This window comes from Microbacterium sp. GW823-FHT02G05, from assembly GCF_058797175.1.
This window is the reverse complement of record NZ_JBXAJK010000002.1, coordinates 55,502-169,480: the sequence shown is the minus strand read 5'-3', so window position 1 is coordinate 169,480 and position 113,979 is coordinate 55,502. Positions and strand designations below refer to the sequence as shown.

The window sequence follows — 113,979 nt, the reverse complement described above, 5'->3', positions numbered from 1 at the left end:
CTCACCGGCGCGACGCTCGTCGATGTGGACGCAACGGATGTCCGAGCCACCACTCTCGTGTTGCGCAACGCGAACCTTCGCCGCGTGCGCATCAGCGGCGGGCGCGTCGGCACGCTCGACCTGAGCGGCACGCGCGTCAGCGAGCTCACCCTGCGCGATCTGCGTGTGGAGTACCTGACCTTCGGCGGCGCCCGTCTGCATGACGTGGTGATCGAAGACTGTCGTGTGCGCGCGCTCGACATGCCGCAGGCAGAGATCGCACGCCTCGCGTTCGAGCGCAGTGATGCCGATGAAGTCGACACGGGTGGGATGCGCGCGAGCGACCTTGACCTTCGCGGCCTGGACGCCGCGGCCTACCTCGACACGAACAGCCTGCGCGGCACGACGATGAGTCTGCTGCAGGTCGAGCGCCTCGCCACGGCCTTCGCACGCACCGCAGGCATCCAGGTCCTGCTCTGAGGCTCAGCGGCCGGCCGCCAGCAGCTCCCGGGTGAACGGATGCTGCGGTGCAGCGAAGATCGATGCCGTCGGCCCCTGCTCGACGATGCGTCCATCCTGCATGACGAGAACGTCCTCCGCGATCGCGGCGACCACATCGAGGTCATGCGACACCAACACCATCGTGAGCGCGCGCTCCTCTTGGAGCCGCCGAAGGAGCTCCAGCACGCGTTCACGCACCGTCGCGTCCAGGGCCGACACCGGTTCATCCAGCACCAGAACCGTCGGGTCCGCGGCCAGGGCACGTGCGATCGCCGCACGCTGACGCTGTCCGCCAGAGAGCTGATGCGGACGGCGGCGGCCGAGCGCGGGATCCAGTCCGACCTCCTGGAGCAGTTCGGTCGTGCGCGCCGAGCGTGCGCCGCGGGACACGCCACCCGCGGCCAGCGCTTCACCAAGCGACCGCTCGATCGTCCAACGGGGGTCGAACGCACCGAGTGGATTCTGGTGCACGAGCTGCACCCGCACCGGCTGATGCCAGCGCAGCGCCCCGACGTCGGGACGGTCGACGCCCACGAGCATCCGCGCGAGCGTCGTCTTGCCCGACCCCGACTCCCCTACGAAACCGAGAGTGCCGCCGCGCGACAGCGTGAAGGAGGCGCCATCGACGACAGTCATCGCGCCGAACCGCCGGGTCACCCCCTCCGCCGTTGCGAGCACCACACGCTGCCCAGACGGTGGCGACAGCGGGCGATGCCGGGACGCCGCGACGAGAGCACGCGTGTACTCCTCCGTCGGCACGGTCAGGATCTGCGTCACCGGCCCCTGCTCGACGACACGTCCGTCTCTCATCACCACCACCCGATCGGCGACGCGTCGAACCGCGGCGAGATCATGACTGATGAAGATCACCGCCATGCCGTCATCTGCGATCGCGCGCAGAAGCGACAGCACACGCGCCTGCACGGTGGCGTCGAGCGCGGTCGTCGGCTCATCCGCGACCAGGATGCGCGGTTCCGCAGCCACGGCTGAGGCGATGAGCGCGCGCTGACGCAGCCCGCCGGACAGCTCATGCGGATGCTGCGTCGCACGACGTTCCGGGTCCGGCATCGCGACTGCGGCGAGAACCTCCTGCACCCGCTTCTTCCTCGCCTCCCGGCTCAGCTGCGTGTGGATCTCGAGCGGCTCAGCGACTTCCGCACCGATCGTCCGCAGCGGATCCAACGACACGAGCGCATCCTGCGAGACAAGGGCGATGCGGTCGCCGCGCATGGCACGCCACTCGCGCTCGCGGAAGCCCCGGGCATCCGTGCCGTCGACGCTCAGCTCTTCCGCCTGCACGGCACTGCCGCGCGGCGCGAGGCCGAGAAGAGCGGCCGCCGTCAAGGACTTCCCCGCGCCGGATTCGCCGACGATGGCAAGGCACTCACCGGGCTCGACATCGAGGCTGACCCCGTCGACGAGGACGCGACCCTCGATGGCGATCCGCAGATCGCGTACGTGCACGCTCATTCGGTACGCCCTTCTGCGCGGGATCGCGCGATCCGCCCGAGGACGGTCGCGCTCACGACGGTGAGCGTGATCGCCGCTCCGGGGAAGACGGAGATCCACCAGGCCTGGGCGAGCACGTTGCGGCCGCCGGCGAGCATGAGTCCCCATTCGGGATCCGGTTCGGCGGGGCCGAGCCCGAGGAAGCTGAGCCCCGCGGCGGCGAGGATGCTCGAACCGATGCCGATCGTCGCCAGGACGCTCAGCGAGCCCAGCACGCCCGGGAGCACGTGTCGCACGAACGCCTGCAGGGGCGCCACCCCGAGGATGCGAGCCGCTTCGACGTACTCGGCCAGTACGAGCGTGCGGGTCTGCACGCGGGCGAGCCTTACGTACACGGGCACTGCAGCAAGGGTGACGGCGATCGCGACGTTCTGTGGGCCGGGACCGAGGACCGCGACGACGATGAGGGCGATCAGGAACTCCGGGAACGCCAGCAGAATGTCGGTGAGACGCATCGCCGTGGCATCCACGATCTTGGGAGCAATCCCCGACAGCGAGCCCAGAAGCAGACCCACGATCAGCGCGAGTCCCGTCGCCAGCAGACCGATGCCGACCGAACGACCCGCGCCGTACACCACACGCGAGAACACGTCGCGTCCGCTCTGATCGGTGCCGAAGAGGTGTTCCGCGCTCGGCGCCTGCAGTGCGGCTCGGACGTCCGTCTGCAGCGGGTCATGCGTTGCGATGACCTGTGGGAACAGCGCGGCGAACGCGATGACCGAGAGCACAAGCACCGCCGCGAACACGAGCACTTTCTGCCGGACGCTCATCGGGTGCGCTCCCGGAGGCGCGGATCGATCACCGGATGCAGCAGATCGACCACGATGTTGACGAGGACGAAGGCGGCGGCGCTCAGCAGGATGACACCGCTAACGACGGGCAGATCGCGGTTCGTGATCGCCGCGAGAGCGACACGACCGATGCCGGGACGCGCGAACACGGTCTCGACCAGCACCGCCCCGCCGAGCAGCGAGCCCACGAGGTAGGCGGTCAGAGTGAGGGCGCCGGCGGCACCGTGGCGCAGCGTGTGCCGCGCTGTGAGGCGGGCATGGCTGGCTCCGCGTGCACGCACGGTCAGGGCGAACGGCGCACGTTCTGCGCTCTCGATGCCGTCGCGGAGCACCTGTCCGAGGAGCGCGGCGACGGGCAGCGCGAGCGTCACGGCGGGCAGAACCAGGGTCGCGGGATTGCGCGACCCTGACACGGGGAACAACCCCAGTCCGAATGCGAACACGCTCAGAAGCACGAGGCCGATCCAGAACACGGGTGACGACAGCACCACGAGTTCGACCGTCGCCACGATCCCCCGGGAGGTGCGTCCCCTGGCGAGCATCGCGACCGAGAGCGCCAGCACGACCGCGATCAGCAGCGCGAGTGCGGTGAGCTGCAGCGTCGCGCCGAGCTGACGGCCGAGAACCTCTGCGACCGGCATCCGCAGTTGAAAGGACTCACCGAGATCCCCGCGCAGCAGCTGTCCCAGATAGGTCACGTACTGCACGAGCACCGGCTGATCGAGGCCGAGCTCTGCGCGGAGGGCTTCGCGTCCTTGCGCGCTCACCTGAGAGAGGGGACCGAGCATCACGTCGACGGGATCCCCCGGGATGACACGCAGCGCGAAGAAGGCGAGGGTTGCTGCGCCCCAGAGCACGATGACGACGGACACGACGATCCCGCCGAGCCTTCTGATCATCGCACCACACCTCTCGGGGGCATCGTAGCGGCTTGCCCTCCCGCTCAGAGCGAGAGGGCACCGCACACGTGACTACTTGACGGATGCTCCGAAGAACAGCGGTCGCCCGTACAGGTCGAAGGTGACGCCCTGGAGGCGCTCCCCGATCGCGGTGATGCTCGAGGGCACATACAGCGGCACGATCGCGACGTGCTCGGCGTTCCACTGCTGCAGCTCGGTCGTGATCTTCGCCCGAGCATCCGCATCGCTCGTCGACATGCCCTGCTCCAGCAGCGTGTCGAGCGCGGGGTCGTTCACCTGCGATGCGTTCTGGAAGCCGTCGGTGTGCAGGTGGCTGCGCAGCAGGTCGGCGTCAACGCCGGAGAAGCCCCAATCGGTCAGGTCGAACGTCTTCGGCCCGTACTGCTCGTTGTACGCACCGGGCTCGAGAGCCTCGCGCACGAGCTCGAACCCGACCTTGGCGAGATCGGACTGGATCGCGTTCGCGAGAGCGGCCCGATCGTCAGGGATCGGCGTCCAGGCGATCCAGCGCGCGGACAGACGCACGCCGTCCTTGGTGCGGATGCCGTCGGCGTCGCGGGTCGTCCATCCCGCCTCATCCAGCAGTTGGTTCGCGAGCTTCTCATCGAATGGCCAGGAGCCTTCGAGGCTCGTGTCGTAGCCGGGAGTCGTCGGCCCCAGGATGCTCCACGCACGCGGGAACTCACCGAAGTAGATCTCCTCGACGGCCGCATCGATGTCGATGGCGCGAGAGAACGCCTGGCGCACCTTCTGGTCGGCGAACACGCCGTACTTCTCGTTCAGGTAGAGCGAGTACGGGAGGCCCGGGTACTCGATGGATTCGACAGTGACGCCCTCGCTGATCGTCGACACCAGGTTCGGCGGCACCTCACTCACCAGGTCGGCTTCGCCGGAGTTGATCACACCCGCACGTACGGATGCCTCCGGGAGGATCTGCACCCGAAGCGTCTCGAACTCCGGCGCCTCGAGGCCTTCGGGCGCCCAGGTGTAGCCGTCGTTGCGGGTATAGACGATCTCCTGGTCCGGCGTGTAGTCGGTCAGCACGAAGGGCCCGGTGCCCACTGAGACATCCGGTCCGCCTGCCTTGAGTGTGTCAACCGACTCGTCCAGCACAGCCGGCGAGAAGAAGCCGAGCTGAGCCGTGCTGGCGGCCTGCAGGAACGGCGCATACGGCTGGGTGAACCTCACGCTGACCGTGTAATCGTCGATGACATCCGTTCCGGCGTAGAACTCGCCGCCCAGCATGCTCGCGGCCTGTGCGGAATCGGTCTCCGGATCGACGATGCGATCGAAGTTCGCCTTGACAGCCGCGGCGTTGAAGGGCTCACCGTCGTGGAACGTGACGTCTTCACGCAGCGTGAAGGTGTACTCGGTGCTGTCGTCGGAGATCGTCCAGTCGGTGGCGAGCCACGGCACGAAAGAGCCATCGGCCTTCTGGAAGATCAGCGAATCGAGGATCGAACGCTGCACCGTCGCCGAGATGTCGAGCTGGCTCGTCTGCGGGTCGAGGTGACCGAGCGACAGGAGGCTGCCGTCGACACCCCAGACGACTTCACCACCACCGTCCGCAGAACCGCCGGGAGACGCGCAGGCGCTCAGGAGGAGCGCGGCGGATGCTGCCAGGGCAGCGAACGGGAGAAGACGACGAGCACGCGGAGTGGGCATGGGGATCCTCGGGAAGATCGGATGGGTTGCCACAATCCTACGTCGAATTCTTGGATCGAGTCGATCTATCGGGATTCTGCCGCGGCAAGGCCACGTCGACGCGGCCGTCAGCCACCTCTCGCCCGCACCCGGCGCACCACAGGTAGACTGGCGCGAAACCCACACTCAGGCACGCTCACACAGTGCCGCACACATCGCGCAAGGAGACCTCCATGTCAGTGATTCCCGACAAGCCCGCACTCGAGGGTCTCGAAGCGAAGTGGAACGACCAGTGGTCAGAACAGGGCACCTACCTGTTCGATCGCATCCGAGCTGCCGAGGCTGGCCGAGCCGGTGTCTTCTCCATCGACACCCCGCCGCCGACCGCATCCGGCAGCCTGCACATCGGTCACGTGTTCTCGTACACGCACACCGACGTCAAGGCGCGCTTCGAGCGCATGCGCGGCAAGACGGTCTTCTACCCGATGGGCTGGGACGACAACGGCCTGCCCACCGAGCGCCGGGTGCAGAACTACTACGGGGTGCGCTGCGATCCCTCACTCCCCTACGACGCCGACTTCACGCCCCCGTTCGAGGGCGGCGACAACAAGTCGAGCCGTGCCGCTGATCAGCTGCCGATCAGCCGCCGCAACTTCATCGAGCTCTGTGAGCGTCTCACGATCGAAGACGAGAAGCAGTTCGAGGCGCTGTTCCGCCAGCTCGGCCTGAGCGTGGACTGGACCCAGACGTACCGAACGATCTCGGACGACACGATCCGTCAGAGCCAGCTCGCCTTCATCCGCAACATCGAGCGCGGCGAGGCCTACCAGTCGCTCGCGCCGACCCTGTGGGACATCGACTTCCGCTCCGCGATCGCGCAGGCCGAGCTCGAAGACCGCGACCAACAGGCCGCCTTCCACACGATCGAATTCCCCTTCGCCGACGGCTCCGGCTCGATCGCGATCGAGACGACGCGCCCCGAGCTGCTCCCCGCGTGCATCGCGATCGTGACGCACCCGGAAGGACCGCACAAACACCTCATCGGCACGAAGGTGCGCACGCCCTTCTTCGGCGCCGAGATCGAGATCCACGGTCACCACCTCGCGCAGCCCGACAAGGGCACGGGCGCTGCGATGGTCTGCACCTTCGGCGACGTGACCGACATCATCTGGTGGCGCGAGCTGCGCACGACCGAGGGCGCCGATCTGCCGAACATGACCACGATCGGCCTGGACGGGCGCTTCCTGCCCGACGCCCCGTCGATCATCACGAGCGCCGAGGCGGCCGACTGGTACGCAGCAGAGCTCGCAGGCAAGACCGTGTTCAGCGCACGCAAGGCGATCGTCGAGAAGCTGCAGGAGACCGGCGACATGACCGCCGTCGGCAAGCCCTTCAACCACGCCGTGAAGTTCTTCGAGAAGGGTGACCGCCCACTCGAGATCGTCTCGACGCGCCAGTGGTACATCCGCAACAGCGCCCGCGACGAGCAGCTGCGCGAGACGCTTGTCCAGCACGGCCGCGAGATGACCTGGCACCCCGACTTCATGCGCGTGCGCTACGAGAACTGGGTCGGCGGCCTGACGGGCGACTGGCTCGTGTCACGTCAGCGCTTCTTCGGCGTGCCCATCCCCCTGTGGTACGCGCTGGACGAGAACGGCGAACGCGACTACGACCGGGTCCTGACACCGGATGCTGCCGCGCTGCCGATCGATCCGACGATCGACGTGCCCGCGGGCTACACCGAAGACCAGCGCGGCGTGGCCGGTGGCTTCGACGCCGAGCGGGACATCCTCGACACCTGGGCGACGTCGTCGCTGACGCCGCAGCTCGCCGGCGGATGGAAGCGCGACGATGAGCTCTGGAGCCTGACAGCCCCGTTCGACGTGCGCCCGCAGGGTCAGGACATCATCCGCACCTGGCTGTTCTCGACCATGCTGCGCTCTGTTCTCGAAGACAACCGTGCTCCGTGGACGGATGCCGCGATCTCCGGCTTCATCGTCGACCCCGACCGCAAGAAGATGTCGAAGTCGAAGGGCAACGTCGTCACCCCGGCGGATATCCTCGACGCACACGGCTCCGACGCCGTGCGCTACTGGGCGGCCTCCAGCCGCCTCGGCATGGACGCGGCCTTCGACCCGCAGAACCCGACCCAGGTGAAGATCGGACGCCGTCTGGCGATCAAGATCCTGAACGCGGCGAAGTTCGTGCTCTCGTTCCCCGTTCCGGAGGGTGCACAGATCACCCACGCCATCGACGCCTCCATGCTCACCGCTCTCGACGGCGTGGTTCGCGAGGCGACGGCGGCGTTCGAGAACTATGACCAGGCGAAGGCACTGGAAGTCACCGAAGCGTTCTTCTGGACGTTCTGCGACGACTATCTCGAGCTCGTCAAGGAGCGCGCCTACGACCAGACCGACGTCGGCCAGGCGTCGGCCGCGCTCGCGCTGCGCACAGCACTGTCGACGCTGCTGCGTCTGCTCGCCCCCGTCGTCTCGTTCGCGACCGAAGAGGCATGGTCCTGGTTCGAGGAGGGCTCGATCCACACGGCCACCTGGCCCACGCCGCTCGGAATCGACGGCGACTCTGCCGTGCTCGCCGTTGCGAGTGAAGCACTGATCGGCATCCGCCGCGCGAAGACCGAGGCGAAGGCCTCACAGAAGACGCCAGTCGCTCGTGCCGTGATCGCAACACCCGCGGCCAAGATCGAGGCGCTGCGCGCCGCGGCTGACGACTTGCGTGCCGTCGGCCGTATCGCTGCGCTCGAGATCATCGAGGCCGAAGAGTTCGCAGTCGTCGAGATCGAGCTCGCCCCGGTGGAGCAGAGCTGATGCAGCTCGGCACCCGCTGGGCGGCGGGGACGGATGCTCCGGCATCCGTTCCCGCCGCGCTGCGGCCCGCGATCAGCCAGGTCGAGGCATCCGCAGATCCGCTCACGGGATCATGGACGCTCACCTGGCTGGAAGGCCGGCCGATCGCCGAGTGGGATGGCGGCTGGGAGGTCTTCCTGGGCGCCGACGACGAGGTCGTCGCACGGCCGTTCCAGGACTGACACGCCTCACAGCATGCGTGAGCCGAGGTCCTGCAGCACCCTCTCGTAGTGGACGGGTTCCGGGCGCCGGCTCTGCCGCTCGCGTAGCAGGTCGAGTGCGAGCTCCCGACGAGCAGCGCGCCGTGCAACACGCTGCTCGACGTGCGCGGTCACTCGTGCAGCAAAGCGCAGGAGCAGGCGCTCAGCCGAGGTCGGTGCGACCAGATGAATCGTCGCGCTGGTCATGATTCCTCCGCCTGTTCTGCGCGAGCGGTGCGCTCGCGGGTGGGCTGTGCGGGAAGGTCGAAGACGTCGGCACGCACGGTGACGTGGCGAACGTCGGGGCCTTCCTGTCCTCGGTAGCGATCGATCGCCTTCTCCACGACCGCCGTCAGCTCCTTCTGCAGTTCCTGCGTCTGCGCGGCCGTCATCATGATGCCCGCGGTCATGATGAGATGCGCATCCCGCCAGGCGTCCGATTCATCCGATTCGTCCGACTCCGAACGATGCATGTACGCCAACAGCGCCTCATGGCGGAGGCGGAGGAACTCGGCGGTGACGATCTGCGCGGCAGCCTTCGTTCCCGGCGACATGGAATCGCTCGGCCCCGCGAAGTCGATGCGAACCTTCGGACGCTCCCACCAGCGTTCCCTCCCGGTCCCCCGTCCCGGGACCTCACGGATGAGATCATGGGCGGCCAGCGCGCGCAGGTGGTAGCTGGTGGCTCCGGATGTCTCGCCGACGATGGCCGCCAGGGAGCTCGCAGTCTGCGGGCCCGCCGTGCTGAGAACGTCGAAGATGCGCACACGCAGCGGGTGCGCGAGGGCCTTGAGCGCACCGGGGTCGAGCGTGCGAGGCGCGGCGACGTGGGGCTTCTCTTCGTTCGTCATGCTGCAAAGATAGCTCTGCAAAGATTCCTTTGCAAGACTTTCTTTGCATGATTGTGAACCGTGCGCGTAGGCTCAGGGCATGACTGACGCGCCCAACCCGTTGCTCGCACCTTCGGCACTCCCCTACGCGCTCCCCGACTACGCGTCGATCAGCCCGGAACACTACCTCCCGGCTTTCGAGGCAGCGTTCGCGGAGCATCTCGCGGAGGTGCGCAGCATTACGGTGGTGCGCTCGATGCCGACGTTCGACAACACGATCATCGCCCTGGAACGCAGCGGCGAGACTCTCGATCGCGTCGCGCATGCCTTCTACACCGTGAGTTCCGCCGACGCGACACCCGAAATCCAGGCGATCGACGAGGCGCTCGCACCGTTGATGGCCGCCCATCAGGATGCGATCCTGCTCGATTCGGCCCTGTACTGGCGCGTGTCGACACTGCATGACCGCATCGACGAGCTCGCGCTCGACCCCGAGTCGCGCTATCTCCTCGAACGCCACCATCGTGAGATGACCCTCGCGGGCGCCTCCCTCGACGATGAGGCGAAGTCGCACCTCACTGCCCTGAATCAACGGCTCTCGACCCTCAGCGCGACTTTCGAGAAGAACCTGCTCGCCGACACCAACGACCTCGCCGTGCTCTTCCCGGAAGCGGCCGCACTCGACGGGCTTTCTACCGGCGAGCTGTCCGCTGCCCGCCGTGCCGCCGCCGACCGCGGAGCAGAAGGCTACCTGCTGACGCTGCCTCTGTTCACGGGTCATCCCGCTCTCGCATCGCTCACCGTTCGCGAGACGCGTCGACGCATCATGGAGGCCTCCCGCGCCCGAGGCTCGCGCGGGAATGTGCACGACAACCGGGCAACCATCCGCGAGATCGTCTCCTTGCGCGCCGAGCGTGCGCAACTGCTCGGCTATCCCTCGCACGCCGCGGCCATCACAGCGGACGAGACCGCGGGCACCCCGGAGGCCGTCGAGCGGATGCTGCGCCAGTTGGCCGCGCCCGCCGCACGCAACGCCCGCGCTGAGCAGGCTACGCTGCAGGAGATCATCGATGACACGGAAGCGGTTCCCTTCGCGCTCGAGGCTCACGACTGGGCCTTCTACACGGAGAAGGTTCGCACCGCGCGCTACGACATCGACACGGCTGCGCTGCGACCCTGGTTCGAGGCCGAGCGTGTCCTGCAGGACGGGGTCTTTCGCGCGGCCACGTTGCTCTACGGCGTCACCTTCGAAGAACGCCCTGACCTTCCGAGCTACCACCCCGAGGCCCGCACCTTCGAGGTCTTCAATGAAGACGGAAGCCCTCTCGGACTGTACATCCTCGACCTCTACACGCGCGATTCCAAGCGCGGAGGCGCGTGGATGAATCCGATCGTCAGCCAGTCGACGCTGCGGGGCACGAAGCCCGTGGTCGTGAACAACCTCAACGTGCCGCGTCCCGGTGACGGCGAGCCGACGCTGCTGACCCTCGACGAGGTCACCACCCTCTTCCACGAGTTCGGCCACGCCCTGCACGGTCTCTTCGCGACCGTCACGTACCCGCACTTCGCCGGCACTAACGTGTTCCGTGACTTCGTCGAGTTCCCCAGCCAGGTGAACGAGATGTGGATCCTCTGGCCCGAGGTACTGACCGCGTACGCCCGCCACATCGACACCGACCAGCCTCTTCCCGTCGACATCGTCGAGCGCCTGCGCGCCACAGAGACGTTCGACCAAGGCCACGCCACCAGCGAGTACCTCGCTGCCGCATGGATCGACCAGGCCTGGCATCGGCTCGGCGCAGCGGACGCCAACATCGACGATGTGGGCGCGTTCGAAGCATCCGCTCTCGCTGACATCGGCCTCGACAACCCCGCCGTGCCGACCCGCTACTCCTCGGCCTACTTCGCGCACGTGTTCTCCGGCGGCTACAGCGCGGGGTACTACTCGTACATCTGGAGCGAGGTTCTGGATGCCGACACCGTCGAATGGTTCCGGGAGAACGGCGGGCTCACCCGTGACAACGGCGACCGATTCCGCACTCGTCTGCTCGGTGTCGGCGGGTCGAAGGATCCTCTTGAGGCGTACCGTGATTTCCGCGGCCGTGACGCCGACATCGCTCCGCTGCTGAAGCGTCGCGGGCTTGCCGACTGATCGCAGAACTCGCCGAATCGCAGAGACCCCGCGGTTCTACACTGGGGCTATCGCCGCCGGACCGTGAAGGAGCCCTCGCTATGACCGTCTTTCCTGACGCCCCGTTTGCCGCCGTCGACCGCGTCGACGTCGGTGACGTCCCTCTGGCGGTGATCCGCCACGAGCAGATTCGCATCGACGACCTGCGTGATGCCTTCGACACGGGATACGCGGCGCTCGGAGCGCTGTTCGCAGACGGGACGCTCACTCCGGTGGGTCCCGCCGTCGCCGTGTACTACGGGAACCCGATGGAGGTGTTTGACCTCGAACTCGGCTTTCCTGTCGAGCGCGCACCGGAGGAGCCCCTCACGACAGATGCAGGCGTCACGATTCTCGGATCCGCACTTCCGACAGGACCCGCGACGGCAACCACGGTCATGGGTTCGTACGACGGTCTCGGCGCCGGGTGGATGCGGCTGGTCGAGGAGACGCTTGGTCAGGGACTCAGCATCCGAGGGATGTCGATCGAGGTCTACGTCTCAGACCCGAGCGTCCCCGCCGAAGAGCTGCGCACCGACCTCATCTTGCCGATCGTTCTCTGAGCCTCGCTCCGCCGCGCTCACGCGCTCTTGCGTTTGCGCTCCATCACGAGCGTCGGCGGGGCGCCCTCGTCGACGGCGGCGCGGGTCACGACGACCTTGGCGACATCCTCTGTCGAGGGGATCTCGAACATGATGGGGCCCAGCACGTCCTCGAGGATCGCGCGAAGCCCACGGGCTCCTGTCTTGCGTTCGACGGCGAGGTCGGCGATCGATCGCAGCGCCTCTTCCTCGAACTCCAGCTGGACACCGTCGATCTCGAACATCCGCTGGTACTGCTTGACGAGCGCATTGCGCGGGCCGGTGAGGATGTCGATCAGCGCATCCTGATCGAGCGGCGACACCGAGGCGATGACCGGGAGTCGGCCGATGAACTCCGGGATGAGACCGAACTTGTGCAGGTCTTCGGGAAGGACCTCACTGTAGAGGTCGAGGTCTTTGCCCTTGTCGTGCAGCGGTGCGCCGAAGCCGATGCCGTGCTTACCGACACGGGACGAGACGATGTCTTCCAGTCCGGCGAAAGCACCTGCCACGATGAACAGCACGTTCGTGGTGTCGATCTGCAGGAATTCCTGGTGCGGGTGCTTGCGCCCGCCCTGCGGGGGCACGGAGGCGACCGTGCCCTCGAGGATCTTCAGCAATGCCTGCTGCACTCCCTCCCCGGACACGTCACGCGTGATCGAGGGATTCTCAGCCTTGCGGGCAATCTTGTCGACCTCGTCGATGTAGATGATGCCCATCTCGGCGCGCTTGACGTCGTAGTCGGCGGCCTGGATGAGCTTGAGAAGGATGTTCTCGACGTCTTCACCGACGTAGCCGGCCTCGGTCAGCGCCGTGGCGTCCGCCACCGCGAAAGGCACGTTCAGACGCTTAGCCAGTGTCTGGGCCAGATAGGTCTTGCCGCAGCCGGTCGGACCGATGAGCAGGATGTTGCTCTTGGCGATCTCGACTTCGTCGGCCTTCTGCTCGGCGGGCTGCAACGTTCCGTGCGCACGGATGCGCTTGTAGTGGTTGTACACGGCGACGGCGAGTGCGCGCTTCGCCGGGTCCTGGCCCACGACGTATTCCTCCAGGAAGGAGAAGATCTCGCGCGGCTTCGGGAGGTCGAACTCGGCGACCGCTCCGCCCGCCGACTCCGCCATACGCTCTTCGATGATCTCGTTGCAGAGTTCGACGCACTCGTCGCAGATGTACACCCCGGGGCCAGCGATGAGCTGCTGCACCTGCTTCTGGCTCTTGCCGCAGAAAGAGCATTTGAACAGATCAGCGCTTTCACCGATACGGGCCATGCGCGTCCTCCTTGGGGAACGAGAGATCGTCAATCGAGCCTAACCGCTCCCACCGACACTGGGCCGCATTGATGCGACCCCGACTGCAAGACGTGCAGTCGGGGTCGCACGTTCTGCGGTCATCCGCCCCAGTGGCGCCGCACGACCCGCTCGATGATCGACGCCACACCGTACAGGAGCAGCGACGAGAGCGTGATCGCGACGACACAGGCCCAGACGAAGGTGTTGTCAGACCGTCCGATCGCCGACACGATGCCGTACCCCAGTCCGTTTCCAGTGGCGAGCCACTCTGCGAGCAGTGCGCCGCCGATCGCTCCCGGAATGGCGATCCTGATCGATGAGAACAGGGCGGGAAGCGCAGCCGGAACCCGCACCATCCGCAGCACCGTCGGCGTGCGGCCGCCGTACACGCTGATGAGGTCGGTCATCTGCGCCGGAGTGCTGCGCAACCCCATGGTGACGTTCACGAGCGCCGGGAAGAAGACGACGAGTCCACCGATCACCGAGAGGGTCATGATGTCCCGTCCGAAGATCAGGATCACGATGGGCGCGAGCGCGACCAGCGGCACCGAGCGCATCATCATCGCCAACGGCATGATCGCGAACTCGAGCGGAGGCACGAGCACGAACAGCATCGCCATGACGATCGCCGCTCCCAGACCAGCGGTGAAGCCGATGCCCGCATGGCCGAGAGTCACGACCGTGTCGGCGAGGATCTGCGATCTGTTGGCCGCCGCGCCCTCAGCTGTTGTGAAGAACGCCCACACGTCGAGCGGCCCCTTGCCGACGAACGGAGAGACCTGGAAGATCCGCAGCGCGAGATCCCAGAGCAGCACGAGCACGGCGACCGTGCCCACGGTCGCCAGCACCGAGCGCCAGCCACCGCGACCCTGCAGGGCGTCCTCGCTCGCGAAGCCGGCCGTCGTCGCCTCGGCGACCAGTCCGATGCGGCGCGCGAACCACTCCAGGAGCCCGATCACTGCGAAGGATCCGCCGGCGATCGCCGCGGCGACGATCGCCACTGCCCACGTCCGCTCGACGTCCATGTTCTGCTGCGCGTTGACCATCGCGGCACCGAGTCCGCGGTCCACTCCCCCCACGTACTCGCCGAGGATCGCACCGAGAAGTGCGCCGGGGGCCGCGATCTTCAGAGCACTGAAGATCGAGGGCAGCGCACTGAAGAGCTGCACCTTGCGCAGTCTCGTCGCGGCGCCGCCGCCATACGCCGTCACCAGGTCCAGCGCGCGCTTGTCCGCCGCCCGGAACCCGAGCATCGCGTTGACGACCGTGGTGAAGAACACCGCGATCGCGGCGAGCACGATGGCCGTACCGGAGGGCGCGCCACCGCGCGGAGCGCCCACCAGAAGGTAGACGATGGGGCCGATGGCGACGATCGGTACGCAGTACGTGATGACGGCGAGCTGCACGACGAAGCGCTCGGTCACCGGGATCATCAGAGCGAGCGATGCTGCGACCAGACCGAGTCCGACACCCATCGCGTAGCCCTGAACAGCTTCGAGCATCGTCACCGAGGCGTTCGCCCAGTAGAAGGCGAAGCCGTCGGCGGCGAACTGCGCGACCACCGCGGGTGGCGTGGGAACCGTGCCCGCTGCCGCGAGCGGCCCCGCGGCCAGCAACCACCACAGTGCGATGATCCCGAGGGATCCGAGCACACCGAACAGCCGCGGATCGATGCGCCGTCGCCGCGGATTCGCGCCGACGGCGATCGCGACCGTGGCACTCATCGCCGCGCCTCGGCGGGAAGTGCGTTCGACTCTTCGAACAGCAGCTCCGTCGCCTCGTCGACGAGCGCGTGGAACTCAGGCGAACGCATGAGCTCCGGCGTTCGCGGCCGCGGCAGATCGATGTCGAGGATCGTCTTGACGCGTCCCGGGCGGGCGCTCATGACCGCGACCCGGTCGGCGAGGAAGATCGCCTCGGTGATGCCATGGGTCACGAGCAGGGTCGTGGCAGGCTTCGCCGCGAGGATCCGCTGCAGTTCCAGGTTCATCCGCTGACGGGTCATGTCATCGAGAGCGCCGAAGGGCTCATCCAACAGCAGCACGGACGGACGCACTGCGAGAGCGCGCGCGATCGAGACACGCTGACGCATCCCTCCGGAGAGGTGTGCGGGTCGGGCGTTCTCGAAGCCCTTGAGTCCGACCAGTCCGATCAGATCCAGCAGTTCATCGCGCGCGACATCCACACCGGAGATCTCCAGCGGCAGGCGCACGTTCGAGTAGACGCTGCGCCACGGCAGCAGGGCGGAGTCCTGGAAGGCGATCCCCATCTGGTGCTGCGCACGGATGCGTGCGGGATCCTCACCGTGCACCGTGACGCTGCCCGCGGAAGGGTCATCCAGCCCGGCGAGAATGCGCAGGATCGTCGACTTTCCGCAGCCCGAGGGCCCCAGAAGGGCGAGCAGCTCGCCCTTCTGGGTGGAGAGCGAGACGTCCGACAGCGCCGTGACGGTGCCCTTGCCACGCCCGAAGGTCTTCGTCAGACCTTCCAGTACGAACCCCTGGTCCGCGGATGCCACCGCGTCACCGCGCTCGTGAAGTGCGCTCGCGGTCACTTGCCGACCTCCCGCAACTCGGGGTTCTCGGCGTAGATCTCGTCGAGCAGGCTCATGTCGAACAGGTCGGCAGCGGCGATCTTGACGCCGGCGAACTCGATCGACGCGATGTTCTGCGCGATGGCCTCTTCCGTGAGGTAGAACAGGCCCGTCTCCGCGGACGACGCGGGATAGACGTAGTCGATCTGCATCGCGCCCTGCGCGGATTCCTTCTTCGCATCCAGGCCCAGGTCGGATCCGTAGGTCTTCAGCGCGAGATCGACGCCCTTCTGCGGGTCGGCGATCGCCGCCGCCCAGCCGCGGATCTCCGCGCGCAGGAAGGCCTTGACGCGCTCCCGATCGTTCTTGAGAGCGTCATCGGTGACGATGAAACTCGTGCCGGCGAAAGGCAGGCCGTTCTCAGCGAGCGGAAGCGAGACGATCTTGTGTCCCTGCTGTTCGAGCACGATGCGCTCGTTCGTGTCGAGGCCGAAGTATCCGTCGACCTCGCCGTTCGTCAGCAGCGCGGGGTTGCCCTCAGCCGGAACGAACGTGATCGATGTCGGATCGATGTCGTTGGCCTTGGCCAGCGCCTCGACGATCGTCTTCGCGGTACCGGCGGTGATGCCGATGCGAGCGCCTTCCAGATCCTTCGGCGTGCGGATGGCGCCATCGCCGTCGAGCGACAGGATCGTGAAGGCGTTGCGCTGGTACACCGCGCCGACGATCTTGACGGGCATCCCCTCGGTCGCGATGACGTTCGCGGCGGTCAGCGCGGTCGAGAAGCCGACGTCGGCCTTGTTCGATGCGACGGACGCCTCGACCGCGGTCGGGCCCGCGATGAGGTCGACGCTCGTGAAGCCCTCGTCGAGGTAGAAGCCCTCGCTGTCGGCGATGTATTCGCCGCTGTTCTGCGAGTTCTTCACGAAGGACAGCTGAAGAGCGAGTCCGCCGAAGTCGGCGCCTTCGGCAGTGCTGTCCGCCGCGGGGGCGCACGAGGTGAGTGTGGTGACGAGCGCGGCGGCAGCGATGGCTGCGAGGACGGCGCGCGTGCGGATGGACTTCATTGTTCTCCTCCGGAGTGGGTACGGGTGTTCGGGTGGGTGGAAAGTGAGGGTTCAGGCACCGGCATGACCGGTGTGCGCCTGGAGCGCTCCGGCACGGCGTGGGCGGTGCACAGCGGCGAGGGCGTCGCGGACGGCGTCCGCAGGGGAATCGGCGAACTCCAGTTCGGAGACGCGTCGCTCATCGAGCCAGCGTCCGTCGACGAGTGAGGAGGCGATCCGGTCGGCCCAGCCTCCTGTGCCACGCAGCACGATGACGGGCGTGCCGACGTCATAGGCGATCGTCAGCTCGTTGAGCGTGCCGATGCCGCCGCCGACCATGATGAGGGCATCGCAGCAACGAGCCGTGAGGATGTTGCGCATGGTTCCCATGCCGGTCGGGAACGCGATGTCGGTGAAGCCGTTGGCGTGTGAGAAGTCCGCCTGCGGCAGGAATCCGATCGTCAGACCTTCGGCAGACTTCGCCCCTTCGGCGGACGCCTCCATGACCCCGCCTGTTCCTCCGGTGACGAGCACAGCACCCGATCGGGCGATATGCGCGCCGACCTCGCGGGCCGTGTCCAGCAGCGCCGCGGGCAGTTCGACGCCGGGGCGCGCGGCGTTGCCGATGACGCCGATCGTGGTCTTTCTCATAGCGAGGTCACTCCGTTTCGAATGTGGTGGATGCGCTCGTCGATGTCGTCGAGAGGCTGGGCGACAAGCGCCAGGGGGCTGGGGGCGTTGAGCGCATAGGAGCCGTAGACGGATGCCTCCACTGCGGCGTCGATCACGGTCGCGCCGGCGGCGCGCGCGGCGGCGAAGACACCACAGAAGACGTCACCGGCGCCGGTCGCATCCAGGTGCTCTCCGACCGGATACGCAGGCACAGACCAGCGCTCGCCGGTGGTCGCATCTGAGACCAGTGCTCCCTCTTCGCCGCGCTTCATCACGACGATGGGCGCACCGTACTCGTGGAAGCGAGAGACGAGCTCCGCGTGCGGGACACCGGGTGCGAAGACGTCGGTGTCGGATGTGCTCGGAAGGAAGGCGTCGAGCTCGCTCAGGTGCGAGCGCAGCACGGCATCACCGTCGCGCAGCAGTTCGGAGCGCGCCGGGCAATCTGCCTGGAGGTAGCCCACGCCAGCCCCACGCAGCGCGGAGGTCAATTCCGCGAAACGTGCCGGAGGAAGCAACCCGAGGTGCCACGCTCCGCCCTCTGCGGCTGCACTGAGCAGATCCGTCCCCTCCGGCAGCGAGGCGAGCGTGATCGCCGGCTCGCGCGTCGTGTCGCCGAACTCCGGCTGCACGTGCAGCGGAAGTCGGCCGACGGCATCTGCGGGAGCGGGCTGCGACCGGGTGCCATCCGGACGGTAGGCGAAGGTGATCCGTGCGGTGCGCCCTGCACCGCGGTGCACACCGTCGATGTCGATTCCTTGCGCGCGCACGGCTTCGAGTGCGGATGCCGGATAGTCCACACCGACCACCGAATGCGCCACCGGGTGTGCCCCGGTGCGCAGCCGCATCCCCGCGGACGCCCACAGCGCGTTGCCGCCGAGCTGGCCTGTCGTCCAGGTGCCATCGGCACGGATGATCGCGTCGATGGTGAACCCGCCGACGACGTTGACTCTGGTCTCCGAGTGCACGAAATCTCTCCCGCTAAACAATCTGACTACAATGTCTAATGCTCGACAACATACTACAGATTGAAGCCGACCGGAGACCTTTGCCAGAATGACCCTCATGAAGCTTCCGCCGGTCCGCGACCGCCGCCCGCTCGCCGTCCAGGTCTACGACAGCCTGTTCGACGCCCTCTCGACGTCCCGAGATCCCCACGCAGCCCTTCCCACCGAGGAAGAGCTCACCCGTCAGCTCGGTGTCAGCCGCACCACCGTCCGCCAGGCGCTCGCTCTTCTCGAGGAGGACGGGGTGATCGAACGCGGTCCCGGTCGGCGCCGGCACATCGCGGGGATGGCGCCGGCACGCCTCGGGACGGTCGTCTCGCTCGAGGCGATGGCGCGCACTCACTCCCCTGTCGTCGTCCGTCGCGTCGCCCGCACACCTTCGCCCGCAACCGAGTGGAACTCCCGACTCCTCGAGATCCAGCGCGGGGACGACATCGTCACGTGGGAGAGCGAGCTGCTGATCGGCGACAGGATCGTCGCCAGCGCGCTGGAGTTCATCGAGGCCGGGCACGAGCCCGTCGACGCCGCCGATGACGCCACCCTGTTCGCGCAACTCGGCGCGCAGTATCAGGCGAAAGCCGCGCTGACGTCTTTGCGCCTGGCCCCCTACATCACCGACACGCGTCGCATCGGCTCACCGCGGAAAGAGGCGCGGACGCTCGTCACCGTGACCTTCACCGCCCAGGCTCCGGGCAAGTTCGTCTACCTCGCCAAGCACGTCGTCGATCTGTCCGTCGTGCCGCTGGACCTCTTCGCGACGTCCTCTGTACCAGACGAAGGCTGATCCGCACACGCCAGGACGACAACGAGACCGGCGCCGGGAATCTCTCCCCGGTGCCGGCCTCGTTCACATCTGATGACTCAGATCATGCTCTTCGGATGCCACACGGTCTTCACCTCGGTGAACGCCGCGATCCGCTGCGGTGACGCGGTCGGTTCCCCGGGCGTGATGACTCGCTTGAGCGTATCCGCTGCCGCGATCTGCAAGTCGATCCACTCCAGCGCGCCGGCGCCAGTGAGGTCGAGCGCGTTCACGTCAGCGTGTGCGGCGAGCCACGGAGCCATCTCCGCAGGCGAGCCCGTCAGCACGTTCACAACGCCGCCGGGCACGTCGCTCGTCGCGAGCACCTCAGCGAGGCTGATCGCAGAGAGTGGATACTGCTCGCTCGCGATCACAACCACCGTGTTGCCCGCCACCAGGGCCGGGGCAACGGTCGCCACCAGGCCCAGCAGTGCGGAATCCTGCGGGGCGATCGTCGCGACGACGCCGGTCGGCTCCGGAACCGAAATGTTGAAGTACGGACCCGAGACGGGGTTCGCGTTCCCTGCCACCTGCGCGTACTTGTCGCACCAGCCGGCGTACCAGACCCAGAGATCGATCGCCTCGTCGACCTGCGCGCCGGCCACGGCAGCGTTCACGCCCTGCTGCAGAACGATCTCGTCGACGAACTGCGCGCGGCGTCCTTCGAGGACCTCCGCAACCCGGTAGAGCACCTGCCCACGGTTGTACGCGGTCGCCCCGGACCAGCCTTTGACGGCGGCGCGTGCAGCGACCACCGCATCGCGGGCATCCTTCCGTGACGCCTTGGCCGCGTTGGCGAGGAACGTCCCCTTCGCAGAGCGCACCTCGTAGGTGCGCCCCGACTCGCTCCGCGGGAATGCCCCGCCGATGGCGAGCTTGTATGTCTTCGGAACAGTCAGTCGCGCGCTCACTTTGCCCCCTTGAGGTATGCCTGGAGTCCGTGGCGTCCGCCTTCGCGGCCGTAGCCCGACTCCTTGTATCCGCCGAACGGGCTCGACGGGTCGAAACGGTTGAAGGTGTTGGCCCAGACGACGCCTGCGCGGAGTCGATCGGCGACCGCGAGGATCCGCGACCCCTTCTCCGACCAGATGCCGGCCGACAGACCGTACGGGGTGTTGTTGGCCTTGGCGATCGCCTCGGCGGGAGTGCGGAAGGTCAGCACCGACAGGACGGGTCCGAAGACCTCGTCGCGGGCGATGCGGTGGGAGGCCTCGACGCCGGTGAAGATCGTCGGGGCGAACCAGAAGCCCTTCTCCGGGATCGCGCACTCCGCGGTCCAGCGCTGCGCGCCTTCGTCCTCGCCGATCTGGCTGAGTTCCTTGATCCTGGCCAGCTGCTCGGCCGAGTTGATCGCGCCGATGTCGGTGTTCTTGTCGAGGGGATCGCCCAGACGCAGAGTCGACAGCCGTGTCTTGAGGCGGTCGACGACCTCATCGTGGATGGACTCCTGCACGAGCAGACGGCTTCCCGCACAGCAGACATGCCCCTGGTTGAAGAAGATGCCGTTGACGATCCCCTCGACAGCCTGGTCGATCGGGGCGTCGTCGAACACGATGTTCGCGGCCTTGCCGCCCAGCTCCAGCGTGACGCTCTTACCGGAACCTGCGACCGTGCGTGCGATCTCACGTCCGACGCCGGTGGATCCGGTGAAGGCGATCTTGTCGACGTCCGGATGCCGTACAAGTGCCGCACCCGTGGCGCCCGCCCCGGTCACGATGTTGACGACACCAGCGGGAAGGTCAGCCTGCTGCAGGATCTCCGCGAACAGGAGCGCCGTGAGCGGTGTGGTCTCCGCCGGCTTCAGGACGACCGTGTTGCCCGCAGCCAGAGCGGGGGCGACCTTCCACGCCAGCATCAGCAGCGGGAAGTTCCACGGGATGATCTGTCCCGCCACGCCCAGCGAGCGGGGATCGGCGCCGAGACCGGCGTAGTCGAGCTTGTCGGCCCAGCCCGCGTAGTAGAAGAACCAGGATGCGACGAGCGGAACGTCGACATCGCGGGCTTCCTTGATGGGCTTGCCGTTGTCGAGACTCTCGGCGACGGCAAGCTCACGGGCGCGCTCCTGCACGAGTCGGGCAATGCGGAAGAGGTACTTTCCGCGATCGCGACCGGACATCTTCGACCACACCTTGGTGTGGGCGCGGCGCGCCGCGGCGACCGCAGCGTCGATGTCTTCTTCGGAGGCGTGCGCGATCGTTGCGATGTGCGACTCATCCGCCGGGGAGATCGTCGTGAACGGTTCTCCCCGTCCCTCGACGAACTCCCCGTCGAGGAAGAGCCCGTAGCTGTCGCGCAGTGAGAGGATCGATCGCGCCTCAGGCGCGGGTGCGTATTCCAGGAAACTCATCATGCTCCTAGTCGATGGTCACGTAGTCGGGGCCGGAGTAGTGGCCGGTACGAAGCTTCTGGCGCTGCAGGAGAACGTCGTTCAGAAGACTGGATGCGCCGAAGCGGAAGAGATGCGGCTGCAGCCAGTCCTCCCCCACGGTCTCGGCAACGAGGACGAGATACTTGATCGCGTCCTTGGACGTGCGGATGCCGCCGGCCGGCTTCACCCCGATCTTCTCGCCGGTCAGGCGGTACCAGTCGCGCACGACCTCCAGCATGAGCAGCGTCACGGGCAGCGTTGCCGCAGGCGCGACCTTGCCGGTGGACGTCTTGATGAAGTCGCCTCCCGCCAGGATCGCGAGCCATGACGCCCGCTTGATGTTGTCGTAGGTGTTCAGCTCTCCCGTCTCCAGGATCACCTTGAGCGAGGCGTAGCTGCCGTCCTCACGGCGGCATGCTTCTTTGACACGCACGATCTGCTCGAACACGAGCGCATAGTTCCCGGCGAGGAACGCGCCGCGGTCGATGACCATGTCGATCTCATCCGCGCCGGCAGCGACCGCCTCCCGCGTGTCCGCGAGCTTGATGGCCATCGACGAGCGCCCACTCGGGAACGCGGTTGCCACGGCGGCGACGGAGACACCGCCGTGATCCGGGTCGCCGTGCCGTGCGCCGAGCGCATCCACCGCGTAGGGCACCATGTCGCCGTAGACACAGACCGCGGCGACCAACGGGGTCGTCGGATCCGAGGCATCCGGGTTCATCGCCTTCGCGACGAGCGATCGCACCTTGCCCGGTGTATCCGCACCCTCCAGCGTCGTCAGGTCGATGAGTCGCACGATCGTGTCGAGCGCCCATGCCTTGGACGTCGTCTTGATCGAGCGGGTGCCCAGCGCCGCAGAGCGCTGCTCGAGCCCCACGGCATCGACGCCAGGCAGCCCATGCAGGAAGCGCCGGAGTGTCGCGTTGTCGGGTTCACCACCCAACATGTCTTCCGCCGTCCGGCGGGTGAGTTCACTTGTCGTCACTTCTCCTCCAAGAGTGCTCGAGCGGTTTCTTCGTCGGTCACCAGTACGCTGCACAGCCCCGTCGTCACGACGGTGCGGGCGATGTCGTACTTCCCGTGACCGGACGTCACGAAAATTGCGGTCTCGGCGGAACGCAGCCGGTCGAGCCCCAGGCCGACCGTGCGCGCATCCAGCTCAGGAGCGACGATATGGCCGTCCGCGTCGATGTAACGGCCGAGAACGTCGCCCACAGCACCGCGCTGGGCGAGTTCGACGATGTCGTCGACGCTCAGGTAGCCGTTCTCCACATGCGCAGAATGACGGTCGCATGCGCCCGCGGTGAAGAGGAAGGCGTCCGCGGATGCGGCCTGCTCAAGGACTCCCGCCACCGTGCGATCGCTTTCGATCGCCTGCTTGGTCTCCAGGCGCTCCAGGATCGCGGGGCTGGGCAGCAGCGCGACCTGACCGTTGCCACGCTGGGCGATCGTCGCTGCAAGGGAGGCCGCCCCGCCGGGACGGCGATTCACGCTGACGCCGCCATTCATCTGCACGACCGTCACACCGTGCGCCCATCGCTCGGGCAGCCGCTCTGCCGTCGCGGTGAGCGTGCGTCCCCAGCTGACCGCGAGCGTGCGAGGCACGGGTCGAAGCGCGGCCAGCAGGTCCGCCGCAGCCTGCGCGACGCGCTCCAGCGAATCCTCGCCTTCCCCCGAGGAGGGAACGACGACGGCGTCCGCGAGCCTGAATCGCTGACGGAGCTCTCGCTCGACGCCGAGCCTGCGAGCACGCGGGTGCACGATCTCGATCCGAACGATCCCCGCCTCGCGTGCCTGAGCCAGCAGACGACCGACCTTCCAACGCGAGATGCGCAACAGGCCGCCGATCTCGTCCTGCGTCTTGTTGTCGTCGTAGTAGAGCTCCGCGACACGCACGGCGAGCAGCTCGTCGTCGAGAGTGATCGTCATGCCTCGACCATACGCCCGTACCCGCGTACGCGCACCGCCATGCTCATATGAGCATGAAGTGCGGAGGCGCTGCGCATTCGCTCAGACCGGCTTGCGACGCGAAAGGGGGGTGACCCGGATCATCCGAGTCACCCCCCCCTTCTGCGCTGCGCTCAGGAGAGCGGCATGCGCTTGCGGCTGGTCAGCACCTGGTCGACGATGCCGTACTCCAGTGCTTCCGCCGCCGACAGGATCTTGTCGCGATCGATGTCGCGGTTGACCTGCTCGACGGGCTTGCCGGTGTGGCGGGCCATCGTCTCTTCGAGCCAGGTGCGCATGCGGAGGATCTCCGCGGCCTGGATCTCGATGTCGGAGGCCTGACCGTGGCCTGCTTCACCCATCGCCGGCTGGTGCATGAGCACACGGGCGTTGGGCAGAGCGAGGCGCTTGCCCGGCGCACCTGCGGCGAGCAGCACGGATGCCGCCGACGCAGCCTGGCCGAGGACGACCGTCTGGATCTGCGGCGCCACGTACTGCATGGTGTCGTAGATCGCCGTCATCGCAGTGAATGAGCCACCCGGCGAGTTGATGTACATCGTGATGTCACGCTCGGAGTCCTGGCTCTCCAGAACCAGGAGCTGAGCCATCACATCGTCGGCTGAGGCGTCATCGACCTGGACGCCGAGGAAGATCACGCGGTCTTCGAACAGCTTGTTGTACGGGTCCTGGCGCTTGAAGCCATAGGCGGTGCGCTCTTCGAACTGGGGAAGAACGTATCGGCTGGACGGCAGGTTGCCGGCTGAGCGGAAGGTGGGGGTGTGCATGAGAGTCCTCTCGCTCCGGTTCCTACTTGGCGTCCTGGTCGGTGCCGCCGCCGCCGATGACGTCAGTGGCCGACTCGCGGATGTGGTCCACGAAGCCGTACTCCAGCGCCTGCTCAGCGGTGAACCAGCGGTCGCGATCACCATCGGCGTTGATCTGCTCGACCGACTTGCCGGTCTGCGCTGCCGTGATCTCCGCGAGGCGGTTCTTCATCGAGATGATGAGCTGCGCCTGCGTCTGGATGTCGCTCGACGTACCGCCGAAGCCGCCGTGCGGCTGGTGCAGCAGCACGCGGGCGTTCGGCGTGATGTAGCGCTTGCCCTTCGTGCCCGCGGTCAGCAGAAGCTGGCCCATCGAGGCCGCCATGCCGATGCCGACGGTGACGATGTCGTTCGGCACGAACTGCATGGTGTCGTAGATCGCCATGCCCGCCGTGATCGACCCGCCGGGCGAGTTGATGTAGAGGTAGATGTCACGCTCGGAGTCTTCTGCGGCGAGGAGAAGGATCTTCGCGCAGATCTCGTTTGCGTTCTCGTCTCGCACCTCTGAGCCGAGCCAGATGATGCGATCTTTCAGCAGCCTGTCGAAGACGCTCGTCGCGACGAGGGGTTCTGCAGCCATGTCAGCTCCTGTTTCCGTGTTCGGTGATTCGAATCTACCGGCGCCGACGCGGTGCACCGCGCGTGTTCGCCGTCGGCATATCGCGCGTCTCTCCCCGTAGCAGGAGACCGTATGACGCCATACGGTCTGCTGCCGCACGGAAGCCCGGTACCGTCGAGGTATGTCTGTCTCCGCACCACCGCTCGGCCTGCTCCTCGACGTCGATGGCCCCATCGCCAGCCCGATCAGCCGTTCGATCGCGATCGACTCGATTGTGCGCGATCTCGTGATCCTCGCGGATGCCGGTGTGCCCATCGTCTTCAACACCGGCCGTTCGGATGCCTTCATCCGTGACGAGGTCGTCGAGCCGTTGCTTGCGGCAGGTCTTCCCGAGCACGCGCGCGTGTTCGCCGTGTGCGAGAAGGGGGCGGTCTGGTTCGAGATCACGCCTCGAGGAATGGGTGAGATCCACGTCTCCCCCGAACTCGCTGTGCCTGCGCCCTACGGGGAGTCCATCGAGCGTCTGGTTTCGGAGCGCTTCTCATCGCACATGTTCTTCGACCACACGAAGCGGGCGATGGTCTCGGTCGAGCAGCACACGCATGTCGACAACGCGGACTACAAGCACCATCAGCGCGATTTCGACGCCGCGGCCTTCGCAGAGATGGCTCACCACGATCTGGGCGTCGAGCACGACGGCCGTGAAGCGCCGGCATCCGCCGCCACGATCGACTACCGGATCGACTCGACCATCATCTCCACCGACATCGAATCCATTCGGCTCGGCAAAGACCTCGGCGCACTCCGCGCGATCGAGCTCCTGCTCCCCCAGGGGCCGCTGCCGATCCGCTGGCGCACCGTCGGCGACTCTCGCACGGACTACGCCATGGCCGATTGGCTCCACGAACAGGGATATGACGTCGCGCACGTCGACGTGCGCCCCGCCGATGGCGTTCCAGAGACGCCCTATCCGGTCCTCACCGCCGGTGAACTGATCCACGACGAGGCAGGGGCAGCGTTCCTCACCCGCTGGGTCGAGATGGTGCAGGGCATCGCGATCAGCGACCACGATGTGCGGTGATTCTCAGTCTGTGGCGTCAGACGCGAGCTCAGCTGCGTAGGCGGTGACCGAGCGCGTGTACCGCGGCAGGTGGGGCGCGAGCGCGACGAGTGCGACGCTCGCCGCCTCTTCTGCACGCCCGGCGGAGACCAGCGCCAGCGCATAGAAGGCGGATGCGGCATCCTGCAGCTCCCCGCCGCGACGGCGCTCCTCGGCCAAGAGAGCCAGACTCTCTTCGAGGCGTCCGAGGTTGCGCAGCGTGCTCGCGAGTTGGATCACGGCTTGCGAACGGAGATCCTCCTCGAGCCCGCCGTGCAGGGCGGCGCGATAGAGCGGCTCCGCGTCCTCCTCCAGACCCGCTGAGTCGCGTGCGCCGGCCTGCTCGAACAGGGCCTGCGCATCCCCGGGCGCCCGTTCCGCAGCCAGTGCATCGATCGCGCGCACGCGCGCCATGTCATCCAGCGCCTCGTCCGTCCAGACGGCATCCACCCGCTCTTGCCAGCTCATCTACTCGTCCTCTCTGAAACGACGAAGGGCGGATGCCGCAGCATCCGCCCTTCTACACACCGACCGAATTACTCGGCGGCGTCAGCCTTCTTGGCCGGAGCCTTCTTCGCAGCCGGCTTCTTGGCGGGCTTGGCTTCTGCGTCGTCCGCGGCAGCCTTCTTCGCCGGAGCCTTCTTGGCGGGGGCCTTCTTCGCGGGCTTCTCCTCCGCAGCGGCCTCTTCGGTCTCGTCCTCGTCGACGGCGATGAAGCCGCTCAGGTCGACAGCCTTGCCGTTCGAGTCCACGACCTTCACCTTGCCGAGAGCAATCGCGATGGCCTTGTTGCGCGCAACCTCGCCGACGAGAACAGGCAGCTGACCTGCAGACTGCAGCGCCTCGACGAACTCCTGCGGAGCCATTCCGTACTGCGCAGCGGACTGGATCAGGTACTGCGTCAGCTCGTCCTGCGACACCTGGACGTTCGCGTCCTCGGCGATCGCGTCGAACAGCACCTGCGTACGGAACTGCTTCTCGCTCGCCTCGGTGACCTCTGCGCGGTGCTCGTCGTCCTCAAGGCGACCCTCACCGTCGAGGTGGTTGTGTACCTCGTCTTCGATCAGCTTCGGCGGAACAGGGATCTCGACCTTGGCGAGGAGCGCCTCGATGAGCTGGTCGCGCGCGGCAGAGCCCTGCGCGAACACGCCCTGCTGCGAGACGCGCTCGCTCAGGCTCTCGCGGAGCTCGGCGATCGTGTCGAACTCGCTCGCGATCTGCGCGAAGTCGTCGTCAGCCTCGGGGAGCTCGCGCTCCTTGACAGCCTTGACCGTCACGGAGACCTCCGCTTCGGAGCCGGCGTGGTCGCCGCCAACAAGCTTCGAACGGAACGTAGTGTCTTCACCGGCCGTCAGCGACTCGATCGCGTCGTCGATGCCCTCGAGCAGCTCGCCGGAGCCGACCTCGTAGGACACGCCCTCGGCGCGGTCGATCTCAGCGCCGTCGATCGTCGCGACGAGGTCGAGCTCGACGAAGTCGCCCTTGGCCGCCGGACGGTCGACGGGGATCAGGGTGCCGAAGCGGGCACGGAGGTTGTTGAGCTCCTCCTCGATCGCAGCCTCGTCGGTCTCGACGGCGTCGACCGTGAGCGTGATGTCGTCGTAGCTGGGCAGCGTGATCTCGGGACGGACATCGACCTCGATCTCGACAAGCAGGTCGCCGGAGAAGTCCTTCTCGTTCGGCCACTGGGTGATGTCTGCCGAAGGGCGGCCGACAATGCGGATCTTGTGCTCCGCGACGGCCTCCTGGAAGAAGCGGTCCAGGCCCTCGTTGACGGCGTGCTCGATGACCGCACCGCGACCGACGCGCTGGTCGATGATCGGCGCCGGAACCTTGCCCTTGCGGAAGCCGGGGATCTGCACGTCCTGAGCAATGTGCTCGTACGCGTGCGCAATGCCGGCCTTGAGGTCTTCCGGGGTGACCGTGATGTTCAGCTTGACCCGGGTCGGGGTCAGCGTCTCAACGGTGCTGTTCGCCATGCTGATGTTCTCCTTGTGAATGACCCGCGCACTTCAGCGGCGCGGTCGAGAGGTGTCACGTATACGACGTCGGGGCGACAGGATTTGAACCTGCGACCTCCCGCTCCCAAAGCGGGCGCTCTACCAAGCTGAGCTACGCCCCGGATGAACCCGCGCACGCGGGAACGGCCTCAACGAGTCTAACGGACGAGAGCACCCCTCAACGTCCGCTATGATCAATGAGTCCCCTTCCGGAAGGTCGGGTTCCGCAGAATCAACAACTGAATACTCACGACCGGTGCGATTGAGCCCCGGAATCGGGGCTGTAGCTTAGTGGTAAAGCCTCTGTCTTCCAAACAGATGATGCGAGTTCGATTCTCGTCAGCCCCTCCGATCCAGAACGCCCCGCCACTCGACGGGGCGTTCTGCATTTCATGCACGACGACCGCGATAGAGTCGCCTCACGCCCGAGTCGACAGGAGCCTGCACATGACGGATCCGATCGTCCGCTCCGGGCAGGCGATGCCCGGCCGTCATGAGCTTCCTCCGCACTTTCACGGTGGAGCGGCCGACGCCACAACTCCCCTCGCCGCGCGGGCACGACGTCAGAGACGGTGGATCTATCCTGCGGTCGCCGTGCTGGTGCTGTGCGTCGGCGCGGGTGTGCAGCTCGCTTCTCATCTCGCCTACGACGATGCTCGCTCGAAGTGGGAGGACGCTTCCGGCGATTGGGAGCGCACCCGCGAGGAGTCCGCAGCCCTCGTGCTGCAGACGCAGGGCGCGGCAGCCGCCGGACGCACGATCCTGAGCGTCGGGACGGACGCGCTTCTGCCCGCCCAGACGCGCGGAGAACTCGAGGGCGCGCTGAAGAGCGCGGACGACGCGTCAGCGAAAGCAGACGCGAAGGTGAAGAGCGATGCCGAGGCCCCGCCGAGCAAACCTGACTGGTTCTGGTCGCTCATCCCGGCCGCGGCCGCGTTGCGGGATGACACCGCCGCCACCCGCGAAGCCGACGCTGATCTCGAGTCGCTCGCGGATGCGGTAGAGGTGGCACTCGACACGCTCACCGCTGCGGGTGGCGCAGCACTCGCCGGTGCTGCCGGCGCTGTTCCCGCGATTGAGACCGAGAACCGCTGGGCGCGCACAGCCGACGTCATCGCTCTGCGGGAAGCAGGATCCGACGCTTCAGCCGCGAGTTCAGCGTTCGACGAACTCTCCGGCGACATCTATCAGCAACTCGAAGAGGCGGTCGACGCTGTTCGGGTATCGGCGGCCCAAGAGCTCGACGAGAAGTCAGGCGATCTCTATGACGTGCGCCTCGAGATCGAAGACTACGCCCGCTCCATCGCCGGGGGCGTGCTGCTCGACTTCGACTGGGCTGACATCGTGAACGGACACGGCGACAACGGCAGCGCGGGAGGAACCGCGACCTGGAACTCCGCGTCGGGTGGCTTCTCCACCATCACGCTCTCCAACTCTGTCGCCGAGATGTGGCCCAGCGATGTGATGCGCGCCCTGGTCACCCATGAGGTGGGGCACGCGATCGCCGCGAAATGCTGGGAGAAGTTCGACTGGGAGGATCAGTCCGCGAACGAAGCCTGGGCGACGGCCTGGGCGCTGAGCATGGGTCACACCGCCGAAGGCAATGGCGCCTCACTCTACGGATACCCAGAACAGAGCATGATCGACGCCGCAGCATCCTGCCGCTGACGCGCAGAACCAGCCCTCTCCCGCGACACCCTTGAAACGAGAACTGCCCCTGGCAGAGCCAGGGGCAGTTCTCAAGAGAGCGGTCGCTGCCGCGTCTTCTTCGCGTGGTCGTTCAGATCAGCTCTGCCCGCGACGCTCACGCAGCTGCGTCAGCGCGTCTTCGAGCAGCTGTACAGCCTCATCGTCGGTGCGACGTTCCTTCACGTAGGCGAGGTGCGTCTTGTACGGCTCGGCCTTCGCGATCTCCGGCGGGTTCTCCTTGTCACGCCCCGCCGGCAGGCCGGTCTGGGGGTGATCGATGACCTCGGGGATCTCCTCCTCAGGGAGGCCCGCGGCGAAGTAGCGGACGGTCTCGTTGCCGAGGCCATCCCAGTACGACACCGCGATGCGGTCGGCGTGGTAGCCGTGATCCTGCTCGCCCATGGGACCAGAGCCCACACGGGTACCGCGAATCGCGTTTCCTCCGGTAGCCATCAGATGACCTCGAACTTCGTGATCAGGCCCAGCGCGACGATGGCGATGAACCAGGCGAGGGCGAGGATGATCGTGAAGCGGTTGAGGTTGCGCTCGGCGAGACCGGACGAACCGGCTGCCGAGGACATGCCACCACCGAACATGTCGGAGAGACCGCCACCGCGACCCTTGTGAAGAAGGATCAAAAGGGTCAGCAGAACGCTGGTGATGCCCAGCAGCACCTGCAGGACAAACTGAAGAATCTGCACGAAATGGCCTTTCAAGCGGACGGGGCTGTCCGCATAACGGTCAAGTATACGTCGAGGGTGTCAGCGAACCCGCGTCACACACCGACGTGCTTCTGGAACCGAATGATCGAGCTGAACTCATCGGCCAGCAGGCTTGCGCCTCCGACGAGCGCACCGTCGACGTCGGGCTCTCGCATGAAGGCCGCGATGTTCGAAGCCTTCACCGAGCCACCGTAGAGCACGCGGGTGCGTGCTGCGGCATCCGCATCGAGAACTGTGGAAAGAACGGTGCGCAGTGCGGCGCACACTTCCTGTGCCTGAGCCGGCGTTGCCGCCTGGCCGGAGCCGATGGCCCAGACCGGCTCGTAGGCGACGACGATCTCCGCGGACGCCGACACACCCTCAAGAGCGGCCTTGAGCTGACCGGCCGGAACCGCGCTCGCACCGAACTTCTCGAGATCCTCTGCCGTCTCGCCGACGCAGATCACCGGCACGAGGCCGTGCTTGAGCGCAGCCTTGACCTTCGCCGCAACGACATCGTCGCCCTCGGCGTGGTACTCGCGACGCTCGGAGTGGCCGATGATGACGTACTTTGCGTCGAGCTTGGCAAGGAACGCACCCGAGATCTCACCCGTGTAGGCACCCGAGTCGTGAGCGGACAGGTCCTGCGCACCGAGTGCGAACGGGATCTTGTCAGCGTCGATGAGAGTCTGCACACTGCGCAGGTCGGTGAACGGCGGGAAGACCGCAACCTCGACGGTGCCGTCTTCGTGCTTGGCATCCTTGAGCGTCCAGTGCAGCTTCTGCACGAACGCGACCGCCTGCAGGTGGTCCAGGTTCATCTTCCAGTTGCCCGCAATCAGCGGGGTACGAGTGGTTACGCCCATCCGAGCACCTCCAGGCCGGGGAGTTTCTTGCCCTCGAGGAACTCGAGGCTTGCGCCTCCGCCCGTCGAGATGTGACCGAACTGGTCATCACTGAAACCGAGCTGACGCACGGCCGCAGCAGAGTCGCCGCCGCCGACGACGCCGAGGCCGTCGACCTCGGTCAGCGCCTGTGCGACGGCTTTGGTTCCGGCGGCGAACGCCGGGAACTCGAACACGCCCATCGGACCGTTCCAGAAGACGGTGCGCGATCCGCGGATTACCTCCGCGAAGCGGGCGGCCGTTTCCGGGCCGATGTCGAGACCGATACCGGATGCTCCGAATGCCGTGCTCTCGATCGCGTCAGCCGCGACGGTCTCGTGCGCAGCATCCGCAGCGAACGACGCCGCGACGACGACATCTGTCGGCAGCACGATCTCGACGCCGCGCTCCGTGGCCTCAGCCAGGTAGCCGCGAACAGTGTCGAGCTGATCCTTCTCGAGCAGGCTCGATGCCACAGCGTGGCCTTCGGCCGCGAGGAACGTGAACAGCATGCCGCCGCCCACGAGGATGCGGTCGACGCGCGGGAGCAGGTGGGAGATCACGCCGAGCTTGTCGCTGACCTTGGAACCGCCGAGGACGACCGTGTAGGGGCGCTCGGGGTTCTCCGTGAGACGGTCGAGCACGTCGAGTTCGGTCGCGATCAGCAGTCCCGCCGCGGACGGCACCTGCTGTGCAAGCTCATAGACACTGGCCTGCTTGCGGTGAACGACACCGAAGCCATCGGACACCAGGGCATCGCCGAGCGATGCGAGCTGCGTCGCGAACTCCGCACGAGCCTGCGCATCCTTCGAGGTCTCCCCCGCGTTGAACCGCAGGTTCTCGATCACGACGACATCGCCGTCTTCGAGCGAGGCCACGGCCTCCTGTGCGGACTCGCCCACCGTGTCGCGAGCGAACGCGACCGGCTTGCCGAGCAGCTCCGAGAGTCGCTGAGCGACCGGCTCGAGGCTGTACTGCGGGTCAGGCGCGCCATCCGGTCGCCCGAGGTGCGAGCAGATGATGACGCGGGCGCCCTGGTTGATCAGGGCGTTGAGGGTCGGCAGCGATGCGCGCACGCGGCCATCGTCCGTGATGACGCCGTCCCGCAGGGGAACGTTCAGGTCACAACGGACGATGACGCGCTTGCCATCGAGCGAACCCAGAGATTCGAGGGTGCGCAGACTCATATGCGGATCAGAGCCGCTCTGCGACGTACTCGGTCAGGTCGACGAGACGGTTGGAGTAGCCCCACTCGTTGTCGTACCAGCTCGAGACCTTGACCAGGTTGCCGCTGACGTTGGTGAGCGTCGCGTCGAAGATCGAGGAGTGCGGGTTGTGCACGATGTCGCTCGAGACGATCTCGTCCTTGTTGTACTGCAGCACACCGTTCAGACGGCCCTCAGCAGCGGCCTTCTTGTAGGCGGCGTTGACCTCGTCGACCGTGAGGTCGTCGCGGTCGGCGATGAGGGTGAGGTCGACGATCGAGCCGGTGGGAACCGGAACACGGTAGGACGAGCCCGAGAGCTTGCCGTTGAGCTCCGGCAGGACCAGGCCGATGGCCTTGGCAGCACCGGTCGATGCCGGGGTGATGTTGATGGCGGCGGCGCGGGCGCGGCGCAGGTCGCCGTGCGGGCCATCCTGCAGGTTCTGGTCTGCGGTGTAGGCGTGTGCCGTCATCATGAAGCCACGCTCGATGCCGAAGGCCTCGTTGAAGACCTGCGCGAGGGGCGCGAGGCAGTTCGTGGTGCAGGATGCGTTCGAGATGATGTGGTCGGTCTCGGGGTTGTAGGTCTCTTCGTTGACGCCCATGACGATCGTCGCGTCGTCACCCGTCGCGGGAGCCGAGATGAGGACCTTCTTGGCGCCGGCCTCGATGTGCTTCTTGGCCAGCTCTGCCTTGGTGAAGAAGCCGGTCGACTCGATGACGATGTCGACGCCCAGCTCACCCCACGGGAGGTTGGCGGGGTCACGCTCGGCGAAGGCCTTGATCTCCTTGCCGTTGACCGTGATGCTGTCGTCGTCGTAGCTGATGTCAGCGTTGAGAACGCCGCCCACCGAGTCGTACTTCAGCAGGTGCGCGAGGGTCTTGTTGTCGGTGAGGTCGTTGACCGCAACGATCTCGATGTCTGCACCCTGCTCGAGTGCCGCGCGGAAGTAGTTCCGGCCGATACGGCCGAAGCCGTTGATTCCGATCTTTACAGACACGGAGGTCTCCTGTTTCTCAAAGCGCATGACGCGCGATTGCGTGGAAGGCAGCAGGACAACGGCGTCCCGACGGGCGTGATTCCCATCGGGACGCCCGTTTGTTTACGACAGTACCAGCAGGCCCGAGGTCTTCTCGCGCGCCGTTACGAAGCGCTCCTGAACGTTCTCCCAGTTGGCGAGATTCCAGGCAGCCTTGACGTAGTCGGCCTTCACGTTGAGGTAGTCCAGGTAGAAGGCGTGCTCCCACATGTCGAGCTGGAACAGCGGCACTGTGCCCATCGCGGTGTTCGCATGCTGGTCGAACATCTGCTGGATGATGAGGCGCTCACCGATGACATCCCAGCTGAGCACCGCCCAGCCCGAGCCCTGGATGCCCATGGCCGCTGCGGTGAAGTGCGCCTGGAACTTCTCGAACGATCCGAAGAACTCGTCGATGGCTGCCTTCAGCTCGCCCTCGGGCTCGCCGCCGCCGTTCGGCGAGAGGTTGGTCCAGAAGATCGAGTGGTTCACGTGGCCGCCGAGGTTGAACGCCAGGTCTTTCTCGAGCTTGTTGACGTTCGCGAGGTTGCCCGTCTCACGTGCCTCGGCCAGCGACTCCAGCGCGGTGTTCGCACCGGCGACATACGCGGCGTGGTGCTTCGAGTGGTGCAGCTCCATGATCTTGCCGCTGATGTGCGGCTCGAGCGCCGAGTAGTCGTAGGGAAGGTCGGGGAGCGTGTAAATCGCCATTTCGGTTCATCCAATCCGCGCCGCGCCGCGGCGCTTACAGGGTCCTCGCGCCGCCGAATGCGGCAGGAGGCCGGACATCGTTCATCCTACTGAGGGCAACGCCGTCGTGGCCGGGTTCCTTCCCGTTCCGTGGAGACAGCGCGCGACGCGCTCAGTTGTCGAGGCCGGCGGGCACCGCCGACTCGGTTCCCGGAATGCCATCGGCCTGCGCACGCTTGTCGGCCATCGCGAGGAGACGACGGATGCGACCTGCCACGGCGTCCTTCGTCAGCGGCGGATCGGCATGGTGTCCCAGCTCGTCCAGGCTCGCGTCACGGTGCGAGAGACGAAGCTCCCCCGCCATCCGCAGGTGATCAGGCACATCCTCACCGAGGATCTCGAGCGCGCGCTCGACGCGCGCGCAGGCGGCGACCGCGGCCTGCGCAGAACGACGCAGGTTCGCATCGTCGAAGTTCACCAGCCGGTTGACACCAGCGCGCACCTCACGACGCTGACGCATCTCTTCCCAGGCTGCCGCGGTCTTCTCTGCACCCATGAGGCTCAGCAGGGCGCGGATAGATTCGCCCTCGCGCACGACGACGCGGGGCATTCCCCGCACCTCGCGAGCTTTTGCCGCGATGCCGATACGATGCGCCGCCCCGACGAGGGCCATCGCGGCCTCTGACGTCGGGCACGCGACCTCGAGCATGGCCGAACGGCCCGGCTCGCTGAGCGAACCCGCGGCGAGGAAGGCACCGCGCCACAGACCGGCGAGCTCTTCGCGGGAGCCGGTCGTGAGACGGTTCGGAAGACCACGGACCGGACGGCGACGCTGGTCGAGCAGACCGGTCTGGCGCGCCAGGGTCTCGCCGGCCGCGATGACACGGACCGCGTAACGGGCACTCTCGTGGCCAGACGCCCCCTGCACCTGGGCGATCTCGGGACGAACACCGAAGATCTCCGCGAGATCACGGGCGACGCGGCGAGCCAGCAGCTCCGCATCCACCTCTGCTTCGACCGCAACGCGGTTGGCAATCGAGTGCAGTCCGCCGGCGAACCGGAGGACCGCCGTCACCTCCGCGACGCGCACTGTCGGAGGCGCATTCCGGATGCTGACGAGTTCTGCCTTGACGTCGGTGGTGAGTGCCACGAGACTCCTTTTCGCTCCCTGTGCCGGATCGCGACACAAGGGACTAGCCTAGTCGGCTCTCAGACCTCATTCACGCCCGAGGTCGCGGTGCCGCACGCTGATGGACACACCGGGGACGGCGGCCAGACGGCGGGAGAGCTCGATCGCCATCGCCACAGAGCGGTGCTTTCCGCCTGTGCAGCCGATCGCAACAGTCGAGTGACTCTTGTTCTCCCGCTGGTAGCCCTCGAGCACGGGCACGAGCGCCTTTTCGTAAGCACCGAGGAACTCTTGCGCACCGTCGCGCGAGAGCACGTATTCGCTCACCTCACGGTCCTGACCGTCATGGTTGCGAAGCTCCTCGATCCAGAACGGATTCGGCAGGAAACGCATGTCCGCCACCAGATCGGCGTCGGAGGGCATTCCGTACTTGAATCCGAAACTCATGATGGTCAGGCGGTGACGTGCGGCGCCCTCTTCGGCGAAGAGAGCGGACACGTCGGTCACGAGACGATGGATGTTGAAGGTCGAGGTGTCGATGATGATGTCGGCGGCCTCGCGAATCGGCGCGACGCGTGTCCGTTCGAGGCGGATGCCGTCGAGCAGCGTCCCGTCGCCCTGGAGCGGGTGCGGCCTGCGGACCGACTCGAAACGGCGCACGAGCACATCGTCTGAGGCGTCCAGGAACAGGACACGGACGGAGCCGTGGTCCCGCAGCGCGCGAGTCACCTCAGGGAAATCATCGAAGAGGTTGCGGCCGCGCACGTCGACGACCGCAGCGACCTTGGGAAGAGCAGCGCCACCGAGATTGGCCAGATCGAGCAGAGGCCGCAGCATCTGCGGAGGGAGGTTGTCGACGACATACCATCCCAGGTCTTCCAACGCGTTGGCCGCCGTCGAACGCCCCGCGCCCGACATGCCCGTGACGATCAGAAACTCGCCCTGGTCGTCGACACTCATGATCTCTCCCTCGCTTTCGTCCAGCGTACCGAGAATTCGAGGTTCACGGAGCGAGTACGCACACCCGCACGGTCATCGCGCGAGATGCACCTGGATGCTCTCCGCGAGCGCCGGCCCGATACCCGGCACCTCGCGTATCTGGTCGCTCGTCGCCGCACGCAATGCCGCCACCGACCCGAAGTGGCGAAGGAGCACCTTGATGCGCGTCGCTCCGAGCCCCGGGACTTCGGCGAGAACGGTCGTGATGTCACGTTTGCGCTTCTTGCGTTGATGCGTGATCGCGAATCTATGGGCCTCATCACGAAGTCTCTGGACAAGATAGAGCGCCTCACTCGTGCGCGGCAGAATCACGGGGTACTCCTCCCCCGGCAACCAGATCTCCTCCAGCCGTTTGGCGATACCGCAGAGTCCGATCTCCGAGTGTCCTGCGTCTCGGAGCGCCCGCGCCGCCGCCTCCACCTGCGGCTTTCCGCCGTCGACGAGCAGCAGTTGCGGCGGATAGGCAAATCGAGGGCGCTTGCGGGAGGGCGTCTGCTCAGATGTTTCTGCCGTTGACGAGGCCGGCGCGACCTCAGCATCCGCACGCGCGTCTGATCCACTCGGATCATCGAGGTACGCGAGCCGTCGGCGAAGCACCTGATACATCGAGTCGGTGTCGTCCGTCGTCTCCGCGATTCCGAACGATCGGTACTGGTCTTTGCGCGGCAGGCCGTCTTCGAAGACGACCATCGATGCGACGACGTTCGTGCCACTGAGGTGCGAGATGTCGAAGCACTCGATCCGAAGAGGTGCCTCGTCGAGCCCGAGCGCCTCTTGCAGGTCGTTCAGCGCCTGCGTGCGGGCGGAGTAGTCACTCGTCCGTCGTGTCTTGTGTCGGATCAGCGCCTGCTGGGCATTGAGCGTCGCCGTGCGCATGAGTTCGGCACGCTGCCCGCGCTGCGCGACCACGATCTCGACCTTCGCGCCACGACGCTCTCGCAGCCACGCCTCCAGCTCGGCGTGGTCGTCGGGCAGCGCCGGAACGACGACGCGGCGAGGCACGTCTGGGCCCTTCGCATCGCCGTATGCGCGCTGCAGCATCTGATCGATGAGCTCGCCTCCGGTGATGTCGATCTCTTTGTCGATCGCCGTTGCGCGCACTCCGCGTACGCGGCCGCCTCGAATCACGAAATGCTGCACCGCCGCCGAGAGCTCGTCCTCCGCGACACCGAAGAGGTCGGCGTCCTCGTGATCGTCGAGGACGAGCGCGCTCTTGCCGAGCACCGCCTCGATGGCCGCCAGCTTGTCGCGATAGCGGGCGGCGCTCTCGTAATCCATGGCGATGGAGGCTTCTTGCATCCGCCGCGTCAGCTCGCGGGTGAAACGCTCGTCACCACCCTCCATGAAGGCGACGAAATCATCGACCATCGCGCGGTGCTCGGCGATAGTGACCGTCATCGAGCACGGACCACCGCACTTGCCGATCTGCCCGGGAAAGCACGGTCGGCCCGACTGCATCGCCCGCTTGTAGCTCGCGTCGCTGCACGTGCGGATCGGGAAGGCCTTGACCATCAGGTCGATGGTCTCGTGCACCGCCCAGACCTTCGGATAGGGGCCGAAGTACTTCGCGCCGAGTATGCGGCGATTGCGCGTCACAAGTACTCGCGGCGCCTCATCGGCGAGAGTGACCGCCATGAACGGGTAGGACTTGTCGTCTTTGTAACGGACGTTGAACGGCGGATCGAACTCCTTGATCCACATGTACTCGAGCTGCAGGGAGTCGACATCCGTCGGAACGACCGTCCACTCCACCGAGCTCGCCGTCGTGACCATCCGCCGCGTGCGCTCGTGCAGCGTGTGCAGCGGAGCGAAGTAGTTCGACAGCCGCTGTCGTAGGTTCTTCGCCTTGCCGACGTAGAGCACGCGCCCATGAGGGTCACGGAAACGATAGACCCCGGGGTCGGTCGGAATCTCTCCCTGCCGCGGCTTGTATGACAGCTGTTCGGCCATCAGCTCGCCTTGCGCGCTGCGCGCCCCTCACCGAGGATCTCCGCCAGGAAGCGCCCCGTGTGGCTCTCTTCCACCTCGGCGATCTTCTCCGGCGTGCCGACAGCCAGGATCTCGCCACCGCCTGAGCCGCCCTCGGGGCCGAGGTCGATGACCCAGTCCGCGGACTTGATGACGTCGAGGTTGTGCTCGATCACGATGACGGTGTTTCCCTTGTCGACGAGGCTGTCGAGCACTTCGAGCAGCTTGCGCACGTCTTCGAAGTGGAGACCGGTCGTGGGCTCGTCCAGCACATAGATACTGCGACCGTTGCTGCGACGCTGAAGCTCCGTCGCCAGCTTGACACGCTGTGCCTCGCCCCCGGAGAGCGTCGTGGCGGACTGACCGAGACGAACGTACCCGAGACCGACATCGACGAGCGTCTTCATGTAGCGGTGGATCGCCTGAATCGGCTCGAAGAACTCGGCGGCCTCTTCGATCGGCATCTCGAGGACCTCGGCGATGTTCTTGCCCTTGTAGTGCACGGCCAGGGTGTCGCGGTTGTAGCGCTTGCCGTGGCACACCTCGCAGTCGACGTAGACGTCCGGGAGGAAGTTCATCTCGATCTTGATCGTGCCGTCACCCGAGCATGCGTCACATCGCCCGCCCTTGACGTTGAAGCTGAACCGGCCCGGCTGGTAGCCGCGCACCTTCGCCTCGGGCGTCTCGCTGAAGAGTGTGCGAATCCGGTCGAACACACCCGTGTAGGTCGCCGGATTCGAGCGGGGCGTGCGACCGATCGGCGCCTGGTCGACGTGGATCACCTTGTCGAGGTTGTCCAGGCCGGTGACGCGCGTGTGCTTGCCCGGCACGGTGCGGGCGCCGTTGAGTCGTGCGGCGAGCACCTGATACAGGATGTCGTTGACGAGGGACGACTTGCCGGAGCCACTCACACCGGTCACCGCCGTCAGAACGCCCAGCGGGAAGTCGGCCGTCACATTCTTGAGGTTGTTCTCGCGTGCCCCGACAACGGACAGCATGCGCTTCTTGTCGAGCTTGCGACGCTTCTTCGGCGTAGGAATCGATCGGCGACCAGAGAGATAGTCTCCGGTCACGGAATCCTCGTCGGCCAGGAGCGCCTCATAAGGACCGGAGTGCACGACGACACCGCCGCCCACGCCCGCGCCAGGACCGATGTCGACGACCCAGTCCGCCGCTTCGATCGTCTCTTCGTCATGTTCGACGACGATGAGCGTGTTGCCGAGGTCGCGAAGCTTCAGGAGCGTATCGATCAGACGTCGGTTATCCCGCTGGTGCAGCCCGATCGATGGCTCGTCCAGGACGTAGAGAACGCCCGTGAGTCCCGAGCCGATCTGAGTGGCCAGACGGATGCGCTGCGCCTCGCCGCCGGAGAGGGATCCTGCCGACCGGCTGAGGTTGAGGTATGCGAGACCGACCTGGAGAAGAAAGTCGAGGCGGAGGCGGATCTCGCGCAGCACCTGCGCGGCAATCTTGGCCTCGCGGTCAGTGAGGCGCAGCTTCTCCATGAACTCACGGGCGTCCGCGAGACTGAGGTGCGACACCTCCGCGATCGAGTGTCCGTGCACAAGCACGGCGAGCACATCCGGCTTGAGGCGATCACCGTTGCAGACCGGGCAGGGAACCTCACGCAGGTACTCTCCCCAACGTCCGCGCTGCGTGTCACTTTCGGCCTGGAGGTACTGGCGTTCGATGTAAGGCACAACGCCTTCGAAGCCCGAGGCGTACCGCATCTCGCGACCATAGCGGTTCTTCCACTTGACCGTGACCTTGTAGTTCTCGCCGCGCAGCACCGCCTCCTGCACATCCTCGGAGAGCTGGTTCCAGGGCGTGTCGAGCGAGAAGTCGAGGTCTCGGGAGAGCCCCTCCAACAGACGCTCGTAGTACTGGAACAGTCCCTTGCCCTGGGTCGTCCATGGCAGGATGACGCCCTCACGGATCGAGAGCTCTTCGTCGCCGAGCATCAGGTCAACGTCGACGGACATCCTCGTACCGAGACCCGAGCATGCCGGGCAGGCGCCGAACGGTGCGTTGAAGGAGAACGTGCGCGGTTCGATCTCGGTCAGCGTGATCGCGTGTCCGTTCGGGCAGGCGAGCTTCTCGGAGAAGGACTGCCAGGCGGCATCCCCCTCCTCATCCACGAAGTTGATCTGAACGATACCGCCTGCCAGCCCGAGCGCCGTCTCGACCGAATCCGTTACCCGGCCGAGGATGTCGCCTGCGGCGACCAGACGGTCGACCACGACGGCGATGTCGTGCTTGTAGCTCTTCTTGAGCGTCGGCGGCTCTGCGAGCTGCACCATGTTGCCATCGACGATCGCGCGCGCGTATCCTTTCGCGGCGAGTTCACGGAAGAGGTCGACGAACTCGCCCTTTTTCTGAGAGACAACGGGCGCGACGATCTGGTAGCGTGTGCGCTCGGGCAGCTCCATGAGCTGATCAGCGATCTGCTGCACCGTCTGACGCTGGATCTTCTCACCGCACTCCGGACAGTGGGGCACGCCGATGCGGGCCCAGAGCAGACGCATGTAGTCGTAGATCTCGGTGATCGTGCCGACCGTCGAGCGCGGATTTCGGTTGGTCGACTTCTGGTCGATGGAGACCGCAGGGCTCAGTCCCTCGATGAAGTCGACGTCTGGTCGGTCGACCTGTCCCAGGAACTGCCGCGCATACGCGCTCAACGACTCCACATAGCGACGCTGCCCCTCGGCGAAGATCGTGTCGAACGCGAGACTCGACTTTCCAGAGCCCGAAAGCCCGGTGAACACGACGAGCGAATCGCGGGGGATGTCGAGATCGACGCTCTTGAGGTTGTGTACGCGGGCACCGCGAACACTGAGTTTTCCGGGACTGACAACTGGTACGACTGGCACCCGACAAGTCTAAGAGGAGCCACCGACATTGCGGCCGAGAGCCCTCAACTCCCCGTTCCGCCCGGACGCTCCCCCGCAGGGCGACGGCTCAGAACCGCGAATCCGGCGACGGCCAGAAGCAGCAACGCTGCTGCCGCCGGCGCCGCCCATGCCGATCCATTCGGGCGCTGCTCCGTCCACCCCAGCAGCAGCACGAGAGCAAGAGGCTGGGCGACAGCCTGAACGATCACGAAGGATCTCACCAACGGAACAAAGGCGCCGACCTGCACGCTCGCGGTGAGAGGCAAGAGCTGCGTGAGCGTACCCAGCTGATGTATCACTGTGACGACAACAAGCGCCAGCGCCGTCCGCCAGGGCTCGGTAGCATCGAGCATCAGCCCCAGCGCGATGATCACGATCACACCCCAGGCCATACACGTGCGCGGGTCGAGCACTGCCGCGACAGCTGCGGCGACGCCGATCCAGAACCAGACCGGTGGAGCCACCAGTACGAAGAGCCCTCCCACCATGACACCGAGGAGAGTCGCGCGCACGATGAGCATGGGGATCGCCGCGCCCGGGTGCAGAGAATGTGAGCGTCGCATCATCGCATCCGTCCGATTTGGGCGAACTGTGCCAGCAGGACGTTCGTCTCCGCATCCCAGACCACCACATCGACACCGGTGTGCCGCAGGTCGTGAAACACGTCATCGCGTTCAGCCAGAACCGTGCGCATGCCCACGCGCTGCTCCGGAGTGAGTCGTGCGTCGTCACGCTGCGGCAGCGTGTCCACGGCGACGACACGGTGACCGCTCGCGCGCCACGTCAGCGCGATCTGGGCGGCGGCCCCTTCGAAGAACGTCGACATGACGTAGATGACCGAGCCGGGCGGCACCGGCGGAGTGCGCCGGAACGACGTGTCCTCACCATGCACTCCGATCGCGGAGATCGCCGACACGAGTCGGGCGAGATGGCGCGACCCGCCACCGCTGCGCACGGACCGCCCGCCCATGACGAGCTCGTGCAGAGCCACGCGGTCGCCGTTCTCAATCGCCGCCGTGGCGACGGATCGAGCAGCCTCACGAGCGAAATCGAGCGAAGTCACACCGCTGCGCTCTGGCAGTCCCTTGCCCCAGCTTGCGACCACCCGGCCGAGGTCATCGGCCGTGTCGATGATGATGACGATCGATGCGTCACTCAGCGTGGTCAAGCGTCGCACGAACATGTCACCCGGACGACGTGCGAGACGGGCTGTGGAGCGCCAATCCACCCGACGCAGCTCATCCCCGGGGGCGAACGGGTGGATGTCTCGGAAATCGCCGCCCTGCCCGGGGCGACGACCCTCATGCGCGCCATGCATCCCTCTCAGATGCGGAGAGAGGGGCAGACGCCCCAAGCGACGAGTCGGCGGCGGCGCGTGCCAAGGCTCGCTGACCTCAGCGGAGGGACTGGTGACCCGCAGTCCGCCATCGGTGACAGCGCGTGCCACGATCGCATGCATCGTGTCCGGCCCCGAATGCAGCAGCCGCGCACGTGTCCGTACAACGCCGCCGTCGCCGCGCACCAGGATCTGACGCGGCCGCCGCCCGGACTGCGCGACGGAGAGCTGGACGAGCTCTGCATCGCTCTCCACTCTGATCGTGCTCTCGACACGCGATGCATGCGTCCTTGAATCCGTCGCTTCGTCTTTCTGCGGCCCGGTGTCGACGGTCAGCGTGAGCGCGGCATCCGTGACGGGTCGGGTGAACGCTCGAAGGCTCAACAGTGCAATCGGCATCACGACGATCACGGCTGCCGGTTGCCCCCACATCATGCCGAGTCCGGCAATGACCGCCGCAACACCGGCTCCGAGAGTCGCGGACAGTGTGCGGTGCCACTTCAACCGCGCGGCATGGACGCTCATCTCTCGGCAGCGACGGCCACGGTCGGCGGCACCGGCACTTCGGCCACGACGCGGCGCACGACATCCGCTGGCGACGCACCCTGCGCCCAGGCCTGTGGTGTCAATGTCAGACGATGCGCGAGAACGGGGACCGCGACGCGCTTGATGTCATCGGGACGGACGTAGTCCCGGCCATCGAGCGCAGCCAGCGCGCGGCCGAGCAGCATGAGTGCCAGCGAGCCGCGTGGCGAGGCGCCCACCTCGACGTTCGGCGCACCACGGGTCGCGCGCACCAGCTCGACGCAGTAGCGTGCCAGATCCGCGTCCACGTGAATGCGCTCGACCGCGAGCTGCATCTCACGCACGGTCGTGGCATCGATGACCGGTTCGACGGTCGCACTCTCCGCCTGCCGCTGCACGCGGCCGACCAAGATGTCGACCTCGCCCTGTTCGCTCGGGTATCCCGGGGAGAGACGCACCATGAAGCGATCGAGCTGAGCTTCGGGCAGCGCGTACGTGCCTTCATACTCGATGGGGTTCGACGTCGCGATCACGTGGAACGGCACCGGCAGTGGGAAGCGCGTTCCCTCGACCGTCACCTGCCCCTCTGCCATCGCCTCGAGCATCGCGGACTGGGTCTTCGGTGTGGTGCGGTTGATCTCATCGGCAAGCAGGAGGCCCGTGAAGATCGGCCCTTCCCGGAAGACGAACGAGCCGGAATCCGGCGCGTAGACGAACGAACCCGTCACATCGCCCGGAAGCATGTCCGGCGTGCACTGCAGGCGGCGGAAGTCAAGGCCGAGCGCTGCGGCCATACTGCGCGCGGCGAGCGTCTTTCCGAGCCCAGGGACGTCTTCGAAAAGCACGTGACCGCCCGCGAGAACCGCACCGAGCGCGATCTCAAGAGTGTCGTCCATGCCCACCACGACCGTGCGCACGCGATCAAGGATCTGCTGTCCGGTCGCGGCGACCTGCGAGATGTCGGTGAATGTCATCGGTCTTCCTTCGCTGGGTGATCGGGTGTGGTGGACGCGTCAGCATTCGGATGCACGGGCGGCGATGGCTCCGCTGACTGTGTCGTCCGAGGTAACCGCTCGATCGCATCAAGTGCTCGCTCGATGTCGGCGCGCATGATCTGGTGGTGGAACAGCCCCGCGCGGACGCCGTCTCCGAGAATCGCGTCGGCCTGCGCGAACTGCGCAGGATCATCCACGTCGATCCCGCGGTGTGCGAGGCGACGACGCACCAGATTGCGGACGCGTCGGACGATGGTGGGGCCTGCGACACCGTTGCGACCGGCGAACGACCACGCGAGACGCGAGACTTCCGATCCGCGCACGACAACGGCCTGCCTATGCGCTGGGGGCCAGCCGGGTTCGCTTGAGGGCGAAAAGGCGCGGCGTGCGATGACGATGGTCGAGAGGAGCACTGCCCAGGCAATCGCAAAGGGCAGCTCCACTCCGATGAGCACGAGCGCGCTCGCGACGACGATGACGACGAAGAGCGGAAGGCCAACGGATGCCCAGAATGCGCGAGGACCTGAGGCCATCACTTCCATCCTTCCTCGATGGCGTGCAGCGCGGCACGAGCAGCGTGCCGGTCCTCTTCGGCGGCGACCCGGCCGCCGAAGCGAACCTTCTCGTACGCACGCAGCAGCGCTTCGGCCGGCTCGCGAATCACCTCGGTGCGGATGATGAGGCGCAACGTGAACTCCGCAGGCGTCTCCGAGCTCCCCCGCACGATGCCGGCATCGCGCGCTGTCTCTTCCAGACCCACCCACGCCGCGACGATCGCATCGCCTGCCACTGCCTCTTCGTTGAGCGAGGCGAGGGCACCACTGATGCCTCGTCTCATGACCGGCGCGTCGATCGCGACCTCGGAGACCGGCTCCGCGACGACGTCCACACCAACGTCGGCGGCCTCCTGCAACCGAAGGCGTCGATCGTTCCAGGCTGCACGGATCATGCGCACGAGCCAGCGAATCAGAAACGCGGTCGCGACGAGCGCCGCCGCAATCGCTCCCGCCATGAGGATGTTGATCAGGATCGTGAGGAACGGCGCACCGTCTTGCCGTGGTGGTTCGACGACCTCCCCCGGCCCTTCGGTGGACTCCGGGAACGGGGAGGCCCCCTCAGGGAGCACGAAGTCTGGTGGCATGAAGGCCGGAACACCCTGCACACGTGTCAGCAGCGTGAGGATCGCGAAGAGCGCAACAATGACGATACCTGCGATGAGAGAAGTCGACCAGGCCACCGTCGAAGGGCTCCGGCGACTCTGCATGATCGTCACCCTAACAAAAAGCGGCTATCGCTCGGTGGTGCGCCCTACGAACTGTGAGATCCCGTCCCGCAGCGCACCGATCTCTTCCAGATTCATCTGCACAGCAGCCATCACCTTGCCGGGCACATGTGTCGCCTGCGCGCGTAGTGCACGGCCGTCGTCCGTGAGAGCGATGTCGAGCCGTCGCTCGTCTTCGCCGCTGCGCTGACGCACCACGCGGCCGTCGGCCTCGAGGCGCTTGACGAGGGGTGAGGCTGTCGCCGGATCGAGAGCCAGGTCGTTCGCGAGATCGGTCAACGAACGAGGCGAACGCTCCCAGAGCGCGAGCATCACGAGGTACTGCGGATGCGTGAGTCCCAAGGGCTCAAGGATCGGGCGGTAGATCGAGACCACATTCCGCGCGGCAGTGACAAGCGCGAAGCACAGTTGGTTCTCCAGCTTGAGCAGGTCGTCTGTCGTCGCGTTCGTCATACGTCCATCATAGACACAGGCTAATGATTAGTGGACTAATGAAAATGAGCGTACACTGTCAACCATGAGCGATTCCTCGCACGTTCCTCTCCGTGACCGTATCCGTGAGGCTGGTGGACTGTACAGCTGGCTCAATCGCACTCTCATCCGCTGGGCAGGCCCCGCCTCCGTCGGCCCGTATGAGGCCACTCCGCCTCCGTCGGCATCCGAGCGCGCGCAGCGCGCCTGCCCACTCTGCGGGCATCCGATGACCGAGCACACGATCGACCGATCGGGGCCGAAGCCCCTCATGCACTGCCCCAGCTAGCGATCTCCGCTCAGGCGTGCCCGGCCTTCTCCATGGCACGCAGCTCCTTCTTCAGATCCTGCACCTCGTCGCGCAACCGGGCCGCCAGCTCGAACTTGAGCTCTCCCGCAGCCGAGAGCATCTGCTGAGAGAGATCCGCGATCGTGGCCTCGAGCTGCGCCGCACCCTCTGCGGCGATCCCGCTGCGACGAAGGTTCGGAGTAGGCGACTTGCCCTTGCCGTTGGCGCGTCCCTTCTTCGCGAGCATGTCGGCGGTATCCGCGCTCTCGCGCGCCAGGACTTCTGTGATGTCCGCGATTCGCTTGCGCAGAGGCTGAGGATCGATACCGCGCTCGGTGTTGTACGCGATCTGCTTCTCACGGCGACGCTCTGTCTCTTCGATCGCCTTTGCCATCGAATCGGTCATCTTGTCTGCATACATGTGCACCTCGCCGGAGACGTTTCGCGCGGCGCGACCGATGGTCTGGATGAGCGACGTTCCCGAGCGCAGGAAGCCCTCCTTGTCGGCATCCAGAATCGCGACGAGCGAGACCTCGGGCAAGTCGAGGCCCTCGCGAAGCAGATTGATGCCGACGAGCACGTCGTAGACGCCGGCACGCAGTTCCGTGAGCAGCTCGACCCGGCGCAGCGTGTCGACGTCGGAGTGCAGATACCGCACGCGGACGCCGTGCTCGCCGAGGAAGTCGGTGAGCTCTTCGGCCATCTTCTTCGTCAGGGTCGTCACGAGTACGCGCTCATCACGATCGACACGGAGACGGATCTGCTCCAGAAGATCGTCGATCTGCCCCTTGGAAGGCTTGACGATGATGTGCGGATCGACGAGCCCGGTGGGCCGGATGATCTGCTCGACGACACCGTCCGCGATGCCCATCTCATACTTGCCGGGTGTCGCCGACAGGTAGACCGTCTGACCGATCTTGTTCTTGAACTCGTCCCAGCGCAGAGGACGGTTGTCCATGGCGCTCGGGAGTCGGAAGCCGTGATCGACGAGGGTACGCTTGCGCGAAGCATCCCCCTCGTACATCGCGCCGATCTGCGGCACCGTCACATGCGATTCGTCGATGACCAGCAAGAAGTCGTCGGGGAAGAAGTCGAGCAGCGTGTGCGGCGGCTCCCCCGCTTCGCGCCCGTCCATATGCCGCGAATAGTTCTCGATGCCGGAGCAGAAGCCCAGCTGCTGCAGCATCTCCAAGTCAAACGTCGTTCGCATGCGCAGACGCTGCGCCTCGAGGAGCTTGCCCTGACGCTCGAACTCGGCGAGACGCTCCTCCAGCTCCTTCTCGATCGTGCCGATCGAGCGCTGGATCACATCCGTGCCCGCGACATAGTGCGAAGCTGGGAAGATCGGCACGGCGTCAAGACGCTCGATGACGTCGCCCGTGAGAGGGTGCAGCGAGTACAGCGCCTCGATCTCATCTCCGAAGAGTTCGATCCGAATGGCGTGCTCTTCGTACACCGGGATGATCTCGATCGTGTCTCCGCGCACGCGGAAGTTGCCGCGAGAGAAGTCGACATCGTTGCGGTTGTACTGCATTGCGATGAACTGACGAATTAGCGCGTCACGGTCGTACCGCTCCCCCACCTGGAGCGCGACCATCGCACGCAGGTACTCCTCGGGCGCGCCGAGCCCGTAGATGCAGGAGACCGTGGAGACGACAACCACATCACGTCGGCTCAGAAGCGAGTTCGTCGTGGAGTGGCGAAGACGCTCGACCTCGGCGTTGATCGACGAGTCCTTCTCGATGAAAGTGTCGGTCTGAGGAACGTAGGCCTCAGGCTGGTAGTAGTCGTAGTACGAGACGAAGTACTCGACGGCGTTGTTCGGCATGAGTTCGCGGAACTCGTTCGCCAGTTGAGCGGCGAGCGTCTTGTTGTGGGCGAGCACGAGCGTGGGACGCTGCACCTGCTCGACAAGCCACGCAGTCGTCGCCGACTTGCCGGTACCCGTCGCGCCAAGCAGCACGACATCGGTCTCGCCCGCATTGATGCGCGCCGCCAGCTCTGCGATCGCCTGCGGCTGGTCACCCGCCGGCTCGTACTCGCTGATGACCTCGAACGGTCGAACACTGCGCGTGGGTTGCATATGACCAGCCTACGAGGGGCCACCGACATCGGGACACCTAGAGTGGTCGGATGATCGAGTTCATCGTGGGTTCGAGCCTGGCCACTGCCGCGGGCCTCAACGCCTGGATGCCGCTCTTCCTTCTCGGGCTCGCGGACAGACTCCTCCCCTCGGTGACACTGCCCTCGGGATGGTCCTGGCTCTCCAGCGATGCAGCCCTCTGGATCGTCGGTCTGCTGCTCGTCGTCGAAGTGGTGGCAGACAAAGTGCCTGCGCTGGACAGCCTCAACGACATCATTCAAAGCCTCATCCGCCCGGCGGCGGGAGGCATCGCTTTCGGCGCCGGTTCTGCCACCCAGACGGCCGTCACGGACCCGAGCGCTCTCTTCATCGACAACGCGTGGGTGCCGATCGTCGTCGGGATCCTGATCGCGCTCGCTGTGAACATCGCCAAGTCAGTGGCACGCGTCGGCGCGAACACCGTCTCTGCCGGGGCGAGCGCACCGGTGCTCAGCTCGGCGGAAGACGGGGCCGCATTCGCTCTCAGCCTGTCAGCGCTCTTCGCGCCCGTCGTGGCGGGAATCCTCCTCGCAGCCCTCCTCTGTGGCATCGTCGTGATCACGCGCCGCAGACGACGCCAGCGAACCGAACAGTCGGAGCCGGGGCAGGCCTGACGGCGATCCGTGACAGGCCCAGACACCCAGGGTGGCCCTCCGCCGCATACGGCGAGAGCGACCACCCCGGATGGATGCTAGGCCAGCGACCAGGTCGAAGGCGTCGGCCCGGAGAGTCCGCCGGTTCCCGCGTTCGGGTCGACCATGAGGTTCACGAGCGTGCCGCCATCAGGGAAGTCTCCACCAGCGGCGATCACGGCGGTACCGGTGAAGGTGATCGAGTTGTCTTCCGGCCGCTGCCGCAGGAACCACGCGAAGGATCCGATTGTCGGCTCTGACGTCGGCGAGGTTGTCACGGCCGTGAGAACGATGCGGTTCTTCTGCACGTCGATACCACTCCATGCGGCGCACTGCCCCTTGTTATAGGCGAGGCCGTACAGCGGATCGGTGAAGTCGATGCCCGGGTTCGTCCCGTGGTACTCGATCGTGATCGTGAAGACAGTCCCTGCGGCGACGACCTTCGGCTCAGCCGGGTTCGCCGGCGAAATCCGCACGCCGTTGCTGCGGATCTGGCCGTCGGCCGCACCCGCTGATCCGATCACTTCGCCTGCGGTCAGGAAGAAGTTCAGCTCCGCCTGCGGCGTGCTCGCCGCCGCCATGGGTACAGCCACAGCTGCGGCGATGACAGGCACGGACCAAGCCGCGCCCTTCACGATCGTACGGCGCGACAAACCGGCGCTCTTATTGACGTCCATCAAGCATCCATTCGGGTAGATACTGCATGAGTATGAGCCCGATGCGCGCGAAAGCACGTTCCCCAATGAGACCGCACCCGCGGCATGCGGGCGGGAAGTAAATGTGCGCCGACCCCTATTGTGGCGCTCCCCTACCTTCCAGGATAGCAAAAAGTCAGGCGTCAAAACAAATCGCGCCACACGGGTGTGGCGCGATACTCAGAGTTGCCCCAAATCGCCCGCGATGCGCTCCCACAGCGCGTCTACCTGTTGCTCGGTGTGGTGGACGTCACCCGCGGTATCGATCACCACATCCGCGATCGCACGCCGCTCGGCGTCGGACACCTGCGCTGATATCCGCGCCTGCGCATCATCCACCGTCATTCCACGGAGTTCGACCAGGCGCCGTGCCCGCACCGCCGCCGGTGCGTCCGCGACGATGATCAGATCCCACGGATCCTCCGACCGCGCTTCCTTCAAGAGGGGAACGTCGTACACGACGACCGCGAGGGGATCCGCCGCAAAAGCGGCATCGAACTGACGCTGCGACTCCGCACGCACGGCGGGATGGACGATGCGGTTCAGACGCTGCAGCGCCTCCGCGTCACCGAACACCCGCGCGCCGAGGGCCGCACGGTCGAGCGAGCCATCCTCATGGAGGACATCTTCCCCGAACGTCTCGGCGATCTGCGCCAGCACCGACGACCCGACCGTCTGGACCTCACGCACGATTTGATCCGCATCCACGACAACGGCACCGTGGTCGCCAAAGCGTCGAGCGATCGTCGATTTTCCGGACGCGATTCCACCCGTGAGCGCGATGAGAGGCATGCATCAATCCTTCCAGACGACACACGAAAGCGGGCCACCACCCGAAGGTGATGGCCCGCTTCTCTACAGCCGTTGCTTAGGCGTTGCCACCCGAGAGCTTCTCGCGGAGAGCCGCGAGAGCCTCGTCGTCTGCCAGCGTGCCGGCGCCAGCCGACTCGCTCGAGAAGGACTGACCACCGAAGTCGTCGCCCGCCTCTGCCTCAGCCTCGGCGGCCTTGGCGACAGCAGCCTTGTGGGCCTCCCAGCGAGCCTGGGCTGCAGCGTACTCCTGCTCCCATGCCTCGCGCTGAGCGTCGAAGCCGTCCTTCCAGGCACCCGTCTCGGCGTCGAAGCCCTCGGGGTACTTGTACTCGCCGTTCTCGTCATACTCGGCGAGCATGCCGTACAGAGCCGGGTCGAACTCGGTGCCGTTGGGGTCGACCGACTCGTTGGCCTGCTTCAGCGACAGCGAGATGCGACGACGCTCGAGGTCGATGTCGATGACCTTGACGAAGACCTCTTCACCGACCGAGACAACCTGCTCTGCGAGCTCGACGTGCTTGGCCGAGAGCTCGGAGATGTGCACGAGGCCCTCGATGCCGTCTGCAACGCGGACGAACGCACCGAACGGAACAAGCTTGGTGACCTTACCGGGCGTGACCTGGCCGATGGCGTGGGTACGCGCGAAGACCTGCCACGGGTCTTCCTGGGTCGCCTTCAGCGACAGCGAGACGCGCTCGCGGTCAAGGTCGACCTCAAGGATCTCGACGGTGACCTCCTGGCCAACCTCGACGACCTCGGACGCGTGCTCGATGTGCTTCCACGACAGCTCGGAAACGTGAACGAGACCGTCCACACCACCGAGGTCGACGAACGCACCGAAGTTGACGATCGACGACACGACACCCTTGCGAACCTGACCCTTGTGCAGGTTGTTGAGGAACGTGGTGCGCGACTCCGACTGCGTCTGCTCGAGCAGCGCACGGCGGCTGAGAACGACGTTGTTGCGGTTCTTGTCGAGCTCGAGGATCTTCGCCTCGATCTCCTGACCCAGGTAGGGCGTGAGGTCGCGGACACGGCGCAGCTCGATGAGCGATGCCGGGAGGAAGCCACGAAGGCCGATGTCAACGATGAGACCACCCTTGACGACCTCGATCACCTGACCGGTGACGACTCCGTCGTTCTCCTTGATCTTCTCCACATCGCCCCACGCACGCTCGTACTGCGCACGCTTCTTGGACAGGATGAGGCGGCCTTCCTTGTCCTCCTTCTGGAGAACGAGGGCCTCGACCAGGTCACCGACAGCGACGACCTCGTTGGGGTCGACGTCGTGCTTGATGGAGAGCTCGCGCGAGGGGATGACACCCTCGGTCTTGAATCCGACGTCGAGCAGAACCTCGTCGCGGTCGATCTTGACGATCGTGCCCTCGATGATGTCGCCGTCGTTGAAAGACTTGATAGTCAGTTCGACCGCGGCCAGGAAGTCCTCAGCAGATCCGATGTCGTTGATGGCGACCTGCTTGGTGGCCGGGGCGGTCGTTGCGGTAGTCATGTAGTGGGTTGTCCTTGTTGATGGATAGTCGGGCCGCATCGCGGCGCCTGCGCGCCTGATCGCGATGAAGCGAGGTGATTGTGGATTGCGTGCCACGCATGCGGAAGCAGATCTTCCACGGGTGACAGTTCAGGTTATCAGATCGAGGCAACACCATGCGTGCGGAATCGGATCCCGTCCCTCATCCCATCCCTGTCCTCTCCCGCTGCACGCTGGTAGCGTGGCCGCACACGCCAGCGCAAGGAGGCTCAATGACGAATCCCGGAGGTCTGAGAAGCGGGACATCGGCCCCGCCCCGCGAGGCGTGGACCGGACAGGTCGGCTTCATCTTCGCGGCGATCGGCTCCGCGGTCGGGCTGGGCAACATCTGGCGCTTTCCCGGTGTCGCGTACGAGAACGGCGGCGGTGCGTTCCTCATCCCGTATCTCATCGCGCTCGTGACCGCAGGCATCCCGATCCTGTTCCTCGACTATGCGATCGGCCATCGGTTCCGCGGAGCTCCGCCGCAGGCGTTCCGACGCATGGCGCGGCGTGGCAAATCCGGCATGGAATCGCTCGGATGGTTCCAGGTTGCGATCGCCTTCGTGATCACGCTGTATTACACCGCCGTGATCGCGTGGGCGCTGAGCTACTTCGTCTTCTCGTTCGACCTGCGCTGGGGCGATGACCCCGCAGGCTTCTTCACGACGGACTACCTCCAAGTGAGCCAACCCGGGTTCAGCCTCGAGTTCGTCCCCGGGGTGCTCATCCCCCTGCTCCTGGTCTGGGTTGCGGCGATCACTGTGCTGGGCGCGGGTGTGGCAAAGGGCTTGGAGCGTGCGAACCTCGTCTTCCTCCCGCTTCTCGTCGTCGCGTTCCTGATCCTGGTCGTGCGGGCGCTCTTCCTCGACGGCGCCGCCGAAGGCCTCAATGCCTTCTTCACACCCGACTGGAACGCCCTGGCGGATCCTGCCGTGTGGATCGCGGCCTACAGCCAGATCTTCTTCTCGCTGTCGATCGCCTTCGGCATCATGGTGACGTACTCCTCCTACCGGCGTCGTCGGGGCAACCTCACCGCTCCGGGCCTCGTCGTCGCGTTCGGCAACTCCTCGTTCGAACTCCTCGCCGGCATCGGCGTCTTCGCCACGCTCGGCTTCATGGCGTTCCAACAGGGAACGGCAATCTCGGAGCTGGAAGGACTCACCGGTGTCGGCCTCTCGTTCATCACCTTCCCCGCGATCGTCTCGCAGATGCCGGGCGGCCCGATCTTCGGCGCACTGTTCTTCGGTTCCCTCACCCTCGCCGGCTTCACCTCGCTGATCTCGCTTCTGCAGGTCGTCTCCGCGGCGATCCAGGAGAAGTTCGGCTTCTCGGTGCGCGGCACCGCGGTCGGCGTCGGAATCGTCTGCGCGATCCTGTCGACCTTGGTCTTCTCGACAACGACCGGCCTCCTCGCGCTCGACGTCACCGACAACTGGGCGAACAACATCGGGATCGTCTCGTCGGCCGTGCTCATGACCGTTCTGGTGCTGTGGGTCCTGCGTCGGGGCGGCGAGTTGCGCGCGCACCTGAGTGCGGTCTCGACATTCCGCGTGGGTGCGATCTGGCAGACCCTTGTGACGGTGCTTGCGCCGGTCGTGCTCGGCTACATGCTCATCACTCAGATCGTGACGCTCGTGACGGATGGCTACGGCGGCATGCCGGCGTGGTATCTCCTGATCTTCGGATGGGGCACGATCGCGCTCATCGTCGTGCTCGCCATCGTCCTGACACTCACTCCGTGGCGTCAATCGCCGGATGATTTCCGCGCCTGGCCGCCCTACGAGCCATCCGAACGGCCCCGCCCACGATCGGAGGTGAAGCGATGACGCCCATCGCCATCGCCGTGCTCTGCGGATCCATCACCCTGCTGTGGGGTGGACTGATCGCCAGCGCGGTGTTTCTCGCTCGTCGCCCAGAAGTAGACATCTATCCCTTCGGCGGCTACGACGACGGACGTGAGGACGAGCTCGTCCATCACGACACGTGACCTCCAGGTACTCACCGAATGTCGGCGGGGGCTGAGAGACTGACCTCATGACCGAACGTGAACCTCGCCTGATGCTGCTCGACACGGCAAGCCTGTACTTCCGGGCGTTCTACGGGGTGCCCGACAAGGTCAAGGCGCCCGACGGCACGTCGGTCAACGCTGTCCGCGGCCTGCTCGACATGATCGCGAAACTCACCACGACCTACGAGCCGACGCACCTGATCGCGTGCTGGGATGACGACTGGCGCCCGCAATGGCGCGTCGACCTCATCCCGAGCTACAAGGCGCACCGCGTCGTCGAGGTCGTAATCACGGGCCCCGATGTCGAAGAGGTCCCCGACCCCCTGGAAGCGCAGATCCCGCTGATTCGCCAGGCGCTCGGAGCTCTCGGCATCCCGATCATCGGCGCCGCGGAGCACGAGGCCGACGATGTGATCGGCACTCTGGCAACGCAGTCTGCGATTCCCGTCGACGTCGTCACCGGGGATCGCGATCTGTTCCAGCTCGTCGACGATGCACGAGGCGTGCGCGTGATCTACACCGCGCGCGGCATGAGCAACCTCGAGATCGTGACAGAGCAGACCGTGGTCTCGAAGTACGGTGTGCTGCCATCGCAGTACGCGGACTTCGCGACTTTGCGCGGAGATGCCTCCGACGGCCTTCCCGGCGTCGCCGGTGTCGGCGAGAAGACTGCAGCGACACTTCTCGCCGCGCACGGCACACTCGATGGCATCCGCGCCGCAGCGGCTGCAGGCGAAGGGATGTCCGCAGGTCTTCAGAGCAAGATCCTTGCCGCATCCGCCTATCTCGATGTCGCGCCGACCGTCGTCGAAGTGGCTCGCAATCTGCCGATCACCGATCCGAAGCGCCTCCTTCGCCCCCTCGACCCCCAGGAAGCGGATGCGGCGGAGCAGCTTGCCACTGCACAGAACCTCGGCGGTTCGATGGCGCGGGCAATCGCAGCGCTCGCGCAGCTCGACAACCGATAGTCCCGGCGATCACCCGGCCCAGCGTCGCAGCCGCTCAAGCCCCCATGTCGTGACGATGCGCTCGGCCGGCACCCCGAGCCGTTCGGCACGCTCGGCGCCGTGATCGAGCAGCGACAGCTGGCCGGGGGCATGCGCATCGGAATCGATGGAGAACAGGCATCCGATCTCCATCGCCAGCGCCACGAGCTCGTCCGGCGGATCGGTGCGCTCCGGGCGAGAGTTGATCTCCACAGCGACGCCATGCTCTGCGCATGCCTCGAAGACGGCACGAGCGTCGAACTCCGAGCGCGGACGCGTGCCGCGCTCGCCCTGCACGAGCTGACCGGTGACATGTCCCAGAACGTTCACGCGCGGGTTGGCGACCGCCGCGACGAATCGCTTCGTCATGGGTCCGGACGGCATTCTCAGCTTCGAATGCGCGGATGCCACGACGATGTCGAGCTCAGCAAGGAGCGAATCCTCCTGGTCGAGCGCGCCGTCGTCCAGGATGTCGACTTCGATCCCCGCGAGCATATGCAATCCGTCCCCGCCCGCCGCGCGCACGATCGGCATCTGGGCCTGCAGCCGTTCTGCCGTAAGACCGCGCGCGACGCGCAGCCGGGGCGAGTGATCCGTGATCGCGAGGTACTCGTGGCCGAGTGCTCGGGCAGCATCCGCCATCTCCTGGATCGATGTCGTGCCATCCGACCAGTCCGTGTGCGCGTGCAGATCTCCCCGCAGCTTCGCCGTGAGCGCGGACCGCTTCACCGGTTCCACCGTGCCTTCCAGATCACGGAGGTACGACGGCGTCTCACCCGCGAGCACATCGCGGATCACCGCCAGCGTCGAGGCGCCGATACCCGGCGCCGCGCCGATCCGGACGAGATCCCACTGAGCATCCGCGGGCAGCGCCTCATAAGCGTCGGCGGCGGTGCGAAACGCTTTCGCCCGATAGCGTGATGCCCGCTCGCGCTCCAGCAGCCGAGCGATCTCACGCAGCGCGTCTGCAGGCTCCATAGACGAACACTACGCCTGAGCCAGCTCCTGCGAGATCGATATCCACTGGTCGAGCTTGGCGGATGCCCGACCGTCGTCGACCGCCGCAGCGGCTCGAGCGAGTGCGTCTGCAAGCCGTTCCACGATCGGACGCTGCGCCTGAGCGGCGTCATGCGACAGCTCGTACGCGACGATGCCCGCGGCGGCATTCAGCAGCACGATGTTGCGCACCGGGCCCGACTCGCCCGCCAGTGTCCGGCGCAGGATCTTCGCGTTGTGCTCCGGCGAGCCGCCGATCAGGTCTGAGAGTTCGGCGAGCGGGATTCCGAGGTCTCGAGGGTCGAGGTCGTGCTCGTGCACGTCGCCACGCGTGACCTCCCAAATGCGGCTGTGCCCCGTCGTCGTCAGCTCATCGAGACCGTCGTCGCCCCGGAACACCAGTGCCGTCGCCCCGCGAGTGCGGAAGACGCCGGTGATCAGTGGCACGCGATCGAGCTGAGCCACACCGACGGCGTTGGCCTCCGCACGCGCCGGGTTGCAGAGGGGACCGAGCATGTTGAAGACCGTAGGGACACCCAACTCTGCACGCACGGCGCCGGCATGCTTGAATCCGGGATGGAATGCCGCAGCCCACGCGAAGGTGATGCCCACCCGCTCCAGCATCGTGGCGACGGATGCGGGATCAAGGGAGAGCTGCAGCCCCAACGCACCCAGAACATCCGAGGATCCGGACGCGGAACTCGCGGCACGATTGCCGTGCTTGACGACCGGGATTCCCGTGGCACCGATGATGATCGCGGCCGTTGTCGAAACGTTAACAGTGCCGATGCGGTCACCTCCGGTGCCGACGATGTCGAGCACATCCGAGGAGACGGGCAGCGGCACAGCGGCTTCGAGAATCGCGTCGCGGAAGCCGACGATCTCGTCGATCGTCTCGCCCTTCGCACGGAGGCCCATGAGGAAGGCGGCCAACTGCGCCTGCGTCGCCTCCCCGCGCATCACCTGACGCATCGCCCACGTCGACTCGTACACGCTGAGATCGCGGCGGGCGAGCAAGGTGGAGAGCACATCAGGCCAGGTCACGGCGTCCATCATGGTGCGATCCTATCGGCGGTGGCGATCGCACCCGCGCCGAGCACCCGAAGATGACGACCTCGCAAACAGCGAGATCACGGCACACAGATAGCGAATGTGCAGGCGATTCTCGGCCAGTTCTTAGGTTGTCCTAAGTCATGAAACAGCGAAACGGCCCCCCTAGGTGCAAGAATCCCGCTCGCGAATCGGCCATAATGGTGAGGTGACGACTTCAGCGACGTATGCCCCGGTGGCGAGTACCATCAAGCGGCCCAACCCGGTAGCTGTCGGCACCATTGTGTGGCTCGGCAGCGAAGTGATGTTCTTCGCAGGACTTTTTGCGATCTACTTCACGCTTCGTAGCACCTCCCCCGAGATGTGGGCCGAGAACACGGAGCTCCTCAACGTTCCCTTCGCGACCGTGAACACGATCATCCTCGTGCTCTCGTCGGTCACGTGCCAGATGGGTGTCTTCGCGGCCGAGCGCCTGCAGCCCTACACGCTGAAGAAGCGCGGCTGGCTCGGCTGGGGCATGGTCGAGTGGTTCTGGCTCACCTTCATCCTCGGTGCGATCTTCGTGAGCGGCCAGGTCTGGGAGTACGCACAGCTGGTTGCTGAAGGCCTGCCGATCTCGGCTAACTCCTACGCTTCGGCGTTCTACATCACGACGGGCTTCCACGCCCTGCACGTGACCGGTGGTCTGATCGCCTTCCTTCTGGTGATCGGCCGCGCCTACGCCGTGAAGAACTTCACGCACAAGGAGGCGACCTCCTCGATCGTTGTGTCCTACTACTGGCACTTCGTCGACGTCGTCTGGATCGTGCTGTTCCTCGTCATTTACTTCCTGAAATAAGAGTGGAGCTGATCCCCGAGATGGCACGAGAGAAGAAGCGCCGCTCCAACGGTCGCCGCAGCCCGCTGGCTGCAGCAGCCCTCATTGGAGCAGGCCTCCTGATCACCGGCGGTGTGTACGCCGGAGCATCCGCGGCGTTCGCAACGACCGAGCAGACCAGCGTCACCGCGCAGGTCTCGGCAGAAGAAGGCGAGAAGCTCTTCCAGGCCAACTGCGCCACCTGTCACGGACTCGACCTGCAGGGAACGCCCGACGGCCCGAGCCTCTACGGCGTCGGCGAGCTGGCAACCGAGTTCCAGCTGGCGACGGGCCGCATGCCCATGCAGATGAGTGGACCGCAGGCTCCGCAGAAGACACCGCAGTTCACGGAGGAGCAGATCCAGTCGATCGCTGCCTTCGTCCAGTCGGTTGCGCCTGGCCCCTCCTTCCCCGATGAGCGCCTGCTCGACGGCGAAGGCGACATCGCACACGGTGCAGAGCTGTTCCGCATCAACTGCGCGATGTGCCACAACGTCGCCGCAGCTGGTGGCGCTCTGACCGAGGGCAAGTGGGCTCCATCGCTCGCCAACACCAGCGCACTGCACCTGTACGCCGCGATGGCGACCGGACCGCAGAACATGCCCGTCTTCAGCGACACCAACCTCTCGCCGGAAGACAAGCGCGACATCATCTCGGCACTCCTGTTCCAGCAGCAGGCTGTGCAGGTCGGTGGCTTCACGCTCGGATCGCTCGGACCTGTGTCTGAGGGTCTGTTCATCTGGATCTTCGGTATCGGCGCGCTCATCGCCGTGACCGTATGGATCACCGCGAAGTCCAACTGACGAACTACATCGAAGAGGAACGTACGAGGAGCACCATGGCAAACGACGACGACTCGAAGGCTCTTGACAGGGCCTACCAGCCCTCCCCCGGGCTGGGCGTCGCAGTCAGCGATCCCGTGCAGAACCCGGGTCTTCCGCCGCATCGCGAGCGGATGACCGACAAGGACCCGAAGGCCATGAAGGCCGCGGTCCGCACGGTCTACACCCTGTTCTACCTGTCGGTCGCCGGCAGCATCTGGGCGGTCGCCGCCTACATGCTGTTCCCGATCGAGAGCGGCGCGCTGATCGATGTCCGACACAACAACATGTTCATCGGCATCGGCATCGCTTTCGCCCTCCTGGCGATCGGTATCGGCGCGATCCACTGGTCCAAGGCGATCATGTCGGACAAGGAGTACATCGAGGAGCGTCACCCGACTCGCGGTAAGGACGCCACTCGCGAAGCAGCGATCAAGGCATTCGCTGACGCCAACGAGGAGTCCGGTTTCGGACGCCGCACGATGATCCGCAACTCGCTGATCGCCGCACTCGTGGCATCGGTTGTTCCCGGCATCACGCTGTTCCGCGGACTCGCTCCGTTCAACACGCCGGAGAACCCGATTGCGGGTGACCCCGTCGCTCTGCTGAGCCACACGATGTGGCGAGAGGGCATGCGTCTTGCACGGGACCCCGACGGCACTCCCATCCGTGCCGCGGATGTCCAGCTCGGCAACGCCGTGCACGTGATTCCCGAGCCGCTCTCCGAGCTCAGCCACCACGATGGCTACCTCGAAGAGAAGGCGAAGGCGATCGTTCTGCTGATGCGTCTGCGCCCAGAGCAGCTCATCGAGAGCGAAGAGCGCAAGAGCTGGTCGTACGACGGCATCGTCGCGTACTCCAAGGTCTGCACCCACGTCGGCTGCCCTGTTGCCCTGTACGAGCAGCAGACCCACCACCTGCTGTGCCCGTGCCACCAGTCGCAATTCGATGTGACGGAGCACGCCAAGGTCATCTTCGGACCGGCAGCTCGTCCGCTGCCGCAGTTGCCGATTGCTGTCGACGATGAGGGCTACCTCGTCGCGCAGAGCGACTTCCACGAACCCGTCGGCCCTAGCTTCTGGGAGCGCCATTGAGTACCTCAACCGTCCGCGAAGAGACGAAGACTAAGCCGCTTGGCGGCCGCTTCGTCGGTGCCGCCTCGAACTACATCGACGAGCGCACCAGCATCTCCGGCTTCGTCAAGGAACTGGGTCGCAAGATCTTCCCTGACCACTGGTCGTTCATGCTCGGCGAGATCGCCCTGTGGAGCTTCGTCGTCGTGCTGCTGTCGGGTACCTTCCTGACCTTCTTCTTCCAGGCATCGATGGCCACCACCCACTACACGGGTGCGTTCCCTCCCATGCGCGGCATGGAGATGACGGCGGCCTTCGAGTCCGCTCTGCGTATCTCCTTCGACGTGCGCGGTGGGCTCCTGGTCCGTCAGATCCACCACTGGGCAGCTCTCGTGTTCATCGCCGGCATCGGCGTGCACATGCTGCGTGTCTTCTTCACCGGCGCGTTCCGCAAGCCGCGTGAGCTGAACTGGGTGATCGGCTTCGTGCTGTTCATCCTGGCTCTCGCCGAGGGATTCACGGGCTACTCGCTCCCCGACGACCTGCTCTCGGGCAATGGTCTCCGCATCATCGACGGAATGATCAAGGGTCTGCCGGTCATCGGCACCTGGACGTCGTTCCTGCTCTTCGGTGGCGAGTTCCCGGGTACCGACATCGTCGGGCGCCTGTATACACTGCACATCCTGATCCTGCCGCTGCTGGTCATCGCCTTCGTCGCGGTGCACCTGATGCTCATGATCATCAACAAGCACACGCAGTTCGCAGGCCCCGGCCGCACGAACGACAACGTGGTGGGCTACCCGATGATGCCCGTGTACATGTCGAAGATGGGTGGCTACCTGTTCATCGTCTTCGGTGTGATCGTGCTGATCGCGTCGTTCTTCCAGATCCTTCCGTTCTGGGATTACGGCCCCTACGACCCGTCCCCCATTTCGGCCGGTACTCAGCCTGACTGGTACATCGGCTTCGCGGATGGCGCTCTGCGTCTGGCTCCGTCGAACTGGGACGTCGTGTTCCTCAACCACACCTGGTCGTTCGGAATCATCGTTCCCGTGCTCATCCTCGGTCTCTTCATCGTGGCTGTCGCGATCTACCCCTTCCTCGAGGCGTGGATCACGGGCGACAAGCGCGAGCACCACATCGCACAGCGTCCGCGCAACGCCGCGACGCGCACGGCGATCGGTGTGGCCGGAATGATCTTCTACGCAGTCCTGTGGGCCGCGGCATCCTCCGACCTGATGGCTACTCACTTCATGCTCACCATGGAGGGCGTGATCCTTGCTCTGCAGATCCTGCTCTTCGCGGGACCGGTGATCGGATACTTCGTCACGAAGCGCATCTGCATCGCCCTGCAGAAGAAGGACCGCGAGATCGTTCTGCACGGTTACGAGTCGGGCCGCATCGTCCGTCTCCCCGGTGGCGAGTTCATCGAGGTTCACCAGCCGGTCGACGTGTACGACCGCTGGAAGCTCATCGATATCGACACGTACGAGCCTCTGGTTGTGCGCCCCAACGCCAAGGGACGCATCCCGTGGACCGAGAACGTCCGGTCGGCACTGTCGCGCTGGTTCTTCGAGGACCGCCTCTCCCCGCTCACGCAGGCCGAGGTCGACGCTGCAGACGCTCACGCTCACCACGCGGTCGAGCACACGGACGAGACGGCCGCTCAGGAGGTCCTCGAGGCCCACCAGCGCGCTGGTGTCTCCGAAGACCAGATCGCTGCGGCTGACGAGCACATCGGCGAGACGCCGAACACGCCCAGCTCGGTCATCGCGACCGAGCCCGTGAAGAAGCCTCGCAAGAAGAACACGGAGGGTGGCGAGTAACTCCGCTCCCCCGCAACGTTGAAGGCCCCGTCTGTTTTGGACGGGGCCTTCAACGTTCCCGGCAACGCTCTTCCCTGTGCAGCGAAGTTCGAGCTCGCGTGCGCCCCTGCTGCGACGCCAGGGGTTTAGGGCACAGGACACAGTGCCTGTGCGCTGCTGGAGCGCTGAACCGCGACGACGCAGGCACAGAGGAGTGCCACAGAGGCGCAGAGGCTCGAACCGGTCCGCCGCCGTCGATCGCTCTCCTGCATGCCGGCGGCAGGGGCCATCCGACGGCTGCGCAAGCCGCACTGGGCCGCGGCGGCACGTCTGTAACGAACTCGACGTCGTAATGTGCGCACGCGCACGGCCTACGCTGAGTGCATGATCGATCGCGCCTCGTACTTCGCTGCCAACTCGCCTACGAGACGGATCCCGGGGATGTCTACGTGGCGCAGCGTCGGGGCCAATCCCCCGTCATCGTCGACGTCCGGTCATCTGAGGCCTGGGCGTAGGGACGCGTCGCCGGAGCGATTCACATGCACTACAGCGAGATCCCTGCACGAGCTCCCCTGGAGATCCCCCCGCGACGCCGAGGTTGTCGTGTACTGCTGGAGTCCGGGCTGCAACGCCGGCGCCAAGGGCGCACTGGCATTCTCTGAGCTCGGCTACAGCGTGCGCGAGATGATCGGCGGCTACGAGTACTGGGTGCGTGAAGGCTACCCGATAGAGAACATCGAGGGCGTCTTCCGTTTCCCCGTCGATCCGAAGACGGGGGTGCCGCGGATCCGCACTCACGCGTAGCCCGCCCGCGCTCGCGTTCCCGTACAACGAAGAGGGCTCCTGGCCGAAGCCAGGAGCCCTCTTTGTCACGCTGTGATCAGCGTGCGAAGTGTCCGCGGTAGTACTCGTACACCCAGCCGACGATCGCGACGACGAAGAGTGCAAGACCCATCGGGAGCAGGAAGTGTCCGACAGCAAGACCCACAACGAAAACCGCTGCGGAACCTGCGAGCACGATCGGCCACCAGGACCACGGGCTGAACTCGCCGAGCTCAGGATCTCCGTCGTCGATGTCTGCGGTGAGGATGTCTTCAGGAAGCTCGCCACCCTGCGCCTTGTGCGTACGCGACAGGTAGAAGCCGATCATCGCCGACATCAGCGCCGAGAAGAGCAGAGCGATGGTACCGACCCATTCCACGGCGTTGACGAAGGGAAGATCCGTGTAGGTCGCGAGGTTCCAACCCACGTACACCGCGGTGACGATCAGGAAGAAGATCGCGAGGAGCCACCAGAGAACAACGTTGGAGCGCATTAGTGGGCCTTTCCTTCACCAGCGGCCGCGACCGGGTGCTCTGCAGCCTCCGGGTGGTTCAGGTCGAACGCGGGGCGCTCGCTGCGGATTCGCGGGATCGACGTGAAGTTGTGACGCGGCGGCGGGCAGGAGGTTGCCCACTCGAGCGATGCACCATAGCCCCACGGGTCGTTGACCGTGACCTTCGGAGCCTTGCGCGCCGTGATCCACACGTTGAGGAAGAACGGCAGCATCGAGGCGCCGAGGATGATCGCACCGATCGTGGAGACCTGGTTCTGCCACGTCCAGTTGTCGAACTCGGAGTAGTCCGCGTAACGGCGGGGCATGCCGTCGACACCCAGCCAGTGCTGAATGAGGAAGGTCATGTGGAAGCCGATAAACAGAAGCCAGAAGTGCACGTAGGCGAGACGCTCATTGAGCATCCGACCGGTCCACTTCGGCCACCAGAAGTAGAAGCCTGCGAACATCGCGAACACCACGGTGCCGAAGACGACGTAGTGGAAGTGCGCGACCACGAAGTACGAGTCAGAGAGGAAGAAGTCCAGCGGCGGCGATGCCAGGATCACGCCGGTCAGACCACCGAACACGAACGACACGAGGAATCCGAGCGAGAAGACCATCGGCGACTCGAAGGTCACCGAACCTCGCCACATGGTGCCGATCCAGTTGAAGATCTTCACACCGGTCGGAACCGCGATGAGCATCGTCATGAGCGCGAAGAACGGAAGCAGAACGGATCCGGTGACGTACATGTGGTGAGCCCACACGGCAACGGACAGCGCAGCGATCGCGATGGTCGCGTAGACGAGGGTCTTGTATCCGAAGATCGGCTTGCGGCTGAAGACCGGGAAGATCTCGGAGACGATGCCGAAGAACGGCAGCGCGATGATGTAGACCTCGGGGTGACCGAAGAACCAGAAGAGGTGCTGCCAGAGGAGCACACCGCCGTTGGCCGGATCGAAGATGTGGGCTCCGAGCACACGGTCAGCTGCCGCCGAGAGGATCGCTGCGGCGAGCACGGGGAACGCCATCAGGATGAGGAGGCTGGTGACCAGCGTGTTCCAGGAGAAGATCGGCATGCGCCACATGGTCATACCCGGAGCGCGCATCGTGATCACGGTCGTGATGAAGTTCACCGCACCGAGGATCGTTCCGAAACCGGAGATGCCAAGACCGAGCATCCAGAGGTTTCCACCGGCTCCTGGCGAGAACGAGGCGTTGGCCAGCGGCTGGTAGGCGAACCATCCGAAGGAGGCAGCGCCCTGGGGGGTCAGGAAGCCCGCGACCGCAATGATCGAGCCGAAGGAGAACAGCCAGAACGCGAAGGCGTTCAGACGCGGGAACGCCACATCAGGCGCACCGAGCTGCAGTGGCAGGATCGCGTTCGCGAAACCAGCGAAGAGCGGCGTCGCGAACATGAGCAGCATGATCGTGCCGTGCATGGTGAACAGCTGGTTGTACTGCTCCTTCGTCGGCACGATCTGCATGCCGGGAGCGAACAGCTCAGCACGGATGACGAGCGCCATCACACCACCGAGCAGGAAGAAGATCACGGAGGCGATCAGATACATGTATCCGATCGTCTTGTGGTCGGTGGAGGTGATCCACTTGACGATCAGGTTGCCCTTCTCCTCCACACGAGTGGAGGAGAGGAGAGCGGCCTGTCGCGGCGGGAGCGTCGTGGGGCGCGGCTGCGCCTCAGTGGTGCCCGGAAGAGTTGTCGTCATGATCCTTACTCCCCTTCCTCGGAGCTGGTCCCGGTGCCGGGAAGGTTGGAGAGACGGTCGTAGGCATCGGTGATGTCACCGGTGTTGCCTGCCTCACGGAGCGATGCGAGGTAGTCCTCGTACTCGGCTTCGCTGACAACCTCGACGTTGAAGAGCATCATCGAGTGGAATTCACCACAGAGCTCCGCACACTTGCCCTGGTACGTGCCCTCACGAGTGGGGATGAAGGACCAGGAGTTGTCCTTGCCGATGTACATGTCCTTCTTGTAAAGGAAGTCGATGATCCAGAACGAGTGGATCACGTCGCGCGACTGAAGCTCGATGCGAACTTCCTTGTCGACGGGCAGGACGAGCGTGGGAAGCGCCGCCTGGTCGATGTTGCCGTCCTTGTCGGGCTGAGCCTGAACGCCCATGCTCCAGACAGCGTCTGTGTTGTCCTTCTCTTCGCCGTTGTACTGGAAGTCCCACGCCCACTGCTTGGCGATGGCGACGACCTCGACGTCAGGGTCTTCGTACTGCGTCTCGATGATCGCCTGGTCACGAGCGGTGAAGGCGAAGAATCCGAGGACGAGGATGAAGGGCACGACCGTGTAGAAGATCTCGATCGGCATGTTGTAGCGCATCTGCACCGGCAGGCCGATCTGGCCCTTGCGGCGACGGTAGGCGATCGCAGCCCAGGCCATGAGGGCCCAGGTGATCACGCCGACGGCAAGGAGGACGATCCAGGAGTTCACCCAGAGCGCCGCGACACGGTCGGTCTGGTTCGTGGCCGGCGTTCCGTCCTCGACGAAGCCTGGAAGGAATCCGTGGAGTTCGGTGGGAGTACATCCCGCCAGGGCCACAGCTGCCGCTACTCCCAGCGGAATAGCGACCCAACGAAGGCGGCGTTTCGAGGGCACGATGCACCTTTCAGATTGCGGACAGGGCACCCCTAAGTCTAGGGCAACCTCACACCCGATTCATGCCAACCACGCAGGTTGGACACAGTTTGCGAGTGTGCTAAGGGATCAGTGGAAGCTGTCGCCACAGGCGCAGGATCCGCCCGCGTTCGGGTTGTCGATCGTGAAGCCCTGCTCGGAGATCGTGTCCTTGAAATCGATCGATGCGCCGTCGAGGTACGGAACACTCATGTTGTCGATGATGACCTCGACGCCATCGAAGTCGACCGTCTCGTCGCCCTCGAGGTAGCGCTCGTCGAAGTAAAGCTGGTAGATCAGACCCGAGCAGCCACCGGGCTGGACGGCCACACGAAGACGCAGGTCATCGCGGCCCTCCTGCTCGAGAAGGCTCTTCACCTTCAGGGCTGCCGCGTCGCTCAGGGTGACGCCGTGGGCCGGTGCGATCGATGCAGTGGTGTCAGTCATGGTGCTCCTTGGAACGGCCGCGGCGCGCGCCACGGGCTCAGTGCCTCGATTCTACCGTTCGATCCTCCGGAGCGGGCGGAGTCAGGAGGAGAGTTCGACCTCGTTCATCCGCGTCAGCAGAAGCGCCTCCGTGCCGACGGCATGCCGGAACGTGTCGAGGTGCAGCGACTCATTGGGGCTGTGCGCGCGCGAGTGCGGATCTTCGACGCCGGTGACCAGGATCTGTGCGCCGGGGAACTTCTCGACGAGATCCGCGATGAACGGGATGGAGCCGCCGACTCCCAGATCGACGGGCGCGACACCGTAGGCGTCCTTCATCGCCGCACGGGTGGCACCCACGGCCCATCCGGCGGTGTCGACGAGGAATCCGTTGCCGAGGTCGAGATCGGAGAAGGTGAGCTCGGCTCCGAACGGCGCGTTCGCCCGCAGGTGCGCCTCCATCGCGGCATACGCATCCTCCGCGCTCTGCCCGGGGGCGACGCGCGCGCTGACGACGACCGTCGTCGAGGGCGAGAGCGTGTTCGAGGCGGCATCCACGTTCGTCGCGTCGATGCCGATGATCGTGATCGCCGGCTTGTTCCAGATCCGGCTGAGGATGCTGCCGTCTCCGATCGGCGACACCCCGGCGAGCAGCCCCGCTTCGGAGCGAAGCGTCTCTTCCGTGTACGCCGGCGTCTCAGCGTCTCGGACGCTCATGCCCTCGACGGCGACGGATCCGTTCTCATCCCACAGGGTGTCGAGCAGACGGATCGTGGCCATCATCGAATCGGGAACCGCACCGCCGAACATGCCCGAGTGAGAGGCGTGCTCCAGCGTGCGCACCGTCAGCGTGAAGCGCGCCGCTCCGCGCAGCGACACGGTGAGACCCGGAGTCTGCGAGTCCCAGTTGCCGGAGTCGGCGACGACGATGGCGTCCGCCCTCAACGCGTCGGTGTTGTCGTCGAGGAACTGTCCGAAGGAGCGCGAACCGTACTCCTCCTCCCCCTCGATGAACAGCGTGATGCCCAGGTCAAGGTCGTCTGCCAGCGTCTCGCCCACTGCACGAATCGCCGCGATATGCGCCATCACGCCTGCCTTGTCGTCGGCGGCGCCGCGCCCGTACATGCGTCCGTCTCGAACAGTCGGCTCGAACGGCGGAGTCTCCCAGAGCGCGTCGTCTCCGGGAGGCTGCACGTCATGGTGCGCGTAGAGCAGAATGGTCGGCTTCCCGTTTCGGGCGGCACGTGTGGCCAGAACAGCAGGCTGCCCCTTCTCGTCGGTTCCGGGGATCCCGGCCCGCAGAACGCGCACCTCGTCGAAAGCACCCGTGTCCTCGGCGAGGCGTGCCACGGCGGCAGCACTGCGTTCGAGCTGGGTCTGATCGAACGACGGCCACGCGATGCCCGGGATGCGCACGAGATCGCCGAGATCTGCCAGTGCGCGCGGGATCCCTGTCGCGACAGCCTCGGCCACAGCGCTCTCGCGGTCGTCAGAAGCGGTCACCGAAGCAGAAGGAGATGTCATGCGAGTAATCTTAAGGCGAACCCCGAAAAGCAACACGTCAGGAGCCTTCGTGGCCAACTCCCCCGTCTCACCGTCGACGAACGACGACTCCGCCGAGAACGCAGCGCACGGCAAGGGCCGTCCGACACCTTCGCGCGCCGAGCAGGAGGCCGCCCGCAAGCGCCCCCTCGTCGCCAACACGAAGGAAGAGCGCGCCCGCGCACGCGCGGAACTCCAGGCACGCCGCGAGAAGGCGCGCGTCGGCATGGAGAAGGGCGACGACCGTTACCTTCCCGTCCGCGACAAGGGCCCGCAGCGACGCTGGGTGCGTGACTACGTCGACGCCGGCTGGCACCTCAGCGAGTGGGTCATGCCGATGATGGTGCTCGTCATCATCGCCTCGCTCGTCCCGAACGTCACCGTCGCCTACTGGTCGTTCCTCGTGCTCTGGGTCTACATCATCTTCGCCGTCGGAAACATGATCTTCCTCGGCCTACGTGTCAAGCGGAAGGCCGCCGAGAAGTTCGGAACGGAGCGCCGAGAGAAGGGGCTCGGCTGGTACGCCGCGATGCGTTCGCTGCAGATGCGCTTCATGCGTCTTCCGAAGCCGCAGGTCAAGCGCGGCGAGTACCCCGAGTAGTCTCGGGCGGATGCCAGGAAAGGCGGCGAGTGTCTCAGACACTCGCCGCCTTTCTCATGTGTATCGGGGACTCAGCGTGCGCGCGAGAGTCCGCGGTTGACCTGGCGCGCCCAGAACGGGCCGCGGTAGAGGAATGCGGTGTAGCCCTGCACCAGTGTGGCGCCGGCGGCGAGGCGGTCGCGGACGTCATCCGCGGTCTCGATGCCACCGACAGAGATGACGCAGAACTCGGCGGGCACCGCGGCGCGCACGATGCGGAGCACTTCCCGCGACCGCTCGCGCAGGGGTGCACCGGAGAGTCCGCCCGCTCCGGCGGCATCAACAACGGCGGGATCGGTACGCAAGCCGTCGCGGGAGATCGTCGTGTTCGTCGCGATGATTCCGGCGAGCCCCTCCTTCACCGCCATCTCGGCGATCGCGGTGATCTCCTCGTCCGGCAGGTCAGGGGCGATCTTCACCAGGAGCGGTGTCCTCCCGGCGGCAGCCTTGACCGCCTGCAGAAGCGGCGCGAGGGTCTCCACAGCCTGAAGGCCGCGGAGTCCCGGGGTGTTCGGGGAGGACACGTTGACCGCGAGGTAGTCAGCCAGCGGCGCAAGCCTCTGCGCGGAGGAGACGTAGTCGGCTGTCGCCTGCTCGACTTCGACGACGCGGCTCTTTCCGATGTTCACGCCGATCACCGCCCGCGGACGTCGACGGCGCAGCTTCTGAAGTCGACGCTCGGCGACCTCCGCTCCCGCGTTGTTGAAGCCCATCCGGTTCACGACCGCACGATCAGGGACCAGGCGGAACAGCCGCGGTTTCGGGTTCCCGTCCTGCGGGATCGCCGTCACGGTGCCCACTTCGATGTGACCGAAGCCGAGTGCGGAAAGCCCCCGCACCCCCACGGCGTTCTTGTCGAAGCCGGCGGCCACACCGAACGGCGAGGGAAAGGTCAGGCCCAGTGCATGGACCTCCTGCCCCGTCGCGGGTCGCGTCAGTGCGCTCGTGATCCAGGAGAACGGCGGTACGCCGAGAGTGCGGATGACCGCCATGCCCGCGTGGTGCGCGAACTCCGGATCGAGGCGGGACAGAACGGTGCGAAAGAGCAGTGGATACATCGCCTCTCAGGCTACCCTTCGCCGGATGCGGCCGCGGACTTCGCACGGTCCGCACGAAGGTCCCGGATCGAGCATTCGAAGTCCTCCAGCGAGTCGAACGCCTGATAGACGCTCGCAAAGCGCAAGTACGCCACCTCGTCGAGTTCGCGCAGCGGCCCGAGGATCGCCAAGCCGATCTCATTCGCGTCGAGCTGCGAGACTCCGGTCTGACGCACCGCTTCTTCCACACGCTGCGCGAGGACGGCAAGATCACCCTCGGTCACCGGCCGCCCCTGGCAGGCCTTGCGTACTCCGCTGATGACCTTCTCACGGCTGAACGGCTCCATCACGCCGGATCGCTTAATCACGTTGAGGCTTGCGGTCTCTGTCGTCGTGAAACGACCGCCGCACTCCGGGCACTGCCTCCGACGACGGATGGAGAGCCCATCGTCACTCGTACGCGAGTCGATCACGCGCGAGTCAGAATGACGGCAGAACGGGCAGTGCATACGGTGACCTACGCCTTCGTCGGATCGGTGGGAGTGAAGCGCGCCTCGATGGCTTCGCCATGCGCGGGAAGCACCTCGGTGTTCGCAAGTGCCACAATGCCCTCGCGGACGGTGGACAGCGCGTCGCGGTCGTAGGTGATCACCTGCTGCGGACGCAGAAACGTGTAGGCGCCGAGTCCAGGGGCATACCGCGCCTGTCCCCCGGTGGGCAGAACGTGGTTGCTGCCTGCGAGGTAGTCCCCCAGGCTGACCGGAGTGTGGTCACCCACGAAAACCGCACCGGCGCTCGTGAAGTCTGCGGCGGCAGCGACGGCATCCGCGAGGTGCAGTTCCAGGTGCTCCGGCGCATAGGCGTTGCTGAACGCGGCCGCGGCAGCACGGTCATCGACGAGGACGACCGCTGACTGCGGCCCGTCGAGTGCGGCGGTGACGCGCTCGCTGTGCCGCGTCCGCGATGCGAGCTCCGCGACCCGGACGAGCACGGCGTCCGCGAGTTCCGGTGAATCCGTGACCAGCACGGCGGAGGCCTGCTCGTCGTGCTCGGCCTGGCTCACAAGATCGGCGGCGATGTACAGCGGATTCGCCGTGGCATCCGCGACGATCAGGATCTCTGTCGCGCCTGCCTCGGAGTCGGTGCCGACGACCCCCGCGACCGCTCGCTTCGCGGAGGCGACGAAGTTGTTTCCCGGGCCGGAGACGACGTCGACCGGGTCGAGGTCGAGTTCAGGCACGCCCCAGGCGAACGCGCCGATCGCGCCGGCGCCGCCCATCGCGTAGATCTCGGTCACACCGAGAAGACCCGCCGCGGCGAGGATCGTGGGGTGGATGCGTCCGCCCTGATCCGACTGCGGAGGCGAGGCGAGAGCGATCTGCGTGACTCCGGCGACCTGCGCGGGGACGACATTCATGATGACGCTCGACGGATAGACCGCCTTCCCGCCCGGGATGTACACGCCGACGCGCGACACCGGCTGCCAGCGCTGCAGGATCTGAGCACCCGGCGCGATCGTCGTCGCGACCGACGCGGGCACCTGCGCCTGCGACGCGAGGCGCACACGGCTGATGGACTCTTCGAGCGCTGCACGGATCTGCGGCTCCAGCGCTGCAACGGCTTCGGCGACATGCTCCGCGGGGATCCGGATCGCGTGGTCGGCCACGCGGTCGAACCGCTCAGCCTGAGCGCGCAGCGACTTCTCGCCGTGTGCGCGCACGTCGGCGACGATCTCTGCCGCGGTCGCGAGCGCCTCTGCGCGCGCAGCCTCAGCGCGCGGCACGGCGGCCAGCATCTCGGCGGTGGACAGCGAACGGCCTCGAAGGTCGATCTTCTGCATTGTGCTCCTCAGCCTCTGGTCATGTCTGTCGTGTCGTGGAGATAGCCCACCCGGCCGTCATCATGTCGGACGACGTAGGCGCCGCCACGATCTTCGATGACGAGAATCCAGGCCTCCGGGCCGATCTCGAAGAGCACATCGCCCTGTTCGTCATGTGCCGAGCGTGTCTCCGGCGCCAACGCCCAGAACGGCTGGCCAGCGTCGACGGGCGTGACATCCGCCCGCGCCTCCTCGGCGTTCTCCACGTCGTCGGTGAGCTCATTCTCAGACACCTCACGAGCGGTGGCATCGTCGAGCGGCACGATCACGTCCGTGTAGGCCTCATCGGATGCCGCGGCAGACTCTTGCCCGTCAGCATCAGCATCCGCCGTGCCGCCATCGCCTTCGACGACGGCGGAGTCGACGGGCGCGACCTGCGGCGCGGAAGCTGTCGGGGCGACTGTCGGGTACGCCACCACCGGTCGGATCGGGTTGGCATTGCGGTGGGCCAGTGTCTCCATCCGGCCTTCGAAATCTTCGCGCAGCCCGGGGATCAACGGAGCCCCGACCGTGAGTACAACGAGCGCCAGCATGCACGCGAGTTCCACCCACATGACCCATCCCAGAACGCGACCGTCCAACCGGAGCGCGAACGACACCGAGTCCCAGACATGCTGCACCCAGAGCATCGCAGAAACCGAGACCGCGACAGACGCGAACTGGTCGATACCGAGCGAGCCGACCCTGCGGATTCCCTCCGGAGAGAAGCGTCGCAACACGATGAGGAAAAGGGCAACCGTGGGTACCCCGATGGTGAGCACCCAGTGCAGTCCGGTCGTCCACACGGATGCGCCGCCGGGGCCCAGCGGGAAGAAGGAGATGACGAAGGCGACCGCCCACACACCGACTATCAGCAGTTCACGTACCGTGAAGCCCAAGTAGCCGTACTGCGGCGCGACGTCGACCTCGAATAGTTCGTCGCTGGGGTCCTCGGGAAGAGACGCCTCGTCGAACGGTGCTGCATCGTTGTTCGTCATGAGGATCCCTTTCGTCGTGAGGACGATCTGCGCAGGTGAGTCCCCGGCGCGACCCGATCTTACCGGGCGCAACCCGAGCGGCGCTGGGGGCATGTCACGCTCACGGGCCGCAAAATCGCTACTATCCGAGGCACTGGGGGCCGAGAAGTGACTTCAATTCGCCGAAGAGATCCGCTGTGACCGTGACGGGCATCGGCACCTCGAAGACCTTGGCGGTGCCCCCACGGTGCATCTTGAGCGTGACCTCGGTCTCACCGTGGTGGCGGCGCAGCACATCCGCGAGGTCACCGACAAGCCGTTCCGTTGCCCGCTGCTCAGCAACCAGCAGAGCCAGGGGCCCGGCGGCGTCGAAGGAACCGACATCGGGGGTGAACGCAGACTGCGCGTGAATGTTCATGCCGTCATCACGACGCGAGATACGACCACGCACCGCGAGGATCGCATCGGCCTGCAGCGTGCTCTGGAACTCGAGGTACGTCTTTCCCATGAACATGACGGTGATCTCACCGTTGAAGTCCTCGACGGTGATCATGCCGTAAGGGTTGCCGCTGGCCTTCGCGACTCGGTGCTGCACGCTCGTGACGAGCCCGGCGATCGTCACCTGGTCGCCGTCCTGCAGGTCTTCTGATTCGAGCAGGTTGTTGATCGAGATCGAAGCGTGCTTCGCGAGCGGCACTTCCAGCCCGGCAAGCGGATGATCGGAGACGTAGAGCCCGAGCATCTCCCGTTCGAACGCCAGCTTGTCTTTCTTCGTCCACTCAGGGCGCTCCGGAACCTTTGCGGGCGCCACCTCTTCGGTGTCGTCGTAGAGCGCATCGAAGTCGAAGCCGATCGCTCCCTGGGCTTCGTTGCGCTTGCGGTCGACGGCCGCTTCGGTTGCGGATTCGTGGATCTCCAGCAGCGCGCGGCGGGTGTCGCCCATGGAGTCAAATGCTCCGGCCTTGATGAGCGACTCGAGCGTGCGCTTGTTCGCCACGTGCAACGGCACGCGATTCAGGAAGTCGTGGAAGGACGTGAACGGCCCCTCGCTGCGCGACGCGATGATGCCGTCGACGACGTTTCCGCCGACGTTGCGGATGGCACCGAGGCCGAAGCGGATGTCTTCGCCGACTGCGGCGAAGAAGTTGATCGACTGCGAGACATCCGGTGGCAACACCTTGATGCCCATGCGCCGGCACTCGTTGAGGTACAGCGCCATCTTGTCTTTCGAATCGCCGACACTCGTGAGCAGGGCAGCCATGTACTCGGCCGGGTAGTGCGCCTTGAGGTAGGCCGTCCAGTAGGAGACGAGCCCGTACGCCGCGGAGTGCGCTTTGTTGAAGGCGTAGTCGGAGAAGGGCAGCAGAATCTCCCAGAGCGCATTGACTGCGCCATCCGAGTATCCATTCGCGTGCATGCCCGCCTGGAAGCCCTCGAACTGCTTGTCGAGCTCAGACTTCTTCTTCTTGCCCATGGCGCGGCGCAGAATGTCGGCCTGACCGAGTGAGAAGCCTGCGACCTTCTGCGCGATCGCCATGACCTGCTCTTGATAGATGATCAGACCGTACGACTCGTTGAGAATGTCGGCCAGCGACTCTCGGAACTCCTCGTGGATCGGCGTGATCGCCTGCTGCCCGTTCTTGCGAAGGGCGTAGTTGGTGTGGGAGTTCGCTCCCATGGGCCCGGGACGGTAGAGCGCAATGAGAGCCGAGATGTCTTCGAAGTTGTCGGGCTTCATCAGGCGCATGAGCGCGCGCATCGGTCCGCCGTCGAGCTGGAAGACACCGAGCGAGTCACCGCGTGCAAGCAGGTCGTACGCGCCGCGATCATCGAGCGCGAGGTGCTCGAGGTCGACCTCTTCTGCGCGGTTCATGCGGATGTTGTCGAGCGCGTCGGAGATGATCGTGAGGTTTCGCAGCCCCAGGAAGTCCATCTTGATGAGCCCGAGCGACTCGCACGACGGGTAGTCGAACTGCGTGACGATCTGCCCATCCTGCTCGCGGCGCATGATCGGGATGATGTCGAGGAGCGGTTCGGACGACATGATGACGCCGGCCGCGTGCACACCCCACTGGCGCTTCAGCCCCTCGAGGCCCAGAGCGCGATCGAAGACCGTCTTCGCTTCCGGGTCGGACTCGATGAGCGCACGGAACTCGCTCGCCTCTTTGAAACGCGGGTGCTCCTTGTTGAACATGCCGTCGAGCGGCATGTCCTTGCCCATGACGGGCGGGGGCATCGCCTTCGTGAGCCGCTCCCCCATGCTGAACGGGAACCCGAGCACGCGTCCGGCGTCTTTCAGCGCCTGCTTCGACTTGATGGTGCCGTAGGTGACGATCTGAGCGACGCGCTCGGAGCCGTACTTCTCGGTCACGTACTCGATGACCTCGCCGCGGCGACGATCGTCGAAGTCGACGTCGAAGTCGGGCATGGAGACGCGGTCGGGGTTGAGGAAGCGCTCGAAGATGAGGCCGTGCTCAAGGGGGTCGAGATCGGTGATCTTCATGGCGTACGCGACCATGGATCCTGCACCCGAGCCACGCCCGGGACCGACGCGGATGCCGTTGTTCTTCGCCCAGTTGATGAAGTCGGCGACGACGAGGAAGTAGCCGGGGAAGCCCATCTGCAGGATGATGCCGGTCTCATACTCGGCCTGCTTGCGCACCTTGTCGGGGATGCCGCCGGGATAGCGATAGTGCAGCCCCGCTTCGACCTCTTTGATGAGCCAGCTGTCTTCGGTCTCGCCGTCCGGCACCGGGAAGCGCGGCATGTAGTTCGCCGAGGTGTTGAACTCGACCTCGCAGCGCTCGGCGATCAGCAGCGTGTTGTCGCATGCCTCAGGGTGATCGCGGAACATCTGCCGCATCTCGGCCGCGGTCTTGACGTAGTAGCCATCACCGTCGAACTGGAAGCGGTTCGGGTCATCGAGGGTCGAGCCGGATTGGACGCAGAGCAACGCCGCGTGTGCGTCGGCCTCGTGCTGATGGGTGTAGTGCGAGTCGTTGGTCGCGACGAGCGGAATGCCCAGGTCTTTCGACAGGCGGAGCAGGTCGGACATGACACGACGTTCGATCGAGAGTCCGTGGTCCATGATCTCGGCGAAGTAGTTCTCTTTGCCGAAGATGTCCTGGAACTCGGCCGCCGCATTGCGGGCGGCGTCGTACTGCCCCAGCCGCAAGCGGGTCTGGATCTCACCGGAAGGGCAGCCCGTCGTGGCGATGATGCCCTTGCTGTACGTCTGCAGCAGTTCGCGGTCCATACGCGGCTTGAAGTAGTAGCCCTCCATGCTGGAGCGTGAGCTCAGACGGAAGAGGTTGTGCATGCCCTCTGTCGTCTCACTCCACATCGTCGTGTGGGTGTACGCGCCCGAACCGGAGACGTCATCACTCTTCTGATCAGGAGAGCCCCACTGCACGCGCGTCTTGTCGCTGCGGTGCGTACCGGGGGTCACATACGCCTCGAGTCCGATGATCGGCTTGACGCCTGCGGCCTTCGCCGCGTTGTAGAACTCGAAGGCTGCGAAGGTGTTGCCGTGGTCGGTCACGGCGATCGCCGGCATGCCGTATTCGGCTGCCGCCTGGGTCATAGCCGTGAGCTTCGCGGCACCGTCGAGCATCGAGTATTCGCTGTGAACGTGCAGGTGTACGAAGGAGTCGGATGCCACGTACCGAGTCTACGTCGGGGCACCGACACCGGGACTCTGATAGAGAGCCAGTTGGCGTCCCGCGTCCTATTGAACGGGCACCCCATCGACGACGCTCACTCTGTACGTCGTACTCGTGTCCGGGACCGTGTCTGGCACGATCCCCGAACCGTTGTGCACTCGGGAGGAGAGCGCAGAAACGAACCCGGTCGCCGCATCGAAAGTGATCGTGTCGCGCCGGATTCCGAAGTCACCTGGCATCCCGAAGTCCCCGGTCTCAAACGCGACGGTGTACTCCGTACCGGTCTGATCCACGACCGTCGCGTCTGGCAACTTGCTGAGCGCGAGAAACATTCCAGCCCGAATCTCCGATGGCCCTGCGTTGGCAGCCAGCAGGTGAATCAGACGCCACCCGACGATGACGTCGCGACGTGCGGCAGAGTTCCCCTCGCCGCCCTGTCCGCGGTGCCAGGCGAGTATGTCGTCGGGATCCGCGGATACCTCCGTCAGCATTGTTCCCTTCAACGTGCCGTCCCCCTCCGGGAGCACCCCGCCTCCTTCCTTCCACGCGCCGTACTCACCCACGGAGGCGAGCCTCTCGGCGACGAGCCCGTCTTGGCCGCTGTCTTCTCCGAACGCCGCGATAACGGTCATCGGCCCCGACGTCACATACCAGTCGTCACGGACGTCTGCCGGAATGTACGTCGTTCCTTCCTGGGCGATCTGCCATGCGCGTGTTGCGGTTGTGTGGTCGACTCCCCACCCGGGGTCCCCGACGAGGACTCCGTCGCCGAGCCACAGCAGTTCGCTGTGCCAGTCCACACGGAGATACTGTCCCTCCGTCAGCACGGAGGCATGGGCACCGATCTGCGCAGCGGCTGATGCCAACGCGCCCTGCGCGGTCAGGGGTGGCGAGCTCGGCGGAATCGTCGGCGTCGGTGTCGGCGTCGGCATCTGCGTATGGAACGGGGAAGGAGAGATCACCGCTTCCGAACGCGAGGGAACGTGCTGGTTCTGCGCGAGAACCAGCACGCCCGCGGTCATGGCGGCGACCCCGGCAAGTGCGCTCCCTGCAATCCACAGTGGTCGTGGAATCGACCGCGTTCGCCCCGGCGCAGACTTCCCTTCGATCTCGGCGACGAGCTTTCCTCGGGCCTTCGCGATGTTGCCTTCGGGAGCCTCCGCGCCCCGGCCGAACTCACGCGTGCGCTGCCACAGCTCCATTTTCGTCTCCCTCCTGATTCTTGATCGGCCGACCCTTGCGCGTTGGATCCAGCCTTCGGCGCACACGATTCAGACGTGAGCGCACCGTTCCCACGGGAACTCCCAGCGCGTCGGCGATCTCTTCGTAGGTGAGGTCACCCCAGGCGTACAGCAGGAGCGTTTCCCTGTCTCTGGCGCTCAGTGCTGCGATCCGCCGAGCTAGAGCGGGCATCATGGCCTGCGCATCCAGGCGATCATGAAGCTCGTCGAGGCCGTCCTCCGCCGCGTGGTCCCCCCGCGTGGCAGACGCTTCAAATGCCCTCCATTGCCGTGCTTCTGCCACTCGGTGCCGTCGGGCCACGATCGAGGTGATCCCCAGCAGCCATGGCAATGCCGATTCGCGGTGCAGGTCGAATGATGCACGCCGCTGAAAAGCGACGAGGAAGGACTCACTGAGGATGTCCTCCCCCGCCGCGCTTCCCACCCTCCGATAGGCGAACGCCCCCACCGTCCGCGCATGCCGATCGAAGAGGGCGGAGAAGGCCTCCGGCTCTCCGATCGACCGTCGGATGATCTCGCTGTCTGTGCTCACACTGTGTATTCGCCGATCCGGTTCAGAGAGTTCACGCTTTCTTCTTGTCAGCCTCCGTGCCCATCGAGCGCGTACAGCTCTTGCCACCGGCGCGGGCGTGCGATCTGCAGGGCGTACATGTAGCGCAGCAGCTGTCCTTGGTGCATCGTCTCGTGCTCCAGGAGCGCCAGCGCGTAGCGCAGGGAGTCCTCATCGGAGATCTCGACGTCGCGCACCCAGGAGTCCACTTCGGCTGCGCTGCGGGTCAGAGAGCGACGGACGGCGACAGCATCCGCAAGCTGCTCGTGCTTCAGGGAACAGTCGAATCCCTGCCAGGCGCCTGCACGAGCAGCATTCGGAAAGCTCTCGCGTGCGCCGATCACGCACCACAGCTGCTGGCCGATGGTGTTCGAGGGAAGATCTCCGAGACGTGACGCCAGAAGCTCCGGCGTCAACGCATCGACGAGGTCGTTGTAGAGGCACTGTGCCTGATCCAGGCGCGAGCGCAGAAGGGTGATCATGTGCACAGCGTAGGGCGAACGCCCGACGTCGAGGCCGTGTGTTCACTCGCCGCGCAGGATCTCCAGCGCGTGCGCGAAATCGTCCGGGTACGGCGACTCGAACTGCACCCACTCGCCCGTCGTCGGGTGTGAGAAGGCCAACTGGTGCGCATGCAGCCATTGACGCGTGAGTCCGAGACGGGCGGACATCGTCGGGTCGGCTCCGTAGAGCGGATCGCCGACGCAGGGGTGACGGTGTGCGGCCATATGCACCCGAATCTGGTGTGTGCGCCCGGTCTCAAGATGGATCTCGAGCAATGACGCACCAGGGAATGCCTCAAGCGTCTCGTAGTGGGTGATCGAGTGCTTGCCCTCGGGGACGACCGCGAACTTCCAGGAGTGATTCGGGTGGCGTCCGATGGGTGCATCGATCGTGCCGACGAGAGGATCCGGATGCCCCTGAACGACGGCGTGGTAGATCTTCTCCACCGTTCGCTCCTTGAACGCACGCTTGAGGACCGTGTACGCATGTTCGGTCTTCGCGACGACCATCAGGCCGCTCGTACCGACATCCAGTCGGTGCACGATTCCCTGCCGCTCGGCCGCGCCGCTCGTGGAGACCCGGAAACCGGCGGCGACGAGCGCGCCGACGACGGTCGGGCCCTCCCATCCGACGGAGGGATGCGCGGCCACACCGGTGGGCTTGTCGACCACGATGATGTCGTCATCGTCGTAGACGATCCCGAGCTCGGGCACCTCGATCGGCACGACGACCGGACCCAGTTTCGGAGCCCACTCCACCTCAAGCCAGCCTCCGCCACGAAGACGATCAGACTTGTCGAGGACCACGCCGTCGAGCTTCACGCCGCCAGCGGCGGCCACCTCGGCGGCGAAGGTGCGCGAGAACCCGAGCATCTTGGCCAGCGCAGCATCGACCCGCGCGCCATCGAGTCCGTCCGGGACGGGGAGGGTCCGGTACTCCACGATCAGGATCCGGAGGTATCGCGAGGAGCGTCGGATGCCTGAGCATCCGACGGCGCGTCGGTGACTGCCGTTCTCTCCGCGTTCTTGCGCGACTCGCTCGTCTCACGCGATCCGTCGAGGTTCAGACCCACCACGATCAGGAGCGCAACCGCGATCATCCCGCAGACGATGAAGATGTCGGCGACGTTGAAGATCGCCGGCATCATCCACGGAAGGGACAGCATGTCGACCACGTGGCCGACAGGGAATCCCGGCTCGCGAAAGATTCGATCCGTGAGATTGCCCAGCACGCCGCCGAGTAGCGCACCGAGAACGATCGCCCACAGACGCGAGCGCACGGCGAAGCTCTTCCAGACGATGGCTGCCGCCACCACGGCCAGCGCGATCGTGAAGATCCAGGTGACGCCAGATCCCAGCGAGAACGCGGCCCCGGGGTTGCGGACGTAGTAGAGCTGGAAGAAGTCACCGAGCACCGGGACAACCTGCTGAAGCGGCAGGTGCTCGATGGTGAGGTACTTCACAAACTGGTCGGCGGCCAGAACCACCGTCGCGAGAATCGCGACGATGAGTCCGGCCGCCGACCGAGAAAGGGGGCGACTGCTCGTCAAAGGATCGCCTTACAGGCCGATCGCAGAGACGGGAGCCTCAGACGCTGCCGAACCCGACTGCGCGTCAAGGTCACGGAGCTGGCCCTCGATGTAGCCGCGCAGCTGCGCACGGTAGCCGCGCTCGAACTCACGCAGCTCGGAGATGCGGCCTTCGAGCGTGTTGCGCTCGCGCTCGAGACGAGCCGTCTCTTCGCGCTGCTTCGCCTCGGCATCCGCGATGATCTTCGCGGCCTGCGACTTGGCTTCGGAGATCAGCTGGTCGCGCTGAGCCTCGCCCTCAGCGACGTGCTCATCGTGCAGGCGCTGCGCCAGCTCGATGATGCCGGCGGTCGCGTTGGCCGGTGCCTCGGCTGCAGGAGCCGCAACCGGAGCAGGTGCCGCGACGGGCTCAGCGACGGCGGGCGCCGGAGCGGCGGCCGGTACGGACGATCCCGCTGCCTCGAGGGCGGCGATCTTCGCCTTCAGCTCAACGTTCTCTTCGAGAGCCTTGCGCCACTCGACGACGATCTCGTCGAGGAAGTCATCAACCTCGTCGGGGTCGAAGCCGTCCTTGAAGCGGACGTGCTGAAACTGCTTGGTGACGACGTCATCCGGGGTCAGTGCCATTGGTGGCTCCTCTTTCGATGAGTTCTCGGTCGGTGGCCAGGATAAGGAAAATGGCGCGTACCCGGGGCGCGCACCTCGTGAGCAAGCATAGCCCTCAGTGCCGCCGGATGCGACGCCTGGAAAGATCAGACTGTCACGAAACGCTGATCATTCCATGTTTACGCGAAAGCGCGCGTGATCGACATCAGAATGAGGACGAGCATCATCGTGAGAGTGAATCCGAAGTCCAGAGCCATCCCGCCGATCCTCAGCGGAGGAATGAGGCGACGGAACAGCTTGATGGGCGGATCGGTGATCGTGTAGACAACCTCGGCGGCGATGAGGCCGACGCCTCGAGGACGCCACTGTCGATTGAACAGCGGGATGTACTCGAGGACGAGCCGGGCAAGCAGAACGAGGAAGTAGATCAGCAGCGCGAAATTGAGGAGCGCCGCGATCAGCGAGACGAACTCCACGGTCAGGACTGAGCGAATGCAGCATCCGGGTCGGCGCTGGTGATGCCCGCCTGACCGGAGACTGCGATGCTCTCAGGAGAGAGCAGGAAGACCTTGCTGGTGACGCGCTCGATGCGACCGTACAGCCCCATGGACAGTCCGCTCGCGAAGTCGATCAGTCGGCGCGCGTCGGCATCACTCATCTGCGAGAGGTTGATGATGACCGGAACGCCGTCCCGGAAGCTCTCGGCGATCACCTGCGCGTCGCGGTACTGCTTCGGGTGCACGGTGAGGATCTCGTTGACCACACCGGCGGCAGGCTGCTGTACGACCGTGGGGCGCCGCAGGGGCGTCACGGGAGCAGCAGGCTTCGCCTCCTCGCGGGGCGCGGTCGAACGAGCGGGCGTCTGCGCCGCCGGTTCTTCGACGAAGGTCTCTTCCTCGTCGGCGAGACCCAGGTAGACCATGGTCTTCTTCAGCGGGTTGCCCATAATTTCCTCCGGGAGATCTGGTGGTGTTCTGAGGTTAACCCTGCGCAGGCCGCGGCCCGGTGATTGCCGAGCCGATCCGCAGGTGTGTCGCGCCGGCGTTGATCGCCTCGGCGAAGTCGCCGGTCATCCCGGCAGAGATCCAACTCGCCTCGGGGGCGAGCCCCTGCAGCCGCTCGGCGTATCCACGCAGACGCGAGAACGCGCGTGCAGGTTCTTCGTCCAGTGGCGCGACCGCCATGATCCCCTTGACGGCAAGGGTCGGCAGGGCAAGGAGGTATTCGGCGAACGTCTCCAGCTCGGCGGAGACGATTCCTCCGCGCCCCGGGTCGTCTGTCAGGTTCACCTGAATGAGGACGTCGAGGATCGAGTCGTCGAATGCCGCGCGATCCAGGGAGTCGGCGAGCTTCTTCCGATCCACAGAGTGGATTACTCGCGCCGCGCGGCGCACTGCGCCCGCCTTGTTGGTCTGCGCCTGCCCGATGAAGTGCCACTGCAGGTCCGTGAGGTCCGCGAGTTCCGCCGACTTCGCCGAGAGCTCCTGCTGCCGGTTCTCCCCCACCTCACGCACGCCGAGTGCGTGAAGTTCACGCACGAGAGATGCGGGATGGAACTTCGTCACGACGATGCGCGTGATCTCAGACGGGTCACGCTCGGCATCGCGAGCGGCGTCGGCGATCGACCGGTCGATCGCCGACAGCCGTTCAGCGAGGGTCATCGGCACAGCATCCACTCAGGGATTCCGATCAGCGCAGGAACTCGGGGATGTCGATGTCATCCTCCGCATACGCGGGCTCGAGGCTCGTCGGCGCGACCACAGGAGCGATCGGAGCGGGCTTCGCCGCGGAAGACTCGTCCGCGCTCTCCTGCTCCGCGTCGTCGTCGCTGGTGCGCACCTCCACGGGAGCGGGAGTCGCGGCGGGACGCGACACGACCATCGGATCCAGGCGCAGCGAAGGCTCGCCGCCGTCGAATCCGGCCGCGATCACCGTGACGCGCACCTCGTCTCCGAGCGAGTCGTCGATGACGGTACCGAAGATGATGTTCGCTTCCGGGTGCGCCGCTTCCTTGACGAGATCTGCGGCATCGTGGATCTCGAAGATGCCGAGGTTCGATCCGCCCTGAATCGAGAGCAGCACGCCGTGCGCACCTTCGATGCTCGCCTCGAGCAGCGGAGACTCGACCGCGAGCTCCGCGGCTTTGATGGCCCGGTCGGCGCCACGCGCAGAGCCGATTCCCATGAGGGCAGATCCCGCCCCCTGCATGACCGACTTGACGTCAGCGAAGTCGAGGTTGATGAGTCCGGGGGTGGTGATGAGGTCGGTGATGCCTTGCACACCGGCGAGAAGCACCTGGTCAGCGGTCGCGAAAGCCTCGATCATCGAGATGCCACGGTCGCTGATCTCCAGCAGACGGTCGTTCGGCACCACAATGAGGGTGTCGACCTCTTCCTTGAGCTTGGCGACACCGGCCTCCGCCTGGCTCTGACGGCGACGCCCTTCGAACGAGAAGGGCTTGGTGACCACACCGATGGTCAGCGCGCCGATGGACTTGGCGATGCGAGCGACGACGGGAGCGCCACCGGTGCCGGTGCCGCCACCTTCACCGGCAGTGACGAAGACCATGTCGGCACCGGTCAGCGCCTGCTCGATCTCTTCTGCGTGATCCTCTGCCGCACGACGTCCGACCTCGGGGTCAGCGCCGGCGCCGAGTCCGCGGGTGAGCTCGCGACCGACGTCGAGCTTGACGTCGGCGTCGCTCATGAGCAGCGCCTGCGCGTCTGTGTTGACCGCGATGAATTCGACCCCACGGAGGCCGAGCTCGATCATGCGGTTGACGGCGTTGACGCCGCCACCGCCGACGCCGACGACCTTGATCACGGCGAGGTAGTTCTGGTTGTGGCTCATGCCGACCTCCGATTAGTCGAGCGAAAAATCCGGAACCTTAAACCTCAGGTAGAGGTATAAAGTATTTCCCGGTATTGCGTTCTCTGAATTGAAGGTAGATCGGCGCATCGGCGTGCCGCCGCAATGACACGCGCGTGTCGCCCATTCCCCCGGCAAAGTCCGGGGGCCGTGGCGTCGGAGCCACGCGCGCAGGTTCAGCCGACGACGACAGCCTCGGGTGACGACACGTCGTAGAGCGCAAAGCCGGGCGATGTCGCCATCGTGAGCTCCAGCACATGCGCCTTGAGCGCGGAGTCCTCTCCGCTGCCCCACGCGATCTCTGCCCCGGAGAACAACCTCAGCCGAACATCGTTCGGTGTCGACGCGGTCACGGCCTCGACCTGGGCACGCAGAGCGGCAGGGAGTGTCCGCATGACCTTGCCGGCCGCGGCGAAAGCGGGCGACTCGACCCCACCCTCGATCTCGAGCATCGCGAACCCCTCGGGGCGCTCGGCGCTCGTGAGCAGCGCGACGCCGGCCGCATCCACGACGGTGTATCCCGCACCGTTGTCGAGCATGCCCACCGGCGTGCGCTCGACGACGCGGACGGTCAGATCGTTCGGCGGATGTGCTTCCAGCGTGTACGTCTCGATCATCGGGAAGGCACTGAGGTCCTCCTTCACCGCCTCACTGCTCACGAGCGCGAGGGGCGTCCCCAGCTGATCGGCGAGAGCGAGCTCGACCACACTGGCATCGAGCGATTGAACGCCGGCGACCGTGATCTTCTGCACCGCGAAAAGCGGGCTGTAGGCGGCACCGACGCTTCCCACGATCACGAGAAGGATCGCTGCGGCGATCGCGATTCCGGTCAATCGTCGCCGACGCGAGCGCTGCGTGAAGCGGCGAATCTCGGCACGGAGCGTCTTTCGGCGCGCCCGCGTCGCCTTCCACAGATCGCGCGGGCTGAGGGGCTCTCTGCGCGCAGGTGCCTCCGAGGATTCGTGCACGGGCCGCGCAGGCGCAGCATCCGCCATAGGCTCCACCGAGGCGTCAGCACGGCCCCAGGTTCCGAGATATGGCGCGATCGGGACCGTCTCGGAATCATCGGATACGGCCTGCTCCGTCGTCGATGGCTCGGGGGTCCCCGGAATCAGGCGCTCTCGCAGCGAGCGACGCTGCGAGAACTCATCCGCGACGGAGGGTTCTTGCTCCTCCGCGGGTGTCGTCGACCGCGGAATCGGCGATGGCCGACGCACGGCTTACGCTCCGGGCGGGCGCCGAAGCGCGTCGAGCACCTGGGGAATGATCTGGTAGACATTGCCGCAGCCGAGCGTGATGACGTAGTCGCCGTCGCGCGCGATCACCGAGGTGTAGTCGGCGGCCTGCTGCCAATCGGCCACGTAGTGCACGCGGTCCTGGTCGGAGAACGCGTTGCTGACGAGCTCTCCCGTGACACCGGGCACCGGATCTTCGCGGGCACCGTACACGTCGAGCATGACCGTGTGATCTGCGAGTTCTTCCAGGACGTCCGCGAACTCCTGGAACATCAACTGCGTACGCGAGTACGTGTGCGGCTGCTGGATCGCGATGATCCGGCCCTCGCCGACGACCGTGCGCGCGGCTTCGAGCGCAGCACGCACCTCGCTCGGGTGGTGCGCATAGTCGTCGAAGACGCTCACACCGCGCTCGACGCCGTGCAGTTCGAAGCGGCGAACCGTGCCCGCGAACCCCTCCACCGCGCGGCCCGCGTCAGCCAGGCTGTATCCGAGCGTCCGCAGCACGGCGATCGCGCCGGCGGCGTTGACCATGTTGTGGGCACCCGGAATGCGCAGCTGCACGCGGATGCTGTCATCGCCGTGCGAGATCGTCGCAGACACCGGGCCATCGGTATCGATGTCGGTGATGCGCACGTCGGCGTTCTCGGCCTGCCCGAAAGAGACGACGCGCGGATGCGACATGGCCGCGCGCACACGCAGGGCGCCCGGGTCATCGCTGGAGATGACGACAGCCTCCGTCGCCGCATCCGCGAAACGGGCGAAGGCCTCATGGAAGGCCTCGTCGGATCCGTAGTGATCCAGGTGATCGGGGTCAACATTCGTGATCAGCGCAATAGCCGTGTTGTACAGCAGGAACGTGCCATCAGACTCATCCGCCTCGATGACGAAGAGCTCGTCGCTGCCGGTGCCACTGGAGGTGCCCAGCTGCTCGATCACTCCGCCGTTGACGAAGTAAGGATCGGCGTCGAGAGCGCGCAGCGATGTCACGATCATCCCGGTCGAGGTGGTCTTGCCATGAGCGCCCGCGACCGACACCAGCCGGCGGGTGCCGATCAGCCAGTGCAGCGCCTGCGAACGGTGGATCACGTGCAGCCCGCGCTCTTTCGCGAGGAGGAACTCGGGGTTCTCTGGCCAGATGGCCCCCGTGTGGATCACCGTGTCGACGTCGCCGAGATTCGCCGCATCGTGACCCACGTAGACCGTCGCGCCGGCCTCAGCCAGGGCGCGCAGGTTGTCGCTGTCGGCCCGATCACTGCCGGATACGCGGATGCCGGCGTCGAGGAACATGCGCGCGAGTCCGCTCATGCCCGAACCGCCGATGCCGATGAAATGCGCAGCGGTGATGGACTCGGGAATCGGAAGGGAGAGATCGGGCCTAATCATGTCGGCTCCATCCTAGTTCGACGTCCGGACACTGGCACGGGGCACGCCGCCGCTCCGGGTCTGCAACATTCTCACGCCTGAGGCGCGAATGCCCGATCGATCAGCGCGATCAGATTCTCCGTGCCCGTGCGTGTGCCGACGCGTGCGGCGGCCTGCACCATCTGCGCACGGCGCTCCGCATCATGCAGGAGCGGGACGATCTCGTCGCGGACACGATCGGGCGTCAGCGTCGCATCCTCGATCAGCACTGCAGCGCCCGCCTCGATCGCCGAGGCCGCGTTGAGCCGCTGCTCGCCGTTGCCCACTGCGTAGGGTACGTAGACCGCGGGGATCCCCAGGGCGCTGATCTCGCTGACGGTCGCGGAGCCTGCCCTCGAGACGATGAGGTCGGCGATCGCAAAGGCGAGATCCATTCGGTCGACGTAGCGGCGCAGCGTGTATCCGTCGACCGCAGGATCGGGAAGGTCGGAGCGCTCTCCCGTCACGTGCAGCAGCTGCCATCCGGCATCGAGCACGTCGCGCCAGGAACCGGCGAACGCGTTGTTCAGCTGCTGCGCACCCAAGGAGCCCCCGAAGACCAGCAGCACCGGTCGCGAGGGGTCGAGATCGAACTCCGCAGCCGCCTCGAGGCGGATCGCCTCGCGGTCGAGATCGACGATCTCACGGCGCAACGGCATTCCGACGACGGTGCTGCCACGCAGCGGTGTTCCCTCGAACGCCACACCCACGGCCGCAGCACTCCGCGCCCCGAGCACATTCGCCAGCCCGGGGCGCGCGTTTGCCTCATGGACGACGAAAGGAACACCCTCGCGGCGGGCGGCGATGTAGGCGGGCGCCGCGGCATAGCCGCCGAACCCCACGACGACATCCACGTCGTGTGCACGGATGTGAGCCCGCACCTGCGCGATCGCGCGGCGGAACCGAACGGGAAATCTCAGCGCCGCCCCATTCGGACGCCGCGGAAAAGGCACCTTGTCCACGATGAGCAGCTCGTAGCCGCGCTGTGGAACCAACCGCGCTTCCAGCCCCTCGCGAGTGCCGAGAACGAAGACGGAAGCGCCGGGGTCGCGCAGACGCAGAGCATCGGCGACGGCGAGCAGAGGATTGACGTGGCCGGCGGTCCCGCCGCCGGCCAAGAGGTACGTGGTCACCTGGCGACCCTACCCCGTGGGGCTGAGGGTCGAGTCGGCGCAGCAGCCGGGGTGCGCGGAAGAGTGCGCGCGAACGAGAGCAGGACGCCGGTGGCCAGGAGGACGGAGAACAAGGAGGTACCGCCCTGCGACATGAACGGCAGCGGAACACCGAGCACCGGGAAGATGCGCAGAACGACGCCGATGTTGATCAGGGCCTGTCCCAGCACCCAGACCGTGATCGCCCCGGAGACGATGCGGACGAAAGGATCATTCGTCTTGCGGATGATGTGGAAAGCGCCGACCGCGAACACCGCGTACAGCGTGAGCACGAGGATGCCGCCGATGAGACCCAGCTCTTCGCCGACGATCGCGAAGATGTAGTCGTTGGACGCCGCCGGGAGCCAGCCGTACTTCTCCTGCGAGTTGCCGAGTCCCAGACCGAAGAAGCCGCCGCTGGCCATGCCCCAGACCGCGTGCAGCTGCTGGTAGCAGTCGTCGTAGTAACAGTCGATGGAGTCCGGATTCATCACACTCTGGATCTGCCCCATTCGGCGGGGGCTGATCAGAACAAGGACGAGAACGGCGATCGCCGCGAGAATCATCGGAAGCAGGAAGACCCGTAGCCGGACACCGGAGAAGAACAGGGCACCCAGAACTATGAGGAAGAGGATCATCGCGGTACCGAGATCCTCTCCTGCGAGCACGGTGCCCACGACGAGGCCGGACATCGGCACGAGAGGGATGAAGACGTGCTTCCACTGCGTCAGCAGAGTCTGCTTTCGAGAGAGCACGAGGCCGATCCACAGGGCCAGCGCGAGCTTGAGGAACTCCGACGGCTGCAGGTTCTGACCGGCGACGTGGATCCAGTTGCGGTTGCCGTCGTTCTCCACGCCGATACCCGGCACGAAGACGAGAAGTTGCAGCATGGTTGCCAGGATGAGCACCGGCCACGCGATGCGCTTCCAGAACAGCACCGGCAGGCGACTGAGCAGGAACATCAGCGGAACGCCGATGACGGCGAACACGGCCTGCCTCATCACGACACCGTAGGGCCCGTCGGCCCCACCTGTTGCACTCGTCGCGGACAGCACCATCACGAGTCCGAAGATCGTCAGCAGCAGCGTCGTCGAGGCGATCAGCACGAACTCCGTGGAGACGGGCGCGAAGACGCGCCCCAGGGTCACTCGTGCAGCAAGACCTCGCGACGGTTTGTCAGCGCCCGTTTCGGGGCGTGTCACCTGCGTCATGCGCGCTCCCCCGGCCGATCCAGTCCCGCACCGCTTCGGCGAAGCGGTGGCCACGGTCCTCGTAGCTGGTGAACTGGTCGAAGGATGCTGCGGCCGGTGCGAGCAACACGGTGTCGCCGTCCCGCGCAATCCCCGCCGCCAGTTCAACGACTCGGGTCATGACCTCTTCAGTTTCGCCGGGGACGACCTCGAAGACGGGCACCATCGGCGCGTGTCGCTCGAACGCCGCGACGACCTCGCTTCGCGCGACGCCGATCACGACGGCGGCGCGCAGGGCCGCCGCAGCATCCGCGATGAGTCCGCTGAGGTCTACGCCCTTGAGATCACCGCCGACAACCCACACGGCACCAGGGAAGGCCCGCAGCGACGAGCGCGCGGCGTGAGGGTTGGTCGCCTTCGAATCGTCCACCCAGGTCACGCCTGCCGAGCGGGCGACGACCTCAATGCGGTGCGGATCCAGACGAAAGCTCGCCAGCGCCTCGCGGATCGCTGATGGCTCCACCCCCAGCGAGCGGGCAAGAGCCGCAGCCGCCAGAGTGTTCTGCACCATGTGCGGAGCCGCGAGGCCATGTTCTGCGAGCTCGGCGACGGTCGTCAGCTCTTGCGCGGAGGTAGCCCGGTTCGCGGCGAAAGCGCGATCCACGACGATCCCCTCCACGACACCGAAATCACTCGGACCGGGAATTCCGAGGTCGAAGCCGATCGCTCGCGCACCCTCGATCACGTCCGCTTCTTCGACCATCTCACGCGTCGCGAGATCCGCCTTGTTGTAGACGCACGCGACCTTGGTATTGCGGTAGACCAGTGCTTTCGCCGCACGGTAGGCCTCTGCGCTGCCGTGCCACACCAGGTGATCGTCCGCAAGGTTCAGGCACACCGACGCATAGGGGATGATCTGCGCCGCGGGGGCGCTGTTGCCGAGGTACCAGAGCTGGTGGCTGGAGAGTTCGACCACGAGCACGTCGAACCCGGCCGGGTCACGCACGGCATCCAGCACGGGCACACCGATGTTGCCGCAGGGCGCGGCACGCAGACCGCCGGCGACAAGCATCGTGGCCGTCATCCGGGTGGTCGTCGTCTTGCCGTTGGTTCCCGTGATGAGTACCCACTCCGCAGGAGTGCCGTCCTCACGTACGACCTTGTCCCGCACACGCCAGGCGAGTTCGATGTCGCCCCAGAGTGCGATCGACTGCTGCTGCGTCCAGACGATCAGCGGATGCGTCGGCGCGAAGCCCGGCGAGGCGATCACGACATCCGGCGCGAACTCCACGAGCTCCGCAGGCACGGATTCCAGCGCGCCGAGATGCAGCCTGGCGCCGATCACCGGCACCAGCCGGGAGTACTCCTCACTGGCGCTCTCGGAGAACACGAGAACATCAGCGCCCAGTTCGGTGAGCGTGTCGGCGACCGAGAAGCCGGTCATCGACAGGCCTAGGACGGCAACCCGCAGCCCGGCCCAGTCCGCATGCCAGCTGGTCAGCTCGTCCAGATCGCGTGCGCTCATGCGCGACTCAGCCACTCGACGTAGAAGAGTCCGACGCCGGACGCGGCGAGGAGGCCCGCGATGATCCAGAGGCGCACGACGATCGTGACCTCCTGCCAGCCACGCATCTCCAGATGGTGGTGGAACGGGCTCATCAGGAACAGGCGCTTGCCGCGCGTCAGCTTGAAGTAGAGGCGCTGCAGGATGACCGAGCCGGAAGAGAGCACGAAGACACCCGCGACCAGCACGAGCAGGAGCTCGGTGCGCGTGAGGATCGCCATCGCGGCGATCACACCTCCGATGGACATCGAGCCCACGTCACCCATGAAGACCTGCGCCTTGGGCGCGTTCCACCAGAGGAAACCGATGAGCGCGCCCGCGAACGCCGCCGAGACGACGGCGAGGTCGAACGGGTTGGCCACGTCGTAGCATCCGTCCTGCACCGAGGGCTCCAGCCCTGAGGCGATGCATGACTGCTTGAACTGCCAGAACGCGATCAGGCTGTACGCGCTCACGGCGAACACGCCGGCGCCGGCTGCAAGGCCGTCCAGCCCGTCTGTCAGGTTGACGCTGTTTGACGTCGCGATGCCGATGACGGAGAGCCAGATCAAGTAGATGATCCAGCCGACGATCGGACCGAAGGCGAACAGCCACAGCACGGGGATGTCGCGGAAGAGGGAGACGAACTCGCTCGCAGGAAGCTGGCCCCACACGTTCGGAACCGTGAGGGCGACGATCCCGAACGGGATCATGACTAGGATCTGGCCGATCACCTTGCGCCAGCCGGAAAGCCCCAGGCTGCGCTGGCTGCGCACTTTCATGAAGTCATCGATGAAGCCCACGATCCCGAAGCCGACCATGAGCCAGAGCACGAGAAGGCCGGACACGGTCGGGTAGCTGCCGCCGGCATAGGTGCCCACGCCGTAGCCGACGATGGTGCCGACGATGAAGATCGTGCCGCCCATCGTCGGAGTGCCGCGCTTCTCGTAGTGGCTCGGGTTCTCGATCGCTTCGGGGGTGCGAATCACCTGCCCCCAGCCCCATTTCCGGAACAGCCGGAGGAAGACCGGGGTCAGAAACAGGGTGAAGGCGAACGATATCGCCGCCGCAGCTAGCAGTGACCTCACGAGAACGATTCTCCCAGACGATCGCCCAGATGCCGCAAACCGGCGGAGTTCGACGACTTCACCAACACACGGTCTCCTTCTCGCAGTTCCGTCTGCAGGTAGTCGAAGGCTTCATCGGAGGTCGGGAAGAAGACGGCCTCGCCATCCCAGGATCCCTCCCCGATCGCAGCGAGGAAGAGGCGTCGGGCATCGACGCCGACGACGACGATCCGCTGAATGTTCAGACGCACGGCGAGCAGACCGATGCGGTCGTGCTCTTCACCGGCGTTCTCGCCGAGCTCGCTCATCGCACCGAGCACAGCGACGGTCCGCTCTCCCGGCTCGACGATCTGGGCAAGAGTGCGCAGTGCCGCGGCCATCGAGTCCGGGCTGGCGTTGTAGGCATCGTTGATGATGCGCACGCGGTCACCACCCATCGGCTGCATGCGCCAGCGCTCGGCGATCTCGACTTTCTCCAGGCGCGAGATCGCGTCCTGGGTGGACACACCGAGCACCGAGACCGCGGTGATCGCCGCAAGCGCGTTATTGACGTGGTGCGCTCCCAGGACCTGGAGGCGCAGCGGAAGACGCTGCCCGTCCGCATCCACGATGAGACAAGACGTGCCCGTGGCACTGACGGCGATGTCTTCGGCGCGCACGTCGGCGGCTGCACCCTGTCCGAATCCGCGCACCTGAAGTCCGCGCTCTTCTGCGAGGGCGCGCATCGCGAACACGCGAGGATCATCCAGGTTGAGCACGACCGTTCCGCCATCGCGGGTGGCCGTGACGAGTTCCGCCTTCGCTCGGGCGGTCTCCTCGATCCCACCGAAGCCTCCCGCATGTGCGAGACCCACCATGAGCACGATCGACACGTCGGGGTGCACCAGTCCCGCCAGGCGCGCGATCTCTCCTGGCGCGCTGGCACCGAACTCGCACACCAGGTAACGGGTCTGCTCCGTGACGCGCAGCATCGTCAGCGGCGCACCCACCTCATTGTTGAACGAGGCGATGGGCGCCACCGTCTCGCCCTCCTCGCTCAGGATGCGGAGGAGGAAATTCTTCGTCGTCGTCTTGCCATTGGATCCCGTGACCCCGACGATCCGCAGGTTCCCGGTGGCGCGCACTCGCGCGACCACCGCCTCAGCGAGCACGGCGAGTGCCTCGACGACATCCGCGACGACGATCTGCGACACGGCTTCATCGACGACGTGCTCCACGAGTGCGAGGGCTGCGCCGTTCGCGACGGCCGCGCCGACGAAGCGGTGGCCGTCGGTCTCTTCGCCCGGCTTGGCGACGAAGATGCCACCCGGTGCGATGAGACGCGAATCGGTATCGACGGTGCCGTCGACGAGGGTTTCAGCGGTGTCGTCGCCGACGAGATGCAGGGCGCCTCCGAGGAGGCCTGCGATCTCCGCAAGGGACAGGGCGATCATGCGACAGATTCCTTCGGGCGCAAAGCGCCGATCATCAGTATTTCGGGAGAAGCTCGTCCATCGGAACGGAGGACGGCAGCACGCGGTAGGTCTTCAGAACCTGAGTCATCGCCTTCTGGAAGGCGGACGCTGTGGCCGCAGACGAGGTTACCCTAGTGGGCTCGTCCAGCGTCACGATCACGACGTACTCGGGATCGTCAGCGGGCGCGTATCCGACCATGCTCGTGAAGTAGATTCCCGGCTTGTAGCCGCCGTTGCCGTCGGGAACCTCCGCCGTTCCGGTCTTCGCCGCGATGCGGTATCCGGGGACGACGATGTCCTCCGCGAGCCCGCCCTGCACAGCGACGTTCTCGATCATCCGAGACAGTTCGGAAGCGGTGCTCTCGGCGATGATGCGCTCGGGCTTGCCCGCATCGATCTTCGCGACCTCGCCGTCCGCCGTCGTGCACGACTCCACGAGGGAGAGGGGAATCTTCATCCCACCGTTCGCGATCGCCTGGTATGCGCTGGCCACCTGCGGAGCGGTGACGGTGTAGAACTGTCCGAATGTCGTCGTGTAGTGCGACTGGTTGTCCCAGTCCTCGACCGGGTGCAGCGTGCCCGGCTCTTCGCCGGGGAAGCCCACGGCGGTCTCCGTGCCGACACCGAACTTCTTGAGGTAGTCGTAGCGCACCTGCGGCGAGACCATATCGCCGAACTTCGACAGAGCCACGTTCGAGGAGTCGATGAGCGCACCCGCGAGGGTGTACTCGTACGTCGGGTGTGGGAAGGCGTCGTTGACGACAGCGCCGTTGGGGAACTCCTCACGGCTGGACGCGGTGACCCGTGTGCCCGCGTTGGCCCCTGCGCCCTCCATCACAGCAGCAGCGGTGACCACCTTGAACGTCGAACCCGGCTCGAAGGTGCGACGGAAGATCCGTGCGCCGCGGTCAGCCTCATCCGAGGCCGACACGTCGTTGGGATCGACCGTCGGATACTCGGCCGCCGCGCGGATCTTTCCGGTCTTCACCTCCACGACCAGCACCGACCCGTTGAGCGCACCCTGTCGGGCGGTCTCCTCCGCGATCATCTGCTGCAGGTACCACTCCAGTTCGCTGTTGATGGTGAGCGTCAGGGCACCGCCGTTCACTGCGGGCTTCTCCTTGTGGCTGCCGGGGATCACGACTCCATCCGCACCCGTCAGGAAGGACTCGACTCCGGCGGTCGGACGCAGGCACTGGTCCTGCATGAGCTCCATGCCCTCCAGAGGCACTCCGTCCGGGCGCTCCTCGTCGGCGTCACCCACGAAACCCAGGATGTTTCCCGCGACAGCACCGTTCGGATACGTCCGCACATCACGAGCCGGCATGGACAGGTAGGGCAGCCGCAACTCGCGCAGCGCAAGGAACTGCTCCGTGTTGAGCCCCTTCTTCAGCTGCGTCCAGCGAGACTCGTCGTTCTCCGCCAACGCGTCGTCGACAAGCGCACGGACCTCGTCACCGGTCGTCCCTAGCACGGTGGCGATCTTGTCAGCTGCCTCGTTCCACGGTGTCTTCGGGGGGTTCTCCTCGTCCTCCTCGAGCACCCGAATCGTCAGCGGGTCGAGTGCGGCGTCATAGACGAGCGTGCTCTGAGCCAGGACAGTCCCGTTCGCGTCGAGAATGGGACCCCGAGTGCCGGCGATCGGGCGGGAGTCGCCGAGTTGCCCGGTCTCCATCGACTCCTCGACGTGCGAAGCCGCGTTGACCACCTGGATGTCGACGAGACGGACGACGAAGGCGCCGATGATGATCAGGATGACCGCGAGAGCGACGACCGTCCGTCGCCGTGGACTGCGAGTGGCCCGGGTGGTCATCTGCTCTCCGTCATCGGTCTGAAGGGGGTCGTGCGGTCATCGTCGGTGGATCAGCGGGTTGTCGGGCTCGGCAGTCCTTGCGCGACGGGAGGCAGTGCAGGCTCCTCCACTACTGGTTGTACGTCACCGGTGGGCGCTGCGGCGTCTGTGACCGGCGGCGTGTCGGAGACCAGTGCGTTGGGCACGGCATTCCAGCCGCCCGGGTTGACCGTGGAGTTCCATTCCGCCGCAGCTCCCGTGCCGATGAGCGCACCGTCGCTCAGACGCAGGTAGCTGGGCGACCCGCCGACGACCATGCCGAGGCTGTCGGCGCTGCTTGCGAGGACCTGCGGCGAGCTCGCACCGGCGATCGACTCTTCGATCGCCTGCGCCTGCCAGGTGAGTTCGCGCTGTTGCTGTGTGAGCTCGGCGACCACGAAGGAGTCCTGTGTGGTCGCGATGGACAGCGCCATCTGTGCGATGCCGATGAGAGCGGCGCCGGCGAGAGCGATGATCGCGAAGGCGAGCTTCGGGCGACGGCGGGGCTGCGGGCGCTCGAGCGGGCGCAGCGTCCGTTCCCGGACGGGAGCGGGCGTCGGGGTGACGGGAAGCCGCAGCTGCGGGGTGGCGATGCTCACGGACGGTCCTTCCTCTGTTCGTCACGAGGTGTCTCGCGGAGCTTCTCCGCGGCGCGCAGGCGCACCGGGATCGCTCGGGGGTTGGTGGCGCGCTCTTCCTCGGTGGCCAGTTCCGCACCCTTGGTGATGGTGCGGAATCGAGGCGCGTGCTCGGGCAGTTCAACGGGAAGTCCCGCAGGGGCGGTGGAGGCGGATGCCGCAGCGAACGCCTGCTTGACGAGACGATCCTCCAGCGACTGATACGACATGACGACGATGCGTCCACCCACCGCGAGGGCATCCATCGCTGCGGGGATCGCGTCGGCGAGGACGCTCAGTTCGGCGTTGACCTCGATGCGCAGGGCCTGGAACACGCGCTTTGCGGGGTGGCCGGCGCGCTGCACGGCGGCGGGGGTCGCTTCGATGAGCAGGTCGACGAGTTCGCCGGAGCGCGTGAGCGGCGTGCCCTGGCGCGCCTGCACGATGAAGCGGGCATAGCGGGCGGAGAGCTTCTCCTCGCCATAGCGTTCGAAGATGCGGCGCAGCTGGCCCTCGCTGTAGGTCGCGAGCACCTCTTCCGCGGTAATCCCGCTGGTCTGGTCCATCCGCATGTCCAGCGGCGCATCTTTGGAGTACGCGAAACCGCGTTCTGCTTCGTCGAGCTGGAGTGACGAGACCCCGAGGTCGAAGAGGATTCCGGAGGCACCGCGTGCGTGCTCGCCGATGGCGTCGTAGACCGTGTGCACGAGCGTGACGCGATCACCGAATCGTGCCAGCCGCTCGCCCGCGATACGCAGGGCGTCCGTGTCGCGGTCGAGACCGACGAGGCGGATGTTCGGGAAGCGGGTCAGCAGCGCCTCGGAATGTCCTCCCATGCCGAGGGTGGCGTCGACGAGCACCACGCCGTCGTTCTGCAGCGCGGGAGCGAGAAGCTCGACACAGCGGTCGAGCATCACGGGAATGTGGATGTCGTTCGGGTTCATGATCTCTCGGTGTGTTGACGAGGACTCTGATCCCCATCCGCTCGACCCGGCACCGGGGAAGTGTGTCGGGGCAGGAGCGGCTGGGCATGACAGCCCTCGTCAGAACAGTCCCGGAATCACCTCCTCCTCGAGTTCGGCGTACGCGTCTTCGTGGCCCTCGGCGTAGGCGTTCCACGCCGCGGCATCCCAGATCTCGGCGTGTGCGCCGACACCCGTGAGGATGAGCTCCTTGCCCAGACCCGCGTAAGTGCGCAGGTGAGCGGGGATGGTGATGCGGTTCTGGCTGTCGGGCATCTCGGCGCTGGCGCCGGAGAGGAACATGCGCAGAAACGCCCGCGCCTCTTTGTTGCTCAGCGGTGCCTGTCGGATGCGCTCATGCACGCTCTCGAACTCGGCCGTGCTGAACACGTAGAGACAGCGGTCCTGGCCGCGGGTGACGACGACGCCACCCGCGAGGTCTTCGCGGAACTTCGCGGGGAGGATGACGCGACCTTTGTCATCGAGCTTGGGGGAATGGGTGCCCAGAAGCATCGGTCCGATCACCCCCCTTCTCGTTCGGCCTCCGCGAAGTACCTCCACTTTACTCCACTTTCCCCCACATTCCTATGCTCTTCTGCGCAAATGCCTCGGAGAGCCGTTCCTGCACCCGCCCGAAAACCGCAAGAAATCAACGGAGCGAGCGGAGTGGAGCGTGGTGGAGGGAAAATACGCGCTCAGACCAACTACGGGCGGCGGGAGGGAACAAAAAAGACCCGGATGCCGAAGCATCCGGGTCTTTCAGACAGAGAGGAGGAGGTCAGTGACCCTCGTGACGACGATCCCACCGGTCGTTCATACGATCCATGAACGACTCCGTAGGCGCCGCTGCACGGGGGCCGCGCGGCGATCGCGACGAGGGTCGCTCACCGGTGCGTCGGACGGGCGTCGCGGCGAAGATGACGCCCGCGACCATCGCCGAGAATCCGAGGACTCCAACGATGATGCCGGGCACATCGCCGACGGCCACGCCAGCGATCAGTCCACCGATGCCGGCGAGAAGAAGAACCGCCCCGTAGATGAGATTGCGGTAGCTGAGAGCACGGTCGCCCGTGGGCGCCGTGACGACGTCTGCGTCGTTGTGAAGGAGATGGCGTTCCATCTCGTCCAGAAGACGCTGTTCTTGTTCAGAGAGTGGCATGTGTCCCCCTCGGGTGGTGGTGCTTCCAGTCTACGCGTGTCCGGGCCAGCGCGGCTAGATGTTCGCTGTGTGCTCAGTAGGCTGTAACGGTGTCCACACCCTCTGTCGTTCGCGAGGCGGTCGCGCGCCGTCTTGAGGCCTTCGTCGCCCATATCCGCACTGAGGCCGCGGGTTACGGCCCGGATGCCGCCGCATTCCTCACGTCGGCCTCCGCAACGCTCGACGGGGGCAAACGACTGCGCGCACGCTTTTGCCATGCCGGATGGAGCGCGGTCGCCGGACCGGATGCCACCGCGGACGACTCCGTCTGGGATGTGAGTGCCGCGTTGGAGATCTTCCAGTCCGCTGCTCTCGTCCACGATGACATCATCGACAACTCGGATACGCGACGCGGACGCCCCTCCGCGCACCGTGCCTTCGAGCACGATCACCGCGCCGCGGGCTGGAGCGGAGACGCGACGGGCTTCGGCCGGTCTGCGGCGGTGCTCCTGGGGGATCTCCTTGTCGCCTGGAGCGACGATCTGCTGGAGCACGCGCTGCGCGCCCACCCGCACGCCGCCGCGGTCCGCGCCGAATACGCCCGGATGCGCCGTGACGTGACGATCGGGCAGTTCCTCGACATCGCGGAGGAGTCGGCGTGGAGCGTCAACGATGACAGCGAACACGCCGAGCGCGCGCTGCGCGTCGTCTCGCTGAAGTCCGCGCGATACAGCGTCGAGCAGCCTCTGCTGATCGGCGCAGCGCTGGCCGGAGCGGATGCCTCGCAGCAGTCTGCACTGCGCGGATTCGGCCACCCGCTGGGCCTCGCGTTCCAGCTGCGAGATGACGTCCTCGGCGTCTTCGGCGACGAGAGCGTCACCGGCAAGCCATCCGGCGATGATCTTCGCGAAGGAAAGCGCACCCTGCTCATCGCCTGGACACGTGAGGAACTTGCACCCGCGGCCCGACGAAGTGTCGACGAGCTTGTCGGCGACGCCAATCTCACGAACGATCAGATCGGCTCATTGCAGGCGATCATCGTCGAATCCGGCGCGCTCGAGCGGGTGGAGGACCTCATCGCGCAGTACGCGGCCGAAGCGGACCACGCGCTTCAGGGAGCGCAGCTCGACGCCGCGGCCCTGGAAGAGCTTCGCGCCCTCGCACAGGCGGCCACGAGCCGAACATCCTGAACGGGAGTTGAGCCCTCAGGCGAGCGAGCGAGCGACGCGTCGCACTTCGCTCTTGTGCCCTGCGAGCAGCGCTTCAATCGGAGCGCGACCCATCGACTCCTCGTAGCCGAGCAGCCAGTCGATCGTCTCGTCGTCTGAGAACCCGGCGTCTTTGAGTGCGAACACCGTGCCGCGCAGAGAGCTCAGTGGAGCACCATCGACGAGGAAGACCGCGGGGACGGCGAAGACGCCGGTCCGACGCGATCCGATCAGATAGTGCTCATCGAGCAGTCTGCGCACGCGTCCGAGCGACTCGCCGAGGACGTCGACGAGGTCTGGCAGAGCGAGCCATTCGGTGGGGACGGGGGTCGGTTCAGATGCAGACACACCCCAACTATCTCATCTCGGAAGGCGTGCACTCCGCCCCTGGCGTCTGCGGATTCACATCAATCACACGCGTCACTCTGAAAACTCCAGTTGACGTGTGGTGCCTTCCGTGACAGCGTCGACAGGGCATCTTCTGCGCCGAACAAGGGGGTAAACGTGGCCGGCAACATCGCGACACGTCGTCAGAATCTGCCGTGGGCGCTACCCGCGGTCGTCCTCACCACCGTCGCGGCGACGCTCAGCGCTCCCCCGGCGATGGCAGAGGAGAGAGGCCACACGCGTGACATCCGGCCGCTGCTCCGCGGGACCTCCGGGTCATCGACCACCGCCTCCACTCCTTCGGGAGCGGGATCTTCGGCAACGCCCGCGAGCTACGAGGTCGTCGCTGGCGACACCCCTTACGACATCGCCCAGCGTTTCGGCCTCTCTGTCGACGCGCTGCTCAGCATGAACGGGCTGTCCTGGTCATCGGTGATCTACCCGGGTGATGTCCTCACACTTACCCCAACGCTCGCCCCCGCGCCCGCCGAGGCTGCCGCTGCCGCCCCCGCGGCTGCGGACTACGAGGTTGTCGCCGGCGACACGCTGTATGCGATCGCCAGCGCACACGGCATCACTCTGGATCAGCTCTTCGCGGCCAACGGTCTCGGGCCGGACTCGATCATCTACCCCGGGCAGACACTCGCACTGTCGCAGCCCGCTCCCGCGCCCGCTCCCGCTGCGGGACCTGCGCCCGCCGCGGTACCGCCCGAGCTCACGGAGCAGTGGGCATCGCTGGATGCAGAGCAGATCGCGAACGCGCAGCTGATCATCGCGATCGGTCGCGAACTCGGCGTCTCTGACCGCGGCGTGGCCATCGCTCTGGCGACCGCGATGGTGGAGTCGTGGCTGCGCAATCTCGACTGGGGCGACCGCGACTCGCTCGGTCTGTTTCAACAGCGCCCCAGCACAGGGTGGGGCACGCCGGAGCAGATCATGGATCCCGCGCGCAGCATCCGCGTCTTCTACGGCGGCGCGTCCGACCCCAACGGCGCGGCCACGACAGGTCTTCTCGACCTCGAAGGCTGGGAATCAATGGCATTCACCGATGCGGCGCAGGCCGTGCAGATCTCCGCATTCCCGGCCCGCTACGGAACCTGGGAGGCTCAGGCGCACCAGTGGCTCACCGAGCTCGGGTGACTCGGCGGCGCTCTCAGCCAATCGACGTCCTCTGCCCGCGGATGTGCGAGCCGTTGCCAGGGCTTTCAGCTGGACTTCTCTAGACTCTGAGGGTGACGATCAATCAACAGGCCGACCCCCTCATCGGGCGGCTTGTTGACGGCCGCTACCGGGTTCGAGCTCGCATCGCCCGCGGCGGCATGGCGACCGTCTACGTCGCCACCGACCTCCGTCTTGAGCGTCGCATCGCGCTGAAGGTCATGCACGGCCACCTCAGCGACGACTCGGTCTTCCAGAGCCGATTCATCCAGGAGGCACGCGCCGCCGCCCGGCTCGCCGACCCCAACGTCGTCAATGTCTTCGACCAGGGTCAGGACGGCGACCTCGCCTACCTCGTCATGGAGTACCTGCCCGGCATCACGCTGCGTGAGCTCATGCGCGAGCAGCGTCGCCTGTCGATCCCGCAGACCATCACGATCATGGACGCGATCCTCTCGGGGCTCGCCGCCGCGCACTCCGCAGACATCGTGCACCGCGATGTGAAGCCCGAGAACGTCCTGCTCGCGGAAGACGGACGGATCAAGATCGGCGACTTCGGACTCGCCCGTGCGACGACGGCGAACACCGCGACCGGACAGCAGCTGCTTGGAACCATCGCGTACCTCGCGCCCGAACTCGTGACCCGTGGCACCGCTGACGCGCGCAGCGACATCTACGCCCTCGGCATCATGCTCTACGAGATGCTCGTTGGCGAGCAGCCCTACAAGGGCGAGCAGCCGATGCAGATCGCCTTCCAGCACGCCACAGAGTCGGTGCCCCGTCCGAGTGTGCGCAACCCCGGAGTTCCGGAGCAGCTGGATGAGCTCGTTCTCTGGGCCACCGAGAAGTCTCCGGATGAACGCCCAAACAACGCACAGGAGATGCTTGACCGGCTACGAGTGATCGAACGCGAGCTGGGCATCACTCCGACGGTCACGACGCAGACCGCGCGCTCCGCCACCTCGCTCGTCGATTCCGGCGACCTCACACTGGTGATGCCCGGCACCACCACGGGTGCCCCCACCACGGCGATCGATGCAGGCGCCGCTCCGCTCGACAACGCCACTCTCCTGCGTCGCCGCAGTGCGAAGCGTCGCGCGCGCGGCGGGTTCCTCATCGCCCTCGTTCTGTTGCTGGCCGCAGCCGCGGCAGGTGCCGGTTGGTGGTTCGGATCAGGTCCCGGCTCGCTCGTCGCGATCGCGGATGTCGCGGGTTCGAACTACCCGGACGCGGCTGCTGTCCTCACGGAGCAGGGCTTCGTACCCACGGAGGCGAGCGAGAACTCTCTCGATGTTCCGGTCGGCGTCGTGATTCGCACCGATCCGGAGAGCGGAACACGCAGCGACCGTGGCACCACCGTGACGGTCATTGTCTCGACAGGCCCCGCAGAGCAGACGGTGCCGCCGCTCAACGGCAAGTCAGAAGCGGACGCCACGGCGTACCTCGAAGGAATCGGCGCGAAACTCGGCGAGAGCATCGCCCTCTTCTCCGGTGCTGCAGAAGGCCTCGTCATCAACGCCGACGTCACTCCCCGCGCGGGCGGCGATCCGTACCCGTGTGGGGAAGGATGCACGCTGTTCGAAGGCGATACGGTCGTGCTGCTGGTCTCGCTCGGCGCCCTTCCGGATGTCACGGGCATGACGATCGACCAAGCGGCGAAGGCCCTGGGCGACAAGCATCTCGAGGTCAGCGACGAGACCGTCACCGAGTACAGCGATGAGATCAAGAAGGACCGCGTCATTCGCATCGCGGACCGCGGCGACGGAGGCAACTGGCGCCCGGGCGACGCAGTCACCCTCGTCGTCTCGCAGGGCCCGGAGCCCATCGCGGTACCGGATGTCGTCGGTATGAATCTCGCCGACGCGATGGCCGTTCTGCAGGAGGCCGGTTTCGAGCCGAACACCAGTGTTCCCCAATTCATCTGGGGCCTGTTCAGCGTCAAGAGCACCGACCCCGAAGAGGGCGAGCTCCTGGAACGCGGCTCGAAGGTGCGCGTCTACGCCTCCGAGTAGGCCTCCACGCGTTCCCGTGCGTCACCCACGCGGCATCGGTCACCGATACCAAAGTGAACGCCCTCCCCGTTACGGGAAGGGCGTTCACTCATGAAAGCCGAAACTCAGCGCTTCTCGAGCTCTTCCGCGACGAGGAAGGCGAGCTCCAGGCTCTGCATGTGGTTCAGGCGCGGATCGCAGAGCGACTCGTAGCGGGTCGCGAGGGCTGCCTCGTCGATCTGCTCGGAACCGCCCAGGCACTCGGTGACGTCATCGCCCGTGAGCTCGACGTGGATGCCGCCCGGGAACGTGCCGACCGCACGGTGCGCTTCGAAGAAGCCGCGCACCTCGTGCACGACATCGTCGAAGCGACGCGTCTTGTAGCCCGTCGGCGTCGTGATGCCGTTGCCGTGCATCGGGTCGGTGACCCACAGCGGCGTCGCACCCGAGTCCTTGACAGCCTCGAGCAGCGGCGGCAGTGCGTCGCGAATCTTGTCCGCTCCCATGCGCGTGATGAACGTCAGGCGTCCGGGCTCGCGATTCGGGTCGAGCGTGTCGATGAGCGCCAGTGCCGTCTCGGGCGTCGTGGTCGGCCCGAGCTTCACGCCGATCGGGTTGCGGATCTTCGAGAAGTAGTCGACGTGTGCACCATCGAGCTCACGCGTGCGCTCCCCGATCCACAGGAAGTGCGCAGAGGTGTTGTACGGAGTGTCCGTGCGCGAGTCGATACGCGTCATCGGGCGCTCGTAGTCCATGAGCAGCCCCTCGTGCCCCGTGAAGAACTCGACGCGCTTGAGCTCATCGAAGTCCGCGCCGGCGGCCTCCATGAACTTGATCGCACGATCGATCTCCGCGGCCATGCGCTCGTAGCGCTGGTTCGCCGGGTTCTGCGCGAAGCCCTTGTTCCAGGAGTGCACCTCGCGCAGATCGGCGAAACCGCCCTGCGTGAAGGCCCGGATCAGGTTCAGTGTCGAGGATGCGGTGTGGTACCCCTGGAGCAGACGGCCCGGGTCTGCCGTGCGCGAAGCCTCGGTGAAGTCGTAGCCGTTGACGATGTCACCGCGGTAGGCGGGAAGAGTGACCTCGCCACGCGTCTCGGTGTCACTTGAGCGCGGCTTGGCGAACTGGCCCGCCATGCGTCCCATCTTCACGACCGGCATCGACGCGCCATAGGTGAGCACGACCGCCATCTGCAGCACTGTCTTGATGCGGTTGCGGATCTGGTCGGCGGTCGCGCCGGCGAACGTCTCGGCGCAGTCGCCGCCCTGAAGCAGGAAGGCCTGCCCCGAGGCGGCGCGTGCGAGACGCTCACGCAGGTTGTCGACCTCGCCCGCAAAAACGAGCGGAGGCATCACCGAGAGCTGTGCGGAGACGGCCGCGACTCGCTCGGCGTCGGGCCACTGGGGCTGCTGCTTGATGGGAAGCGAGCGCCACGCATCAAGGTCGGAAAGGGAAGGCATGCGGTAATCCTAGCCCGCCGTGAGATGGCTCGGATGCGTCAGCGGGCCTCTGTGACGGCACCGGGACGGCGGTCTTTGACCGTCGAGGCGTACACGTCTTCGTAGGCCTGCTCCCCGAGCCGCTGGAGGGCCACCATGATCTCGTCCGTGACCGAGCGCAGGATGTAGCGGTCGTTCTCCATCCCGTCGTATCGCGAGAAGTCGAGCGGTTCGCCGATGACCATTCCCACACGCACGATGCGCGGGACCTTGCGTCCGATCGGCATAGCGCGGTCGGTGTCGACCATGACCACCGGAATCACCGGGACCTTGGCCTCCAGCGCCATGCGGGCGATGCCCGTGCGTCCGCGATACAGCTTGCCGTCAGGGCTGCGCGTGCCCTCGGGATAGATGCCGAGAAGCTCCCCCCGGCCCAGAACCTGGAGCCCGGTGTTCAGCGACGCCTCGGAGGCTTTGCCGCCGGAGCGGTCGATCGGAAGCTGACCGGTGCCTTTCATGAACACCTTGGTCGCCCACCCCTTGATGCCGCGGCCTGTGAAGTAGTCGCTCTTGGCGAGGAACGCCATCGGCCGATCAAGCATGAGCGGCAGGAAGATGGAGTCGGCGAAGGAGAGGTGATTGCTCGCGAGAATAGCCGCCCCGGTAGTCGGAACGTTGGCACGCCCGACGATCCACGGACGGAAGATCCCCTTCACCCAGGGGCCGATCGCCACATTCTTCATCAGCCAGTAGAACATCGAGTGCAGTCTATCGCCGGGGCGCACGCGCAACGAGAGCCCCGGGCCACGACATGCCGGGACGTGCGACTCAGTGTCAAGAATATTGCAACTGAATCCCATCAAAATGCCCCCGACAGCGGGGCGCCTTGCCCTAGACTCGGGAAAAGCCCGTACCCCGTCCGGTACCGAAGGAGTTGCCGTGATCCAGTTCGAAGTCCCTGCGATCGTCCCTGCTGATCCCGAAGCGAACATCACGGATCTGCTGGTCCAACGTGTTCAGAAGACGCCGAATCTGGCGCTCTTCTCTGTCCCAGAGGGCGAGGGCTGGCGCGACATCACCGCGGCCGAGTTCCAGGCCGCTGTCGTCGCACTCGCCAAAGGCTTCGTCGCCGCGGGCATCCAGCCGGGTGAGAAGGTCGGCTTCATCGCACGGACGACGTACGAGTGGACTCTCATCGACTTCGCGCTGTTCTACGCCGGCGCCGTGATGGTGCCGATCTACGAGACCAGCTCTCCGTCGCAGATCCAGTGGATCATGGAGGACTCCGGCGCGACCGGACTCATCCTCGAATCGCCCGAGCACTTCGCCCGCGTCGATGAGGTGCGCAGCGAGCTGCCGCTCGTCCGCGACGTCTGGCAGATGCACCTCGGGATGATCGACACCCTCACCGCGCAGGGCGCCGACGTCGAGGACGCCGAGATCGAACGGCGTCGCAACATCGCTCGCGGCGAAGATCTCGCCACCCTGATCTACACGTCCGGCTCCACCGGGCGCCCCAAGGGCTGCGTCCTCACGCACTCGAACTTCGTCGAGCTGTCGCGCAACTCCGCGAAGTCGCTCGATGCCGTCGTCTCGATGCCAGGGGCCTCCACGCTGCTGTTCATCACGACCGCGCACGTGTTCGCGCGCTTCATCTCGATCCTCGCGGTGCACTCGGGAGTGCGCACCGGCCACCAGCCCGACACGAAGCAGCTGCTGCCCGCGCTCGGGTCGTTCAAGCCGACCTTCCTCCTCGCCGTCCCACGCGTCTTCGAGAAGGTCTACAACTCGGCCGAGCAGAAGGCAGAGGCCGGCGGCAAGGGCAAGATCTTCCGCGCGGCCGCAGCGGCCGCGGTCGAGCACTCGCGCCTCGTCGAAGAGGGCAAGAAGATTCCTCTGGGTCTGAAGATCAAGTTCGCGCTCTTCGACAAGCTCGTGTACAGCAAGCTGCGCACCGCGATGGGCGGCAATGTCGTGTACGCCGTCTCCGGTTCCGCTCCCCTGGGCTCGCGACTGGGGCACTTCTTCCACAGCCTCGGCGTCGTGATCCTCGAGGGCTACGGACTCACCGAGACGACGGCCCCTGCCACGGTGAACCTCGCTGACAAGTCGAAGATCGGCACGGTCGGACCTGCGCTTCCCGGTGTCGGCGTCCGCCTGGGCGACGACGGCGAGATCGAGGTGCGCGGCATCAACGTCTTCAAGGAGTACTGGAACAACCCCGAGGCGACCGCAGAGGCGTTCAGCGAGGGCGGCTGGTTCCGGACGGGCGACATCGGATCGTTCGATGCCGAGGGCTTCCTGACGATCACGGGCCGCAAGAAGGAAATCCTCGTCACAGCGGGCGGAAAGAACGTCGCCCCCGCGGCGCTCGAGGACCCGATCCGCTCGAACCCGATCGTCGGTCAGGTCGTGGTCGTCGGCGACCAGCGCCCCTTCATCTCCGCGCTCGTCACGCTCGACAGCGAGATGCTGCCGACCTGGCTCGCCAACAACGGGCTCCCCGCCGACATGTCACTCGCCGATGCCGCGAAGAACGACGCCGTACGCGCTGAGGTCCAGCGCGCCGTCGATGCGGCCAACAGCCACGTCTCCCGCGCCGAGTCGATCCGCAAGTTCACGATCCTTCCGCTGGAATGGACCGAGGCCAGCGGGCACCTCACGCCGAAGATGTCGATCAAGCGAAATGTGATCATGGCCGACTTCGATGACGAGATCCAGAAGATCTACAGCGAGCCGACCTCCACCACCACGGTGCCGCTCGGCTGAGCAGCGACGAAGAAAGGGCCCCCGCAGGAGCGGGGGCCCTTTCTTCGTTCAGATGTGTCATCCGAGTCGGTATGTGACGTCAGAACCAATCGCTCTCGCGCACCTGCCGCATCGCGACGCGTCGCGTCTCCGGGGGGAGCCGCGAGAGATAGACCTTGCCGTCGAGGTGATCGGTCTCATGCTGCAATGCCTGCGCCATGAGCCCTTCACCCTCGATCACCACGGGATTTCCGTCGAGGTCGATGCCTTCGACGCGTGCCCACGGGTGGCGAAGCGCGTCGTGCCACAGCCCGGGCACGGAGAGGCAGCCCTCCCCCGTCGGCACAGGCTCACCGCGAACCTCGGTGAGGACCGGGTTGAGCACGTATCCGATGTCGCCATCGATGTTGTAGCTGAAGGCGCGCAGCGCGACGCCGATCTGCGGGGCGGCGACACCCGCACGTCCCGGCACCTTCACGGAGTCGATGAGGTCGTCGACGAGCGCGCGCACGCCGTCATCGATCGTCTCGATGGGCGCGCACACCGTGCGCAGAACGGGATCGCCGAAGACGCGGATCTCGCGAACGGTCATCAGGCCGCCCGCGAGCGAAGGTTCTCGACGACGAGCGCGGCCAGCTGGCGAGCCGCAACGCGGGTCTCCGGCTGCAGGTTCGCGAACGTGATGGCGCTGCCCGACGCGATCTGCGCGTCATAGGGCATCCGCAGCACGTGTCGGACGCGGGTGCCGAAGTGCGCTTCCAGCTCATCCAGACGCACGAGAGGTGCGCCCGGCGTGGACTGGTTGAGCACCACGATCGCGTCGCGTGCCTTCTCGGCGTAGCCGTTGCTCTCGAGCCAGGTCAGCGTCTCGGACGCCAGACGCGCCTCGTCGATGCTGAGACCTGCGACGATCACGAGGTGGTCGGCGTGGTCAAGCGTGGCTCCCATGACCGAGTGGACGATACCGGTGCCGGTGTCGGTGAGCACGAGCGAGTAGTAGTGCGCGGCGACCGAGGCGACGTTCTCGTAGTCCTCGTCGTTGAACGCCTCGGAGACGCGCGGGTCTGTGTCGGAGGCCAGCACGTCGAGACGGGTGGCATCGCGCGACACGATCGCGGAGATGTCATGGTAGCCCTTGACGTCGTCGTGAATGCGCACGAGGTCACGCACGGTCTTGCCGTTCGGACGGGCGATGCGCTCCGCCAGAGTTCCGCGGTCAGGATTAGCGTCGACCGCGATGACGCGGTCGTCTCGCGCGTCCGCCAGCGCCATCCCCAGCAGCGCGGTGATCGTCGTCTTGCCGACGCCGCCCTTGCGTGAGAGCACCGGAACGAAGCGGGCGCCGCCTGTGAGGGGTGCGGCAATACGCGCCGTGAGTTCCTTCTGGGCGCGGGCGCGCTTTCCGTCGCCGAGGTTGATGCGGCGACCCGAGACCGTGTAGACGAAGTGGCTCCAGGCACCCTGCGGCTCCGGCTTGGTGACCCGATGCGGGTCGAGCAGACGGTCTGCGGTCAGCAGATCCGCGCTCTCGCGGTTCTGCTCGCCGAGGTCATCGAGGCGCTTCGCCGCGGGTGGGGCGTCCGCGGCACGGACGGAATCGACAGCGGGTCGGGGGATCTCGCTCGGCACGGGTACCGCCTTCAGAGTCGATGGCGCCGCCGGGCGACGGGGAGCCTTGGTGATCGCCGCCGCCAGTGCGTCAGGTGTCAGATCGGGAGCGTTCGTCTCTTCCGAGGTCTCTTCGCCCAGGTCGTCGACAGTGTCCGCGGGAGCATCCTCGACACCCTCGGACTGCTCGGCGTCGATGGCATCAGCTTCCACAGCGACCGCCGTCTCGTCTGCGTTGTCGACCTCGTCTTCGGTGTGCTCGTCGAGCACCACAGCGTCTTCGATGGTCTCGGCCACGCCGGTGTCTGCGTCCGACTCGTCGTGCGCCTCTTCGATGACGCCCTCGACGACGGGCTCGGGCTCGGCCGGCAGCTCTGCGTCCGCGGGGATCTCGATCACGATGTCGGCGATCTCGGATGCCTCGTGGATGCGGCCGACAGCATCATCGCCGAGATTCACGAGGTCCGCGGGGTCCTGCTCGAGGATGAGCTCGTCGTACGCGTCGTCAGCGACGACGTCGTCATCGGCGAGGTCGTCTTCGTTTTCCACGGGAAGCGCCACGCTCACCTGAGCTGTGGCGCCCCCGAGGATTCCGATCGCCGTCGTGTCGACGTTCCCGGCGTCTTCAAGGACGCCGAGCGACTCTTCCTCGTCGTCGTTTCGCGAGTTCTTGCGATCTACGGTCATGGTGTCACTCCCAGCTTGGGCGAGCTACTCGCCCAAGCAAGGTTAGTGCGCCGGGCGGATGACGAGCAAAAGATCGCCCGCCTCGACCTGCTGCGTCTCACCGATCGCGAGTCGCTCGATGACGCCGTCGACGGGTGCGGTGATCGCCGCCTCCATCTTCATCGCCTCGATCGACGCGATGGGCTCGCTCGCACGCACGGTATCGCCCACGGCGGCCTTCAGCGTCACGACTCCCGAGAACGGCGCGGCGACCTGTCCGGGCTTGGTGGTGTCCGCCTTCTCGACCTCGTGCACATTCACGCTGATCGAACGGTCACGCACGAAGACGGGGCGCAACTGCCCGTTGAGCGTCGTCATGACGGTGCGCATGCCCTTTTCATCTGCGTCGCCGATCGCCTCGAGTCCGACGTACAACCGCACACCGCGGTCGATCTCGATGAGGTGCTCCTGGCCGGCCATGAGGCCGTACAGGTAGTCGGAGGTGTCGAGGACAGAGAGGTCCCCATACTGCGCGCGCACGCGGCTGAACTCGTCGGTCGGACCGGGGAACAGCAGCGTGTTGAGCGCCTGACGGCGCGTTGCGCTGTCTCCGGCGAGGGCGTCCTCCTCCGCGGCGGAGAGGGGGGTGACACCGGCCGGCTTCGCGCGGCCCGCGAGCACCTTGCTGCGGAAGGGCTCCGGCCACCCGCCGGGAAGCTCTCCGAGCTCACCCGCCATGAATCCGACGACCGAGTCGGGCACGTCGTACTTCTCAGGGTTGGCCTCGAAGTCCGCAGGATCCGCGCGCACCGCAGCGAGGTGCAGCGCCAGATCGCCGACGACCTTCGACGACGGGGTCACCTTCGGAACGCGTCCGAGGATGCGGTCGGCCGCGGCGTACATGTCTTCAATGAGTTCGAAGTCGCCCTCCAGCCCGAGCGCCTTGGCCTGCTGACGCAGATTCGACAGCTGACCACCCGGGATCTCGTGGTGGTAGACACGCCCTGTTGGACCGGGAAGACCCGACTCGAACGGGGCGTACTGCCGACGCACGGCCTCCCAGTAGGGTTCGAGATCCGACACGGCGTCAAGGCTGATCCCGGTGTCGCGGTCGGTGTGCGCGAGGGCCGCGACCAGCGATGACAGCGAGGGCTGGCTGGTGGTTCCGGACAGCGGCGCGGATGCCGCATCCACCGCATCGACACCGGCGGCGGTCGCCGCCAACAGCGTGCTGAGCTGCCCACCCGGAGTGTCGTGCGTGTGCAGGTGCACGGGCAGGTCGAATCGCTCGCGAAGCGCGGTGACGAGTCGTGCGGCCGCCGCAGGGCGCAGGAGGCCGGCCATGTCCTTGATCGCGAGGATATGCGCACCCGAGTCGACGATCTGCTCTGCGAGGCGCAGGTAGTAGTCGAGGGTGTACAGATCTTCGGCGGGGTTCAGCAGATCGCCCGTGTAGCACAGTGCCACCTCGGCGACCGCGGTTCCGGTCTCACGGACCGCGTCAATGGCCGGGCGCATCTGCGAGATGTCGTTGAGCGCGTCGAAGATGCGGAAGATATCGACGCCGCTCGTCGCCGCCTCGCGCACGAAGGCCTCCGTCACGGCGGTCGGGTATGGGGTGTAGCCGACCGTGTTGCGACCGCGCAGCAGCATCTGGATCGCGACGTTCGGGAGGGCCTCGCGCAGCTTGTCGAGCCGCTCCCACGGGTCTTCGCCCAGGAAGCGCAGAGCGACGTCGTAGGTCGCTCCGCCCCAGGCCTCGACCGACAGCAGCTGCGGGGTGAGACGCGCCAGGTGCGGGGCGACCGCGGTGAGGTCGCGTGTGCGCACGCGGGTCGCCAGCAGCGACTGGTGTGCGTCGCGGAAAGTCGTGTCGGTGACAGCGACCGCGGACTGCGCACGCAGCGCCCGAGCGAAGCCCTCCGGCCCGAGTTCGAGCAGACGCTGACGAGAACCGGGCTCGGGAGCCACCGTGAGATCGACGGCCGGGAGTTTGGTGCTCGGGTCTGCGTGACCGGGATGCGCACCATTCGGCTTGTTGACGGTGACGTCTACCAGCCAGTTGAGGATCTTCGTCCCGCGATCCTTCGATACCCGTCCGACCAGCAGGTCGGGTCGCTCATCGATGAACGACGTGCTGATGTCGCCGTTCACGAAGGCCTCATCGTCGAGCAAGGCCTGCAGGAAGGGGATGTTCGTGGAGACACCGCGGATGCGGAACTCGGCCAGTGCACGACGCGCGCGGGCCACGGCCGCAGGGAAGTCACGCGCGCGGCAGGTCAGCTTCGACAGCATCGAGTCGAAGTGCGGGCTGATCTGCGCGCCCTGATGCACCGTGCCGCCGTCGAGGCGGATGCCGGCGCCACCGGGCGAGCGGTACGTCGTGATCTTCCCCGTGTCGGGGCGGAAACCCTGCGTGGGGTCCTCTGTGGTGATCCGGCACTGCAGTGCCGCTCCGCGCACCTGCAGGTTCTCCTGCTGCAGTCCGAGTTCGGCGAGCGTCTGACCGGCCGCGATGCGCAGCTGCGTCTGGACGAGATCGACGTCGGTGATCTCTTCCGTGACGGTGTGTTCGACCTGGATGCGCGGGTTCATCTCGATGAAGACGATCTCGCCGGTCCGCTCCCCCGCAGTCTCCAGCAGGAACTCGACCGTTCCCGCGTTCTCGTATCCGATGGAACGCGCGAAGGCGATCGCGTGCGTGTGCAGGGCCTGGCGAACGCTGTCGTCGAGGTTCGGGGCCGGAGCGATCTCGACGACCTTCTGGTGACGACGCTGCACCGAGCAGTCTCGCTCGAACAGGTGGACGGTCTCACCGGTCTTGTCGGCGAGGATCTGCACCTCGATGTGGCGCGGTCGCATGACGGCCTGTTCCAGGAACATGCGCGGGTCGCCGAATGCGCTCTGCGCCTCGCGCATCGCCTCCGCGAGTGCGGGTGCCAGCTCTCCGGCACTCTCGACGCGGCGCATCCCCCGTCCGCCGCCACCGGCGACAGCCTTCGCGAAGAGCGGAAAGCCGATCTCTGCGGACTGCGCGACGAGCGCTTCGACGTCGTCGGATGCCTCTGTCGACCGGAGCACGGGGACACCCGCCTCGATCGCGTGGCGCTTGGCCTCGACCTTGTTGCCTGCCATCTCCAGCACCGATGCCGGCGGCCCGACGAAAACGATGCCTGCGGCCGCGGCCTTCGCAGCCAGGTCCGGGTTCTCTGAGAGGAATCCGTAACCGGGGTAGATCGCGTCGGCGCCGCTCTCGAGCGCGACACGAATGATCTCGTCGACGTCGAGGTAGGCGCGGACCGGATGCCCGCGCTCACCGATCTCATACGCCTCGTCGGCCTTCAAGCGATGGACTGATCCGCGATCTTCATGAGGGAAGACCGCGACAGTGCGCGCCCCCACCTCGAAAGCGGCTCGAAAGGCGCGAATCGCGATCTCACCGCGGTTGGCCACAAGAATCTTCTGGAACATACGCACCTCGTAGTGCTCACTTCAGGCGCGAAAAAAATCGCGCACAAGGGTGGGGCTGAGTGTTTCCCCAGCATAGGGGACGGTAACGTGGTGTTCGTGCACGTACTCAGCGTCAGTTCCCTCAAGGGGGGCGTCGGAAAGACCACGGTGACACTGGGCCTAGCGTCGGCGGCTTTCGCCCGTGGGGTCCGGACCCTCGTGGTCGACCTCGACCCCCAGTCCGATGTGTCCACCGGCATGGATATCCAGGTCGCCGGTCGGCTGAACATTGCCGATGTTCTCGCGAACCCGAAAGAGAAGGTCGTCCGTCAGGCGATCACCTCCAGCGGGTGGGCGAAGGTGCACCCTGGCACGATCGATGTCCTCATCGGCAGTCCATCTGCCATCAACTTCGACGGCCCGCACCCGACGGTGCGCGATGTCTGGAAGCTCGAAGAGGCACTCGCGTCTGTCGAGGCCGACTACGACCTCGTGCTGATCGACTGCGCGCCGTCGCTGAACGCCCTCACGCGCACCGCGTGGGCCGCGAGCGACCGTGTCATGGTCGTCACCGAGCCCGGCCTGTTCTCGGTGGCCGCCGCCGACCGTGCTCTGCGCGCGATCGAAGAGATCCGCCGCGGTCTCTCGCCGCGCCTGCAGCCGCTCGGCATCGTGGTGAACCGCGTGCGTCCGCAGTCGATCGAGCACCAGTTCCGCATCAAAGAGCTGCGCGACATGTTCGGCCCGCTCGTCCTCTCGCCGCAGCTGCCCGAGCGCACATCGCTCCAGCAGGCGCAGGGTGCCGCGAAACCGCTGCACATCTGGCCCGGAGACTCGGCCCAGGAGCTCGCCACCGATTTCGATGCACTGCTCGATCGCATCATGCGCACCGGCCGCATCTCCACGCCCGAGACACCGCACGCCTGATCCCTGTCATCAGAAACGCCTTCGGCGCGAGTTCTCTCGCATCGAAGGCGTTTTTGGTGGAAGCAGTGCTCCCGCTGCCGGGGTGTCTCTTCGAAAATCAGGCCGTGCGGCGCGCGCGGCGCACGGAGAGTTCGTCGACCGGGTCGATCGCCGCGGGCTCGAACTCGATCAGGGTGGATTCGACCTCGCGCAGCACCTTGCCGACAGCGATGCCGAACACGCCCTGGCCGCGACTGACGAGGTCGATGACCTCGTCGTTGGACGTGCAGAGGTAGACCGATGCGCCATCGCTCATGAGCGTGGTCCCCGACAGGTTGCGGATTCCGGCGGAACGGAGCTGCTCGACGGCCGTGCGGATCTGCTGCAGCGAGATGCCGGTGTCGAGCAGACTCTTGACGAGCTTGAGGACCAGGATGTCGCGGAAGCCGTAGAGACGCTGCGAGCCCGATCCGCTGGCGCCGCGAACCGTGGGCTCCACGAGTTCGGTGCGCGCCCAGTAGTCGAGCTGACGGTAGGTGATGCCTGCCGCGCGCGCGGCGACGGCACCGCGGTAGCCGACCTCGTCTTCCATGTCGGGCAGGCCGTCCGTGAAGAGGAGTCCGTCGCCGAATGACGGCTGGTCACGCAGATCTTCGGCGCTCATGCCGTACCTCCTCGAAGTCGATATCTCCACGCTAGAGCAGGCCCCCTGCCCCGGCAATCACATCCGCATGTGTGCGGAGGTGTGTCGCAATCAGTTCGTTACGACAGCAGGCGCGCGAGCGCCTCTTTCGCGAACATTCCCCGCACCTCGTCAAGGCGCGCCGCAAGCTCGGGAGCCATTTCTGCGGCTTTCGCCCGCGAAGCGGTGTCGGTGCGACGCAGAAGCGCGGAGAGTGCAGATTCGACCAGCGCGACATCACGTTCCGCGCTCTGGCGCAGTTGACGCAGGTGACGCGGTTCGATGCCATGTCGGTCGAGTGCGACAAGGCCGCGCAGCAGCGCGACTGTCGACTCGGTGTAGGTGTCGGCGGGCAGGATCACGCCAGTGCTGATCGCGTCGTTCAGCAGCTGCGGCGCGGCTCCTGCTGCCGACAGCAACTCTTCACGGCGGAACCGCCGCGGAGTCGCCACGATCGAGACAGGAAGATCTGCCGAAGGATCGACGCCTTCTTCGTCACGGCGATCGAGGTGCTCGCGAATGACGCTGAGCGGCATGTAGCGGTCACGCTGGAGCGTGAGCGCAAGGCGCAGACGGTCTACGTCCTTCGGCGCGAACTTGCGGTAGCCGGACTCGGTGCGAGACGGCGTGACGATGCCGCGCTCTTCCAGGAAACGCAGCTTGCTCGAGGAGAGCTGCGGAAACTCCGGGGTGAGACGCGACAGCACCTGACCGATGCTGAGAAGCGCCGCGGGCGCAGAGCGCTCACGGGCGGAGGCAGCGGCCATCAGTCGTTGGCCGTGGCGTCAGCGGGTGAGGCGAAGAAGTTGAGACGGAACTTGCCGATACGCAGTTCGTAGCCGTTGCCGAGCTCGCTGCGGTCGACACGCTCTCCGTTGACGTAGGTGCCGTTCAGCGAACGCTGGTCGATGACCTCGAAGGCGGTTCCGGCGCGAAGGATCTCGGCGTGCCGACGGGAGACCGTGACGTCGTCGAAGAAGATGTCGGCCTCGGGGTGGCGGCCGATCGTCGTGACATCGGCGTCGATCAGGTAGCGCGCGCCGGCGAGGGCACCCGAGCGGACCAGAACCAGGGCCGATCCCGAGGGCAGGGCGGCGATCGCCGCCTGTTCCACGTCGGTGAGCTCCACGCCGAACGGCACGAAT

At 66.0% G+C, this 113,979-nt stretch carries 106 protein-coding genes, 2 tRNA genes and 1 pseudogene (2 of these 109 only partly in view); 25 read left to right on the top strand and 84 right to left on the bottom strand.

Features of this window, described 5'->3' with window-relative positions; all coding sequences use genetic code 11:
- Window positions 1-459, top strand: partial view of a pentapeptide repeat-containing protein gene (locus AC1REM_RS10735; RefSeq protein WP_492514635.1) — the 3' portion only. 192 nt of this gene lie to the left of the window's left edge; the window shows 459 of its 651 coding nt (coding positions 193-651); the start codon falls outside the window, past its left edge; its stop codon occupies window positions 457-459.
- Between the two features lie 3 nt (window positions 460-462).
- Here the strand turns inward: AC1REM_RS10735 and AC1REM_RS10730 are convergent, their stop codons facing one another.
- The 4 genes from AC1REM_RS10730 to AC1REM_RS10715 all read right to left on the bottom strand — a co-directional run bounded on the left by AC1REM_RS10730 (window position 463) and on the right by AC1REM_RS10715 (window position 5,365).
- A complete protein-coding gene (locus AC1REM_RS10730; RefSeq protein WP_492514634.1) occupies window positions 463-1,950 on the bottom strand; it encodes a dipeptide ABC transporter ATP-binding protein in 1,488 nt (495 codons plus the stop codon).
- A complete protein-coding gene (locus AC1REM_RS10725) occupies window positions 1,947-2,759 on the bottom strand; it encodes an ABC transporter permease (RefSeq protein WP_492514633.1) in 813 nt (270 codons plus the stop codon). Before AC1REM_RS10725 ends, AC1REM_RS10730 begins: the two co-directional genes overlap by 4 nt.
- The gene (locus tag AC1REM_RS10720; RefSeq protein ID WP_492514632.1) at window positions 2,756-3,679 is read right to left on the bottom strand and encodes an ABC transporter permease; all 924 of its coding nucleotides are present in this window, start codon (window positions 3,677-3,679) and stop codon (window positions 2,756-2,758) included. Before AC1REM_RS10720 ends, AC1REM_RS10725 begins: the two co-directional genes overlap by 4 nt.
- 72 nt (window positions 3,680-3,751) lie before the next feature.
- Complete coding sequence (locus tag AC1REM_RS10715) at window positions 3,752-5,365, bottom strand: ABC transporter substrate-binding protein (RefSeq protein WP_492514631.1); 1,614 nt, start codon at window positions 5,363-5,365, stop codon at window positions 3,752-3,754.
- A gap of 212 nt (window positions 5,366-5,577) precedes the next feature.
- On the opposite strand from AC1REM_RS10715, the gene valS reads away from it, so the two are divergent.
- Window positions 5,578-8,172: a valine--tRNA ligase gene (gene valS / locus AC1REM_RS10710; RefSeq protein ID WP_492514630.1), complete on the top strand. Its 2,595-nt coding sequence runs from the start codon at window positions 5,578-5,580 to the stop codon at window positions 8,170-8,172.
- Window positions 8,172-8,393 (top strand): hypothetical protein, encoded by a 222-nt coding sequence (locus AC1REM_RS10705; protein ID WP_492514629.1) that lies wholly within the window; start codon window positions 8,172-8,174, stop codon window positions 8,391-8,393. Before valS ends, AC1REM_RS10705 begins: the two co-directional genes overlap by 1 nt.
- Window positions 8,394-8,399: 6 nt before the next feature.
- On the opposite strand, the gene AC1REM_RS10700 is transcribed toward AC1REM_RS10705, so the two are convergent.
- Both AC1REM_RS10700 and AC1REM_RS10695 read right to left on the bottom strand, forming a co-directional pair.
- Window positions 8,400-8,618, bottom strand: coding sequence for a hypothetical protein (locus tag AC1REM_RS10700; RefSeq protein ID WP_492514628.1), 219 nt, complete (start codon window positions 8,616-8,618; stop codon window positions 8,400-8,402).
- Entirely contained in the window at window positions 8,615-9,262 is a 648-nt protein-coding gene (locus AC1REM_RS10695) for an ArsR/SmtB family transcription factor (protein WP_492514627.1), read from the bottom strand. The genes AC1REM_RS10700 and AC1REM_RS10695 overlap by 4 nt, the downstream gene beginning before the upstream one ends.
- A 79-nt stretch (window positions 9,263-9,341) precedes the next feature.
- On the opposite strand from AC1REM_RS10695, the gene AC1REM_RS10690 reads away from it, so the two are divergent.
- Together AC1REM_RS10690 and AC1REM_RS10685 are read left to right on the top strand one after the other, a co-directional pair.
- The gene (locus AC1REM_RS10690; protein ID WP_492514626.1) at window positions 9,342-11,393 is read left to right on the top strand and encodes a M3 family metallopeptidase; all 2,052 of its coding nucleotides are present in this window, start codon (window positions 9,342-9,344) and stop codon (window positions 11,391-11,393) included.
- Window positions 11,394-11,473: 80 nt separating this feature from the next.
- The gene (locus AC1REM_RS10685; RefSeq protein ID WP_492514625.1) at window positions 11,474-11,974 is read left to right on the top strand and encodes a GyrI-like domain-containing protein; all 501 of its coding nucleotides are present in this window, start codon (window positions 11,474-11,476) and stop codon (window positions 11,972-11,974) included.
- 17 nt (window positions 11,975-11,991) lie between these two features.
- Here AC1REM_RS10685 and clpX read toward each other — a convergent pair whose 3' ends face one another.
- The 6 genes from clpX to AC1REM_RS10655 form a co-directional block, all read right to left on the bottom strand.
- Window positions 11,992-13,260 (bottom strand): ATP-dependent Clp protease ATP-binding subunit ClpX, encoded by a 1,269-nt coding sequence (clpX, locus tag AC1REM_RS10680; protein ID WP_492514624.1) that lies wholly within the window; start codon window positions 13,258-13,260, stop codon window positions 11,992-11,994.
- Between the two features lie 119 nt (window positions 13,261-13,379).
- A complete protein-coding gene (locus AC1REM_RS10675; RefSeq protein ID WP_492514623.1) occupies window positions 13,380-15,005 on the bottom strand; it encodes an ABC transporter permease in 1,626 nt (541 codons plus the stop codon).
- Window positions 15,002-15,835 (bottom strand): ABC transporter ATP-binding protein, encoded by an 834-nt coding sequence (locus AC1REM_RS10670; RefSeq protein WP_492514622.1) that lies wholly within the window; start codon window positions 15,833-15,835, stop codon window positions 15,002-15,004. Before AC1REM_RS10670 ends, AC1REM_RS10675 begins: the two co-directional genes overlap by 4 nt.
- Window positions 15,832-16,881, bottom strand: a complete 1,050-nt coding sequence (locus AC1REM_RS10665; RefSeq protein WP_492514621.1) for an ABC transporter substrate-binding protein — start codon at window positions 16,879-16,881, stop codon at window positions 15,832-15,834. The genes AC1REM_RS10670 and AC1REM_RS10665 overlap by 4 nt, the downstream gene beginning before the upstream one ends.
- A 51-nt stretch (window positions 16,882-16,932) precedes the next feature.
- A complete protein-coding gene (locus AC1REM_RS10660) occupies window positions 16,933-17,511 on the bottom strand; it encodes a TIGR00725 family protein (RefSeq protein WP_492514620.1) in 579 nt (192 codons plus the stop codon).
- Window positions 17,508-18,500: a carbohydrate kinase family protein gene (locus AC1REM_RS10655; protein WP_492514619.1), complete on the bottom strand. Its 993-nt coding sequence runs from the start codon at window positions 18,498-18,500 to the stop codon at window positions 17,508-17,510. The genes AC1REM_RS10660 and AC1REM_RS10655 overlap by 4 nt, the downstream gene beginning before the upstream one ends.
- Before the next feature lie 97 nt (window positions 18,501-18,597).
- On the opposite strand from AC1REM_RS10655, the gene AC1REM_RS10650 reads away from it, so the two are divergent.
- Window positions 18,598-19,323, top strand: a complete 726-nt coding sequence (locus AC1REM_RS10650) for a GntR family transcriptional regulator (protein WP_489969356.1) — start codon at window positions 18,598-18,600, stop codon at window positions 19,321-19,323.
- A 77-nt stretch (window positions 19,324-19,400) separates the two neighbouring features.
- Here the strand turns inward: AC1REM_RS10650 and AC1REM_RS10645 are convergent, their stop codons facing one another.
- The 6 genes from AC1REM_RS10645 to AC1REM_RS10620 all read right to left on the bottom strand — a co-directional run bounded on the left by AC1REM_RS10645 (window position 19,401) and on the right by AC1REM_RS10620 (window position 25,063).
- Window positions 19,401-20,252: an aldehyde dehydrogenase family protein gene (locus tag AC1REM_RS10645; RefSeq protein WP_492514618.1), complete on the bottom strand. Its 852-nt coding sequence runs from the start codon at window positions 20,250-20,252 to the stop codon at window positions 19,401-19,403.
- Window positions 20,249-21,688: an aldehyde dehydrogenase family protein gene (locus AC1REM_RS10640; protein ID WP_204939787.1), complete on the bottom strand. Its 1,440-nt coding sequence runs from the start codon at window positions 21,686-21,688 to the stop codon at window positions 20,249-20,251. The genes AC1REM_RS10645 and AC1REM_RS10640 overlap by 4 nt, the downstream gene beginning before the upstream one ends.
- A gap of 7 nt (window positions 21,689-21,695) precedes the next feature.
- The gene (deoC, locus tag AC1REM_RS10635; protein ID WP_492515469.1) at window positions 21,696-22,658 is read right to left on the bottom strand and encodes a deoxyribose-phosphate aldolase; all 963 of its coding nucleotides are present in this window, start codon (window positions 22,656-22,658) and stop codon (window positions 21,696-21,698) included.
- 35 nt (window positions 22,659-22,693) lie between these two features.
- Window positions 22,694-23,641 carry a sugar-binding transcriptional regulator gene (locus tag AC1REM_RS10630; RefSeq protein ID WP_492514617.1) on the bottom strand — a complete coding sequence of 316 codons (948 nt, stop codon included), beginning with the start codon at window positions 23,639-23,641 and terminating at the stop codon, window positions 22,694-22,696.
- Between the two features lie 152 nt (window positions 23,642-23,793).
- On the bottom strand, window positions 23,794-24,444 hold the full coding sequence (locus AC1REM_RS10625; protein ID WP_492514616.1) for an ATP-dependent Clp protease proteolytic subunit: 651 nt from the start codon (window positions 24,442-24,444) through the stop codon (window positions 23,794-23,796).
- Window positions 24,445-24,466: 22 nt separating this feature from the next.
- Entirely contained in the window at window positions 24,467-25,063 is a 597-nt protein-coding gene (locus AC1REM_RS10620; protein ID WP_492514615.1) for an ATP-dependent Clp protease proteolytic subunit, read from the bottom strand.
- Between the two features lie 160 nt (window positions 25,064-25,223).
- Between AC1REM_RS10620 and AC1REM_RS10615 the strand changes: the two genes are divergently transcribed.
- Window positions 25,224-26,123, top strand: coding sequence for a hypothetical protein (locus AC1REM_RS10615; protein WP_492514614.1), 900 nt, complete (start codon window positions 25,224-25,226; stop codon window positions 26,121-26,123).
- A gap of 3 nt (window positions 26,124-26,126) precedes the next feature.
- On the opposite strand, the gene AC1REM_RS10610 is transcribed toward AC1REM_RS10615, so the two are convergent.
- The 3 genes from AC1REM_RS10610 to AC1REM_RS10600 all read right to left on the bottom strand — a co-directional run bounded on the left by AC1REM_RS10610 (window position 26,127) and on the right by AC1REM_RS10600 (window position 28,263).
- Window positions 26,127-26,609: a tetratricopeptide repeat protein gene (locus AC1REM_RS10610; RefSeq protein WP_492514613.1), complete on the bottom strand. Its 483-nt coding sequence runs from the start codon at window positions 26,607-26,609 to the stop codon at window positions 26,127-26,129.
- A 68-nt stretch (window positions 26,610-26,677) separates the two neighbouring features.
- Window positions 26,678-28,120 carry a trigger factor gene (tig, locus tag AC1REM_RS10605; protein WP_492514612.1) on the bottom strand — a complete coding sequence of 481 codons (1,443 nt, stop codon included), beginning with the start codon at window positions 28,118-28,120 and terminating at the stop codon, window positions 26,678-26,680.
- Window positions 28,121-28,189: 69 nt separating this feature from the next.
- Window positions 28,190-28,263, bottom strand: a tRNA-Pro gene (locus AC1REM_RS10600).
- Between the two features lie 155 nt (window positions 28,264-28,418).
- On the opposite strand from AC1REM_RS10600, the gene AC1REM_RS10595 reads away from it, so the two are divergent.
- A tRNA-Gly gene (locus tag AC1REM_RS10595) sits at window positions 28,419-28,489 on the top strand.
- 99 nt (window positions 28,490-28,588) lie between these two features.
- Window positions 28,589-29,809: a hypothetical protein gene (locus AC1REM_RS10590; protein ID WP_492514611.1), complete on the top strand. Its 1,221-nt coding sequence runs from the start codon at window positions 28,589-28,591 to the stop codon at window positions 29,807-29,809.
- Between the two features lie 117 nt (window positions 29,810-29,926).
- Here the strand turns inward: AC1REM_RS10590 and AC1REM_RS10585 are convergent, their stop codons facing one another.
- The 16 genes from AC1REM_RS10585 to AC1REM_RS10510 all read right to left on the bottom strand — a co-directional run bounded on the left by AC1REM_RS10585 (window position 29,927) and on the right by AC1REM_RS10510 (window position 45,906).
- Complete coding sequence (locus AC1REM_RS10585; RefSeq protein ID WP_492514610.1) at window positions 29,927-30,283, bottom strand: RNA polymerase-binding protein RbpA; 357 nt, start codon at window positions 30,281-30,283, stop codon at window positions 29,927-29,929.
- Window positions 30,283-30,531, bottom strand: coding sequence for a preprotein translocase subunit SecG (gene secG, locus AC1REM_RS10580; protein WP_492514609.1), 249 nt, complete (start codon window positions 30,529-30,531; stop codon window positions 30,283-30,285). The genes AC1REM_RS10585 and secG overlap by 1 nt, the downstream gene beginning before the upstream one ends.
- A 74-nt stretch (window positions 30,532-30,605) precedes the next feature.
- Window positions 30,606-31,397 carry a triose-phosphate isomerase gene (gene tpiA, locus AC1REM_RS10575; RefSeq protein WP_492514608.1) on the bottom strand — a complete coding sequence of 264 codons (792 nt, stop codon included), beginning with the start codon at window positions 31,395-31,397 and terminating at the stop codon, window positions 30,606-30,608.
- Window positions 31,388-32,602 carry a phosphoglycerate kinase gene (locus tag AC1REM_RS10570; RefSeq protein WP_492514607.1) on the bottom strand — a complete coding sequence of 405 codons (1,215 nt, stop codon included), beginning with the start codon at window positions 32,600-32,602 and terminating at the stop codon, window positions 31,388-31,390. Before AC1REM_RS10570 ends, tpiA begins: the two co-directional genes overlap by 10 nt.
- Before the next feature lie 7 nt (window positions 32,603-32,609).
- Entirely contained in the window at window positions 32,610-33,620 is a 1,011-nt protein-coding gene (gene gap / locus AC1REM_RS10565) for a type I glyceraldehyde-3-phosphate dehydrogenase (RefSeq protein WP_492514606.1), read from the bottom strand.
- Window positions 33,621-33,722: 102 nt separating this feature from the next.
- On the bottom strand, window positions 33,723-34,349 hold the full coding sequence (locus AC1REM_RS10560; protein WP_492514605.1) for a superoxide dismutase: 627 nt from the start codon (window positions 34,347-34,349) through the stop codon (window positions 33,723-33,725).
- Between the two features lie 151 nt (window positions 34,350-34,500).
- On the bottom strand, window positions 34,501-35,478 hold the full coding sequence (whiA, locus tag AC1REM_RS10555; protein WP_492514604.1) for a DNA-binding protein WhiA: 978 nt from the start codon (window positions 35,476-35,478) through the stop codon (window positions 34,501-34,503).
- Window positions 35,479-35,544: 66 nt separating this feature from the next.
- A complete protein-coding gene (gene rapZ, locus AC1REM_RS10550; protein ID WP_492514603.1) occupies window positions 35,545-36,417 on the bottom strand; it encodes an RNase adapter RapZ in 873 nt (290 codons plus the stop codon).
- 72 nt (window positions 36,418-36,489) lie between these two features.
- Window positions 36,490-38,406, bottom strand: coding sequence for an excinuclease ABC subunit UvrC (gene uvrC / locus AC1REM_RS10545; RefSeq protein WP_492514602.1), 1,917 nt, complete (start codon window positions 38,404-38,406; stop codon window positions 36,490-36,492).
- Window positions 38,406-41,294, bottom strand: a complete 2,889-nt coding sequence (gene uvrA / locus AC1REM_RS10540) for an excinuclease ABC subunit UvrA (protein WP_492514601.1) — start codon at window positions 41,292-41,294, stop codon at window positions 38,406-38,408. Before uvrA ends, uvrC begins: the two co-directional genes overlap by 1 nt.
- 44 nt (window positions 41,295-41,338) lie before the next feature.
- Window positions 41,339-41,878, bottom strand: a complete 540-nt coding sequence (locus AC1REM_RS10535) for a hypothetical protein (RefSeq protein ID WP_492514600.1) — start codon at window positions 41,876-41,878, stop codon at window positions 41,339-41,341.
- The gene (locus AC1REM_RS10530) at window positions 41,878-43,176 is read right to left on the bottom strand and encodes a DUF58 domain-containing protein (protein ID WP_492514599.1); all 1,299 of its coding nucleotides are present in this window, start codon (window positions 43,174-43,176) and stop codon (window positions 41,878-41,880) included. The genes AC1REM_RS10535 and AC1REM_RS10530 overlap by 1 nt, the downstream gene beginning before the upstream one ends.
- Window positions 43,173-44,150 (bottom strand): AAA family ATPase, encoded by a 978-nt coding sequence (locus AC1REM_RS10525; protein WP_492514598.1) that lies wholly within the window; start codon window positions 44,148-44,150, stop codon window positions 43,173-43,175. The genes AC1REM_RS10530 and AC1REM_RS10525 overlap by 4 nt, the downstream gene beginning before the upstream one ends.
- A complete protein-coding gene (locus AC1REM_RS10520; protein WP_492514597.1) occupies window positions 44,147-44,704 on the bottom strand; it encodes a hypothetical protein in 558 nt (185 codons plus the stop codon). Before AC1REM_RS10520 ends, AC1REM_RS10525 begins: the two co-directional genes overlap by 4 nt.
- Window positions 44,704-45,435 (bottom strand): DUF4129 domain-containing protein, encoded by a 732-nt coding sequence (locus AC1REM_RS10515; protein ID WP_492514596.1) that lies wholly within the window; start codon window positions 45,433-45,435, stop codon window positions 44,704-44,706. Before AC1REM_RS10515 ends, AC1REM_RS10520 begins: the two co-directional genes overlap by 1 nt.
- A gap of 24 nt (window positions 45,436-45,459) precedes the next feature.
- Window positions 45,460-45,906, bottom strand: a complete 447-nt coding sequence (locus tag AC1REM_RS10510) for a MarR family winged helix-turn-helix transcriptional regulator (RefSeq protein ID WP_378787809.1) — start codon at window positions 45,904-45,906, stop codon at window positions 45,460-45,462.
- Window positions 45,907-45,970: 64 nt separating this feature from the next.
- Between AC1REM_RS10510 and AC1REM_RS10505 the strand changes: the two genes are divergently transcribed.
- Entirely contained in the window at window positions 45,971-46,213 is a 243-nt protein-coding gene (locus AC1REM_RS10505; RefSeq protein ID WP_492514595.1) for a hypothetical protein, read from the top strand.
- Between the two features lie 10 nt (window positions 46,214-46,223).
- Here AC1REM_RS10505 and uvrB read toward each other — a convergent pair whose 3' ends face one another.
- Entirely contained in the window at window positions 46,224-48,296 is a 2,073-nt protein-coding gene (gene uvrB, locus AC1REM_RS10500) for an excinuclease ABC subunit UvrB (RefSeq protein ID WP_492514594.1), read from the bottom strand.
- Between the two features lie 50 nt (window positions 48,297-48,346).
- On the opposite strand from uvrB, the gene AC1REM_RS10495 reads away from it, so the two are divergent.
- On the top strand, window positions 48,347-48,949 hold the full coding sequence (locus AC1REM_RS10495; RefSeq protein WP_492514593.1) for a DUF4126 domain-containing protein: 603 nt from the start codon (window positions 48,347-48,349) through the stop codon (window positions 48,947-48,949).
- A 77-nt stretch (window positions 48,950-49,026) separates the two neighbouring features.
- On the opposite strand, the gene AC1REM_RS10490 is transcribed toward AC1REM_RS10495, so the two are convergent.
- The 3 genes from AC1REM_RS10490 to rpsA all read right to left on the bottom strand — a co-directional run bounded on the left by AC1REM_RS10490 (window position 49,027) and on the right by rpsA (window position 51,985).
- The gene (locus AC1REM_RS10490) at window positions 49,027-49,644 is read right to left on the bottom strand and encodes a hypothetical protein (protein WP_492514592.1); all 618 of its coding nucleotides are present in this window, start codon (window positions 49,642-49,644) and stop codon (window positions 49,027-49,029) included.
- Between the two features lie 198 nt (window positions 49,645-49,842).
- A complete protein-coding gene (coaE, locus tag AC1REM_RS10485; RefSeq protein WP_492514591.1) occupies window positions 49,843-50,454 on the bottom strand; it encodes a dephospho-CoA kinase in 612 nt (203 codons plus the stop codon).
- Window positions 50,455-50,530: 76 nt separating this feature from the next.
- The gene (gene rpsA / locus AC1REM_RS10480) at window positions 50,531-51,985 is read right to left on the bottom strand and encodes a 30S ribosomal protein S1 (RefSeq protein WP_492514590.1); all 1,455 of its coding nucleotides are present in this window, start codon (window positions 51,983-51,985) and stop codon (window positions 50,531-50,533) included.
- 251 nt (window positions 51,986-52,236) lie between these two features.
- Between rpsA and AC1REM_RS10475 the strand changes: the two genes are divergently transcribed.
- From AC1REM_RS10475 to AC1REM_RS10465, 3 genes are read left to right on the top strand one after another with little or no spacing between them, the layout of a single operon-like run.
- The gene (locus AC1REM_RS10475) at window positions 52,237-53,832 is read left to right on the top strand and encodes a sodium-dependent transporter (protein WP_492514589.1); all 1,596 of its coding nucleotides are present in this window, start codon (window positions 52,237-52,239) and stop codon (window positions 53,830-53,832) included.
- Window positions 53,829-53,993 carry a hypothetical protein gene (locus tag AC1REM_RS10470; protein ID WP_204939758.1) on the top strand — a complete coding sequence of 55 codons (165 nt, stop codon included), beginning with the start codon at window positions 53,829-53,831 and terminating at the stop codon, window positions 53,991-53,993. The genes AC1REM_RS10475 and AC1REM_RS10470 overlap by 4 nt, the downstream gene beginning before the upstream one ends.
- A gap of 47 nt (window positions 53,994-54,040) precedes the next feature.
- Complete coding sequence (locus AC1REM_RS10465; protein ID WP_492514588.1) at window positions 54,041-54,982, top strand: 5'-3' exonuclease; 942 nt, start codon at window positions 54,041-54,043, stop codon at window positions 54,980-54,982.
- A gap of 9 nt (window positions 54,983-54,991) precedes the next feature.
- Here the strand turns inward: AC1REM_RS10465 and AC1REM_RS10460 are convergent, their stop codons facing one another.
- The gene (locus AC1REM_RS10460) at window positions 54,992-55,978 is read right to left on the bottom strand and encodes a PHP domain-containing protein (RefSeq protein WP_492514587.1); all 987 of its coding nucleotides are present in this window, start codon (window positions 55,976-55,978) and stop codon (window positions 54,992-54,994) included.
- A 9-nt stretch (window positions 55,979-55,987) separates the two neighbouring features.
- A complete protein-coding gene (trpD, locus tag AC1REM_RS10455) occupies window positions 55,988-57,052 on the bottom strand; it encodes an anthranilate phosphoribosyltransferase (protein ID WP_492514586.1) in 1,065 nt (354 codons plus the stop codon).
- 202 nt (window positions 57,053-57,254) lie between these two features.
- Here trpD and ctaE point away from each other — a divergent pair, with 202 nt between their 5' ends.
- The 5 genes and pseudogenes from ctaE to AC1REM_RS10430 all read left to right on the top strand — a co-directional run bounded on the left by ctaE (window position 57,255) and on the right by AC1REM_RS10430 (window position 62,405).
- Window positions 57,255-57,884 carry an aa3-type cytochrome oxidase subunit III gene (gene ctaE / locus AC1REM_RS10450; protein ID WP_271171553.1) on the top strand — a complete coding sequence of 210 codons (630 nt, stop codon included), beginning with the start codon at window positions 57,255-57,257 and terminating at the stop codon, window positions 57,882-57,884.
- 20 nt (window positions 57,885-57,904) lie between these two features.
- Window positions 57,905-58,705 carry a cytochrome bc1 complex diheme cytochrome c subunit gene (qcrC, locus tag AC1REM_RS10445; protein ID WP_492514585.1) on the top strand — a complete coding sequence of 267 codons (801 nt, stop codon included), beginning with the start codon at window positions 57,905-57,907 and terminating at the stop codon, window positions 58,703-58,705.
- 35 nt (window positions 58,706-58,740) lie between these two features.
- A complete protein-coding gene (qcrA, locus tag AC1REM_RS10440) occupies window positions 58,741-59,817 on the top strand; it encodes a cytochrome bc1 complex Rieske iron-sulfur subunit (RefSeq protein ID WP_204939753.1) in 1,077 nt (358 codons plus the stop codon).
- The gene (qcrB, locus tag AC1REM_RS10435; RefSeq protein ID WP_378789707.1) at window positions 59,814-61,622 is read left to right on the top strand and encodes a cytochrome bc1 complex cytochrome b subunit; all 1,809 of its coding nucleotides are present in this window, start codon (window positions 59,814-59,816) and stop codon (window positions 61,620-61,622) included. Before qcrA ends, qcrB begins: the two co-directional genes overlap by 4 nt.
- 363 nt (window positions 61,623-61,985) lie before the next feature.
- A pseudogene (locus tag AC1REM_RS10430) lies at window positions 61,986-62,405 on the top strand (rhodanese-like domain-containing protein).
- 76 nt (window positions 62,406-62,481) lie between these two features.
- Here AC1REM_RS10430 and AC1REM_RS10425 read toward each other — a convergent pair.
- The 5 genes from AC1REM_RS10425 to AC1REM_RS10405 all read right to left on the bottom strand — a co-directional run bounded on the left by AC1REM_RS10425 (window position 62,482) and on the right by AC1REM_RS10405 (window position 67,510).
- Window positions 62,482-62,916: a cytochrome c oxidase subunit 4 gene (locus AC1REM_RS10425; RefSeq protein WP_204939750.1), complete on the bottom strand. Its 435-nt coding sequence runs from the start codon at window positions 62,914-62,916 to the stop codon at window positions 62,482-62,484.
- Window positions 62,916-64,643, bottom strand: coding sequence for an aa3-type cytochrome oxidase subunit I (gene ctaD, locus AC1REM_RS10420; RefSeq protein WP_204939749.1), 1,728 nt, complete (start codon window positions 64,641-64,643; stop codon window positions 62,916-62,918). The genes AC1REM_RS10425 and ctaD overlap by 1 nt, the downstream gene beginning before the upstream one ends.
- Window positions 64,644-64,648: 5 nt before the next feature.
- Entirely contained in the window at window positions 64,649-65,542 is an 894-nt protein-coding gene (gene ctaC / locus AC1REM_RS10415) for an aa3-type cytochrome oxidase subunit II (RefSeq protein ID WP_204939748.1), read from the bottom strand.
- A gap of 108 nt (window positions 65,543-65,650) precedes the next feature.
- Entirely contained in the window at window positions 65,651-66,007 is a 357-nt protein-coding gene (locus AC1REM_RS10410; protein ID WP_204939747.1) for a HesB/IscA family protein, read from the bottom strand.
- Between the two features lie 81 nt (window positions 66,008-66,088).
- Entirely contained in the window at window positions 66,089-67,510 is a 1,422-nt protein-coding gene (locus AC1REM_RS10405; protein WP_492514584.1) for a dipeptidase, read from the bottom strand.
- A 49-nt stretch (window positions 67,511-67,559) separates the two neighbouring features.
- Between AC1REM_RS10405 and AC1REM_RS10400 the strand changes: the two genes are divergently transcribed.
- Window positions 67,560-68,129 carry a DUF3043 domain-containing protein gene (locus tag AC1REM_RS10400; RefSeq protein ID WP_492514583.1) on the top strand — a complete coding sequence of 190 codons (570 nt, stop codon included), beginning with the start codon at window positions 67,560-67,562 and terminating at the stop codon, window positions 68,127-68,129.
- Between the two features lie 71 nt (window positions 68,130-68,200).
- Here AC1REM_RS10400 and AC1REM_RS10395 read toward each other — a convergent pair whose 3' ends face one another.
- The 27 genes from AC1REM_RS10395 to AC1REM_RS10265 all read right to left on the bottom strand — a co-directional run bounded on the left by AC1REM_RS10395 (window position 68,201) and on the right by AC1REM_RS10265 (window position 96,612).
- Complete coding sequence (locus AC1REM_RS10395; RefSeq protein WP_492514582.1) at window positions 68,201-69,226, bottom strand: quinone-dependent dihydroorotate dehydrogenase; 1,026 nt, start codon at window positions 69,224-69,226, stop codon at window positions 68,201-68,203.
- Window positions 69,227-69,237: 11 nt separating this feature from the next.
- Window positions 69,238-69,714 carry a transcriptional regulator NrdR gene (gene nrdR, locus AC1REM_RS10390; protein ID WP_492514581.1) on the bottom strand — a complete coding sequence of 159 codons (477 nt, stop codon included), beginning with the start codon at window positions 69,712-69,714 and terminating at the stop codon, window positions 69,238-69,240.
- An 8-nt stretch (window positions 69,715-69,722) separates the two neighbouring features.
- Window positions 69,723-71,045, bottom strand: a complete 1,323-nt coding sequence (hisD, locus tag AC1REM_RS10385) for a histidinol dehydrogenase (RefSeq protein ID WP_492514580.1) — start codon at window positions 71,043-71,045, stop codon at window positions 69,723-69,725.
- An 8-nt stretch (window positions 71,046-71,053) separates the two neighbouring features.
- Window positions 71,054-72,061 carry a hypothetical protein gene (locus AC1REM_RS10380; RefSeq protein WP_492514579.1) on the bottom strand — a complete coding sequence of 336 codons (1,008 nt, stop codon included), beginning with the start codon at window positions 72,059-72,061 and terminating at the stop codon, window positions 71,054-71,056.
- A 121-nt stretch (window positions 72,062-72,182) separates the two neighbouring features.
- Window positions 72,183-75,701: a DNA polymerase III subunit alpha gene (gene dnaE / locus AC1REM_RS10375; RefSeq protein WP_492514578.1), complete on the bottom strand. Its 3,519-nt coding sequence runs from the start codon at window positions 75,699-75,701 to the stop codon at window positions 72,183-72,185.
- A gap of 66 nt (window positions 75,702-75,767) precedes the next feature.
- Entirely contained in the window at window positions 75,768-76,904 is a 1,137-nt protein-coding gene (locus AC1REM_RS10370) for a hypothetical protein (protein ID WP_492514577.1), read from the bottom strand.
- On the bottom strand, window positions 76,879-77,475 hold the full coding sequence (locus AC1REM_RS10365) for an RNA polymerase sigma factor (RefSeq protein WP_492514576.1): 597 nt from the start codon (window positions 77,473-77,475) through the stop codon (window positions 76,879-76,881). The genes AC1REM_RS10370 and AC1REM_RS10365 overlap by 26 nt, the downstream gene beginning before the upstream one ends.
- Before the next feature lie 47 nt (window positions 77,476-77,522).
- Window positions 77,523-77,975 (bottom strand): hypothetical protein, encoded by a 453-nt coding sequence (locus AC1REM_RS10360; protein WP_492514575.1) that lies wholly within the window; start codon window positions 77,973-77,975, stop codon window positions 77,523-77,525.
- Window positions 77,976-78,017: 42 nt separating this feature from the next.
- Window positions 78,018-78,938, bottom strand: a complete 921-nt coding sequence (locus tag AC1REM_RS10355; RefSeq protein ID WP_492514574.1) for an RluA family pseudouridine synthase — start codon at window positions 78,936-78,938, stop codon at window positions 78,018-78,020.
- 2 nt (window positions 78,939-78,940) lie between these two features.
- On the bottom strand, window positions 78,941-79,546 hold the full coding sequence (gene lspA, locus AC1REM_RS10350) for a signal peptidase II (RefSeq protein ID WP_492514573.1): 606 nt from the start codon (window positions 79,544-79,546) through the stop codon (window positions 78,941-78,943).
- Window positions 79,547-79,555: 9 nt separating this feature from the next.
- Window positions 79,556-80,152, bottom strand: a complete 597-nt coding sequence (locus AC1REM_RS10345; RefSeq protein ID WP_492514572.1) for a DivIVA domain-containing protein — start codon at window positions 80,150-80,152, stop codon at window positions 79,556-79,558.
- A 158-nt stretch (window positions 80,153-80,310) separates the two neighbouring features.
- Complete coding sequence (locus AC1REM_RS10340) at window positions 80,311-80,607, bottom strand: YggT family protein (protein ID WP_492514571.1); 297 nt, start codon at window positions 80,605-80,607, stop codon at window positions 80,311-80,313.
- Window positions 80,608-80,609: 2 nt separating this feature from the next.
- Entirely contained in the window at window positions 80,610-81,077 is a 468-nt protein-coding gene (locus tag AC1REM_RS10335) for a cell division protein SepF (RefSeq protein WP_204939730.1), read from the bottom strand.
- 34 nt (window positions 81,078-81,111) lie between these two features.
- A complete protein-coding gene (locus tag AC1REM_RS10330) occupies window positions 81,112-81,792 on the bottom strand; it encodes a YggS family pyridoxal phosphate-dependent enzyme (protein ID WP_492514570.1) in 681 nt (226 codons plus the stop codon).
- 28 nt (window positions 81,793-81,820) lie between these two features.
- On the bottom strand, window positions 81,821-82,981 hold the full coding sequence (gene ftsZ, locus AC1REM_RS10325) for a cell division protein FtsZ (RefSeq protein ID WP_492514569.1): 1,161 nt from the start codon (window positions 82,979-82,981) through the stop codon (window positions 81,821-81,823).
- A 194-nt stretch (window positions 82,982-83,175) separates the two neighbouring features.
- Entirely contained in the window at window positions 83,176-84,216 is a 1,041-nt protein-coding gene (locus AC1REM_RS10320) for a cell division protein FtsQ/DivIB (RefSeq protein ID WP_492514568.1), read from the bottom strand.
- A 3-nt stretch (window positions 84,217-84,219) separates the two neighbouring features.
- Window positions 84,220-85,620 (bottom strand): UDP-N-acetylmuramate--L-alanine ligase, encoded by a 1,401-nt coding sequence (gene murC / locus AC1REM_RS10315; RefSeq protein ID WP_492514567.1) that lies wholly within the window; start codon window positions 85,618-85,620, stop codon window positions 84,220-84,222.
- Window positions 85,621-85,691: 71 nt separating this feature from the next.
- Window positions 85,692-86,771, bottom strand: coding sequence for a UDP-N-acetylglucosamine--N-acetylmuramyl-(pentapeptide) pyrophosphoryl-undecaprenol N-acetylglucosamine transferase (locus AC1REM_RS10310; protein WP_492514566.1), 1,080 nt, complete (start codon window positions 86,769-86,771; stop codon window positions 85,692-85,694).
- Entirely contained in the window at window positions 86,768-88,000 is a 1,233-nt protein-coding gene (gene ftsW / locus AC1REM_RS10305) for a putative lipid II flippase FtsW (protein WP_492514565.1), read from the bottom strand. The genes AC1REM_RS10310 and ftsW overlap by 4 nt, the downstream gene beginning before the upstream one ends.
- The gene (gene murD, locus AC1REM_RS10300; protein ID WP_492514564.1) at window positions 87,966-89,504 is read right to left on the bottom strand and encodes a UDP-N-acetylmuramoyl-L-alanine--D-glutamate ligase; all 1,539 of its coding nucleotides are present in this window, start codon (window positions 89,502-89,504) and stop codon (window positions 87,966-87,968) included. The genes ftsW and murD overlap by 35 nt, the downstream gene beginning before the upstream one ends.
- Window positions 89,501-90,610, bottom strand: a complete 1,110-nt coding sequence (gene mraY, locus AC1REM_RS10295) for a phospho-N-acetylmuramoyl-pentapeptide-transferase (protein WP_492514563.1) — start codon at window positions 90,608-90,610, stop codon at window positions 89,501-89,503. Before mraY ends, murD begins: the two co-directional genes overlap by 4 nt.
- Window positions 90,607-92,022: a UDP-N-acetylmuramoyl-tripeptide--D-alanyl-D-alanine ligase gene (locus tag AC1REM_RS10290; protein WP_492514562.1), complete on the bottom strand. Its 1,416-nt coding sequence runs from the start codon at window positions 92,020-92,022 to the stop codon at window positions 90,607-90,609. Before AC1REM_RS10290 ends, mraY begins: the two co-directional genes overlap by 4 nt.
- Before the next feature lie 34 nt (window positions 92,023-92,056).
- Entirely contained in the window at window positions 92,057-93,856 is a 1,800-nt protein-coding gene (locus AC1REM_RS10285) for a peptidoglycan D,D-transpeptidase FtsI family protein (RefSeq protein WP_492514561.1), read from the bottom strand.
- Window positions 93,857-93,906: 50 nt separating this feature from the next.
- Window positions 93,907-94,473 carry a cell division protein FtsL gene (gene ftsL, locus AC1REM_RS10280; RefSeq protein ID WP_492514560.1) on the bottom strand — a complete coding sequence of 189 codons (567 nt, stop codon included), beginning with the start codon at window positions 94,471-94,473 and terminating at the stop codon, window positions 93,907-93,909.
- Window positions 94,470-95,435, bottom strand: coding sequence for a 16S rRNA (cytosine(1402)-N(4))-methyltransferase RsmH (gene rsmH, locus AC1REM_RS10275; RefSeq protein WP_492514559.1), 966 nt, complete (start codon window positions 95,433-95,435; stop codon window positions 94,470-94,472). Before rsmH ends, ftsL begins: the two co-directional genes overlap by 4 nt.
- A gap of 99 nt (window positions 95,436-95,534) precedes the next feature.
- Window positions 95,535-95,966, bottom strand: coding sequence for a division/cell wall cluster transcriptional repressor MraZ (gene mraZ / locus AC1REM_RS10270; protein WP_492515468.1), 432 nt, complete (start codon window positions 95,964-95,966; stop codon window positions 95,535-95,537).
- A gap of 265 nt (window positions 95,967-96,231) precedes the next feature.
- Complete coding sequence (locus AC1REM_RS10265; RefSeq protein ID WP_492514558.1) at window positions 96,232-96,612, bottom strand: SCO2097 family morphological protein; 381 nt, start codon at window positions 96,610-96,612, stop codon at window positions 96,232-96,234.
- Window positions 96,613-96,701: 89 nt separating this feature from the next.
- On the opposite strand from AC1REM_RS10265, the gene AC1REM_RS10260 reads away from it, so the two are divergent.
- Entirely contained in the window at window positions 96,702-97,781 is a 1,080-nt protein-coding gene (locus AC1REM_RS10260) for a polyprenyl synthetase family protein (protein WP_492514557.1), read from the top strand.
- Between the two features lie 15 nt (window positions 97,782-97,796).
- Here the strand turns inward: AC1REM_RS10260 and AC1REM_RS10255 are convergent, their stop codons facing one another.
- Window positions 97,797-98,147 (bottom strand): Rv2175c family DNA-binding protein, encoded by a 351-nt coding sequence (locus tag AC1REM_RS10255; RefSeq protein ID WP_492514556.1) that lies wholly within the window; start codon window positions 98,145-98,147, stop codon window positions 97,797-97,799.
- A gap of 156 nt (window positions 98,148-98,303) precedes the next feature.
- On the opposite strand from AC1REM_RS10255, the gene AC1REM_RS10250 reads away from it, so the two are divergent.
- Window positions 98,304-99,326: a LysM peptidoglycan-binding domain-containing protein gene (locus tag AC1REM_RS10250; RefSeq protein ID WP_492514555.1), complete on the top strand. Its 1,023-nt coding sequence runs from the start codon at window positions 98,304-98,306 to the stop codon at window positions 99,324-99,326.
- A 92-nt stretch (window positions 99,327-99,418) separates the two neighbouring features.
- A complete protein-coding gene (gene pknB / locus AC1REM_RS10245; RefSeq protein WP_492514554.1) occupies window positions 99,419-101,356 on the top strand; it encodes a Stk1 family PASTA domain-containing Ser/Thr kinase in 1,938 nt (645 codons plus the stop codon).
- A gap of 104 nt (window positions 101,357-101,460) precedes the next feature.
- Here the strand turns inward: pknB and AC1REM_RS10240 are convergent, their stop codons facing one another.
- Together AC1REM_RS10240 and AC1REM_RS10235 are read right to left on the bottom strand one after the other, a co-directional pair.
- Window positions 101,461-102,795, bottom strand: a complete 1,335-nt coding sequence (locus tag AC1REM_RS10240) for a class II 3-deoxy-7-phosphoheptulonate synthase (RefSeq protein ID WP_492514553.1) — start codon at window positions 102,793-102,795, stop codon at window positions 101,461-101,463.
- A 38-nt stretch (window positions 102,796-102,833) separates the two neighbouring features.
- Window positions 102,834-103,532 (bottom strand): lysophospholipid acyltransferase family protein, encoded by a 699-nt coding sequence (locus AC1REM_RS10235; RefSeq protein WP_492514552.1) that lies wholly within the window; start codon window positions 103,530-103,532, stop codon window positions 102,834-102,836.
- 181 nt (window positions 103,533-103,713) lie between these two features.
- Here AC1REM_RS10235 and AC1REM_RS10230 point away from each other — a divergent pair, with 181 nt between their 5' ends.
- Complete coding sequence (locus AC1REM_RS10230; RefSeq protein ID WP_492514551.1) at window positions 103,714-105,543, top strand: AMP-dependent synthetase/ligase; 1,830 nt, start codon at window positions 103,714-103,716, stop codon at window positions 105,541-105,543.
- A 79-nt stretch (window positions 105,544-105,622) separates the two neighbouring features.
- On the opposite strand, the gene AC1REM_RS10225 is transcribed toward AC1REM_RS10230, so the two are convergent.
- From AC1REM_RS10225 to AC1REM_RS10215, 3 genes are read right to left on the bottom strand one after another with little or no spacing between them, the layout of a single operon-like run.
- On the bottom strand, window positions 105,623-106,114 hold the full coding sequence (locus tag AC1REM_RS10225) for a peptide deformylase (RefSeq protein WP_492514550.1): 492 nt from the start codon (window positions 106,112-106,114) through the stop codon (window positions 105,623-105,625).
- On the bottom strand, window positions 106,114-107,817 hold the full coding sequence (locus tag AC1REM_RS10220; RefSeq protein WP_492514549.1) for a MinD/ParA family ATP-binding protein: 1,704 nt from the start codon (window positions 107,815-107,817) through the stop codon (window positions 106,114-106,116). Before AC1REM_RS10220 ends, AC1REM_RS10225 begins: the two co-directional genes overlap by 1 nt.
- Window positions 107,818-107,859: 42 nt before the next feature.
- Window positions 107,860-111,267, bottom strand: coding sequence for a pyruvate carboxylase (locus AC1REM_RS10215; protein ID WP_492514548.1), 3,408 nt, complete (start codon window positions 111,265-111,267; stop codon window positions 107,860-107,862).
- A 96-nt stretch (window positions 111,268-111,363) separates the two neighbouring features.
- On the opposite strand from AC1REM_RS10215, the gene AC1REM_RS10210 reads away from it, so the two are divergent.
- A complete protein-coding gene (locus AC1REM_RS10210; protein ID WP_492515467.1) occupies window positions 111,364-112,173 on the top strand; it encodes a ParA family protein in 810 nt (269 codons plus the stop codon).
- Between the two features lie 97 nt (window positions 112,174-112,270).
- Here the strand turns inward: AC1REM_RS10210 and AC1REM_RS10205 are convergent, their stop codons facing one another.
- From AC1REM_RS10205 to AC1REM_RS10195, 3 genes are all read right to left on the bottom strand, one after another.
- Window positions 112,271-112,816: a MerR family transcriptional regulator gene (locus AC1REM_RS10205; RefSeq protein WP_204939709.1), complete on the bottom strand. Its 546-nt coding sequence runs from the start codon at window positions 112,814-112,816 to the stop codon at window positions 112,271-112,273.
- A gap of 98 nt (window positions 112,817-112,914) precedes the next feature.
- Window positions 112,915-113,601, bottom strand: coding sequence for a transcriptional regulator FtsR (gene ftsR / locus AC1REM_RS10200; RefSeq protein WP_204939708.1), 687 nt, complete (start codon window positions 113,599-113,601; stop codon window positions 112,915-112,917).
- A protein-coding gene (locus AC1REM_RS10195) for an FHA domain-containing protein (RefSeq protein WP_492514547.1) crosses the window boundary here: on the bottom strand, window positions 113,601-113,979 show its 3' portion. The gene runs 101 nt beyond the window's last position; the window shows 379 of its 480 coding nt (coding positions 102-480); its start codon lies beyond the right edge, outside the window; its stop codon occupies window positions 113,601-113,603. Before AC1REM_RS10195 ends, ftsR begins: the two co-directional genes overlap by 1 nt.

Coding starts and splice junctions, on each gene's coding strand:
- AC1REM_RS10425 (WP_204939750.1), bottom strand. CDS start 62,916: ATGCGCTCCAACGTTGTTCTCTGGTGGCTCCTCGCGATCTTCTTCCTG.
- rapZ (WP_492514603.1), bottom strand. CDS start 36,417: ATGAGTGTCGACGACCAGGGCGAGTTTCTGATCGTCACGGGCATGTCG.
- AC1REM_RS10520 (WP_492514597.1), bottom strand. CDS start 44,704: ATGGCCTCAGGTCCTCGCGCATTCTGGGCATCCGTTGGCCTTCCGCTC.
- AC1REM_RS10720 (WP_492514632.1), bottom strand. CDS start 3,679: ATGATCAGAAGGCTCGGCGGGATCGTCGTGTCCGTCGTCATCGTGCTC.
- ctaD (WP_204939749.1), bottom strand. CDS start 64,643: ATGACGACAACTCTTCCGGGCACCACTGAGGCGCAGCCGCGCCCCACG.
- AC1REM_RS10725 (WP_492514633.1), bottom strand. CDS start 2,759: ATGAGCGTCCGGCAGAAAGTGCTCGTGTTCGCGGCGGTGCTTGTGCTC.
- AC1REM_RS10590 (WP_492514611.1), top strand. CDS start 28,589: ATGACGGATCCGATCGTCCGCTCCGGGCAGGCGATGCCCGGCCGTCAT.
- AC1REM_RS10530 (WP_492514599.1), bottom strand. CDS start 43,176: ATGAGCGTCCATGCCGCGCGGTTGAAGTGGCACCGCACACTGTCCGCG.
- tpiA (WP_492514608.1), bottom strand. CDS start 31,397: ATGGGCGTAACCACTCGTACCCCGCTGATTGCGGGCAACTGGAAGATG.
- mraZ (WP_492515468.1), bottom strand. CDS start 95,966: ATGCTTCTGGGCACCCATTCCCCCAAGCTCGATGACAAAGGTCGCGTC.
- AC1REM_RS10495 (WP_492514593.1), top strand. CDS start 48,347: ATGATCGAGTTCATCGTGGGTTCGAGCCTGGCCACTGCCGCGGGCCTC.
- AC1REM_RS10380 (WP_492514579.1), bottom strand. CDS start 72,061: ATGACGAACAACGATGCAGCACCGTTCGACGAGGCGTCTCTTCCCGAG.
- AC1REM_RS10475 (WP_492514589.1), top strand. CDS start 52,237: ATGACGAATCCCGGAGGTCTGAGAAGCGGGACATCGGCCCCGCCCCGC.
- trpD (WP_492514586.1), bottom strand. CDS start 57,052: ATGATGGACGCCGTGACCTGGCCTGATGTGCTCTCCACCTTGCTCGCC.
- ftsR (WP_204939708.1), bottom strand. CDS start 113,601: ATGGCCGCTGCCTCCGCCCGTGAGCGCTCTGCGCCCGCGGCGCTTCTC.
- AC1REM_RS10345 (WP_492514572.1), bottom strand. CDS start 80,152: ATGGCACTGACCCCGGATGACGTCGTCACCAAGCAGTTTCAGCACGTC.
- deoC (WP_492515469.1), bottom strand. CDS start 22,658: ATGTTGGGTGGTGAACCCGACAACGCGACACTCCGGCGCTTCCTGCAT.
- AC1REM_RS10665 (WP_492514621.1), bottom strand. CDS start 16,881: ATGAAGTCCATCCGCACGCGCGCCGTCCTCGCAGCCATCGCTGCCGCC.
- AC1REM_RS10650 (WP_489969356.1), top strand. CDS start 18,598: ATGAAGCTTCCGCCGGTCCGCGACCGCCGCCCGCTCGCCGTCCAGGTC.
- AC1REM_RS10625 (WP_492514616.1), bottom strand. CDS start 24,444: ATGCACACCCCCACCTTCCGCTCAGCCGGCAACCTGCCGTCCAGCCGA.
- murC (WP_492514567.1), bottom strand. CDS start 85,620: ATGATTAGGCCCGATCTCTCCCTTCCGATTCCCGAGTCCATCACCGCT.
- tig (WP_492514612.1), bottom strand. CDS start 28,120: ATGGCGAACAGCACCGTTGAGACGCTGACCCCGACCCGGGTCAAGCTG.
- AC1REM_RS10535 (WP_492514600.1), bottom strand. CDS start 41,878: ATGCGACGCTCACATTCTCTGCACCCGGGCGCGGCGATCCCCATGCTC.
- AC1REM_RS10560 (WP_492514605.1), bottom strand. CDS start 34,349: ATGGCGATTTACACGCTCCCCGACCTTCCCTACGACTACTCGGCGCTC.
- AC1REM_RS10405 (WP_492514584.1), bottom strand. CDS start 67,510: ATGACATCTCCTTCTGCTTCGGTGACCGCTTCTGACGACCGCGAGAGC.
- AC1REM_RS10360 (WP_492514575.1), bottom strand. CDS start 77,975: ATGATCACCCTTCTGCGCTCGCGCCTGGATCAGGCACAGTGCCTCTAC.
- murD (WP_492514564.1), bottom strand. CDS start 89,504: ATGAGCGCACGCGATCTGGACGAGCTGACCAGCTGGCATGCGGACTGG.
- rpsA (WP_492514590.1), bottom strand. CDS start 51,985: ATGACTACCGCAACGACCGCCCCGGCCACCAAGCAGGTCGCCATCAAC.
- AC1REM_RS10700 (WP_492514628.1), bottom strand. CDS start 8,618: ATGACCAGCGCGACGATTCATCTGGTCGCACCGACCTCGGCTGAGCGC.
- AC1REM_RS10265 (WP_492514558.1), bottom strand. CDS start 96,612: ATGCCACTCTCTGAACAAGAACAGCGTCTTCTGGACGAGATGGAACGC.
- AC1REM_RS10290 (WP_492514562.1), bottom strand. CDS start 92,022: ATGATCGCCCTGTCCCTTGCGGAGATCGCAGGCCTCCTCGGAGGCGCC.
- valS (WP_492514630.1), top strand. CDS start 5,578: ATGTCAGTGATTCCCGACAAGCCCGCACTCGAGGGTCTCGAAGCGAAG.
- rsmH (WP_492514559.1), bottom strand. CDS start 95,435: ATGAACCCGAACGACATCCACATTCCCGTGATGCTCGACCGCTGTGTC.
- hisD (WP_492514580.1), bottom strand. CDS start 71,045: ATGCAGAAGATCGACCTTCGAGGCCGTTCGCTGTCCACCGCCGAGATG.
- coaE (WP_492514591.1), bottom strand. CDS start 50,454: ATGCCTCTCATCGCGCTCACGGGTGGAATCGCGTCCGGAAAATCGACG.
- uvrB (WP_492514594.1), bottom strand. CDS start 48,296: ATGCAACCCACGCGCAGTGTTCGACCGTTCGAGGTCATCAGCGAGTAC.
- qcrC (WP_492514585.1), top strand. CDS start 57,905: ATGGCACGAGAGAAGAAGCGCCGCTCCAACGGTCGCCGCAGCCCGCTG.
- AC1REM_RS10630 (WP_492514617.1), bottom strand. CDS start 23,641: ATGACGATCACTCTCGACGACGAGCTGCTCGCCGTGCGTGTCGCGGAG.
- AC1REM_RS10335 (WP_204939730.1), bottom strand. CDS start 81,077: ATGGGCAACCCGCTGAAGAAGACCATGGTCTACCTGGGTCTCGCCGAC.
- AC1REM_RS10730 (WP_492514634.1), bottom strand. CDS start 1,950: ATGAGCGTGCACGTACGCGATCTGCGGATCGCCATCGAGGGTCGCGTC.
- AC1REM_RS10640 (WP_204939787.1), bottom strand. CDS start 21,688: ATGAGTTTCCTGGAATACGCACCCGCGCCTGAGGCGCGATCGATCCTC.
- AC1REM_RS10510 (WP_378787809.1), bottom strand. CDS start 45,906: ATGACGAACGCGACGACAGACGACCTGCTCAAGCTGGAGAACCAACTG.
- ftsZ (WP_492514569.1), bottom strand. CDS start 82,981: ATGAGCCACAACCAGAACTACCTCGCCGTGATCAAGGTCGTCGGCGTC.
- AC1REM_RS10620 (WP_492514615.1), bottom strand. CDS start 25,063: ATGGCTGCAGAACCCCTCGTCGCGACGAGCGTCTTCGACAGGCTGCTG.
- AC1REM_RS10690 (WP_492514626.1), top strand. CDS start 9,342: ATGACTGACGCGCCCAACCCGTTGCTCGCACCTTCGGCACTCCCCTAC.
- qcrA (WP_204939753.1), top strand. CDS start 58,741: ATGGCAAACGACGACGACTCGAAGGCTCTTGACAGGGCCTACCAGCCC.
- AC1REM_RS10695 (WP_492514627.1), bottom strand. CDS start 9,262: ATGACGAACGAAGAGAAGCCCCACGTCGCCGCGCCTCGCACGCTCGAC.
- AC1REM_RS10370 (WP_492514577.1), bottom strand. CDS start 76,904: ATGGAGCTGTGGCAGCGCACGCGTGAGTTCGGCCGGGGCGCGGAGGCT.
- AC1REM_RS10470 (WP_204939758.1), top strand. CDS start 53,829: ATGACGCCCATCGCCATCGCCGTGCTCTGCGGATCCATCACCCTGCTG.
- AC1REM_RS10285 (WP_492514561.1), bottom strand. CDS start 93,856: ATGACCACCCGGGCCACTCGCAGTCCACGGCGACGGACGGTCGTCGCT.
- AC1REM_RS10205 (WP_204939709.1), bottom strand. CDS start 112,816: ATGAGCGCCGAAGATCTGCGTGACCAGCCGTCATTCGGCGACGGACTC.
- nrdR (WP_492514581.1), bottom strand. CDS start 69,714: ATGCACTGCCCGTTCTGCCGTCATTCTGACTCGCGCGTGATCGACTCG.
- AC1REM_RS10235 (WP_492514552.1), bottom strand. CDS start 103,532: ATGTTCTACTGGCTGATGAAGAATGTGGCGATCGGCCCCTGGGTGAAG.
- AC1REM_RS10240 (WP_492514553.1), bottom strand. CDS start 102,795: ATGCCTTCCCTTTCCGACCTTGATGCGTGGCGCTCGCTTCCCATCAAG.
- AC1REM_RS10505 (WP_492514595.1), top strand. CDS start 45,971: ATGAGCGATTCCTCGCACGTTCCTCTCCGTGACCGTATCCGTGAGGCT.
- AC1REM_RS10715 (WP_492514631.1), bottom strand. CDS start 5,365: ATGCCCACTCCGCGTGCTCGTCGTCTTCTCCCGTTCGCTGCCCTGGCA.
- AC1REM_RS10465 (WP_492514588.1), top strand. CDS start 54,041: ATGACCGAACGTGAACCTCGCCTGATGCTGCTCGACACGGCAAGCCTG.
- uvrC (WP_492514602.1), bottom strand. CDS start 38,406: ATGGCCGAACAGCTGTCATACAAGCCGCGGCAGGGAGAGATTCCGACC.
- AC1REM_RS10705 (WP_492514629.1), top strand. CDS start 8,172: ATGCAGCTCGGCACCCGCTGGGCGGCGGGGACGGATGCTCCGGCATCC.
- clpX (WP_492514624.1), bottom strand. CDS start 13,260: ATGGCCCGTATCGGTGAAAGCGCTGATCTGTTCAAATGCTCTTTCTGC.
- AC1REM_RS10660 (WP_492514620.1), bottom strand. CDS start 17,511: ATGAGAAAGACCACGATCGGCGTCATCGGCAACGCCGCGCGCCCCGGC.
- AC1REM_RS10515 (WP_492514596.1), bottom strand. CDS start 45,435: ATGCAGAGTCGCCGGAGCCCTTCGACGGTGGCCTGGTCGACTTCTCTC.
- AC1REM_RS10395 (WP_492514582.1), bottom strand. CDS start 69,226: ATGTATCCACTGCTCTTTCGCACCGTTCTGTCCCGCCTCGATCCGGAG.
- AC1REM_RS10220 (WP_492514549.1), bottom strand. CDS start 107,817: ATGACCGTAGATCGCAAGAACTCGCGAAACGACGACGAGGAAGAGTCG.
- AC1REM_RS10215 (WP_492514548.1), bottom strand. CDS start 111,267: ATGTTCCAGAAGATTCTTGTGGCCAACCGCGGTGAGATCGCGATTCGC.
- AC1REM_RS10615 (WP_492514614.1), top strand. CDS start 25,224: ATGTCTGTCTCCGCACCACCGCTCGGCCTGCTCCTCGACGTCGATGGC.
- AC1REM_RS10225 (WP_492514550.1), bottom strand. CDS start 106,114: ATGACCGTTCGCGAGATCCGCGTCTTCGGCGATCCCGTTCTGCGCACG.
- AC1REM_RS10675 (WP_492514623.1), bottom strand. CDS start 15,005: ATGAGTGCCACGGTCGCGATCGCCGTCGGCGCGAATCCGCGGCGACGG.
- AC1REM_RS10525 (WP_492514598.1), bottom strand. CDS start 44,150: ATGACATTCACCGACATCTCGCAGGTCGCCGCGACCGGACAGCAGATC.
- AC1REM_RS10490 (WP_492514592.1), bottom strand. CDS start 49,644: ATGGACGTCAATAAGAGCGCCGGTTTGTCGCGCCGTACGATCGTGAAG.
- AC1REM_RS10410 (WP_204939747.1), bottom strand. CDS start 66,007: ATGACTGACACCACTGCATCGATCGCACCGGCCCACGGCGTCACCCTG.
- AC1REM_RS10610 (WP_492514613.1), bottom strand. CDS start 26,609: ATGAGCTGGCAAGAGCGGGTGGATGCCGTCTGGACGGACGAGGCGCTG.
- AC1REM_RS10570 (WP_492514607.1), bottom strand. CDS start 32,602: ATGAGTCTGCGCACCCTCGAATCTCTGGGTTCGCTCGATGGCAAGCGC.
- ftsW (WP_492514565.1), bottom strand. CDS start 88,000: ATGACGCAGGTGACACGCCCCGAAACGGGCGCTGACAAACCGTCGCGA.
- AC1REM_RS10685 (WP_492514625.1), top strand. CDS start 11,474: ATGACCGTCTTTCCTGACGCCCCGTTTGCCGCCGTCGACCGCGTCGAC.
- AC1REM_RS10585 (WP_492514610.1), bottom strand. CDS start 30,283: ATGGCTACCGGAGGAAACGCGATTCGCGGTACCCGTGTGGGCTCTGGT.
- AC1REM_RS10460 (WP_492514587.1), bottom strand. CDS start 55,978: ATGGAGCCTGCAGACGCGCTGCGTGAGATCGCTCGGCTGCTGGAGCGC.
- AC1REM_RS10330 (WP_492514570.1), bottom strand. CDS start 81,792: ATGACCCTCGCTGAACGGCTGTCGGCGATCGACCGGTCGATCGCCGAC.